This window comes from Paraburkholderia sp. J94 (genome assembly GCF_905220285.1).
GTDB lineage: Bacteria > Pseudomonadota > Gammaproteobacteria > Burkholderiales > Burkholderiaceae > Paraburkholderia > Paraburkholderia tropica_A.
The window spans coordinates 57672-172176 of the sequence record NZ_CAJMZH010000016.1 but is presented as its reverse complement, the minus strand read 5'-3'; the positions used below and the strand labels follow the sequence as shown (position 1 = coordinate 172176).

Here is a 114505-nt window from a genome sequence, read left to right as displayed (position 1 = left end):
TGGTCAGAGCGACCAGACCATCGTTGCCGAGGCCTTTGGCGAGCAGCTTCCAGTGCGCTATCTCAGCGGACAGACGGTCCGCCCGCGAACGGGTGGCGTCGAATCCGGCAAGCTCCGTCGTCATGGCGTCACGCTGTGTTTCGCGCGTCGCCTGCTGACGGATCAGCGCCTCGATACGCGCGTCGAGAGCCGCACAGGCCTCCCGGTTCGCAACGAGCTGGCGATCCAGACCGGCGATCGCCGCAGTGACATCGGATGCCGCGAGCCGCGAAGCTTCGGCAGCGATGTCCTGCAGCGACGTCTGCAGGCGCTTCGTCTCGCGGTCGCGATGTTCTGTGACCTGACGATGCTGCTCCTGCGCGTTGGCCAGCTCCGTGCGGGCTTCGGTCAGCGCTTTCGCGGACGCTTCGAGTAGCGGCTTGCGCGCGGCCAGTGCCGTCGCCTGCTGCAACTCGTTGCGAGCCTTTGTCAGCGCATCGCCCGCCTGTTGAAGTGCGTCGCGTTTGGGCGCGAGCGCGGCAACAACCGGCGCGAGCCTGTCGACGACCTGCTTGCGCTGGCGATAGCTCGTGCGCAGCGTCTCGATGGACACGCGTTGCTCTGTAGCCTTCGCAGATGCGTCACGCGCCTGAGCAAGCAGCGGACAGGTCGTGTGCATGGCATGCCCGGCACACGGCACCTGGTCGATCACCGCTGCCTGCTGCTGCAGCGTCTTGAGCAAGGCAGTTTTCGACTGCCCCTGACCTTCCAGCCTGCTCAGATCAGAATTTGCCTCGGCCAGCACAGTCTGCTGTTGCGCCAGTTCGACGATCTCCGCCTGAAGCGCCTTGACGCGCGCTTCTTCCCGACCGATGACCATCCGGGCCTGATCGCACTGCGCCTGCGCACCTTCGATCAGTGCACGTTGAGATAGCGTCGCTTCGTGAGAAGCAATGTTTTTCTCAAGCGCACTGCGTCGCTCGCGCAGCCGGCGCACAATTTCTTCCGCCTGCGACGCGATGCTCGTCAGCGACGCGTTGACTTCGCCGCGCTGCTTCTCCAGTTCACGCAGGCGAGCTTCGGCGGTTGCCGATTCAGCCTGTTTCGCGGCCAGCGTCGCGCGTTGCTGCGCGAGTGTCTGGGCCTTGCCGTGAAGATCCTCGCGTTCGCGTCGAGCGGCTGCGATCGCCTCGATGTCCGCCGCAATCCCACGCTCCGTTGCCGCGAGCGCTTCGCGCTTCTGGCTCAGGGTAGCGAGCTCACGCTGGATACCGTCGAGGTTGCCACCGAGCACCTTTGCAACGTCCGCGGCCTTCGCCGAGAGCGCGCGCAGATGGTCGATGTGCAGCAGCTCCGCCAGCAGCGACTTGATCTCGCCCGCGTTGTAGGACGCGAGCGGCCGCCGGTTCTGCGCGGAAAAGACACTGGTGAAGAACGATTCGAGCGAGCCGCACACCGATTCGACACAACGGTCGTAGGTGTCGGCCTTGCCATCGGACTTCGTGCCATCCGGTGCCGTGAACGGTTGCCACAGACCGGCCTTGTCACGCCAGGCGAGGAAGTACTCCGCCTTGTTGGTCTTGCCAGGCTTGCGGAAGGAGAAGGTCGAGCGATAGCGCACGTTGGCGTGATCCCATTCGAAGATCTTCTGCGCCTGCGGCCCACGAACGTGGTCCCAGTACGAGAAGGCATCGACGGAGAGCTTCGCGGCGTGCGAGGGCATGATCCGGTACGGATGCAGGTTGTCCATGAGGGTGGACTTGCCCGCGCCGTTCGGCCCCTTGAGAGCGATCAGCCCCACTGGTAACGATTCGAGAGCGAGCGTGACGCTGTCGCGCCGCATCCCGTCCCGCACGCCGTGGAAGCCTTCTAGCGTGAGGGTCAGCGGTCGCATGACAGCCCCTCCGCAAACGCCACGTCCTGAAGGTAATCGGACGGCAGCCACGGCACATCGTCATCGTCAGGAAACGACGAGGAGACGATCGGGTCGACCGCTGCGATAGCTGCGACAGGCGCGACAGCGACAACCTGTTCCGGTTCGGCCGGAGTGGGTACCGCCGGCGGCACGATGGTGCCGTCGATTGCGCGTTCCAGTGCCGTGCAGGCCGCATTGAACCGCGTGCCTGCCATCGCCAGAAGCTGCTCCCAGCTATCGCATGCCGTGAGCGCCTTCAGCTCACGTACAGACCACTGGCTCGCGTAGCCGTTGCTGTGCGACCAGAGCAGGTTCGTCATCTCGACGTCGGGCGCGACAACGAGTTCGAGCTCGTGGGCGTCGCGTTCATGGACCATCACGACGAAGCCGTGGCGGACCGCGATGACGGCTCCGCGCGCGGCACCGTAGGGTTGATGGAAAAGCGCCGCAGTGAATCCGGCATGCTTCACGAGAAGCTGCTGGATATCGGTTGCGGACAGCGTTGCATTGAAATGCCGGACCCAGTTGGGACCAGCGGGATACAGACCAAACATGGGCACACTCCAGAAAAAAGGACGGAGTGCGCCCCCATCGGGAGATCGCTCCCCGTCAGGGTCAAAAGAAAATGGATACAGCGGGTGCTGCGATCGATGCGCCAGGGGCGCGGGTTGAACCTTGTTCCGGCAGCGCGCTCGGGATAATCCCGGTTGAGCGCGCTCCCGGAACACGGCAGCGTTCCGCGCGTGAGCGGGCCATACAGGCCCCGCTCACGTGATGGCGGCGTGTGAGCTACGCCGCGAACAGATCACCTTCGAGCCAATCAGTACTGGACTCGACGGCGGCCGATGTAGCGAGCGATTGCTCCTGCGGTTGTGCGTCGACGTCGACGTCGGCGGTCGCGCCAACGACCAGCGACAGAGGCGCAGCCGCGGGCGGCCCATCCAGTCCGGCCAGCACCGCCGCGGCGATCTCCGACGCGTCAGCCGTTTCGAGCATCTGCAGGCGATCAAGCAACGGCAACGGCGCGACATCCGTCAGTTCGCACCAGCGCGCAAGCTTCGCGTCGACCGACGTCTCCAGGCTGATGCCCTGTGCGCGACTGCGCACGACCGGGAGAATGCGCGGCTCGAGCTTTACGCCAGGCGCGTGGGCGAACATCGCCGCAATCGCGGTGCGATCGACGGACTGCCGGTGCTCCTCGTCGATCTGCCAACGAATGCGCACGAACGCATCGCCCGAGTCTGCGGCGAGCGCGGCGAGCCGGTCCATATCGGGCGGCCCGTCGAAGTCCACACAAAGCATGCGGCGCGAAGGCGTGGGCACCAGTTCGGCCGAAGCCGTATCGGTATCCACTTCCCATAACAGGTAACCCTTCTCACCCTGCTCGCCGTAGTGGAAACGCCCGATCGATCCCGGGTAGGCAATGAGTCGCCCTGCGCTCTGCCACGACTGATGCTTGTGGATGTGCCCGAGAAGAAACGCCGAGCACTGCGAGTCGAACAGCGCCGAGAGCGAGAATTCGTGATCGAACCCCGCCATCGTGACGCCGTGCTCCGTCTCGCAGCCCACCACCGTGCCGTGCGAAATGCCCACGGTCGCGATGCCCGCGTCGCGCAACTGCGCGTTCACCCTGCCGGACGCTGCCAGATACGTCCCCAGCACGTCGCCGAGATCGGTGGCCGCGGCGAGGGCGCCAACACTCGCCGCGAACTGCCCCTTGTTGATCGTCGGCAGACAGGTGAAGACCGCTTCGGGATGCATCGCGATGACGTGCGCGAGTTCGTCGTCGCTGAACACCGCACCCGCTGACGCAATGAAGCGGCCGTGCGCGAACGCAACCTGCTGGATGCGATCGGCGACGAACACCTCGTTGGTCGAGCCCATCAGCGCGAAGATATCGAGCGTGCCGGGCGGCTCGTGCGAGAACGTGCCTTGCAGCATGATCACGGGCATCGCCGCCGCGAGCCGGTGAATCTGGCGCGCGAGCGCGCCGAGTGCCGGTGAATGCGCATCGAGCCGGTGATCGGTCGAGTCGCCTGAGACGATGGCCACGCGCGCGGAGCGCGCGATTGCATCGTCGACGGCGAAGCCGAAGCAGCGATCCGCTTCGTCCAGCCGTTCGGGCGAGTAATGCAGGTCAGAAAAATGGGCGATCTTCAAGACGCACCTCCGTAAACGAAAAATGGCCACCCGAAGGCAGCCTCAATGAATGGACCCGCAGGAAGCGGGTTCTAAAAGTGATGTCGCGGATCGAGCGCGTCGCGCACCCGCATCAGCGTCTCGCCGAGCAGGTTCTGACCTCGCCACTTCGCGGGATCTGCAATGTCCGGGTTACGGGCGTCGAGACCGACGCCCCAGATGCGATCCCAGGGACTCGCTTCCACGAGTACCGTTGGATTCGATGCGAACAGCACGGAGCGCAATGCACGGTTCTGCGCGAACTTCTCGCGACAGCCAACGTACACAATCGATTCGCGCTTCCTGTGCCACAGCGATTCCTCGAAGCCGGTGACCTTGCGGCCAATTGCTTTCTGCTGCGCCGGATCGTTCGTGGCCATCACCGCATCGGCCGAGCGTTCATCCGCGAAAAGCTTCGCCTTCGAAAACATCATGAACTGCTCGACCGAGGTAAACGTGAAGCCACGGTAAGAGAACTCGCAACGATGCCAGTTGCTGAACTCGTCGCCCGCGCCAAAAAACGCGGTGTAGTTGCCGATCCTGTGCATCGGACAACTCCCTGATCAAGATGGATGGGCCGCCGGATGGCGGACGGATTTCGATGCGCGAAAGCGCGGTCGAAAGCGTTTTAGCAAGTCTGCTTGCTGAAAGGCTCTCGTACCAGGACTGGAAAGAGGCGCCGACCCCGTCAGGGGCCGGCTTTGGGTTACTGGAACAGCGCATCCTGCACCGCTGCCTCGATTTCACGCTCCAGCGAAGCGCTATCCTCGAGTGCCCCGACGAGTCGCGCGTTCATGCCGTCAACGTCGTCGACGCGCTTTGTCCAGCCGTTGCCAAATTTCATGTAGGCAAAACGGCGGAAGTCACGCTGTCGCGTTTCGACGCTCAGACCCAGACGCTTGAGGAGGTCCGACATCCGCTCAAGCTTGTCTTCGAGCGTTTCGGCGGGATCTGACGAGCTGGCCGACTGCAGGCCACGATCCGCCATCTCGATGTGATCGTGCCCGTTTGCGGAATTGCCATCGAGCGTGACCGGATGCAGCGTGCGCACATTGGACAGAGCGGCAGTGTCGCTCCCTTCCAGCAGCGCGGCTGCTTCGGTGGCCATCGCAAGCGCGGGAGGCTGGTCTTCGGCGCCGTCGAGCAGCGCGCTGATGTCGATATCGGCATCGAGCACCGTAAGCATCTGGCTCTGGCGTACTGCCTCGCCAGATTCGTTGATGCGCGTGATATCGAACTCGCGCTTCGACATCCAGAAGTGCGTTCCGGTGAGCCGGCCACGCGCGAGCGAGACGGTCTGCATCGCCGAGTAAGCCTTCTGCAGCACATAGATCGAGTTGGTCGGCAACTCGATCAACCCAAGCCCCTTGATCTCGGGGATCGCGAAGATGAAGCGCGCCGACAGGTTGCACTGGCGCGACTGATACTGCGGGCAGCGCTCGGGGTTGCACACGCCATCGGGAATCGACTCATCGTTACGCAGGGTGCTTTTGCGCGGCCCAAAGTTGCGCTGGGCGCGCTGTGCACGCGGGTCGCGCTCGGGCTTCGCGTACAACATGCAGAAGCGTGTGCCTTCCGTTCCGTATTCGGAGAAGAACTTGCGGCCGTTGGTCCCCCAGGTCGCCATTTCGTTCGGGATATTCGCCATCCAGTCGTTGAATGCGAACACGGCCGGGAAGCGATAAAGCTTGAGACCATCACCGCGATCCTCGCCATAGCGACGAAGGATTTCGTCAGCAATGTCCGGGTTGGTGAAGTCCGAGCGACGGCACGTGAAATAAGGCACGTTGCGGGGCGCGAGGGCATTTTTGAGACTGCAACGGCGCTCGATCTCCTCGCCGATTTTCTCGAACGATTCGCCGGCGGCGAGCAGCTCGTCGTAGAGCTTCACCGCCCGCTCGTTTTTTCGTGCGGCCGAGGTCAGCACCTTGATACCCGGCCGGATGCGCCCGATGACGGGCGTGCGCGGCGCGCGCTCCTCGACGATGCTACGCACGGCGTTGCCATGCATGCTGATCACTGAATTCACGATGGTTTCCTCGCAAGAATGAAGATCGCCGAAGTGCGCATCTCACCGGCCGACTGCGCCAGAGTGGATGCTGCCGCTTCTCCGCGGCGTGTGGCGATATGGGAAAGCACAACGCGGCGTTCGCTGTCGGCGAGCATCGCGATCTGTGCCGTTTCGCAACGCGCGCGCCAGGCGGGCGACGTCGTGTCGGCAGTAGTGCGCTCGCCTTCGATCGTGGTGCTGATCGTGTCGGCTATGCGCTGGTCAATGGAGCTGGGAAGAAGCATGGGGGTGCCTCCAGGCAGGGAATGGAAAAACACAGGACGAAAAAAAACGCGCTCCCCTGGCAAGAGGAACGCGTTTGTGGATTCGGATGTAGATGACCCATACGCCACGTCCCTTTCGGGGACGTGGCGCACAGGGAGCCAGAGGCTCATAACAGGGAACGGAAAGTCGTTCCCGGCGCGACATGATCACGTCGCGCAGACAGCCCTTTTCCGAAAACGTTGAGTTTCCGCCGCAGGTTCACGGGTCAGTCCACTTCGATCGTTCTACCCAGACGGGGGTCTTGAGAGAGAACACCCGAATGTCCGGGCTCGAACGATGTCGCGGCGCAAATGAATGCGGCCGGCGACGAGTATTACGACTGACGGAAGGGGAGCGGATGGCAAGGCGCTCAGCACAAGAGAGATTCCACACCAGGGCCAGCTGGTCGGAGCATGCCGCAAGGGCACGGCTTGGGACAGAAGATGGACTCCGGGCTACGGAGTCGAGGTCGATGCGTCAGAAGACGCGAGCAATGAAGTGAGTATCAGGCAATTTACGGCGTCATGCCGCGGAAATGGTGGCCTATATGTGCAGCTTTTGCTGTGTCTTGTCTGATGAATCGGGCAGACAATGACCGGTGAGAGAGACCACACCCGAAAAACACTATGGCCGCCGTACTTGAATCGGCGCCGCTACCGGATGAACCCTCCGGCGATGCGGCGCAAGGCGGGACGCCAGGCGCCCCCGCTGTCCTCACCCCCATCCCCTCAGGCACCGGGCTCAAGCCCATCGAGCGCCTGACGAGCGACACGCGCTACGCGAAGATCATTCCCGAATCGCAGCAGCTGACCGTGTTGCGTTACACGTCGCTTTTCACGCGAAATTTCGTGCGCTCGGACTACAACTTCTGTGCCACCAAGATCTCGGTCGCGCGCGGGGGCAAGCTGCGCGCACTCGATGACACGCTACGCGAAACGTCTGCCTGGTTCAGCAAGGCGAACGCATGGGTAGAGGAGCATGGTGCACGCAGCCTGCCGTGGCCATCCGAGTCCATTGAGCTGGAAGTGAAGCGCCCGCTGGCTGGCCAGTTGGTGCGGTGCCTGTCCCAATACGAGCGGCTTTACAGGCGAACCCAGGAGGCCCGCAACGCGCACAAGCTCGGCGACGAGCGCTGCACCGCGATGCTCGCCAACGCCGAGAAGAAGCTCAAGCACATCGTTCAGGTGTGCATTCCCGACAACGACCAGTACGACCTCGACGGCAGCCGCCGCGAGCTCTGACGCCCCTTCGCGCACGAGGTTTCCCAGCCCGCAAGCTTGACTTTGCTGCGGGCGGGATACGCTCGACCGTACATCTGTAAGGAGGATTGTGTGGAAATTGATCTTCGCGAAATTCAGGCGCTGCACGCGCGCTACGCCCGCGAGCCTGTGGTGATCGACCTTGAGGCGCAGTTGCGTGCCCGCCCCGCCCCGCTCCTGCTCGCGCACGACCCGTCGGTCGCGCCGTCCCCGTTACGCCGTGCGTGGCAAGCGCGCGCGAGTGTCGGTCGCGGCGCTCTCATGGTTGTGGGCGGGACGTTCCTCTGCGGGGCCATCGGCATGGGCGCCGCCAAACTCTATGGGTCGATCAGCCATCCGGCACTCGCGACCAGCCACGCCGCGGCGGATGCTACGCCGGCCCCAGCCGCGCCGCGTACATCCGAGGCGTCCGCCAGCGCCAACAGTTCGGCCGCCCCACTCACGGCAGACGACTTCAATCACGGCGGCCGCCCCGGTGCTGCGCTCGCTGCGGTCGATCCAGCCTCGTTGATGCGGCAGCAGCCGTCGGGCGCACCAGTCGCTCCCGGTCCGATTGCCGCTCCCACGGTCGCGGACAGCTACGCCGCGCGCGCGGCGGCCTCGCCCATCCGGCAAGGCCGCACCCAGCAGCTCGAGGTGCAGGCCGCACCTGCTGCGGCTGGCCAGTCGTCGCCGCTCACGACGCGCGCGCCGTCCCCGGCGTCGCAACAACCGCAAACGACAGCCCAGGTAGCGCCCGCCGCGCCCCCAGCCACCAACCAGCCTGAGGTAACGCCGACTGCGCCTGCCGCGCACGCCATTCATCACGCGCCTCGCCGTCACGCATCGGCGGCACGCGAAGCACAGCCGACGGCCGCCGACACGAAAGCCGCTGATGCAAACCCCGTCGAAACGAAGCCCGCAGGGCGCGGCGGCGACGTTCAACTTTTCTGAGGCACGCGAACATGAAGAACCAACTCAACGTCACGCTGCTCGCGCCCGGGGCCACGATCGAGGGCAATCTGATTCTGGACCACGGCTTGAGCCTCTTTGGCATCGTGGACGGCAATCTGATCGCCAACGAAGGCCTGCTGCACATTGGTCAGGGTGGGCTGGTCAAAGGCCAGGTCGACGGCGAACACGTGCGCGTCGACGGCACGGTGGAGGGCGATATCCACGCGCGCGGCTCACTCGAAATCAACGGTCGCGTGAAGGGCAATATCTTTTACTGCGGCACGATCAGGCTCGGCCCGAGCGCGTCGCTTGAAGGCCAGTTCAAGCGCGTCGCGCGCGAGCTGGTCATCGAGAACGGCGTGAAGGAAGTTATCGAGGCGCAAAACGTCCAGTCGATCCAGCGGTCTGCAGGCGCGGCCGCATAGCATCGCCGCTGGGCGATCCGCACTACAAGCTCGTGTTGAAGCTCGTTGCCGAGTAAAAACTGAAACTGGCTGCGATACGGAAAAGGCCGCTTCTCACGGAGAAAGCGGCCTTTTTTCTGTTCCAGCGCTTACACGACGCGGGTCCATCTCTCCCCTCTGGCGGGCGTTTGGAACAGGACATGCTCGAAGTCACCCCTGGGTGCGCGGCGCTTCTTCAAAATCCAGCAGGGCGATGCATGAGTCGATGTCGCTAAACCACGCGTCGACGTTCGAAGCATCGAACCTGTCCGAAGCAAACACCCGCCCATCGCGCGCCCGCAACAGGAATACGGCTTCGAACGCGGTCTCGCCGATGAAGCAGACGCCCTTCTCGTGCAGGTCCCGCTCCTCCGTTGCGTCGATAATGGCATCCGCCTTCCACAGCGTCCCGGCATTCGACCACAGTCCATCCGGATGCCTCGCGAGGTACTGCGCGAATTCTTCCGGCACAGGCTTGCCAAACTTCGTTTCGAACCAGGTCGCAAACCATTCGGGCATCTGGCCCGTCGTCTCTGCGGTCATCGAGACTCTCCGTTTTCGCCGTGATGGGCGCGGGCGCGCTCCTCCCGAACGTGCAGGTGCGCGATCTTCAGAACGCATACGATACTGGCCGCACCAACAACGACGGCGGCCATCGTCGAGCAACAATAGGCAGCGTAAGTGAGGAGCAAGGCTGTACCGATCCACGGTGCAGGGCCGCTATGCGAGATGAGCGCGCCAGTTTGTTGGTCGTGTCGCCAGAGGCTCAAGGGAATCTCCGTGCTGGATGTGAGGAGGTTGCAATCACGGCTCGCTGACTTCGGGGACCTGTGATTCCTGGATGAAACGCGTCGCCGGATTCTTGCGGATCGACGTGATCGTGAGCGTCTCTCTCGCGCGCGTCATCGCGACATAGAAGAGGCGTCGCTCCTCGGACTCGGGGCTTTTCGGGTCGGGCACGATGTTCTCTTCCGATCGGGTGATCCACACGTGATCCCACTCCAGGCCCTTCGAGCTGTGCATCGTCGTGAGCACCAGCGCGTCCGGCGCCGGCTCGTTGTTCGCCCGCTTAAGAAACTCGATGCGCTCGCTGAAGTTGCCATTCAGGCGCGAGATCACGTCGTAGGTTGCCTGCACGGCGCGCTCGGCGGATTCCTTGCGCACGTAGGTCATCATCCACTCGCGCACACCCTCGAGCGCCAGCGAGTAGAACGCGCGCTCGCACAGCGACTGCCATTCCGCCAGGCGCTTCATGAAGTTACGATAGGCCGTGGCGGTGTCTTCGTTCAGACCGACCGCGACGAGATCCTTCTTCTGTTTCTGTGCGAGCGTCGCGCCCATCGCGTTGTGCAGCGCGGTCAGATCGCGCGTGCTCATCCCGGCATAGCCGAGCACCGCGTCGAGCCCGTTGAGCTTTACGCGCTGCACGATCTGCAGCAGATTGCACATCAGTGCGCCTTCGGGCTGGTCCAGCACCGAGCGGCCCGACGCGCGGTAGTACTTCACACCGTGCGAGCGGCACACGGACTCGATGGCGTCCAGCACGCGGTTGGTCCGCGCGAGGATGGCGCAGGTCTGGCCGCTGCGCAGGCGCGGGGCCAGCGCTTCGACCGCGGCGGCCGCGTCGTCGTACTCGTCGTGGAAACGGCGTGCGACGATCGTGCCTCCTGCCCCCTTTTCGGCGTGGAGGACCTTCGCAATCCGGTCCGCGTTATGCTGGATGAGCCGGTCGGCTGCCGCGAGGATCTCGGAGCGGCAGCGATAATTGCTCCCGAGCACGACGCGCTGCGCCTCGAATTTGCGGGCGAAGCCCTCCATGCCGCGATAACCCATCGCAGCACGAAAGCCGTAAATGCTCTGATCGTCGTCGCCGACCACGGTGACGCACGCGCCCGCCGCGGCGTGCAGCTCTACCCAGCGGTACTGCAGCGGGTCCGTATCCTGGAATTCGTCGACGAGCAGATGGGTGAACGCGTAGGGTTCGATGTCACCGGATTCCATACCCGAGATCGACAGCCGCAGCATGTCCTGGAAATCGATCTTGTCGTTGCGCGCGAGCGCGTCCTCGTAAGCCGCATACAGCACGGCTTCGGGAGAGCCCTCGATCGGGTGCGTGAGGCCGGTCTTGATCTGCTCGATCACCGGCACAGCCTCCTCGACCTTCCAGTTCAGGCCGGTTTCTGCCAGCGCGCGGATCAGCAGGCCGGTACGATCGCCATCCGACGCGATGTCGCGTCGTTTGCCCGGGCCCGTGATCTGCCTGAACCCCAGCGAATGGAAGGTGCCAGCCAGCAGGCGCTGTTTCGCGCCCGCGCCGGCGAGCTTGAGAATGCGCTCGCGCAGCTCTTTCGCGGCGTCCTTGCTGAAGGTCACCGCGCCCACGCGCGCGCCGGGCTCGGCGAGCAGCGCGGCCGCCTTGGATGCGATCGTTTTCGTCTTGCCCGCGCCCGGACAGGCGACCGCAAGACAATGACGCCGCGCCTGTGCGACTTCGAGCTGCTGCGGATTCAGGCCGTCGAGCATGACTGTGTCCCTTACAGGCCGCGAACCGCCGTCATCAGGCGCAGATGGGTCATGTAGCCGCGCACGCCCACCGGATGGAACTTGCGCAGGAAGCGCGACACCTCTTCGTCGACGTCGCTCTGGTCGCGCACGCCATTCCAGACGAGGAAATCGAAATGGTCCATCACGCGGTCGAAGCGCGTGATCACCGACAGCATGCGCATCGAGAAGCGCGAATACGCTTCGACTTCGATCGCCAGCGACGGCTTCGTGACGGTCGGCTGGAACACGATATCTCCGCGCGCCTTCATCTCGCGCTCGGTACGCTCGCGAAAGCCCTCGGCGACCTCGAACTGCTCATTCACGTACGCTTCGAGTGCGTCGAGCTGCTTGTCGAAGAAGCTGTTGACCGCGCCCATGTCCTGCTCGCCGAACGTCGACCGGCCGAAGCGCTGCATGTTGATGCTCATGCGGTTGAGATACGGCCACCATTGCTCGAAGAGCGGCTTCAGGCGCGTGTGGTTCAGGCGCACCGCCGCAGGCACAATCGCGGCGCCCGAAAGCTGACGGTCAATCAACTGACGACCGATCTCGCGGCGGCGGCGGATGATCGCGGCACGCTCGGCGGGCGGCAGGTCGCGGAAGAGCTTGCGCGTGCGCGCCACCTGCTCGCGCTTCTCGGCCGCTTCGCTCTCGCTGATCATGCCCTCGCGCTGGAGCGTCGCGGCATCGCTCTCCATACGCTGGAGTTCGTCTTCGAGCTCGTGATCGTCCGCGCCGTCGGTGACCTGGCGCGGGTCCGTCGGCTCGCCTGCGTCGGTAGTCCCTGCGGAGCCGACCGCGCCCGCCGCCGGGGCGCTCGCCAGTGCAATTGCGTCGGCCGCGACGCTATCGGATTTCGTCAGTTCTTCGTTGATGGTGCTCATGTGTCGACCCTGGGAAATTGCACGCGCACCAGCGCGCGGCATCACCATATTGTTGCGATCGACGACGGTCTCGGGGATGTAAAACGGGGGGAAATCAGGTGCCTTTTCGCCTCTGGCTGAGCGTCAGGTCGGAACGGTGCTTGCAGGCGCCTGCAAGCCAAAACGCAGAAAGCTCACAAAATTCGTGAGCTTTCCAGGTTAATGCGGGCCGGCGCTGAAAAGCCGCAGGCCAGTCAGGTCGATGAGTTTGCAATCCACAGCAGCAGCGGTAACACGACCGCCAGCGCCGTCCAGCAATTGGCTACGAGGGGGACGGGCAATAGCATCACAACGAACGCGGCGCCCACGATCATCAGCAGCGCGTGAACGGCGAGGTGAAACTTCAGCGGGCTTGCGAAGCCTGCCGCCGCCGCACGAATTTTTCGCCGCACGGTGCCGTCGACCGTTGCCGCCAGGCAAAGCAGCAATATCCCCATCAGCCACGTGTGCATCACGACTGCACGGTAAACCGCGCGGTACACCAGCATCCAGAACTGTTTTGACCAGTACTGCGCGAACGCGTGCAGTCCGTCCGCGTCGAGCTCATCGTCGCCGCCGGCGGCGAGCGTCGCCTGCACCGCACCAGTATCAACGAACAACGACCGGAAGACGGCGTTCGTCGTGTCGACCGCGGCCGCCGCCCGATCGTCGCCCAGGGTCCGGGCGACCGACTGCGATTCAACATCGCTGACTTCGAAGAGGCTTCGCTGCGGTATCGCCGGCAGGACCACGCAGGCCATCAGGGGAAGCACAAAGAACCACCACTTCACGTGGCGCACAAATCGACTGCTGCTAGCCATGGAGCCACGCCCCGACTTGAAGAAGGAGGTAGACCGGAAAGGCGACGAGGCCGGTCAGGCCGATCCAGAAACCCACCGGGTTGCGCGATAGCACAACCGCGAGCGCCCATGCTCTCGCGAAGCTCCCACGCCGGAATTCCGCCGGAGGCGGCGCCCGAAGATCGTCCTGCGCGCGAACCGATAGCAGCACGCGCGCGGCGTCGACCTCGTCAAGCCCCGACAGTTTCGCAATCAGCGTAGTCGTGAGCGACATCGTAGTCCTCGAAGTAAAGGCGGAAGGTCTCGCCGTTGAGCGCGCGCGCTGCCAGCTGGAAGGCCGCAGTTTTAGGGGTGATCCTCTCCGGGCACGCCTCGTTGACCATCTCCGTCGCACCCGACTTGAAGCGCGCTTCGAATTCCGTGATCGCCTCGAACATCGGCGACCAGACATGCTCGCGCTCACCTTCGCGCGCTACGTAGCGGCGGGCGTAAAGGAGATGCGCGCGCTGGAAAAGCCCCCGCATGAAGGCGATGTGCGGTTCACCGCTTTTACGCACGCACTTGTATGCGGCCAGCCCGTCCTCGAGCATTTCGCGCACGAGCGGCTCACGCTCGCCGATGAACTGGTCGCCAATGAAATCGGCCAGCCGCGAGCACGCGAGCTCAAGCTCGGGTGCGATCGTGAAAACGGGCACGAGGCGCGAGGACAGGCGGTTCTCACGGATGATTTTCTTGAACACGGTGGAGTTCATGCGTTGAATTGTTTTAGCCTTGGAGAATTGGAATACGTCCCTGATGCACGGAGCCGCCGGAGATGCGCAAGAAATACTGCAGGTTGGGCAACTTCTGGATCAGGACCGTCGGTATGAGCGGGACCTTCTCCAGTTGAAGCGAGCGCGTGATGCCGCCATTGAATTCACCGATGTGGCCTTCACTGCCCCGGCTCGTGGAACCCGATATCTGGACGTTGCGGATGGCCGTCTCGCCAACCTTGTCCGAGAACCACTGGGCCGTGTCGCTGTCTTCCAATCTTAGGACGATCTGGTTATTCAGATTGCCCAAAACCTGCAGCATCTTCGCGGCATTCCCGAGTCGCGCCTCCAGGTCCGCGCGCGTCTGGAACGCAACAAATGCCTTGAATCCGGCCCCACGCCCCTTGTTGAGAATCTGGATCACCTGCTCGTTGATCGCCTCCGCGATTTCGTCAATGATCAGTACGATCTCCGGGCGCGTGTCGTAGAAGTTGTAGATCGCGCCGCACACGGCCGCCACGTCAGCCAGCGCGAGAGACGCAATGGCCTGCTGGACGATGTTGTTCGACAGCGAATCGAGCTCCATGTAGAGCACGGCCTTCTGGCGGATGATCTTGTCGATGTCCCAGATTTCGCGCTCGTCAGAGAAGTCGTCGACCTTCGGTGCCAGCAGCAAGCCGGTTTCGCCAGTCGCCAGCATCTGCAGGAGCGGCAGCGCAGACGCGATGATCTTCATGTAGTGCTCGCGGTCGTGCGAGTGCGTCGCAATCAGACCGTCGACGGCCTCATGACCGAGATCGTGCTTCCCGTAGCGCTCGTTGTAGAGCATCACCATTGCATCGACACGCTGGTTCGGCGCAGCTTTGCCGATCTGCGTGCGCGTGGTCGCCACCTGCTCTTCCCAGTTATCGAGGTTCGCATCGCGGAAGAACCGCTCCAGCGCGCGTTCGAGCAGGTGGGACACGCCCGACTGTGCGTATTTAAGGATGGAGCGCAGGTTGGGCTTGTCGCCCACGTAGAGCTCGCCCTTCACCGAGCGGTCGATGAAGAGAAACGCGAACTGCCGGAACTGCCCTTCTTCCATCAGCTGCGAAATCCGGCTTGGGATTTCGGACGGCTGCGACCAGCTTTCCAGTGGATTCAGGCGAATGGATTCGGACGGCTTCGCCTGATTGAAGTAGAGGAATTTACGTCCGGCGCGCTTGCACTCGGTCTCCACGCGTCGCTTCCAGTCTTCGTCGCGCTTCGGGTTGACGATGATCAGCACGTCGCCGAGGTGAATCACCTGAGTGGAAATGACCTCGTAAGTACGGGTCTTACCCGCGCCCGTCGTGCCGCCCACGAGCGTGTGACCGCCGAGTGCCTTGTAATGCAGCGGCACATAGCCCTTCTTCGGCTCCATGCCGTGGATCCACGACGCGCCCTGCGGCAAGCGATCGCGCACGCTGTCGGCGGGCGCGAAGACCTTCTCGATCGCCTCCTCGATCTGTCTGCCGGTCTTTGTCTTGCCCAGCCATTTCGGCAGCCCTGGAATGTCCGTTGTGGGCATGCGCAGGATGTCGTGCGCGATCTGGCAGTGCTTCTGCGTCCACTCGAAGCCCAGGCCCAGGTACATCGAATCGACCTCGCTGCGCATGCGCTTCTGGATGGTCAGCAGGCGCGGCACGTCGAGCGTCGTCAGCCACTTGGTCGAGATGGCCAGCCGGAAGCGCAGCGCCTTCCAGATCTGGCGACTGCGCACGAGCACGGCGACCAGCGCGAGCAGCTCGAACGCCCACCAGTACGGCATGCCTGAGAACGGAAGAACAAAGAGCGCAAGCAGCCAGAAGACCCACGCGCGAAATTCGTAAATAGGACGGAAGTGATTGATATAGCTCGTCGCGGCGTTCATGCTTCGCGCTCCAGAATAAGTTCGCCGGCGCGCACGGCCAGCACGACCTCGGCCTGCACGTTCGAGACCAGCAGGCCGCGACGTCGCAGATGTTCAACGAGGGTGTCGCTCGCCACGCCAAAGCTGCCGACAAGACGTTTCGGAATCGAGAGCCCCTTCTCCGTCCACTCGACCTTCGCGCGTCCGGCCGCCACATCCTCGCGCAAAGCCCTGAAGAACTCCCGAATCATGTTCGGCATTCCCTCGAGCACCTGATCGAACGTCGCCGGCAGCACGGGCGCCTCAGCACGGGTCGTGGAGACGGGTGCGCGCATTGCCGAAGGATCGACGGCTACCGGCGCGGGCACGTCGCCGGGAAAAGGCAGGCCCATCTGCGGGTCGGGCCTTGTTGCCTTGGCTGACGCCGCTGGCGTCGCTGCAACGGACTGCGTGGGATGAGCATCCGCCTTGCTCGCGTCGGCCGGGCCGGATGCGGGTGCTGCCGCAGGCTGGCCGGACGAAGGTGCTTGGGGGTCCGCCGCCGGCGTTGCTGATGCAGACCCTTCTCCGGCGGCCGTCGGGGGCGTTCCAGCGGGCGGCGTGGCTGCGCTGGGCACGGCGGCCGACGCAGGTGCCGCCGTCGCCGAAGCAGGAGGCGTGGCCGTGGGCGCGGGCGGTGGCGTCACCACCGGCTGCACGGCAGCCGCGACGTGGATCGCGGGCGGCACCGGATATTGAACGGGCTCGTAGATGCCCTGCTGTGCCTTGCGGTCGAAGTCCGCGGCAACCGCCACGGCCTGACGCAACACCTTGTGCACCAGCGACTCGTTGGGCTGTGGTCTGTCGACCGGGTTGATCGCCCCGAACAGGTCCGCGAGCACCGATGCCTCGTATCCGGTCAGCAACGAATGCCCGATCAGGTTCTGAGCGAACAGCGCGGTACGCATACGCTCGACCGGCAGGGGCTGAGCGCGGCGCAGCAACGAATATGCGCTGCCGGCGAGCCACGGGCCGAGTGCGCCGTGCGCAGCCGGGTTCCATTCGGCTCGATCGCTCGCGCGCGACACCGTGAAATAACGATATGGCTCGTCCAGCCCCGAGCAGACGGCCGCAAGGAATACAGCGTGGTTGTACTGCGGCTCAATGCGGCGCCGTTGCTCGGACGGCAGGTTGGTGCCGAACTTCTGGCCACCGGCCAAACGCATCGCGTAAAACGCCGTTTCCACCGTGCAGCGAAACGCACCGCCAGGCTCGCGGTAAAGCGTCGGCGAATAAGGCATGCTCGAAAACCAGTCGGCGCAGCGCGCGAGAACGTCGGACCAGCGCATCCGGTAATCGTCCTCGCGGGCCTCGTTCGCAGCCTGCCGGATCAGCGCAACGCGGCGATCATGCTGGGCGAGCAGTCCAGCGGCATCCATCGCGACGTGCTGTCCCGCCGCCGTCACAGGACACCCCCGGTTGCCACGCTCGCCGCCTTCTTGAACAGTGATCCGGAGGCATTTGCACCGCCACCGAACATGCCGGCCATCTTCGGAATCTCGAACGAGAGCAGAAAAATGAAGAGTGACAGGTCCAATACGTACGTCGCGCCCTGCGCGGTGGACAGCCCGCTCGCGGTAGCGGTAGTAATCGCCGAGCTGAGCGAACCAGTTACAAGGCGCGACAGGATGGCGCTGATCACACAGTACATGCCCGCGCTGACCATCCAGTCCAGCCAGGACTTGAAATACCCGCGCGTGAACGACGAGAACCCCAACGCGACGGCTATCGGGCCCATAACGATGCCGACCGCCGCCTGGATCTGGCCCAGATTGTTCATGAACGCGAACACCACACTTGTGATCATGAGAATGATGTAGGCAAACCCGAGCGGCGCAAGCGAGATGGTGAGCGCGATGTACTCATACCAGGAGGTGCCCTGGTACGCTTTCACCACCGCTTCGTATGCAGCGCCACCCGCGGCTCCGATAGATGCCGAAACCCCTTGTCCCGCGCCGCTCTGTATCAGGTTTGCGAGCGTCTGGAACCAGTTGTAAAAGCCGGGAGAGAAGTTCTGATAGCCGATATAGATCGACGCGAAGATGCCGAGAGTCGCCAGTTCCTCGAATACCGTCACCCACGCCGTCACAGGATCTCGCGTTGCCGCGTACCTTACGAAAGCCAGTACCAGCGTGATCAGACCAAGCCCACCTGCGAACTTGTCGGACTCGCTCTTCAGACTCTGGCTCGCCGTAACAGCGGCAGGAATCACAGCGTTGAACAAAGTGGTGAATTCGGTTGCCGCTGCCTTCGCGGCCTGCGCCACTTCGCCAGCTTTAACGGTGGCGCCAACCGTATGATCGCCCTTCGATGGCACGGTGATCGTTGTACCGTTATCAGTCGGCAAAGTCTGCTGCCCGCCCGCCTGGGTATCGTCGGCACGCGCATTCACGCTGCAAGCCAGCGCGGCGAGCAACGTGAGCACGATGACGAGAGATCGGTTGAACGGCATGGAAGTCCTCAGTTCGTCGGAAGAGCGTTCAGACGCGTGCGTTCAGCATCCTGCTGCGTAGCGAACGCCGCAGCCGCTGACGCACGATCCGTGGCCGCAGCGCTGTCGATTGCCTGCTTCTGTGCGTCGCCCTGCGTTTTCGCGGCTGTCATGTTGAGCAGGTCCGACATCTGGCTCGACACGATGTCGAGGTAGTGCGTGGTCAACTGCGCCGTCGCTTCCTGCGTCGGGCTCAGAGAGAGCTGGGACTGGAGGTCGGCGCGCCGTTGCGCGAGTGTCTGCGTGTGCGACGACACGTCGTTGCCCATCTGGAACAGCTTGGTGGCGGTCGCGTCGCCCTGCTTGTACAGTTCATTCATGTCCGAAAGCCATTGCGACGGCGACTTGCCCGACGACGAAATCAGGTTCTGCACGTGCGAAATGTACTGGCTGCCCTGCTGGAGATTGCCGTACAGATCGGTCAGGTTCGTCACGTATTTGTTGATGCTCGTGAGGTCTCCGGAAATCTGGTCGTACTGCGCCTTCATCGCCGTCGGATTGAGGTTCGTCGCCTGAAGCAACTGGTTCGCCATCATCTGGTATTGATAGGCGATGTTCGTGTCCTGGTAGATCTCGCCCTTCACGGCCTTGGCCGCCGTGATGAAGTTCTGCGCGAAATTCGTGGGGTCGAACACGACCCACTGGGCCTGCGCGGCCGAGGACATCGCAAGGAGCACTGCCGCTGCAACCGCAGCGCGGAGATTGAGCTTGTTCACGGTTCCACCTGTCATTCGAGAGTGAGCATTTCCTGCATGTAGTTTTCGCGCCAGTGATCAGCGCCCGACGTGAAGTGCTTGTCGAGGATGTTCTGCGCACGCCCGTCAGCGCGCATTGCGGCAAGCGTCTCCTTGTCAAAGCTCGTTTGCAGCATGCGCGAGGTGCTGGGCGTAACCCACAGGTAATCGCGGTTGGGCACCGCGTCTGCAATCTGGTCGATCTGCCCATCCGACAGACCGAAGATGTCCGAGTACAGCTTCTTGTTGCTGCGCGCATCCGGGTTGGCCAGATAGACGATGTTCTGCAACTGCTCCTTGAGAATCTCAAAGTTCGGCACACGCTCAAGCTGCTTGAGCGACTGCGTCGCAAGGGCGAGCATGGCGTTCAGGCGTCGGATGGTCACCGCCCACAGTTCGAGCCGTGCGTAGAAGCGCGGATACATGAAGAAGAAGCCGCATTCTTCGACTTCAATCACGGTGAAGCGCTTGCCATCGAGCCACTGCGAGATGCGATAAAACGCGTAGTCCATGAACAGGATCGCGGCCTCGGGATTGTTCTGGAACAGGTCGCCGCATTCGATCGACAGGTTCTCCGAGAGCGAGAAAGCATCGTCCTCGTGGTCGAAGTACTGGCCGTTCTTTTCGCCCTGGGTCCAGATACGCAGGCGCTCGCGCAGGTCGGCCGACAGCAGCGACGTCAGGTACGAGAGCGTCCAGAATTTCGGCTCGTACCCTTCGCCCAGCGTCATCACCTTCTCGAAGATCTCGCGCTCCTGCTGCGGCGTGCAACGGAACTCTTCGTCCTCGATCGCCATCTGCACCCACGTCGACACGTATTCGTAGTGCCGGCGCTCGAACAGCAACGAGAGCGGGTTCACGCTCGTGGCCGCCTGATAGCGGCCAGTCACATCAATGAAGTGGCCGCCGGACAGGACGGTGGGTATGCGGGTCGAGCGCTCCTTGTCGAAGCGGATACGGCGCGCGTTGTGACGCGCCATCTGCGAGAGCAGGTAGTTCAGGATGATGGTCTTGCCGGCGCCGTTTGGGCCAACGACCAGCAGGTGAGCTCGCCCGCTCGGATGGTGAAGCACGACGCGCTGGAGCGTGCGGTGCCGCGTGGGCAGCAGCGTAACCGGGCCGGTCTTGCGGCCGAACTGCTGCGTGAGCCATTCGTTGACCTCGGGCCCTTCGTGCACGCCGCGCAGCGGTGCCACGTCCGACACGGCCGCGGTTTCGACGAACTGCAACCGCTTTTGCTGATCCCAGCGACCGGGCAGCGTCGACGCCCACGCGGCGCCCAGGTTGCGCTCCTCAAGCACGACGCCGAATCCGGCATTGCTGATCCGACCGACGACGTCGGCGGTTGCCTGGTCGCACTCGTCCATCGTCGCGCCGTAGACGATGATCGAGATGTTCGCGAACCCGAACTGCTGGCCGTCGGCCGTCAGCCGCGAGAGCGCGTCTTCCGCCTCCGAAGCGAGCGTTTCGCGGCCCTTGTCGTTCTTCTCCTGCTCCTTGGTGATGTACTGCTTGATCATCGCCCACGGATTGATTGCCGCGACCTTGTAGAACTTGCGCACCGCCTTGATAAAGGCCTCTGCGCGGCTCGTGTTGAGAAAGCGGAACATCACGCAGATATCGAGTTCTGCGTCGACGTCGCCCAGCACGTCAAGCGCCGCTTCCTGAAAGCCGAGCCACTCCTTGACCGCGATGATCTTGGCGAAGCGCTTGCCGTGCGCCGACTCGAAGAGCAGGTGCTCAGCGCCGTAGGTCACGTGCGATTCGGTCAGATGGGAATCGAGCATCGTCACCGGATAGCGCACCCGGCGCGGCGGCACCGACGGGTTGGCGGTCTGATGCAGGTACGCGAGCGCGTTCTGCAGTTCGAGGCGCTTCATCTTCAGGCGCCCCACGCCGCCGCGCCACGCGTCGAGCACGCCTTCAAAGCGCTTGATATCGGCGCTCAGCTGGTCGATATCGAAGGCGAACGCGTTGCGCGTGAGCAGCTGGTCGCGGACCGCCTCGAACATCGCCAGCGGCAAGGACTTGCCGCCGACCTTCAGGTGATAGCCGACCTTCTCGAAGAACTTGTTGATACCGCTCTCGGGCGTAAAGGCGAGCGAGACCGAATGGGTGTTGCGGAAATACTGTCCGCTCGTTGCCGCTTTCTGGTTGATCTCGTCGATGCGCGCGTCGAGCGCCGACGCGAAACCGCCGTCGATCGAACTCCTCACGCGCCGCTTCGAGCGTCGCCACCACGCTGTCACGCGGTGGTCGAAATTCTTGCAGGCGTGATCGAGATTGTTTCTGGCGGCAGCGATGTCGCCCACGTTCGGCGTGTCAGCGTCGATACCCTCGAAAACGAACGAGGTCAGCAACGACCCGTCCTTGTCGAGAACAAGCTCCGGCGTCACCATGGTGGCCCACGGCGCAATCTCGTGAACGGGACTGCGCTTGAGCGCCCCGAGCTTTGCGGCTTTCAGCATGGCAGATCCTGATCGAATCCATAGGGGCGGCGAAAGCGCGCCGAGCTTTTTTGCATCGGCGAGGCCTCATGCACGTCCGGGTAACGGTTGTAGATGATCAGCACGATTCGCCACCACGGGTCACGCGCGCTCATCCAGCGCAGGAAGATATGCACGCCAACGCCAAGCGCGAGGAACGCCGGGATCATCACGAGATCGAACCCGCACGAATAGCAGAGCAGCACCGTGATGAGCCCGTTGCCCAGCGCAAGCACGCGGTCTGCGCCGCCGATCTGGCGTGGCAGCGAGAGCCCGCGGCTGACCTTGATGCGCTTACGTGCAGACATAGCTGATCTTGAAGTGGTTTTTCATGATCGGAATCGCGCACGCGGCCAGACCAATGCCGAGCACGCAGCCGGAAAGAATCTTGGCGATCGTGCCTTCGGACGCCGCGATCGCAATGAAGCCGAAGATCAGGAGCACCAGACCGATGCCAAAGAGGTACGGGCCACTGATCCAGCCCGAGATCAGACAGATGACGTCCGTGGCCGAACTCAGGTCGGAAAGGTCCGTGGCACCCGCGATCGGCGCGACCGCGCTCAAACCCGCCGCGATTAGCGTCGTGCGCAGTTCGCGTCGGCCGAAGAGGCGTGCGCCGGCGGCACGCGCAACGGATGCGACGCGGTTGAGGTGGGACAGCAGTTGCTTCATCATGGATTGGTCCACTCCTGTGGGTTAGAAAACGCGTTTGAGGTTGTACTGGCCGTTGTCGGCGCCGCGGATTTCGAGGATCTCGGAGACGTGGCGTAGCTCGCCGGTGCGCTTCATGTGCACGACGTAGTGAAAGCAGCTGGCGATGTTTTCGCGCAGATCGGCGATGTCCCAGCGCGTGCCGGAAGGCACGCCAAGCATGGCGAGGCTCTCGAGACGACGCAGGCCGCCACGGGCGTCGCTTGAGTGGATTGAGCCCAGACCACCGTCGTGGCCAGTGTTCAGCGCCTGGATGAAGTCGTACGCCTCACCGCCGCGCACCTCCCCCACCACGATCCGGTCTGGGCGGAATCGCAGGCAAAGCGCGACCAGCATCTGGGTCGTCACGCCGGTATCTGCATTCGAGAGCAGCCGCAGCAGGTTCGGCACGGTGAGCTTCAGCTCCGCCGTGTCCTCGATCGTGATGACGCGGTCCGTCTCCGGGATCTCTGCGCCAATCGCGTTGAGCAGCGTTGTCTTGCCCGAAGACGTACCGCCCGCAACGAGGATGTTCTTGCGGGCACGCACGATCTCGCGCAGCGCCTGACGCAATGCCTCGTTTTCGGTGCCAGGCGGGAAAAACTCGTGCTCCTGCTCGTCACGTGCCCGCGCGAGCGAAAACGCACCTTTATTCACGTAGTCATCAAGCGACAGGCTCTTGTCGAGATGCTTGCGAATTGCGAAGGCGTCGCCGTTGATCGAAGTCGGGCGCATGACCGCTGCGATACGCAGGTTCCCGTGACCGGCGTTCAGAATGCCCTGGCCGGTCCCTGCTCTCGCCGACTTCTCCACGGACGACGCGAGCGCGTGAATCGCCCCATTGACCATCGCAGGATGGATTTCCAGATCGAGCCGGCTGAGCACGCCGCGGCGTTCGATCCAGATATCGCTGGGGTGGTTGACCATCACTTCGGCTACGTCGGGCGCTTCGAAATATTCCTGTAGCGGACGCAACGATGCGAAGAACAGATCGACCGCGCTCTTTTCGAGGCGGTTGAATCGCAGGAGAGGGTTATCGGCAGCTTCGGACATGCTGGTATTTTTCCGCCGCCTGACTGCCGCTGCTGACCAAAAGAACCCCAATATTTGCCACCTTTGCACTCAAGCCGTTGGCATGAATTCCATCTCGAAAACAGCGCCGTTACTTGCAAGCGCTTGCAAGCGATTTCGCAGAAAGCTCCATTTTTTGTGCATCTTTCGATTGGTCCATGCGATCGGGGATCGCGTATGCGTGCCTGGTGGATCGCTGTGCTGCGGGCGAAAAAAAGCCCGACTCAAAGAGTCGGGCGGGTTGAAGGGGACAGCCTCGACCAGACCTCGGTCAGGCATCGACATAAACCACTTCGCCGAAGGGAGGCTTCGGCGCGCGGCGCAACGGGGTCGTGGATGCCCAGAAAACCGGGTACGTCACGTCGAAGTCTGGAAAGCGCCCGAACATGTCCGACAGATACGCGAGCGCGTCAGGCGTGATGCCCATCTCCTCAAGGACCCTGAACGGGTCGATGAACACGGAACCTCCGCCGCCCTTGACCGGCTTGATCTCGATCGGGTCGCCCTCCTCGAATATCTGGATTTGCGTGACCAGGGTATCGCAGTCCATCACGATCAGACGCTTCGGACGCAGCTCTTCCGCAATCTGCCGGATTTCAGCTGCGAACTGCTTCTGCGTCTCATCGAAGACCGAGCCACTAGAGTCACGGACAACGACGATCGTCCCAAGTGCGTGGGAGTAACGCGCCGGCAGGTAGAAGCCGAGATGCAGATAACGGCGATTCGGCATGGCGAAGCTGTAATCGTCCGTAGTCGGATGCTGGAAGAAGCGCATCAGGAGCGGTCGCCAGTCCACCGCCGCCTCACCCGCTTCATCCACGACCGTAGAGAGCCCTCCGGGCAGCTTGCCGCGCATCTGGGCTGCTTTCGCAGCCTGAAGCGTGGCCACCTGCCACTCAGCCTCCTTCACCGCCTTGTCTGCGGCGTTCGGATAGGGGCGGACCTCACCGCAGGATGGCGAGGCCTGCTGATCGGGAGCCGCTGACGGAGTGTTCGCGCCGTTCGCGGGTGCCTGTTGTCCACCAGGCGCGTTCGCCCCCGGTTTGCCGCCAGACTTCTCCTGTTCCTTCTGCCTCGCCTCCTGCGTGAGGACCGCGTAAATCTCCTCGGCTGATCGCCCATAAAAGCGCGGATCGTCGAGGCAACCTGGCGGCAATGCCATGCCCGCCTGTCTGACGATGGGGTTGATCGCGTAGTCGCACGCGTCGTTCCAGCGTTCAGCGTCGCGCGGGCCCTGCCGGAAACAGTGGCCACCGGCCACATGCAGGATCTCCTGCGCGAGAACGCCACGACACTCATGATCGTTGAGGGTGGCGAGGTATGCCGGGTTGTACCCCAGCGATTCCCCGTCCACCCAGAACGTCTTGCATGTCGCATCCTCGACCACCTTCAGGCGAAGCGCCAGCACGCCGAAAAACGGTTGGTCCATGACCAGCGCCGTGCGCTGCTTCGAGATGCGGGGATCCATCGTCACCTCACGCTGCGATGCGCAGCTGCGGCGCGTGACCCGACGTCGGCATGGCCACCTGCGGCTTGCCGCCCATGAAGGCCTCCATCAGTTCCTCGATCTCGCTGGCCTTCGCAGCCACCTGCGAGCGAAGCACCTCGGATTCCTTCAGGTCGTTGCCCGTGTGCACAGCCAGATGACGCTTGGCCTGTTCGAGAATATGGACGAGCTGCGGGTCGTTGCTGAAATTCAGCTTCGGCAGCAGCCCGCACAGCTCGCGCACATTGTCGGCTACGTCCATACGCACGTTGTTGCTCGCGTACAGGCGGTTGGCCATCGCCGACACCGCGTCGTAAAGGCGGTGCACGATGTCCTGATTGGCGTTGTTGATCGAGCGCATCACGTGCTGATCGATTTCGCCACGCAGGCTCGTGAGCACGTCTTCAGGCAGATCGACACCGAACTGGCTGGCGTCGGGAAACGGCAGCACCGACATGCGAACGCCGAACTTCTCGCCAAGCTGCGCGAGCGTCGGATAGTCCGCCTCGTTGAACAGGCCGTTCATCTCGGCGCGCGCGAGTTCCTTGAGGTCGAGGTAGTCGGTCAGGAAAACCTGCACGGCCAGATCGAACTCATCCTTCATGCGGCGCATCTGCTCCGCGAACTCCATGTAGATCTGGGTCGGTAGCAGACGCACGGACAGCTGGTTATATTCCAGCGTGTGGTCATAGAAGTGGCGGCGGATGCGGCCGCCGAGCGACATCACTTCCTTGAAGCTCGGCGCGTGCTCGGGCAGCAGTCGCTTGTTGAAGCGGCCGATGCCCTTGGTAGCGTGGTTCTTCTCCACCTCTTCGGTGACTTTCTCATCGAAGCGGCGGGCCGCCCACGACGAGATGGTGACCGAGCACAGCATGACGCGCGATTGGATATCGGTGATGTTCATGGAAATAGCTCCAGAAAATGAATGAAATGAAAGTGCGGAAAATGACAACGAAGCGCGAGCGCGATGCGCCCGCGACCAGCAGGAAGGAAGTTGCGGAGTGGGAGCGCCGCGAGGTCTGATGCGTTGACGAAAGACAGGAATCAGCCGTGGATCAGCTTGCCGATACGACTCTCGGCGCCGGTGCACTCACGAATGAAATCGTGCGTACTCGCGAGCGCCGGCGTCTTGCGTACGGCATCCGTCACCAGCAGGGCGGCGAACTCCGCGCAGCCCGCGTCGATGAGACGGTTCACATAGACCAGCACGCGGGCGAGATTGCTCTCTTTTGCGTACATCGCCAGCGCCGCGCTGATCGCGTAAAGCGCCGACGGAGCGGTTGGAATCGCGGCTGCATCGGGCGCAGCGAGAATCGCGTCGGGGGACGGCAACTCGCGATAGATGCCGATGAAAGCCATCAGCTCTTTCGCAGCGCCCTCGCCCACCGAACCCGCGTAGGAGATCAGTTCCAGATCCTTCGGCACCACGCCCATTGTTCTGGCCACGAAGTTCCAGCTGCGGGGACTCGGTGACTTTGAGATGTCGCCCGCGGCCTTCTGCGCGGAGAGCAGGTCCGGCCGGAAGCGCAGGAACGCGACCAGCTCGGCGGGCACGCCATGGGTGAGTGCCCACGACGTCCACTCCTGGATGTCCGCGACCAGCTCGACGTGCGTGGCAAAGCGGTCCATCAGTGGATCAAGAATGCCGCTCACGCCCGCGTTGTCCTTGCGCCGGTTGGTGGCCGCGAGGAACGTGACGTTGTCCGGCAGCTTGTGCTCGCCGATGCGACGTGCGAGCAGCAGTTGCATCTTCGCGGCCTGCACCGAGGGTGCGGCCTGCCCGAGATCGTCGAGGAACCAGATCAGGGGCCGCTTGCGCGCCTGCAGCGCGCGCTCGAGGTCACCGAACGGCAGGAAGCGCGCCGACTGACCGTCGGGCGCAGCGAACGGCAGGCCCTTCGAGTCGGTCGGATCTTCGACGACCGGATGGCTGATCAGCAGATCGTGATCGAGTTCGTTCGCGACCTGCTCGACGATATCGCTCTTGCCGACGCCCGGGCGACCACTGACGATGACCGGCAGACGCTGGGGCACGTAGGCGAGCAGAAGGGATTTCAGCTGGGAAGCGTTGACTTGCATGGTGAGGTTTCCTGTGCAGAAAGCCCCGGGCGAGTCACGTCCCCGGCGGGAGCGTGTCCCGGCGGGGTGAATGGAGAGGCCGCGGATGCGGCGAGTGAATAAGACGATGCGTGCGCCCTGGGGCGCGCGGTGTGGATTACAGTGCAGCGGCCGCGAGAGCGGCGAGTTGCTGGTGCGTAAGCGTCGAGCGTTCGACGCACTGCTGGCCGTGGTAGATCATGAGGCCGTACACGTCGGCGAGCGCGCGGGCTTCTGCGCACAGGGCCGCGTGTTCGGCATCAACGGGCGGGCGACGATCGCGCCAGTGATTAATCGCGCTTTCCATCTGCGCGAGCGACACGGTGCCGTCTTGCTGGTTCATGGAGCCTCCATCTGGAGAAGGCCTGGAAGCGCCGCGCCCATATGGGGACGTGGTCCCTTGCAGGCGGGGTGAATGCCGGACTCGCCGGCGTGGTCGATGCGTCAGGGACGCGGGTGATAGATGCCAGTTTAGGCGTGTGTACGCTGCGCCCCCCGCGCAATCGTTGCGATTTTGATACCGCTTTCGCCGTGAAGGACCGTCACACGGACGAAAAAAAACCGGCGCACGTGGCGCCGGTCGGTTCAAGATTAAATGACGCTCGAGGCGTGTCAGGCCGCGCGCTTCTCCAGCACTGCACGCGCGTACGCGAGCGTGCCGTCCTGCGCGCTCAGCCGCCGAGCTTCCGGCTCCGTGCCGCGCACCAGTGCATACACATGCGCAGCACCGCGGCGAAAGCTCTGGATTGTCGAGTAGCCGTCTCTGATCGCGCGATCGACGTGTTCGACGCCAGAGATTTCGCCACACTTCGCGCCGACATAACGCGCGCGCCCGGCGATCGTTCGTGCATCGTCCAGATCGCGCTGCGCGTCGCGCCCAGCCTTGCGCTGAACCGCATCACGTTCCCACGCGGCCTGCTCCTCTTCGGTGTAGCCGCACAACGAGAAAATCGCGCGGCGGCGCTGGGCAGCGCGAACGCCGATCAGCTTCACGCCGAACGTGTCGTAAAACGCCTGCTTGCTCCCACGATTGTGGTCGTCAGCCCTGTCCAGCGTTTCCAGAAGCGTGCCGACGTCGCGGTTCGCGAGCGCACGCGCGAGCCGGTTGCCCTGCTCATGCGAATGGCGTCCATGCTGCAGGCGTGCCACGTCGCAACGCTCGCGATGCGCGCGGCGGCTGATGCGGCCTGCCTTCAACTCGCTGTCGGCATGCGCGATCGAGCGATCACGGATGAGCGTGGCCACCCGTTCGCGTACGCGCTCCGCCAGAGGCGTCACGGGCTCGCCGATGTCGACCGGCGTACCGAACGAGTCCGGCAGCGCCAGATCGTCGATCAGCCCGTGCGAATGAAGCAGATCGTCGACCTGCGGGTACGTCGGCTGATCCGGCAGCACCCGGGCGAGCATGGTCAGGATGTCGGCGTTGTTCGCGTCGACCGCCTTGCCCTCGCCTCGCATGACGCCGAGGATCGGCCGAAGCTTCTCCACCGGTATCGCGCCGCGCAACTCGGGCAACTGAATCAGCGTCTCGGCCCATTCGAGGCCGTACCTGAAGGCTTCGCTGTCTTCACGGTACGGGTCGAGAACGCGGTCCGGCACCGGGAGGTCCTGCGCCAGCGCATACGCGACATGGAGCACGTGACGGCTGTTGATGTCACGCGTGCCCGGGATAGCCGGCCCGCACGCGGCAAAGCCGTACGTGGACTGGAGCGCCTCCGAGCACAGATCCGAAAAGAAGAAGCGCGTGCCGCGCGCGCTCGCGCTGGCCTCCGCGATTTCGATCTGGTCCGACGACAGCAGCAACTGCGGCTGCCGACACAGATCGACGAACTCGAAGAGGCCGTCCCAGGCGGCGCGCGTGACCTGCCACGACTTGCGCTGCGTGTCGTCAGGCTCGACGAATTCAGCACGCCGGTGCTCGGTGAGCATGGCCGCGAGAATCTCCTCAGCGGTGCCGGGCTGGCGCAGCGCGAGCACGCCGTTGTAGCGCGTCACGTTCCCCCCCGCCGGTGCACCAGCGAGTTCGATCTGCGCCGTGTCGGTTGAACGCACACGCTCGTCGCGAAACAGCGTGAACAGCTCAACGAGCGAAGACGTCGAGAGAGTGATGCCGGGAATGGAAAGCGTATACATGGATGATGGCTCCGTAAGCGCGAGACACCACCCATCCGGGGCGATGCCCCGCAAGGGAAGAGAGAAAGAGAAAACTGCGTCAGTCGATATCGAGCATTCGCGACACGGCGGCCGCGACAGCCCACGCGTGCGAGCGTGTCAGCGTCTTGATGCGCACGAGCGGCACACTGCTCCAGTGGCCGCTGTCGCCTGCGGCGTGCAAACGAACGTGGTCAATCTGGACGAGCCAGCCCTCGGATGGGCCAGTCGTCACGGACAGACACAGGCGGTCACGATCAACACGGTCAGGCCACGCGGCTTCTGCCTTGAGTCCTGCCACCGAGTCGTTCGCCCCGTTCACCCAGTTAGCCGCGATGACCCACTCGGGCTCCAGCTCAGCCTTGCGCAGTCGTGCAGAGATGAGGTTGACGACAGCGCCGACAGTTTTGCCGACGGTGTCGAATGGCGCGGCCGCGAGCGCGACCGGCAGATCCAGTTCAATTGCGTTCATGAGGATGGTCCAGAAATGAAAAAGGGCCGCACCGTGAGGTGCAGCCCTTTGATTGCGTATGGCCAGCTGAAGCTGGCGCTCAAGAGACTCGCCGTTAATGCCCGCGGCGTTCGCGGTCAGCCTTGCGTCCGTTGTGGTTCATAACCATTGCGACACCGCTGAACACAGCCGTGACAGCCAATACGAAGAGACCAAAGCCCATCGTTATTCTCCGTCCATGGAAACAATCCCGAAGTAAAAGAGTATCACAGCCGCTATGCAAAGACTCCCGATCGAGAAGCCGTTCGCCAGACTCCATCGCGTGGTCGAATGCCAAAAACCAATGGCCCCGATCGTCGCGCCGGCTGAGAGCGTATGAAGGAACCGACCGATCTGCTGTCTTTGATCCTTCGACGGCTGCATCGCGATCTGCCGAAACTGCGCCAGGACGCCTTTAGGAAGTTGCCGGATGATTAGCCCAGATTTGAAGCGAAAATCCCCGCTTGATGTGGGCTCCATAGAAACGGATTGCCCGCGACACGTCGCCGTTACCGCAGGCGGCGCTTCCGTCGCATCCAGCTCCCGCAACACCTGTTTAAGGCGCTCGGAAACATAGACCTGCCCATCCTTTTCACGCCAGGTCGCGCTGTCGGTAATGGTCAGCCCACCGGGGAACTCGATCTTGATCTCGATGATTTCCACGCTCACGCCTCCTAGCGGCGCTCGCTGTCCAGGCCATTGGCCAGGCGCAGCGCACTGATCAGCGATTCGTAGCCCTCGTGGGTGCCGAGCTGCTCAGCGCTCACCGAGTTGTCACCGCCACCGGAAAGGTCCGAGCGGCCGCGACGCGTGCGAAACGACATGGCGACGGTACCGCGCGACGGGGAATCCGTCACCTCCAGAATGAGGCGATCGGTGTTGAGCGAGACGCGGCAGCCGTTGCCACGGCGGCAGGGCTCAGCCTTGATTTCATGCTCGCCCGCGCGCAGACGAAGGTCACCGGCGACGCGATGCAGAAAGCCGCGGGCGCGGCGCGTGAAGCGCGCATCGCGCTCCGCGCCCGCGCTGCGGCGATCGGCGTGCATGACGCAATTCGTGTGGGTCATTCAAACCTCGAAATAAAAAAGGCGGGGCGCTTCACAAGGAAGTGCCCCGCCATGCAGGAAGAAAGCCGGCTTGCGCCGGCAAGTGGAGTGCGTCAGTGCGTGACGCGGATACCGGAGTTCGTGTCCATCAGGAGCACGCGGTCACCGGGGGCAAACAGCTGATCGTCGGGCTGCGTGATCACGCGCAGCGAGCCGTCGGCCTTGCGGACGACGATTTCGAGACCAGCGGTGCGGGAGAGCGCGGCACTCACGTGCTGCGCGATGAAACCGGATGCAGCACCGGAGACGGCACCGGCGATATAGCGGCCTCGACCGTTGCCGATCACCTGGGAACCCAGGAAAGCGCTGACGCCGGAGACGACGAGGTTTTCAAACCCCGAGCCGCCGGACGACGCCTGGATCGTGACGCGGCGCACGCGCATAACCACAGCGGGTTCGAGCGTGCCGGCGCGCTGGACGTCCGAACGCTGATAGATGTTCGGCGAGCCGAAGTCCGTCAAGTTGGCGCAGCCCGTAAGAGCCGAAACAGCAACTGCGACAACGAGACTGAGAACGATGCGGATCATGGTGCGGCTCCTGGAATAAAAAAGGGAGCCGCGTCCCTATTGGGATTTGGCTCCCAACGGGGTAGAAATAGCGGGCGTGTTGCCCGTTGGCCTGGAAGGCCTCAAGAAAATGCCCGCGACAGCATGCTGCTGCGGGTAGGTCGATGCGCCAGTAGCGCGAGGAATAGGGACAGTATGTGGCGGCAGCGCGCGCGTGGCGGTCCGAATGCTCGCCGATTCGCTAGATGTTTCGCCCGGAGGGGGCGGCACGCCGCGCGCTGCACCGCTCCCCCGTCTCCACGCACTCGCCCACGCAGCCCGGGCAGTAGTGCCGGTCGCGCACGCCCGCCGTGTCCCAGCCCCGGCCGGACGGCAGCGGCGTGCCGAACTCGTGCCCGGCTTCGCGGGCGAAGAACACCGGCTCACCCGCGCGGCCGCGCCGCACGATTGCGTTGATCTCGTCTGCGCCAAACGCCTCGCGTAACGCGTCAACGAACTCGCCGATCTCCGGCATTGGCCTTGCGGGTCTGTTCATGGTCTAAAATAACTGTATATTTATACAGTATTCTACTTCTGGAATTCAGGCCATGTATATTTCGACACTCTCGCCAAACCTGCCGCCCACCGGGCTTCCAGCGGGTATGGACGAACTGCGCGCGCTGTGGCTCGACGGGCATCTGGCCATGGGCGAATTCGTCGCTGCCGGCGCGGTCGCGGGCCACGGCGAACATGTGGTGATCACGAGCGCGCTGCCCCGGGCACGACTGGACGCCATCCTCGCCGACGATCCGTTGGTCGTGCGCGGATTCGGCACGTACACTACGACAGAGATCGCCCCCGCGCGCCTGGCCGACAGCCTGAGACCGCCCTGCCCCGAGCACTGAATCATGACCTCCCTCGACGAGCAACTTGCCATCCGGCGCGGCCGCGCCCGGTTCGAAGCCGACGTGGCACAAACCGTCCGCGTGATCGCCGAGCGCTACCGCGCGCAGGGCATGGCGCTGAACGGCGACACCGCACGCGCCATCCTTGACGAGGCGCTCGCCGACGTTGGCCTGGCATCGCGCTGGCCGGCCGACCTGCTCGCGACATTCGCCGCAACGGTTGAACTGCCTCCGGACGACGCCGCGCTTTCAGGAGACGGTGGGAATTTGCATCCGTTGATCCAGACCCTTTTCGACGCCTCCGACACTCAGGTCGAGCACTGACCTCGCCCGGGTCGACGGGCGAAAAAAAAGCCGCCCGCAAAAGCGGGCGGCGTTGTCGAAGGAAAAAACTTCTCACTTGAATCATGCTGCCTTGCGGCGGCGCGTGGTTTTCTTCGCAGGCTTGTTCTCTGGCGGCGCCTCGTAGCCGAACCGGGCCCATGCTGCGGGATCGATCGGCACCGGGTTCGTGCGTCCCGTGGCGAGATTCACGAACACCGCCGAGAACGTCAGGCCTCCGTTGCGGAAGAGCGACCAGAGCAGGTTGAACGCCTGCACGGAGATCGCCTGATTGATGACGAGCGACTGCTTGCGCAGCGCGTCCGCCATCGAACACGAAGGCGTATCGTCCCCACTGTCATTCTTCGCGTTCAGCATGTCCGGGAACAGGTCGCCCACATGGGGCAGCCTGTCGTGCCGGGGCTTGCCGAACTCGCCGAGAATGACCTGGCCACGATCCGTCTCGTTGCCGCAGTCCAGGTAGTAACGCACCTTGCCGCGTTTCGCCGCCTGGGCGATCGCATGCCGCGCGCCGCGCGAGTCCACGCACCCGATCACCATGTCGGCTTGCAGGTTGATCGTGGAATCGACACGCCGCGGCAGAGCCGTCCAGCTCGTCCCCATCAGCAGGTTCAGGCGGTTCACCAGCAACGACGCCTTGTAATGCCCGACGTCGTTGGGATAAAAGCCCTGCCTGCCGACGTTGAACTCGCTGACCGTGTCATCGTCGTAGACCGTGCAGTTGATTCCGCCCGGATGACCCAGCTCGATCATGGCGTGATGCAGGCGCGCGAGCGACGGCAGCAGCGCGCTGCCTGTGCCGCCAGCGCCCACCACGACCACGTTCCAGGCACCCGTGAGCATGCTCTCGGGCGTTGCGTGCAGGATCGCGCTCATACGACCTCCCCTGCGAGTGCCGCCATCCAGTTCTGCGGCACCGCGCCAGCGACTTCGAAACGCCCCTTGATGCACAACCGCAGCGCTACCGACGGCGTGCGATCGCAGTTACCCAGCACGAGCGCGAACTTCACGTCGTGCTGGTCATCGCGATCGTCCGTCGATGAGAAGTACGCACGGCTGTGACCATGCGAGTGGCAGTCGACGACGAGGCATTCACCGGCCTGCAACTCGGGCCGCTCGTAATGCAGATGGCCCGGACCGTGCGACAACGAAGAAAGCGCCACCAGGCGAAAATCGCCCGACTCCGCGTTCCACACGATCCATGCTCCGGCCTCATTCGGCAATGCCGCGCTGGCCATCTGCGCGAACTGCGCCACGAGGCCTGCAGGCACCGGCCCGCACTTCAGGTCGGTGTGCTCGGCCGCCGCGCCGTACGGCACGGGCGTGCGCCAGTCGAACGACGAGAGCCGTCGCACGAGACGCACCCATGGCCGGCTGATCTCGAGGAACACGCCGTTGGACGCGATGAGCAGACGCTCACCGGGGCCGCCCATCGGCGCGACAGGCTCGCGCGTCGGGACCATGACCGAAGGGAACGAGCCCTGCAGGGCAACATCGACCGGATTCATGCCACACCTCGCGAGTGGATCAGATCAAGTACCGTTTCCCCGGTGGGCACCAGCGCTTCGAGAGGAAATGCGCTGAATTTGCCATCGAGCATGTCGCGCCAGAAAGCAAATTCGCCGTTCTCATAGGCGACGCGCTTCCCACCGTTGTTCGGATGGGTGAACGCGGAATCGAAGAAGCCCGATTCCCAGCCCGCGATCGAGTCGACGTCGATGTGCGTTGGCACGCGAGCCGAACCCACACAGATCAGGCCGCCGTCCCACGTGTTGAAGTACGGCGGCTCGAACAACGGAGTGTCCGGGCCCGGACGGTCAGCAACGTTGACGGAGAACACGCGAAAACCGTGATTCCCGGCCTGAAAAACCAGCCCCGGATGCGGCACAACGGCCGTGCGCCTGCCGATCTCCTCAGACTTGAAGAACACGCGGCGCATCGCAGGCGGACACCACCAGGTCACCGCGCGGCTGTTCAGACCAAGCACCGTGGGTGGAAGAAACGCCGCTTTGGCGGCAGCGTTCTCGTCGAGCGCGCGCAGTGCCGTGACGAGCGCGTCGCGCGTGACCGGCCGACCTGCGCCGATGACCGTGCGTTCGCTACGCCCCTGACGCTCGACAGGATGAACGGTTGCGTAGCACGCACCGTTTGCCCCTTCGTAGAGCAGGATTGCAGAGGTCAGCGCAACTGCGCTGCCGACCTTGCCGGTAACGACATTTTTCATGGAATGCTCCTAGGAGGTCACCAGCGACAGGAGCCTGTCGAGGCGAGTCATGATCTGGAAAGCAAGCGACCAGTCCGCGTACTGCCTGCGGATGTCGCCTGCCCTGGTGGACAGAGGGGAAAACGCGGCGAACTCGCAGTGGTCGCCGCCCTGGTAAGCCGATTCGATCGTGCCGTCGAGGATCTGACCCACGTAGGTCTCATCGCCCGACACCACAAACGAGACGGCCGAAAACAGCGGCATGATCGACGGCTCTCCGCGCAGAAGATCCCGGGTTCGGCTTTTTCGCATCAACGAACCCAGCGCGAGCAGTTCAGTGCAGACCCTGCGCGCCTTGCCGCGAAGCCTCGGGCGCAGCGACCTGATCTGCGTCGGCGAAAGCATCGGCCGACGTCGCCATTTGCCATCGCGCCAACTGACCGGCATCGCATCGTCCGGACAAATCAGCGGCCTGGCCGTTGAGGGCAGATACGCTGCGATGTCGGAATCGTCCGCGCCAAAGCGCTCCCTGAGCGCCTCCATCGCGTCCTCGTCGGACGCATCGGGATCGCCATCCCAGAACCACGCCGCAAACTCGCCGAGAAACCACTGGGGCGAGCGGACCATCACAGTGCGATACGAGGCCTCGTCAATGACGTTGAGTACGGTGCGCAGCAAAAGCGGATGCGCAGAGCGCAGCGCCTCAACATGCGAAGCCATCTCGAAGAGGTTTTCGTCTGGCAGGCCAAACCCCAGATACAAGGGGGACGCAGCGATGAAGTCTTTTTCCAGACACACATGCTCGAGCGTCGTACCAACCGCGTTGGCATCGAGCAGCATGGGGCGAACCGTCAACCGGGAGAACTCGCTCTTCTGCCGCGCCACCCAGGCAAAGAACGCCTGGGAAAACGCGTTGAGCTCGTCCGACGGTTCGTGCACGTCCGCCGCCCGCAACGGGCCATAGCGAAAATGCGCGAGGATCAGCGCAGACATCTCTTCGCTGACCTTCCACTTCATGGTGCCCGACAGCGGCACCTGCGCAGCGACCGATGGCAGGCTCAGAAAATCATCGGAAGTTCGATCTCGGGCAGCGGCAGCGCGTGGCGGTTGCCAGCTCGTGAGCGGGCCGCCCTCGACGTCTTGATCAGTTCTCGAAGGGTCGAAGAACATAGTGCAGATTCCTCGTCGGAAAGAAAAACCGCCCTCTCGGGCGGTTCCTGTGCAGTGGAGAGGCTCCCCTCACGGAGAGCACGCAATAGCGTGTCCTTACGCATGGGAGCCCTTGGCACCCGCCGCGCGGACAAACTTGTAGGTGGCGATGTCCCCGGCGATCTCGGGCCCGTCGACCGTTGCGGTCGTGAGCTCGGGATACTGCGCCGAGAAGAGATCACGAACATCGTTCGGGCTGAACGCCGGGCCGGGGTCGGCAAACTTCATGCCGTTGTAGGTGAACTCGCGGATGAGCTTTGCGATGCTGATCGTCATGGCCTGTCTCCTCAAAGAAGCGCGAAGAGATCGGTCTTGCCGTCGCCACCTGCCTGTGCGGGCGGGGGCGTGTCAGATGCCTGCGTCGAGTCCGTCGTGTCGTCACCACGTTCGGTATCGTCTGCGTCATCAGCATCGTCGTCGGACGCCCCCTTCGGCGCGGGAAGCGCCGGTTTCGAGCCCTTCGACAGCGCCTTCTGCGCCTTGCCCGCCTGCGACTTCTCGGCCGCCTGCAGGATCTCGGTCGTCGCGCTCACCTGCTCCGCAAGGGAGCGGTGTGCGCCTTCGAACGAATGCAGCGCCTGCACGAAACCCGCATCAAGTTCCGCCGGCGTTGCGGTGAGGACGAGAGGCTGGCGCAGCGCGGCCTCTTTCGAGTCCGCGCACGGCATCACGACCACCGACATCTGGTCACCGGCCATCTTCATCATGAGCGTGACCTTGCCGGTCTCACGCACGAGCGCTTCGAGTTGCTGGAACATGAATAACCTCTCAAATGAAAAGCGCCGCGCGGTCATCAGACCGGGCGGCGCAAAATGGAAAAGCCACGGCGAACGCCGCGGCATGCATCAAAACTTCAGGACCTTCAGAACCTTGCCCGCGTAATCGAAGCCATCGACCGACAGCAACGCGTCGATCACTTCGGACTTCGATTTGCCGAACACCTTTTTGAAGTTCTCGCCCATCGCTGCGCGCAGCCCCAGTTCGTCGGCCACCACCTTCATTTCCGATTTCGTGATCAGCTCCAGAAACTCCTTATCGAGCTTCCAGTGCTTTGCAAGATCGAGCCTGTGGTGACGGCACATGGACGTGAGATACGGAACGTCGACGCCCTGAATTGCGGACATCGTGACGGCGATCATCAACTTGCCTTCGTTGTCGGCGGCCAGCGTCGCGGCCGCGGTTGCAGCCTTGCCGAAGTCGCCAACAGACGGCTTGTCGTCGATGAGGCGTTCCCAGATCGTGTTGAGCGGGCCCGCCTCGATGCTGCGCGCCTGCCCCGTCGCCACGATCGCGAGCAGGTATCGACGCGCGAGCGCCGCATCCTGACTCACCTCGCGACGCAGCGCCTTGCGCCAGAGCGCAACGCGATACGTCTTCACGCGGTCGGACTCGGACACCACCGTCGCTTCGGGTGCAGCCGCAGCGGGCTTCTCGCCCTTCGCAGCGCTCGAAGCCTTCGACGTGCCATTTGACGAAGCCGCTTTCGCAGCTGCGGGCTCCGCCTTCTCGCTCTTGATGCGCGCCGCCACCTTCTTCATGTTGCAGACGGTGTCGAAGCACTGGCCCTTGTAGACCTTGCCGAGCGAGTCGGGCAGAGCGCTGACCGCGGCGCCGAAGTTCTGGCATGCATAGCACGCCTTCGACTGTTCGACGCCCACGCCCTTCGCGCCATCTGCCACGAGCTGGATGCGCGTGTGGTTGTCGCCTGGACGCACGATCCGAACGGTCTGGAACTCGTCGCGCAGGCCTGCGGCCGTTGCGTCGAGCTGCTTTTCCGTCCTCTCGTTGTAGCAGTTGCGGTTCGTGCAGTTGCCGGTGCCGATGGATTCGCCAAACATTTCTGCCTGAGCGGCCGAGTTGTGCTGGCAGCCAGCACAGTCCGTCTTGTCGAAGATCGCTGCATTAAGCGAGCACGCGGCTCGCTCCAGCACGCTTTTCAGATCGGCGACCGTATGCCCCTCTTTCACAACGACCGGCAGGATCTTGTCCTGCTGTTCTTTCGTGAAAGCGGCGAACAGTTCGGCGTGGCCGAGCTTGATCGTGCGGGTATTGAGCGCGTCCAGAACGGACGCACTGCAATTCATCAGCGCGAGGCGCGCGTCGAGAACGGCACGTGTCCAGCCGAGCTGGCGCGCGGCCTCGTCACGGTCCCCCTGGCAGAGGCCAACGATCTCCGCTGCTGCGACAGCCTCCTCCGAGGGTGCCATGTCATCGCGCTGGATGTTTTCGATCAGCGCCAGAGAGCGCGCTTCAAACTCATCCATCTCGCGAATGACGACAGGCATCGGGTAGTCCTCGCCGTGGGCTTCGCGTGCGGCACGAAGGCGGCGCTCACCCGCGACGAGCTGATGCTGGCCGTCTTCGAGCGGACGCACGAGCACGGGTTGAATGACACCCTGCGCGCGCACGGACTCGATCATTTCCGCCATCTTCGCGGGATCGAAATACTTGCGCGGGTTGCGGCCGGGTTGAATGTCGCCGAGGCGAAGCGTATTGGATTGCATTGCGGGTCTCCTGAGAGGGAACCCGCCCCCAATGGGAGAGGATTCCCGAAGGGTGAAGAAAAATAGGCCATGCGGGCCTGAGTCGATGCGCGAAAAGCGCGGTAGGTGAGTGAACGATATCGCGCCAATGGACGCCACGCGCCGGAAAAGATCAGATTTCCGATACGGCTTTTAAAAAAACAAAAGCCCGGGATTTGGTCCCGGGCCTTCGTTCAGAACAGCGCAAGCTGATCGACGATCTCGAAGAACGCGTTCGCGTGCGGCTGCGCGCCAACGGCTTCCTCGAACATATCGGCGAGTCCGTCCGTATCAACGACTTCGGCGGGCTGTTCGAGCACGGCGACGTCGGCGAAATCCTCCGACATCGCCGGTCCCGCCATCGGTTCAGGTTCGAAGACCTGTTCAACGACGGGCGGCGGCAACAGAGCAGCGTCGTCGTGCTGAGCACGCATCGCGCGCGCCACCGTCAAGCAGACCACGCAACGCATCCCACGCGCGGCGCATTTTCAGTTTCTGGTTCCAGCCGCCGAGCACGTGCGCGGGGGTGTACCAATGGCCCCACACCTGCATGCTGAGCGTGTTGCCGTGTACGACCATTGCGGGAACGTGAAGCAACGATAACTGCACGTAGGCCATGTGCACACAGCAGGGGTCGATATCAACGCAGGTCGCGTGAAGCGCCTGCTGATAGTTCACGCCCGCCTCGTGGAATGCCTCGGCAGTGGCGATGATCATGCCGCCAGCACCGCATGCCGGTTCCTGCACGCGAGCGAAGCCCTGCGCGTCGGCACGTGCAGCCACGTCCCCGCCGAGCAATCCGGCCATCAGCTTCGATACCGCGTACGGCGTAAAGAACTGCCCGCTGCGATCGTTGCTGATACCGAGCATCATGTAGGTCTCGCCAAGCACGTCAGTGAGGCCTACGCCGCTGCCGTCCAGCATGCCCTGCACACGAACTTCGAATGTCCCGGTCAGTGCGGCGAACATTGCCGGGAAGCGTTTTACCTCTTCCGGTTTGTACTTGCGCACGATCTCCATGTAACGCTTCTCCCGCGCGTCGTACTGCGCGCGGTCCACGCGATTGCTGATCGCAAGCGCCGCCATCTCGACGAAATCGCGAAACACCGTGTCGAGGTGATGGCCGTAAGAGAACTGCTTGAGCAGGGAGACCAGCTCGCGCTGGTGTTCATCTGCTGTGTAGTTGAATTTGCGCTCTGCGCTCTTGCGGCTCATGCCCGCTCCGTAGTTGAAGGAGGCATGAGCCCATCGGGGCAGTCATGCCCCAGAGGGAAAATAATTCGCCGGCCGTGGCCAGCAACTCAATGCGCGATCAGCGCGGAATGGGTATTCCAAGTGATTGCGCGACGCCGAGCGCGATAACCCCATATGCGACGGCGAACACCGGAATCATGACGAGATGAAATAGGTTGTCGTGAAGCCACCTGAGCGTTTTCAAGGGTGCTCCCTGCGAGATAGTTAAGAAATGTCCAGCGGTCGCTGGAAGGTCGATGCGTCGATGACGCGAAAGCAGCACCGATCGTAAGCGCCACATAACAGTTTCGGCACGGCGAAAGAGGACAGCCTGCCGCCCTCTTTCGTGCTCGTGCGCTTATCCACAGATTTCCTGGATAAGTCTGTGGATAAATTTCCCTGGCGCATGCTTAGTACGCCTATGGCGTTGGCTTTCACGCTCTTTGCGCACGTTGCCCGCGCAGCGCACACGGGAGAATGGACTCGCGTGGCAATGATGCCCGCGCATACACAGGAGAATTCAAATGCCAGATCTATACAGGCGGCGCGCGTGGGTGGGTTCGCTCGCCTTCACTGCAGTCTCGTCGTTGGTCGTCTTTCTGCTTTTCGGCCTGCCGTCGCTTTCCGGCACCGACCACCTCAAGGTAGCGCAAGTGGTGATTTTCTCGCTTGCTGCCGCACTCGGTCTGGAAGGTGCCAGACGCCTGAAGCTCGCCCAGTTGCGCAATAACATGGCCCGGTCGAGTACATCGCACGTCATGACCGTCGAGATCAACGGCGTAAGGGTCGGCGAAGTCTCCGAGGCGGCCTACGCCGAGATGCGAATGGCGTGTGCTAACGATCCACGCAACTATGTCCTCGCGCTCCAAGACCTGGTCGGTGTGTTGCTACGAAATGCAGGGTACACGGCTCTTGTGATGGCGACCTTCCTGGGTCTCTATGCGCTCGCATGCTGCCTGTTTGCGCCCACAGGCTTCGCGCTGGCTGTCGGCACGTGCGTGTCCTTTGTCGTTACGAACTCCGCCAACGCTCCTGCGCTCGGGACGGTGCTTCACGCCCTCGCACAGGCGCTCGTGAATTGCTTCGCCCTCGTGTACCTGTTACTGACAGGTTCCCGCATGGCCTTCGCCCCGTCACTGTCGGTGTTGCAGCCCTTTCGCAACGACCTCTATCGGCGCATCCGCCGAACACTGTGCGTCGCGGCAAGCGGAAGTGTGCTGATCCATCGCACGAGCGCCTTCTGACGTCGTCAATCCAGGTTTGCAAGCGCTTGCAAGCATTTCGGCGGAAAGCTTCACTTTTTGTGGAGCTTTTGCCGGTTATTCGTCTCACCTGCAAAGCAACGCAAATTACGCCTGCTTTCGGGTCGCGGACAACGCACCACGACGCCATCATGAAACGATGGCCACCACTCCATTAAGCCCTCCATCCGGTTCGATGCCTCTGCGCATGCGACGCGTGCTCTACCAGGCTGGCCTGACAGACTGGGGCGAGGGTGTCGTCACCGAGCACGATCCGAACTCCGGCATGGTCACCGTGCTCGACACTGACCACGGCACTTTCTGGCGTGGCCATGAAGAGTTGCTCCAGATCGTCGCCTGAGTCGCAAGCCATCCCACTACCGAGGACCGCCATGCCTGACGTCTCGTTCTCCAGCGAGCGCGTTGCGCTCTCCGAGCTCCAGGAGCGCCCCGCCCGCTATGCCCGAGCCCTTGAACGTGCAAAGGTCACGCCAGGTTACGCCCTTTGCCACTGCAACCATGATCGGCCTCGCCGTCTCGTCATTCGTCGGTACGGCTCGCTGTTCCACCTCGCCGGCTGGCCCGACGACGGCGAACATCACGCGCGAGGCGGCGACTTCCGGAAAGATCCCGGAGGCGGCCGGCCCAGCCCCGGCAGCGACGCGACCGCGGCAATCATCAACGCGCAAGAAGGTCTGAACGTGCACCTCGATGCCGCGCTATTCCAGCGCGATGCCACACCCGGCACGCGCAAGCGGACGAACGCCACATCAACGCGACCAACCCGGCGCCGCGCACCCCTTCTCGCTTTTCTGCAAACGCTGTGGCTCAGCGCCGGACTGACGTCGTGGCCTGGCACATCGATGGCGCGCGGCTGGGGCGCGGTCAACGCGATGTTGCTCGCTGGTCTCGGCGCAGACGCGAAGATCAACGGCACGCCGGCGGACGAGGTGCTTCACGTGATGCGCCGATATGACGAAAGCGAGCGCAAGGCGATCAATGCCGAGTTCGACTCATTTCTGGCGCGGATAACTAACGACGGAAGCGTCTCGCGCCGAGCATTGATCGTCGGGGAGCTGGGCGAAGTCGCCGACACGCCATACGGCAAATCCATCACACTGCGCCAGCGACGACAGAAATATTTTGCGACCGCCGAGCTCACCGGGCATGCGGCGAAGGCCTACGCGCACGCGTGGCGCGCGATCGGCGACGCGAGCGCGCGCGTCATTGCCCTGCTGCTTGTCGAACGCACGGCCAAAGGCCACCTGCGCGTTGTCGATCTGGCGGCGATGCTGTGCTCGTCGACGTTTCTGCCCTGCGATTCCATCCATGAGGTCGCAATGGCCAACCGCCTCGCTGTGGAGCGGCGTGCCTTCGAAAAGCCGATTCGCATGGCAGACGGCGACGACATGCTGCCGGACTTCGTGCTTCTGGACAGGCCCACCGTACACATCGAGGTCTACGGCATGAATGGCCTCGCCAGCTACGAGCGACGCAAAGCGCAGAAGCAGGCGCTTCGCACGGCGCGCGGCATCCCGGCCGTCGAGTGGAACGTCGATCGCGAACCGCTCGAACGTGTTGCGCTGCCGCCCGCTTTCGCGCGAACTTGACTTTGGGCGGCGCACCGTACGCTTGTATGAGCACTGAGCCTCAACAACCCACGGAACGCGCCATGCCCCACTCTGCCAGAGCCACCGCCAGAAGCCCCGAAGTTGAAGCCAGCCATCGCCTGGTCTTCCCCGGATGCCCCACCGACAGCGTGAGCGTCGCTGATGTCCAGCGATGGCTCGACTCGTTGCCGCCGCTTTATCCGAACCCGATGGAGTCGAAAGACTCCGGCCCCGTCGCTGCATGGCTGTATTACCGCGCGCTCAAGCTCGTGCAGCTTGGCCTGCAATCGCTCGACAACCAGAACTGGCGCACAGCCCGACTGCTCTGCTGTGCTGCCGACGCGCTGCTGGAAACAGAAGACGCTGCCGCCGCGCAGCGTGACGCACGCTACGGCTCAGGACCGAAGCCGCCGCGGGAGCGCGCCGGTCGTCTGTTCGCGACGCTCGCCCACGCACGGATCGACCTGCTCGCGTTGCCTGACGGTCTCGCCCGCACCGGTGTCTCGAACGCTCTCGACGATGCCGAGCTGCTCGCGCGCGACGTCATCGACAATCCAATTCCCGAGAACGTCCTCGCCGCCCTCAATCGGATGTGCACGCCCCTCGACGAGTCCGTCCTCAAGGGAGCAACTGCCCGCGCAGACGCCCATTCGATGCAAACGATCCGCGAATACGTGCTCGCCGGCAACCACGACGATACACCTGGAGCCTGAGCATGGCAGAGAACACCGCCATCGAATGGGCCGACCACAGTTTCAATCCCTGGCTCGGGTGTACCAAGGTGTCGCCGGGCTGCGACCACTGCTACGCCGAGCGCGAACGCGCCACACGCATTCTCGGCGTCAAATGGGGAGCAGGAGAGCCCCGCCATCGCACAGCCGTTTCGACGTGGCGAAAACCGAAGCGCTGGAATGCTGCGCACGCAACGTTCTTCGCGGAGCATGGCCGCCGGCAACGCGTGTTCTGCGCCTCGCTGTCCGATGTTTTCGACAACGACGTGCCCGCCGCGTGGCGCGCCGATCTTCTCCGCCTGATCGCACAGACGCCCGACCTGGACTGGCTGATCCTCACCAAGCGGATCGGCAACGCGCGGGCCATGCTCAACGAGGCGGTTCAGGAGATGACCTCCGGCGCGAAGACGTGGGACGGGAATCCGTGGCCCAACGTCTGGCTCGGCGCAACGGTCGTCGACCAGCGCGAAGCCGATCGCGACATCCCGAAGCTGCTTGAAACGCCCGCGGCGGTCAAATTCCTCAGCATGGAGCCCTTGCTTGGACCCGTGGACATCAGCGACTTTCTCACGCTGGGCTGGCCACGATGCGAAACCAGTTTCGTCCAGAGCACGAGATACGAGGAAGGCTATTGCGCAACGTGCGCTGGCCACGTGAGCGACCCGATCCACCAGCCAGGGATGCACGACGTGATCGACTGGGTGATCGCCGGCGGTGAGAGTGGACCGGGAGCCCGTCCCATGCATACGCATTGGGCGCGCGCGCTGCGGGACCAATGCGCGCTCGCACGCGTGCCGTTCCTCTTCAAACAATGGGGAGAGTGGCTCCCCGCCGACCAGGCGGACGGCATGCAGCGCGACGCCGCGCGTGTGGCCGGATCGCTCTCCTCGAGCGGTGAATTGCGCCTCGCAAGCGATGCCGCGATCTTTCAGCCAGGCGACACGTACACGCTCGGCATCGGCAAAAAACTCGCCGGTCGCCTGCTCGACGGGCGGACCCATGACGGATTTCCCGTGCACAAGGAACGTTACCCGAGGCAACCTACCCCGGTCGCCGCGCCCGTCTGAGAGGAAGCCCGGACCGAAGCTTTCATGTTGATTCGATTGAGTTGGAGCCAATCCGCTGCGCATCTTGCGGAATTGGAAATGTTAAGAAATCGGATAATGGCCCCGATCTCACTAACAACCAACTCTCTCGCCATGTACGAGCAGCTTGTACCCTGTGATCACTGCGGCGGCCGACCCACCGTCGGTCGATCCCAGCGACTCATATCTCCCTGCCCGGACCCGATCTACGATCCGTCACGCTGGGGGCGTTTTGCCGGACCGCCGCGGAACGGGGACACCGCAATGCGGCCGCCAGAAGCACCTGCGACAGAACCGCTCGTTTGCATCTACTGCGGCGAATGCGGCATGCAGACGCCGTGGCAGCCATGTGGGGAAGACGATACCGCGGCGCGCAATACCGCCGCTCACATATGGAACCGGCGCCTCAACCGGCCCGAAGCCGAAAAGACGGAGCTTCAACGGCTCGTCGAACGTGAATTGGGCACGGCCGATATCCCGGCCATCATCGAACTCATTTCACGGCTGGAAGGAGACTGGTCAGAGCTTGGACCGGCAATCAAGATGATTGCGCGCCGACTTGTCGATGCGACCGTGGTTACGTTCGACTCGTGGCCGATTGATCCGGTACTCAATGACGCCGCGCGCTATCGCAAGTTGGTCCAGCTTACGAAGTGGGTCGATATCGACGGCGAGCGTTATGTACAGTTCCCAAAGGTATACACCCATCCCGAAGACCGGGACCGCCTGTTCGAAGACCTGATTGCCTCGGCAGTCGATTCGCTGCCCGACCGCGATCGATGGTGATTGCGCACGGAGCAAAGAGCGCAGGCGAAAAAAAACCGGCCTGTATATAGATATAGAGGCCGGTCCAAGGATGATCCTGGCGAGTGCCGGGGAAGCCAGAATCTGAGAGACAACAACGTCATTGTGCCCCGCACGTTGTCTCTCGTTTCCCCCGTATCGTTGGTTCTTTGGCACCCATTTGCCGCTCCTCCGAAAAGCGGCCATTGGCCCATGCATATTGCCGTCGGTGCTGCGCGCGCAGTCTGCGCCCGCGCACACAATTTCCTCAGACCAATAACGCCGCGCCGATAGCTCAGCCGGCATCGAGCAACCGATAGAGCGCTTGCCGTGACACGCCGAGCGCAGCGGCCGCGTGCGTCTTGTTCCCGCCTGCGGCGGCCAGCGCCGCCCTCACCTCGTCGATGGTCGGATTCGGTTTCGACAATCGCGCCTGACGTGCAAACGTCGAAATATAGGCGTTGGCCTTCGTCGGCCGACTATGGCCAGCGGCCTCCACCACCAGCCTGATCGCCTGCGCATGTCGCTCGGCATCGGGACGCTCGCCAGTTTGCTTGACGGGAGCCGCCACGCCCGCCCATCTCTCGTAGACCTCCTGCAGATACTGGTGGCGCAGGCCATGGCTTGTCACGCCGAGCCCCGATTTCGTGATGCCATGCCGCGCAAGCACGTGGTAATACCAGTCCCGCCATTGCTTGAGTGTCCGGTCCGCCGGCACCGTCGAACCCGTCAGGGGATTCGCAAGCCGGGCCGCCGCCTCAAGGACAGCATATTTTTCTTCGATCGGCACCGCACGGTCACGACCGCCCTTCGTGCCCCGCGTCACCTCCAGCAGCATGTCGACGTCGTTGACCGCGCGCACCGGTTGCAACATGAAACTTTCCTCGATGCGCAGCCCAAAAGCCGCCTGTAGCCTCAACTGCACAGCTACGCGCGGGCAGCTCGCGGCGATCTCCGCAATCTTCTCGTGGGCATTCACACCATTGGCATCCCATGACCGGTCGACCTCGGCGACATACGAACGCAACAGACCTGCGTCCTTGCGGCTCACGTACTCGCCAAGCGTGCCCACGAGATTGTCCTTGTTCATCCATCCGGCCAGCGCACGCAGATACGTGAGCTTGTTTTCGATGGTGCCGCCACTTTGCTTCGCGTCCACCCAGCGCTGCACCAGCCATTCAATATGCTTGCGCCGCACGTTCCACGGGCTCGCAAGCGCGAACCCGCCCTCCCGCAGCTCGACTAGCGCCGCGCAGATCGCACGCACCCGGAATTCCTGCGTCTTGATCGACAGCGGCTTCGCGCTGATACGCGTGCGGCTATGCACCGATGACACGTGCTCATCAAGCAGCAGGATGAGCGCTGCCGATACGGTGGGCGTGAGCCGGTAGCTGCGCACCACCGCGCGCACGTTGAGGATCGCCGCCATGGTTTCTCCGTTCTCGTTGTGTGGTCGCCCAATCCGGCAGCCACGGGGCCGCGCCCGGTGCCTGCGGCGCGACGCCCCTGCCTGGCATCACGTCCGCAGCCACCCGGGCCTGATTTTCGTGCCGCTTACCATGCGGCTTCGCCGATGCCCCGGCGCGGGGTTTGCTGCCTTCCTGTCCTTTAGCGATTCCATCCGATCAGCCCGACGCACGGAAGAGATGCGGTCCGACTGTCCACCTTGCTGCGGCACGGGCCGGATTGCGCTTCGCGCAAACCCACTCCCGCTTTAACTGCTTTTGCTGCCTGTACTGCGTTGCCGCCTGCCGTGGCTACCCGACCGGCCGAGGACGCATCGCTGCGTCTGGACGGACCGAACAGCGCGTCGCCGCTCGTCCGCCCTGGCCAACTGCCGGGCAATTCCTGTTGCGCGTTTCTGGTGACGGTTGCGCGGACCGTTATGTCTTCCGTACAGGGAGGCGCGAATCACTGGCGTGGCCAGCGCGCAGGCTCTCCCCCGTTCCGAAGTACGTTCATCTCCGCCGCGGTGTATCGGGCTTCGTGAACGCACCCAGCACTGTGGGCTGAAGGAACGTGTGCAGGCGCATGAGGAGCGGTCGCGAACTGTCCAACTGTCCGCGTCCACATTTCCTCAATACGCCACATTGCGGCGGACACCCGCCAATCGTATGGATATCGCACTGTCCGGTGGTCCTCAATATGGATCACGGTGGACTTGATTTGACTGAAAAAAAATCCGCCTCACAGTGGAGCGCGGACAGAGGGAGATTTCTGGCCCGTTCGGGCCGGGGATGATGGCCCATCGGGCCCGAAAAAGACGCACGAAGTGCCTTGCACTTCAGGTCGATGCGTCAGGGACGCAGCAGGTATTGCCAAGGATAAGGGCAGAACGCAACCGCAGGCGCTCAAAAGATCCCCTCATCGCGCCCGCTTTCGGCGACTTGACTTTGCAATGGCCTCGATAGACTGGACTCAGCAATACCGGAGATTTGCCCGGAGTTTGCCTGGGGCTGCCAGGCAAACTCCGGGATTAAACCGGGGTTCGTGAAGGCGACATGCACAAACCCCGGGCTAATCTCCGGGATAGCGTTTTCGGTGCCGACAAACCCGGACTTTACCCCGGACTTTCGGCGCACCACTCAACGACCATTTAAGAGAGCCACACATCATGAAAACCCCGGTCTTCGCCATCGACGTCGGCTACGGCAACACGAAAAGCGCGTACCGAGCAGCAAGCGGCACGGTCGCGACCGACATGTTCCCCTCTCTCGCCCCGTTGGCTGCTACCCGTTCGCTTAGCGGATACGGCGATGCAGTTCTTACCTCGCGCAAGGTCGCGACCGTGACGATCGACCGGATCGAATACGAGGTCGGCCCCGACGTGTCGCTGACCGCTGCGTACGGCAAGACCGGCCGCGCCCTGGCCGACGACTACGTGCTCACCAACAACTATGCGGCCCTGCTCTTCGGCGCGATTCACTTTGCGGGCGTCACGCACATCGAGCGGCTGGTGCTCGGGCTGCCGGTGCATAACCTGAAGAAGTATTCCGATCTCCTCAAGGAGCGCTTCGCCGGCGACATGGACTTCGGCTGCGGCTATGTCACGGTCGACAAGGTGGTGGTGCTTCCCCAGCCGCTGGGCTCGCTCATCTCCGCATCCAGCTCGCGCGGCAAGGCGTTTAACCCCAACGACGAGCACCTGGTCGTCGACGTAGGGTATTTCACGACCGACTGGGTGTACGCGAAGGGCTTCGCGATGGACGACACCCGCAGCGGCGGTATGCCGGGCGGCGCGTCGCAGATCTATCAGCGCATCGCCAGCCTGATCTCCCGAGACGAAGGCGACGACGTCGAAGGCATCGAGCTCATCGACAAGGCCCTGCGCGAGCACACGACGTTCCGCTTCTATGGAAAAGAAATCGACCTCGCGCCCTACCTTGAGCGCGCCGAACCCGTCATCGCCGGCGTCGTGCTCGCGATCCAGAATAACGTCGGCAGGATGCCGAACCTGCGCTCGATCATCCTCTCGGGCGGCGGCGCCGCTCTTTACGCCGCAGTGCTGCGTCGCGCATTCCCCCGGCTCGTGATCGAAATGATCGGCTCGCCCTGCGTGGCGAATGTCGGCGGCTTTCTGATCGCTGGTGAAGCCGGACTCGCACGCGAACGGCGCGCCGCATGAACGGCAAACTCGTAATGGAGGTCACGGTCACAGAACTCCTGAGTCCGCTGCTGTTCGCGCGGCTGAGCGCCTGCGCCTCGCCGCGCGAGCGCGCGGCGGTGTTCAAGGCCTGCGCGGAAGCGCACCTTCGTGGCGAACGCAGCGTTGCGCGCGACGATGCCGCCAACGTGAACGATCGCCATTCAGGATCGCCTACACGCAGCGACACCAAAGCGTTCGGCCGCAATGATGGCGCCTCTGCGACGGCCCCAACGAAGACGAACGAAGCGCTCAATGAACTGGGCCTGCAGAGCATTCCGATAGCACACGAGAGCGAGCAGTCAAGCGTCATGACCGATGCCCTTGGTGACAGTCTCGCCGGGTTCCTCTAGCCGCCCGCGTACGCCTTGACTTCTCGCTGGGCGTGCGAACATGAATTCAAGACACCAGTGCAGCGCGGGCCGGATTCGCCTTGCACCGGTGCATACACCCAAACCTCAAAAGGAAATCGTCATGGAGTACCAACTGCTCAACGCAATCATTCATGGCCAGCGCCTGTCCGAGCCGCTGACGTGGGTGTACATCGCGGCCGTTATCGCAGTCGGCATCGCAGGCTGGATGGTCGGAGGCCTCGTGTTCGACGCCTCCCACGAGACGAATAGCAAGGAACAATAATGGATCGCCTCGAACGCGCATGGACGTGCTTCATGTCCTGGCCGGCGCTTGCACGGCGCGCCGCCATCGCCGTTGTGCTCTATCTCGTCTGGGTGTCCTCCGCATGGCTGTATCACATCGGACTGCACGATGCGGCCGTCGTCATCGGTACAGCAGCGAGCTTTGGCTTCTTCGTCGCTATCGGCGGCCTGTACGTCGTACGCGTGATCTTCTCGATCATTTTCCGCTGCCGCCGAAACTTCCTTTGATCGCAGCGTGCACGCAAAAAAAAAAGGCGGCCCTAAGGGGCCGCCGTTGTTTCAGGTGCGCGCATTACTGCGTGCGCTTCGCGGCGAGGACCGTGAGTCGTCGCGTGCAAAAATCAAAAGCCTCTTCAAACGGCTCGTCCCGCACAACCGTTTTGCAGCTGCTCCGGTCGAACACGTCGAAGCCCGTCGCCTCGGATTTACAGACAGGCTGATGACCGTTGGCCGCGCCGTTTGTCGCGACGATGGTGAAACGGTTGCCTACCTTCATCTGGAAATAGCTCATTTTCTGCCTCAAGAAAAAGAGCCCGGGCGGACCATCCCCGGCGGGGACGAATCCCCACCGGGCAGGTCTATTGAAAAGCCGGTCGAGCCGGCGATAAGTCAGGCTGTCAACGCCGCGCGCGAAGCGCGTGCTAACCGAGTACCCACTGGCGCACCTTCATGTGCTGCAAGAAACCGCGCTTTCCACTGGTCGGCGAAATCGGTGCCGCGCACGCGCGGGCGATGCTGCACGACGGTGTAGCCCTCGGACCGCAGGCGCTTCGCGAGTACCATTCCAGCCGCAACGCCGGGCGATTTCCCGGTCTTCACGTCAATGTGATCGAAGTCCATGAAGATGTGCACGACCTTGATACCGAGTCCTTCCGGTACGACGAATTTCGAGAGCAATACACGGTTCAGGCAGTTCCAGACCGGCACGCCGGTTTCCATGAAGGCGCCGTACACCGTCTCCAGCCCCTCGCCAACACCGATCTCGCCATCAACCGGCTGCATCAGACGCACTGCGCCGCCCGCGAGCGGGTTGAGCGTCATGTCGTTGAGCTTCGTATCGAGGATTTCGCCGTCCGCAGACACGATCGTTGCCTTGGCCGGCTTGACCGGGTCGAGGAACGTGCGATGCAAAGTGCCGAGCCGCCCGTCGGGCAACTCGAACCGCGCCAGGATGCCGGGCCATTCACCCAGCACCGCCCCGTCGTGCCGGTACTCGAGCACACCGAGTCGCAACGCAGTAGATGGACCAGACGTCAGGCCCGGCACACGCTCCTGCAGATAACGCATCGAGAGATCGCCGACGGTCTGGCACCTGGCGTCCTGCCACATACCGTTCAGTCGCTTTTCAACGAACGCGGGGCTCGCCTTGCGTTTCGGGCGTGGCGCCTTGAAGTCCGCAACAGGGCGCGTCGACGACGGCGCGCCTCCCGTGAGTTCCCGCATCAGCTTGAAGAGGCCGATGCGGCTCACGCGGGTGATCAGTTGCAGGCCGTCGCCAGCCATCGGAGTGCCGTCGTTACACTGACGACATACCCAGTCGCCGCGGCCGTTACGGTTGTCATACGTGAAACGGTCATCGCCGCCACACACCGGGCACGCTGTCGCGTGTCCGGTGAGATAGTCTGCGGGGATGCCGTAACTCATCAGGGTCGAGATCCACGCCTGCGGAGAGAGCGTGAATCCCTTCAGCGTGCGTTGCAGCCACTCGTACTGCTCGGGTGACAGCCCGCGTCCAGTCGTACTCATATGTCACTCTCCATAGGGAAGTGGGTTGGGTCGGTGCCTGAGCAACAGGCGTGAAAACTCGTGCTCAAAAGAGCCGCCCGCGTGCGCGAGTCGCTCTTTTCAGCAGGTTTCCTGTGTCGGTCGAAGTGAATCAGCGCGCGATCGCGCGATGCAGAGAGAGGCGTCGCACGACGCACCCGAAGGTGCGCCGCGAAACGTAGGTGAGGATTTGCGGGATCAACAAATCGTAAAGGTGAGCCCTTTCGGGATCAGATTGCTGCCCACGCCGCGCGGGCGTAAACCTGTCGGAAGGGGATATCATCCTCGACCTGATCGAAGCCGCCGAAGCCACCGCCGCCGCCATTCGAAGACGCGGGCGGCGCTGACCGACCTGCCCCAGCTGGCTGCGCACGAGCGGAACGACCGCCCGCTGCCGGCTGCGACGAACGCTGCGGCTGCGAAGCTCGCGCGGCGCGCGAGTCCTGTTCGAACCCATCGTCGTCACCGGGCTCGCGCCGCTCGCCGCCACTACGGCCGCCGAGCATCTGCATATTGTCCGCGACGATCTCGGTCGAGTAACGATCGGTGCCGTCCTGTGCCTGCCACTTGCGTGTGCGCAGACGGCCTTCGAGATACACAGACGAACCCTTCTTCAGATACTCGCTCACGATTTCCGCGAGACGGCCGAAGAACACCACCCGGTGCCACTCGGTCATCTCCTTGAACTCGCCCGACGCCTTGTCCTTGTAGCGGTCGGTGGTTGCGAGCCGGATGTTGGCCACAGCGTCACCGCTGGGCAGATAACGTACTTCCGGTTCCGCGCCGAGATTCCCGACGAGGATGACCTTGTTGACTGCTGCCATGGAAACTCCTGTAATTAACGTGTGATGGACCAGAGCCACTTGTCCCAGAGGACCTGCTGCCCGTCTTTCATGACCGGTTCGCCGCCTTCGCGGAACGCGAGAACCTGGATTTTTCTGAGCCGCCGCACCGAAACGGTGTCGCCGACCTGGCAATGCGACTCGGCAATCGCGTCCTTCAGGCCTTCGCCTTGCAGGACCTGTTCGCCCATCGCGGTGGCGATGCGCATGGCGAACGACGTGTAAAACGGCTTGCCTTTGGGCTTACGGTTCGGAAACTTCTCCTCACCCCAGCTCACGATCCTGCCGTGCATCGCAGCGAGCATGTCAGCTCGATCTCGCGACGATTCACGCGTCCCGCGCCGCTCAAGCGATGGCGCATGCGAAACCCGACACGCGTCCTGCGTTGCACCCGGGTCATGCGCGTGTGCGTGCGCTGGCCCCGATTGCTGCACGACAGACGATTGGGCCTGAACCGCCGACGTCGGTGCAGGTGCTGACATCGACGTGCCGCATTCCCGAATTGCCGCTGCGATTGCGTCCTTGAGCGGGACCTTGTGCTCGCGACGAAACGACCAGTGCGGTGCCAGTTCGGGAAGAATCTTCGTGCCGAACGGTGTTCCGCGCGCGCCCTCTTCGAACGCAGGGACGAACTGCACGACACCATCGCCCTCGTCGACGAAGAGATTGGGTATATCGTCGATAGTCACGAACGTTTCGTTCGCTGCCCCCATTCCAACGGGCCGCGGTTCTGCGGGCGGTGGCGCACAAGGCGCAGCCGCTGCGGTCGGGGACTGTGCAGGCTTTGATTTACGGACGTCGCCCGGAGGCGACGAGAAGAGATCCGCGAAAGCGCGGAAAAGGTGATGGGCGGCCATCTGTCCTCCTAGATCAACGAGCCGAAACAGATTCGGCGCAATTCGACCAGATCACGTGCGAGAAGCGGCGTCTCGATAATGACGGCCTGGAGTGTCTCGGGATCGATCCCGTTCACGCTGCACACATGCTCATACGACAGCGCGCCGTCCCAGTAGCCCATGATCCAGCCGAGCGTCGCGCGATAGTCGTCGACGTCGATCTTCACGTTGCGCAGCCGCTCACTGAGCATGGTTGCGCAATCCATCAACGATTCGGGCATGCGGTCGCCGCGGCGGCTGTCGCGCGCGAGCGTGAGCAGCGCGTCAACCATCGCTTCGCGTACCGACGTGCTCCAGTACTGTGGGTCAGGTAACGGATCGGGTTTGGGAGGCACGACGAGCACCGGAGTGGCCTCGCCGCCAAAGATGTCGAGCTGCCACGCAGCGACTTCTGGTTTCATGGGATTGCTCCGGATGCGGCCGGGCAATCGCACCCCATGCCGGGAATGGATTCCCGGCGCGGGTAAGGGCCACCGCGACGAACGTCGCGGTGGAAGTGGAAAGGACGGACCTAGTCTTCGGTGCCCGTCTTCTTCATGGGAACGACAACGGCTGAGCGGGCGTACTGCCGCAGCGGCGTCACCGGTGCGGTGGCCACAGAGGCTGCCGCCTGCTGCTGCGCCGGCTTCACTGCGCCTGCCTTTAGTGCCTGCTCGCGCGCCTCGTTGGCACGTTCGCGTGCTGCTTCAGCCTCGGCGGTTTCGAGCGCCTTCGCCTTCAGCACGAGCTGCTTGCGAAACCAGCGGACGCCGAGACAGAACAGGAAAAAGCCGACGAAAAATGACTGCGAGGCCAGATAGACGATGAAGCACGGGGCGAGCAGCTTGCCCGGGGACTTCATGACGTCTTCGATAAACAGCTTCCGCATTTTTCTCTCCAGAAAAATCAACGCACAGGGAAATGTCCAGGCGACGCCTGGTGGATTCGATGCTCGGAACGAGCAAGGAATACCGGTGCGCGAAGCACGTGCGCGGTGGCCCGATGTCAGGCCACCGCGTACGGACTCGCGCGGACAGGAAGTAAGTGGAATATGACGGCACGAGAACCGTGCGGTCGTTTCGATGCGTGCAGGACGCGTTCACATCCTGAGGGTAGGTCAGATGCGCCAGTGCGCGTAGTGCATATGCTCGCCAATTCCCGATGGCTTTCGTTTCCGAGCCGCAACTTGCAAGCGCTTGCACGCAAAAACCCGGAAAGCTTCACTTTTTTGTGGAGCTTTCCAGATTTGTGGCGGAGGGTGCCTGTCGCTCGCGGTGACTTGACTTCCAAAAATGCCTGGCAGACTGGAATCACTACCTTTACTGAAACGGAGTGACCATGTACAGCCTTCTGGGCATCGCCGCTTTTGGCTATGTCGGTTACCGCCTCGCCAGGCGCGCACCGCGTTTGCGCCGCATGTTGCCCGAGGGGGCGCAGCAGCACGATGCGCCCGCGACGCGGGCCATGATTCGCGGCGAAGCGGGCGAAGCCGCGGTACGCACCGAACTGCGTCGCGTACTCACAGACCTGTGCAGCGAGAATTTCTACCTGCATGACGGCGCGATCCTCGTTCATCACGCTCCGGGCTCGGCGTTTCCCACGGCCGAAATCGACCACATCGCCGTTACGCCATTTGGAATTTTCGTGATCGAAACGAAGAACTGGAGCGGGGTCATCGCGCCGGCCACGAGCCCCGATCACATCACCCGCATCGGTGCCGATGGTGTGGCCGAACTGCGAAGGTCACCGCTCGCGCAAAACCGCACGAAGGTGGAATTTCTGAACAGGAAGCTGCCGGCCGTCTGGCCGATCGAAGGCCTCGGCGTGTTCGCATCGGCCGACTGCCGGCTGCATCCCGGCCTCCCGCCATCCTTGATCCACATCAAAGAAATCGCACTCTGGCTTCGTCTGCGGAGCCATGAATTCAGCGTCGCATGCAACAAGCCGGTCAATGTTCGCGTCGCGTGGGAGGCAATTATGCTTAATGCATCAATCAGCGAGACTGAGCTGGAGGACCACCGAAAACGGTTGCGTGCGCACCCTAAAGATCATGCAAACGATGCCGTTTGAATTATTGGTGCCGCCTTTTATGTAAAAGCTGCATGAAATTCATCATCTTTCGCGGTGCCGTCAACCATACGCGCACGTACCCTTGTCCATTGAGTGCTAATGGATGCATGTGCGATATCCGGAACGCGGCTACCCAACAGGCGAACCGTAAATACGAGAGACCAAAATGAGCAATAAGAACAAGCCTTCCGCAGAAGTGTTCGATCCCACCATTCCCGAAGATGGTGTCGAACTCCCCGAGGACACCCGTGAGCTTCAGGAGCTTTACAGCCGCCACCTGCCCAGCCGTGCAGAAATCGCGGTGGCAGCTCGCGACACGTTCGGAGCGGTCTTGAGCGACCATGCGCTCGAGGCCGTCAAGCACAGCAGTGCGGAGATCAACGAGTCCGTGCGTCGGATCATGCACGAGCACATGAACCTCGGGTTCCGCTTCGCGGAAATTGTCCGTAGCGTTCAGGATGCCTACATCATCGCCTATGAAGACACGCCAAAAACGGTCAACCGCGCGACTACGCTAGCCCTCGGGTACATCGAGAAGTTGCATCAGATTTCGTCCTCGAAGATTCGCATTCACATCGGGGCATACAACAAATTTCACGCAAACGCCGAGGCGGTTGAGTTCCTTCGCCTGACCGATATGCAAGCGTTGCTCGGCCACGACATCGGGGATGACATCGTGGAAGCAATCATCCAGAAGCGCAAAGATGATCCCGAAATGTCGACGCGTGCAGTGAAGGACCTCATCAAAGTGTTGCGCCAGCAAACTGATGAACTGCGGAGCAGCAAAGAGCAGCTTGAATCAGTCAGTGACGAGTTTTCGCGCACGGTCGAGCAGTTAAACATCGCGAACGCCGAAAGCAACCGTCTGCGGCAGCAGATCGAACAGGTCCGTCTCGATCAGGCCGCGCAGCAGAACGCCCAGGATCGTCTTCGTAACGAGCTATCGCTCGTCACCAACACCTCAGCGACGCTCAACCAGCAACTGCACGATATGCAGCAGCAACGTGACGCCGCTATCCGGGCTGGGGAGGATGCACGCAATCGGCCGCCTGCGAAGTCGGAGGACATGCAAGCGAAGGACGAGAACCGGCAACGTGAAGCGGAACTCGTGCAACTGCGTGAGAAAAAGCGGGTAATCGAAGCCGAAATCGAGGCGCAGGAACGCCTCGCCGCAGGAATCCGCGCCCAGCTCGAAGAAAGCCAGGCAGCGCTGGAAGCGAGCCACAAGCTCGAGCAGGAGATGAGTGCGCTGGTTACCGATTTCAGTAGCCTCGCGCAGCGTTACCACAGTGCGCAACTGCTGTGTACGGCCGAAGGAAGTCCGAAGCGCTTTCTGGCCATATTCCAGGCTTTGGCTGACTTGATCGGCAAGTTCCATCTCGAAATTAGCGCGGCCGCGAAGACGGCCTGACAGTGCAGCCCGCGTGCAGGGATTGCATGCGCGCCTGAGAATCACCGGAAAAGAGAGCAATGAGCACAAACAATAACCACGAAAAAACAGTCGACGACTATAAAGCGTTGCATCGCATCCACATGCCACGCTGGGTCGCCGGACGCGTGCACATGGTCAACTACGATCTTGTGAACCACATCAAGCAGGAGCTGGTTGCCAACCCGGACTTCGCCGATATTTATGGCGTAGAGCCCGGGGCAATCGAGCACCTTCGCCATAACGGCGGTTCCATGCGGAGCCTTCTCGGCACGCCGTTCCTAATGCTGTCCCCGTCCTTACCGTCCATCGAGGACTGGCGGTGTTTCGTCGACAACACGGCGACTACAGTCGCCGTCGACGCACTCCGGCAGAAAATGCCATCGGTGCGTGATCCGTTGACAACGTTGAACATTCAACATCACAACCGTCAATTTCTCGACCTGGTCCAGCTCGTATCGAACATGAGCGTGATGAGTGCTCCGGTCCTCGGCATGACCACTGAGCTTGCGCAGTACCTCGCCGCACTGCCCCCTCACGAGCTCCACAGGGCACTCGAGCGTATCCGGGACCTGCCGCTGTTCCGTTGGCGATTCCGCAGCCCCGCTTTCTGGTTCGAATTTACGACAAGCGAACTGACTGCCGAACAGATCGCGCATCACGTCATGTCGACAACCCCGTTCAAAGCTGGGGAGCTTCCACATACCGCAACATGGGGGAACCTGCGCCTAGGACGCGACACACACGAGGCGTATGCCGCTGCCATGATGGCGCATGGGTGCCGGGCTAGCACCGCGGCCAACCTGTTTCGTCTGCCGCACAGCAAAACCCGCCAGATGTACCAGGATATCCACGGAAAGCGTTCACCATGCGGCAACCTTCCTAACTCACTTCAATGGTTTGTCGACAAGCCGCTACAACGGCTTCATTCGACGGTCTTCGTTTGGCTCTATCGTGCAGCACTTCAGATGGGTGCTAATACACCACAGGCCCTGATCGCCTCCGCTGACCTGTACGCGATTCTGTTCTCATCGAATCCGCTTCTTGCCACTGATCGGGCTTGCAGTCTCACGCGTTGGCTCGCTGCCAGTGCGCGGCTGGCCATCGCGCCTTGCCGCAATTGCGGAACACACTACATCGTCTCCAACAACGAGTCGAAGATCGAGATGCAACATAGCTTCACTTGTCCCGCCTGCTCCGGCGGCTTGTTGCCCCGCCTTGGCAAACGCGCATCCAGGAGGGGGCAAAATGCGACTTCCGGCTGAACGGTTCGAACTGCCAACTGGCCTCGTCGTACTTAGCGCGGATGGCACAGCGCAGTTTGGCTGGCAGAACCTCGAGACGGGTGATTATTACGCCGAGGACGGCGGGCGCTGCATCATGAATGCAATCGGCGCCGTCCCGTGGCAGGCGGACACGGTCCATTGATATGGCCGCTCGCATGGAAGATCTCGCGTGGATGGTTCGCGACAGCGCATCGGCGTGGCTTCGCGGTTGCGACGACGGTCGCTTCGGTGGATATGAAGCGTTCTATCGCGCCGCGCGCAAAGCCGGGCCTCATGGTTTCGACCTTGAAAAGCTCAACGAGGAGTATTCGACGTGGGTGCGCGAGCGGCCCTCGCGGCTCGTGACTGCGCTCAACCGACCTATCGTTGCGCGCACACTGATCGCCTTCCTCGCCGTCTGGATTGGCGCCCAGACGGTGCCACACGCCGCCGGGTATGCCCCGAAGACCACGGCCGGCCTGCTCGTCGCGGTCTTTATCGGACTGCGGATCTTCCATCGGCAGCGGCGCAGGGGGCGGTTTTGATTCATATCAGCTAAAACCCGCCACCCTCGCGGCGTTTTTCTGCACACGCTTAAAGTCTTTCTAAATCTTTCCGTTACCTACAAGGGTAGCCCTAGCTGAGGCGTGTCCGGCTCGCCGACTTGACTTCACGGCGGGCCTAGTAACCTGGTTTCAGGTTTGCGCATGGGGCGCGACTATAAATCAAACAATGAGGACCACCGAAATGAAACTGAAGAACATCTCCGCAGTCACTGCTTTCGCCTTCGCAGCAACGCTCGCCCTCGCCGCGTGCGGCGGCGGCGGCGGCGGCGGCGGCGGCGGCGGCGGCGATTCGTCGTCCGGTGCGAACAATTCGTCGACGGGCTCGACTGCTCCCTCGGCAAGCACGGGCAATGTCACGACGCCGCAGTACGCCGCAAACAGTGCGCAGCTCGCCGTCTTCAACACCATCAACACGCAGCGCCAACAATGCGGCTTCCCGGCATTGACGGAGAACACTGTCCTCGACCAGGCAGCGCAAGCACACGCGTCGTATATGGGCCAGAACGGCGGTACGGTCACCGATACGGAAGTCTCGGGCAACCCCGGCTTTACCGGAGTAACCTACACCGACCGGGCGGTTGCGGCAGGCTTTCCCGCTGCATCGGTCGCAGGCGGCGTTAGCGCGGGCTTTTATACGAACGCAACCCTCAGTGAAACCGCATATGGCGAACAAATCGCCGCAGGTTGGGCGGCAGGCGTTTATCACATTGCGCTGACTGTTCTGCCGATCACCCAAGTCGGTCTCGGCTGGAACGAACTGTCGTACAACGGATACCCCGAGATTCAGTCAACGGTGACCATGGGCAGCATGCAAAAACTTGCGGGCAACTTGCCGCTAACGTATCCGTGCGAAGGCACTGCTGACGTGCCGTACCAAGTCGCTGGTGAGTCCCCTGTCCCGCCGAATACGTCGGGCGCGTGGGGCGCCGCTATCGGCGTGGAGGCAAATCCCGGCGACACGATTCGGATTACCTCCGGAACCCTCTCGGACACATCTGGAAACGTCGTGGCGCTCGAAGTGCTGGATTCGTCGAATGACACGACGGGTTTGATCAAGGCATACGAAGGCCGCGCCTATCCCGCCGTGGCATTGAGCAAGAACACCACGTATACGGCAACGATCAATGGGACTTGGAACGGGACGGCATTCACCCGAACCTTCAGCTACACCACGGGATCCAAAGTCGGATAAGTTCCCCCCCGAAGAAGTGAAGAAAAAGCCCGCTCGATGCGGTAATGCCGTTCAGTTAAGGTCTTTTTTAAGGTACCGGACGGAGTAGCGCAAAGGACGAGACTTGACGACCCGGTCGCATGTACGGCCGGGTCGCTTTTCATTGGGAAGAGACTTGAGTCGCTCCCGCAGACGCTGAAGGCAGACGGGTAGTTTTGCGTAGGCGGGCGTGAGGGCGGCCCACATCATTTCGTGCTGAATGGTATGGAACGCTCGAACGAAGCTGATATCGGTTGGTGCGAGCTTCGCTTCCCATGCGGCGCTAGCGATCTCGCGGCGAATCAGGTTGTAGGCGATTAGCGCTCCCCAGATTTCCTGATATACCCCTTCGACGATACGACTGCGCAAGGTCAACTCCGAACCCAGCATCGATTGCTTGAGCTCCCCGAAACTGGTTTCGATTTGCCAGCGGCGCTCGTAGCAGCCAACGATATCGGCAGGTTTGAAACGTCGGCGATCCGTCAATGAAGTCAGCAGGACGCGTTCGCGTCCGCGCGCGTCGATGGTCCGGATGGCTCGCGCATTCCAGAATTCAGGCAAGGCCGCGCACTTCTTGCGCGCCTGCGGCGAGACGCGCATGCGCACCGTCGCATCGTCTGCTGCGCCGGCGGTGACTTCCCAGCAGGTATTGGATTTGGCTGGAATCAGGAAGTGACGATTACGTCCGTTCATCGTCAGACCGCACAGGATCTCCGCGGCCAGAAAGCCCTTGTCGAACACCGTCAGCGAATCGTCCGGTATCTGCGGTAGAAGGCTTTTGGCATACACCATTTCGTTGGTGTCGTAGCAGCCAAAGTTGATGTCGGCCACCAGATGCGTGGGGATCGCAGTCAGCGTGACTGCCCGCACCTGCGGATAGCTGGCCACCTTGCCACTGGCATAGCCCTGCGCGCCAAAGTGCTCACGGTTGGCCGCACTGTCGGGTGTGCGCAGCGTGGTGCCGTCCATCGCCCAGAGACTTAACCCCTTGTACGCATGGTGAGGCGCGTCCTGAGTCGTCCATGCCCGTGCCGTCTGCTCGAACAGCCAGGCCATCGGCGCCTCGCCAACACGTTGGCGAGCCTGCACCACCGCGCTCTTGCTGACAAACGGCGCGGCTTCGTTGGGCAATGCCAGGTCGAGACTGTCGAGCACCTCGCTAATTGACCAGTGCCGGTACATCGCCAGCGCGATAACCAGCCAGACCACCTGCTCCGCAGGCAAACGCCGACGCCGAATACTAGCCGCCCCGGTCGCCTGCACCGCCCGCTCGATCCATTCATAGGGCAGATGCTCAGCCAGCCGGCTGAGATCGGCTGGCTGTTGCGCTTCGAGCAGAAAGGTCAGGTGACTGGAAAGCATCGCGCCGAAAAGTTAACTGTTCGGCGCGTCGTTTACAACACCTTCTCACCATCAAAACAACAATGCCGTTCAGGTCTTAACTGAACGGCATTACGCTCGATGCGGGCTTTTTTCTTCCGGCCTTAGACTCATCAGTGGCCGCACGACCCAGAGGCATGCGTCGTGTAGTACGCCCACTTGTAGAAAAGGCTATCAGCCGTCGTACTCCAGCACTCCAAGAGTGTCTCGTAGTAGGTCACCCCGCATTTATCCGTCAGTAACGAGGTGCTGCCGGTGTACCAGTTAATTTGGTATCCAGCCGGAGGAACTGCCGAGGACGCCGATCCACTATACACGCCATTCACGGTCCAGCCGGCCGGCAACTGCGCCATGCACTGCGTTGGGATGTCCGGACGCGCTGGCAAGGTCGGTTGGCACATGAGATCCACCCAGGCGTTGCCATTCCAATCTGGGCCGGAAATCTGGGTATAACCCGGAGCACAAGTTGGGGGCGCCTGATACTGACACTGAGGTGCTGAATACTGCGCCCCCTGCCAGACGGCAGCTACCATCGTAGTCCACCCTGCACTTGCGGGACACGCACCCGGAGTTTGTGGTGCATTCGCCAATTTTGGGGTGCAGGAAGAATCCTGGTAGCCGTATGAACAACGGACTGGTGCTGCGAATGTCGTGTTGCAAACGAGCGACATGCAAAGCACGATGATTGTGTACATCAAGCGTCGGAATTTCATGTCGTCCTCAGTCAGAACTCGCAATAAGTCGTGGCGACAGCCACTCCCTGTATGCCTGCCCCGCTCCCATCTGTAATCGTCACCGTCCACGGTCCGGTACCCGCTGCGCCCAAGTTCACGGTTGCAGTGGGATCGATGTAAAGTGCCTGGCCATCCAACAAGATCGCGGGTATGCCACCCGCAGCGCAGAATGGTGCCGGCACAGTCGATCCGTTGGAAACGGTGTAGTAGCCGTAGCGCAGCGTAGTCCCGCCGATCGGAAGCCATTCGTACCCGCTCGTCGTGTACTGACATGAAAGCATGAGTCCGGAGCCGTCTGCGTTCGCCGCAATACGCGTCGTGCCTGTGGTCGAGGTGCAGCTCGCCCGTGGCGTCGCTTCGTTCGCGACTTCAAGCGCACCGTAGACGGTTGCGTTGCCGTGCACGGCGGCCGCACCCGTGTCTATCGGCGCCGAGTCGGTGCCCGCAGCGTTCTGCACGTAGAGCGTCCCCGGCGAGCGCACCGCGTTAGACACGTCCACGTTCGACGCGGCGACGATCGGTGCCGCGATCGTGCCCGTCGCGTCGATGCTTCCGACGTTGTGCAGATCGACCCCGTTGACGTTCTGGCTGCCCGTCCACGTCAGGCTGCCGTCGCGCCGGATATACAGCGAGTTGCCGTCATTGCCGACACCGTTCGTCGCGAGAATCGCGGCAGCCGGCGTCCCAGACAGCGGATTGGTCGCTGTCCACGTGCCGCTGATGCCCGAGATCGTTCCCGAATTGCGCGTCGACGAAAAGCCGAACTGCGCCCCCTGCGAATTCGCCGCGAGCGCAATCTGGGCCGCGCCGGACACGTCGGGCTTTCCGCCACGCGTATAAGGCAACGACGGATAGAAGACCCACGACACATGGCAATTGCCGTCCTGCTCCGTGCAGCCGTCCGGCAGCATGCTGACCTGAATCGTATAGCTGCCGCCCCAGAACGGGCCCGCGCGGTACGTCTGCTTGAGATTGCCGGCGGTCTGCAGATCCGCGATGGTCGGCGCCGTCAGCGTCGAGTTGCCAGACTGGGTGTACTGGCTGAGCAGCGTCGCGTAGTTGTCGTTTGTCCAGCTCCCGAGCGCGTCCGCGATCACCGCCTCGTTCTGACCTTCGGTCGCAAGCAATGCGGCGCGGTGCTTCTGGATGTCCTCGCGAATCGAGTACACCGTCAGGATCGCCGACGCCGCGAGAAAAACCGCCATCTCGATGATGCTGCCCATGCCCGGTCCTCAACTGCGCGTCGTGTACATCGCAACGGTCGCAGTGTCGCCGCCCGATGCGCACGCGCTGCCCGCCGTCGCGCTGCTGAACGTCGTCGACGGGCCCGACACCACCGTGCCGTTGACCGATACCTCGGTGAAGATGTTGACGACCGCGCTCAGCGCCATCGAGCACACCGCTTTCGGCACCGGGTAGCTCGTCACGATTGCATCGTTGGATGACGTGACCGTGCCCGGTTCTGCCGTCACCTGGCCACCGAAAATGCCCGTCACCGTCGAGTAGTCGCTCGACACGCGTGCGCCCGCTGCGTCGAACGCGTGGTTCTGCGCGAGCGTGGACAGCGTCTCGCTGGAGAAGTCGGCGTCATTGGACGTCGCGTTCTGGATGCCCGTGTGGAACATGCCGACCTCGCTCTTGAACGTCGAGGACTGCACCATGTTGCGCACGAACGGCACGCCGTAAAAAAGCGCGAGCGAGAGGAGCGCGGCCGCGCCGAGCACCGCGCCCGCTTCGATGAGCGACAGTTCGCCGGTCTGCTTTTTCAGGCGGCCCAGGCGACGCATCTGTGCCTTGTGCGCCGGCTTGCGCTGCGTAAAGTTGGTTTTCATATGAGTCGAGCCTGAGTTAGAGGTTATTGCCCGAGGTTGCGCTGAGCGCGCCCTGGAAACTGGTGACGCCGGTGACAACGTAAGAGCCGACACCGAGGCCGATGAACAACGCGGCCGCAACACCGAGCAGCACGTAGTGGGTGATCCGAGCATTGCGACGCACCGCCTCGACCACGCGATCGAGCGACGTGCGGCCGAGCGACTTGATAGCGTCCACGAAGTTGTCGCGGCGCTCGGCATCGGCGATGCGATCGACGACTTCTTCCGAGAAGATGCCCGTGGCGAACGCACGCATCGGCTGTTCGGGATGCTCCTTGAGGCGGCGTTCCATCGTCGAGACGTGCCAGCGCAACCACGGATCGGTATGACGGCCGATGCGCTTGAGCGCGGCCGACAACGTGAGGCCGGAGTCGAGGAGACCCGACAACGAAACGATCAGGAGCGCTGCCCGCAGATCGCGGCGGTTCCGCCACATGAGCGGCGCCGCATCCACGCGGTTGCGCAGCGCCCCAGTCCAGCGCTTGAGGCCGTAGTAATACGACGTGACGCCCGCCGCGATCAGCGCGACATTGAGCAGGCAGTAGTCGTAGCAATAGGTGTCGATCGCGTACAGGAGCTTGCCCGCAGGCATCCACTGATCGAGCGGACGCACCTCAAGGACCTGCGGATAGACCATGCCGCCGAAGAGCATGCACAGGCCGTACATGTAGCAGAGCAGCACCATCGGGTAGGCCATCTGGAGTGCGGTTGTGCTCGACAGCACGCGCTTGGCCGACGCGGCCATTTCGCACAGGTCGAAGCCGCGCCGGGCCGCGTCCTCCTTGTCAGAGGCGAACGCGAGATCCAGCAAGGCATACTCATCGAGCGGCACGAACGGCTTGATCGCGAGTGCGAGGCCATCACCGTCGCGCATGCGCGTCTCCATCTGGTCATAGGCGAGCCAGACGATCTTGCCGCGATCACGCGCGCGCTTCTTGAGCACCTGAAGCCGCTCGATGAGCGTCTCGCGGTTGCGCAGGCCCGTGGTCTGCTCGATATCCAGACGCGATTCGCGGTAGAACGTCTCGCGCGACTTCTGGAAACGCCACTTCGCAACCTTCATGCGCTCCGCGATCGGCAAACGCATGCACATGCCGTAAAACATGCGACCGATCATGACATCCTCCCGTCGCGGTCCGGCATCACCTGGTAGACACCAAACGGCTTCATCCCGCGATCGATGAAGCGCGGATCGATCAGCCCCTGAGAAGCCTTGTAGAGCGCGTGCTCGTAGATCGTCTTGCCGGTCATGTCGGCCGAACCGAAGCCTGCCGTGCGCTCCTTGCGCCAGGCCTTCTCCGCGCCACGCCAGTCGCGCACCACGATGCGGTCGAGAAACTCGGGCGTCGGCCGGTACAGTTCCATCGCAAGCGTCTGGCCCTTCGTGCCCGCCGCCACCTTGCCATCGCGCGTGAGCAACCCCTTCTTGCGGCAATGCTCACAGCCGTCGTCGTTACGACAGGCCATCTTCGACGTGTCGAGGCCGAATTTCGTACGCAGCAGTTCGAGAGAGTCGACACTCATGACCTCGGCGGCAGGTTTCCTGCAATGCGGGCAGAGCATCGGAATGAGCTTCTGGTTGCCCACCGCGTTGATGAACTTGTCGGAGGCAACCTCGTCGGCAGCCAACATGAGCCGGTCGCCCATCAGACGCATGAAGACTCCGATGATGCTGTCGGCGTGGATCGTCGAACGCACGGGGTGTCCGGTGAGCGCGAGTTCGACAACGAGACCTGCGATGGTCGAATCGAGAATTTCCGCGATCGTCAGATCGTCCGGGTCCATACGCATGAGCGTGCGGATGATCGTCGCGACCTTGCGGCGGAACTCCTCTTCGGTCTCGTCCAGGCCGCGCGGCACTGACTGGTCGGAGAGCCACGGCAGCGGATACTCCGACGGCATGCTCACCGCGTACTGCTTCTTGAGCTCGCGGTCTTCGACCATGTACGACAGTGCGCGCAGCAGCGTGGTCTTGGCCGACCCGGTTTCCCCGGAGAGCAGCACCGCACCGCCGCTCACGTGGCCCAGCGCTTCGACGATCGCCAGCTGGCTCGCTTCCAGCCCCATCGTCTGCGGCATCCGCACCGTGTAATTGCGGAAATTGCCGTCGAGGATACGCAGGGCGACATCGAAGCCGCCCATCTGGGGAGCGCTCTGCCAGCGCAGGTTCAACGTTGCGGTCGCCAGTGCGATCGGAATCATGGCCGACTGCGCGGCACTCGGCTGGAAGGCGTTGCCGCTGTTCGTGTTGCTCTGCACGAGATCCTGGTAGACGGCGGAAAGCGCGCGCAGGATCGTCGCCTTCGGCATGCGCTCGTAGGTGTAGAGATCCCCGTCCACGCGAAAGCGGACCTCTGCGTCGGGAAGGTAGTCGCGCGACTCCCAGTGCACGTCGCTCGCGCCGTAGTTCTGCGCAGCGTCCATCACGTCCAGGAAAAGAGCAATCGCCCTCGATCCCTCGGGTACGTGCTTCGACAACCGGATGCGCGCACGCTCATAGACACCCGCAATGACGTCGGCGGTCGCCACCATCTCCTCGCGCACGGTGATGTGCACGCGCTCCAGGTCCTTCACGTAGGTCGCATACAGGGCGGTTTCGTGAAACTCGCGCGTGGCGATCACCACCGCCATCCCCGCCTGCATGTCCACCGCCACGAACTCGCGGCGCGCTTCGGGCGTAATACGCAGCGTCGCGTCGGACGTCGTATCGCACAACACCCGCTTGAAATCTGCGAGCGCCTGCGCCGAACTCAGGCGCGGTATACCCACCGGCGTGTATTCGATGTCCGGGACTGCGAGCGAGCGCGGCGCGGCGTCCTCGCTATGTGGTGTGCTCTCGCGTTCGCCGCCGCTCCCGGCCGCGCTCCCGCCCGCGGTCCCGGCCCGCTGTTCGCTGGCATGCGAGCCGCTCGCTATCGCGGGCGTCTCGTTACCGGGCAGCTCGACGGTTGCGTTGGGCGCCGCATCGACTGCTGGATTTGGGTCGTTGTCGCGCGCCCCGGCACACACGTCATCGAGCGTCTGCTCACACACGCCTTCGCGCGAGACGTCGGCGACTGCCGGATACGGGACGTCGTCCGACATCCCTTCGACCGCGAACGATGCCATCGGTACCTCGTCGGCGCGCGCTTCGTCAATGGGTGCTGCGTCATGCGCAATGCCGTTGACGCCCGTATCGCAGCCGCAAGGTATTTCGACCCGCGTTTCTTTGGCGGGGCGCTCCCCGTCCCAACCATCGACGTGGTGATCGGATGCTGGTCGGTACGCACGTTCGCCGTCGGCCGTCTCAAACGCATCGACATCAGTTACGTCCGCATCGCGCAGGAACGCGCCGAGCGAGCCTGCGGGCGCACCCGGCCCTTTCCGGGCAGAGTGCACGGGCTGCGCCACGTGCACCGGGCGTGTCGCGCCGAACATCGGCTCGACGGGGTCTGCCGATTCTGCGCGCGCCGCAGATTCCGACTCTTCAACGAAGCCGCTGCGCCACGCGCGCAGGCGGGCGATCATGCCGCCACGGGGCTTCTCGTTACCTTCCAGATTTCCAAACAGCGACATCATTGCCTCCCGAAGCTCGAGATCGGTTGAGCCATGTTCGCGCCGGGCGGCAGCGGCGACGAGAGGTCACCAAGCGCCGACCCGGCCACGAACGTCGAACCCGTCGACTCCTGCGCGCCACCACTCATCGGCACGCTCCAGGTGTGCTTGCCTTGCGCCACCGTCACCGACAGGCCGTCGATCCGACGTGCGATCCATCCGTTGAGCAGCTTCTCGCCCACACGCGCCGGATAGACCGCGCCGTTGTACTGGTAGAGGACGTGCTGCCCGCCGGCATCGGTGTAGGCACCGACGAACGTGACGGGCGTCGTTCGCTCACGCGGCACGAACGGTTGCACCACAGGCGCAGGCGCGCTCGCCGTCGGCGCGGCCGGCACGAGCGTTTTGAGCGACACGGATGCGCTACTCGCGGGAGCGTCACCGTCGCCGCGCAGCGCGCGCGTAAGCTTGCTGCGCGCGAGTTCGTCGATGTCGTGCAGCGTGAGATGGGAGTCGCCAGTGACGGCGGCCACCGTATTCGTGCCGTTCGTGCCGCTCGCCGCTGGTGCCGCAGGCGCGGCCGACGCTGCCTGAGTGGGCTCGCCCCCGGTGCTAGCCGGGGCGATCGCATGGGTATTCACCGGAGCGCTCGCCTGGCTCGTCGTCGCGGTATGCACGACGTGAACCGATGTGCTCGACGTCGCCGCGGCGGGCGTCGTCGTCGCAGGTGAGGGAGCGATCGCGGCCGCAAAGGATGGCGTGGCAACAGATGCCGCGTGCGCCGCCACCGCGGTCGCGAGTAACGCCAGGCCGAATGGCACCGCCAGGCGGCGGGGTTTAGTGGACGACATAGTATTTGCCCTTCGCAACGAAATGGATGCCGACCCTGCCCAGTTCCTCGGGCGCGGCGGTGTCGAGCTTCACGCTCAGAGACTCGAGCGTCATGTTGGGTGGCAGCGCCGCGAGCAGCGGCGATTGCCACCGGTAGCCGTCGATTTCCCAGCGCCCTTCGCGCAGCAGCGCGCGACCACGCTCGTCGCGCGGCGGCGGCTCGGAAATCAGCGCACGGCTCGGTTCGAGCTTGACCTCGTAACCGAAGCTCTGGAGATTGAGCGGCTTGATCGACATGCGCTGCGGCGGCGTCTGCAGCATCTCGATGAGCCGCTGTTCGTCGGGCCAGGCCTTCATGTTCGCAACCGCCAGATTGGCAGCGCGCGGCAGCGCAGGCCCGCGCGCGTAGAGGTGCAAACCGTCCGGCGCAAACGTGACCGGCTGCATCGCTTCGGGCGCGGCGCGCGCGAAGTCCTCGAACGAGCCGCCTGCGCGCTGGTACGTCAGCGAGCACGCCCCCGTCGCCGGACACTCGGCCTTCTCGAACTGCCACCCCATCCGGTTCGTGTCGATGTAGTCGAGGAGCGTGAGCACGTCAGGCGCGAGCTGGGACGCGAGCGGCTTGTGGCCCGCAAAGACTTCTCGCATCGCCTGCTCGTAACGCTGGTCCCAGCTCGGCGCGGTGTTCACAACCGGCGGCGGATTGAGCGCGCCCCACATCTGTTTCGCGGCGAACCCCGCGATTGCCAGCGCGAGCAGCATCACCGCCGAGGTCGGAATGCCGCCCGGCACCCGCTTGATGAGCCCCACCTTCTTCTGTTGCAGCAGCTCGGCGGGGCTGAATCGTTCGTCGCCAGGCGCAAGCGCGTCGCCGGCGGCCAGCACAGTGAGCGCGAGGCCCAGTCTCGCGCTCTGCCGGGCAAGCTCGTCGCGCCGCTTCGCGGCCTGCGCGATCGCAACCACCTCGTCGTGACGTACGGCGCCGCGCACGACATGCACGAGATGCACATTCGGGCCATCCTGCATCAGCACAAGTACGGCAGGTTTCGCACGCACGCGCTCGAGCATCGCCACGCGCGCCGCGCCCGAAAAGAGCTTCACGCCGCGCAGTTCGCCCCGTTCGCCGGGCGCGGCCGTCGCGGGGGCGCAGAAGCCGGCGATGCGCTCGTTGCCGACTTTCAGTTCGACGTAGTGCGTGGCGGAGAAGTCGCCCGCATAGCGGGTGCGGCTTTCCTTCGCGGCCTTCTCCGGATAGGCGGCCCAGTCGAGCCCGAACGCAAGGCGTGCGCGCTTTTCTCCGGGTAGCGGTTCGGTGATATGCATACCCGTTGCGCTCACATCGAAGGAACAACAGTGGCCGTGAGCATCACGATCTGGAACGTGCGCGACTTGTTCCAGGTCCCGGTGATGCCCGCAATGCCGCCGTTCGTCGTGCTGTCTGCCGTGTCCGTCACCGCACCGTAGAGCACGACGGTCTGGCCATCCGAGAGCGAAATCGTCTGGTCATCCTTGTTGCCGATGACGTGCGCAAGCTGGATCGACTGCGCGGTTTGCCCCGAACCCGCGCCGGCAGTGGTGAATGGACCGTTCTGCTTGGATGAGTCTCGCCAGTAAGCCAGCACGATCTGGTTGTGATCGTTCACGGCGGGCAGGATGTGCAGGAAGTCGCCCGTCGTTAGCGTGCCCGGCGTGAGGCCCACAACACCGCTCGACGTACCCGTGAGGCTCCCCGACGAGGGCGAGGTCGTGCGCAGATAGTCGTCCGACTGGAAGTTCGCCACCGACACCGGCAGACCGTTCAACGTCATCTTGGTGATCGTGTTGTCGGAGACCGTGCGGCCATACTGGTTCAACGCGTTGATGACCGCGTTCGTGCCCGAGAACGGCGCGTTCGACTGCAACACGGAGAAGCCCATCGTGCCGCCGCCCGAGGAGAGCGACGTCGGCGAGGCAAAGCTCACGGCCCACTTCGCGAGGCCGCCCTGGATGCTGTTGAACACCACATCGGCGTTCAGCCCCGACTGGGTTCCACGATTGAGTGCGATCTGGATCGTGCGCACGCGCAACGCAACCTGACGCGTCGAAATCGCGTTCTCGCTCTTGAGCAGCACGCCCATGCGGTCTGCAGCCTCCTTCGTGTCGTACACCATGACGAGGCGGCTTTGCGGATTGACCGTGATCTTGCCCATCGGCGAGCGCAGGTCATTGAGCTCGGCAGTGATGTTCGCGATCTGGTCGAATTCGCCCTTGCGACCCGTCGACGTGACCGCCGTGAAGGAACCCGTATCGTTGGTCGATCCGCCCGTCGAGCCGGTCGACTGGTTGCCGGTCGACGTGTCGGTGCCCTTGTACATTTTCGATTCGATCGAGACCTTGCCGGGAATCGCAGCAATCTGGAACAGGCGCGTGACAAAGCGGCTGACGGTGATGGTCGAACCGTCGAACGACCAGTCGAGGCCGAGGTTTTCCGTCACGTCATGCATGTACTGGCCGACGCCACACCCCTCGCACGGCTGCTCGTACACAGGCTCTTCGGTCGTCCGCAGTCCCACGCCGACCATGGCCTGCGTCGTCTTGCCGTCGTTGCTCGGACGCGGAATGAGCGAGTCGCGCGGGATGAACACGTCGGGGCTCACGTGCACCGGGTATCCGGTCGCGTTCGAGACGAGTGTCGCGATGGTCCTGATGCCGAGCTTCGGCGGGAACGTGACTTTCTTGTCGCGGAAGATCGCGGGCAGCGTGGCCTCGTAGGCAACCGGCACCGGGCGATCGCCAAGGAACGCGCTCGGCACGACCTCAACAAGCGGAATGCCCTGACCGAAGCCGCCGTACGCGGACGTGGCTGTGGTGTTCGCCTGGTTGTAGGCGTCGTTGACGTCGCCCTGCATCACGGCACAGCCGCCGAGGGCCACCGCGATGGCCGATGCGAATGCGCTGGCGAGCAGGGAGCGGGAGTTAAATTGGCGCATCGGATCAGTCCTTGCAGTTCGCCGCGCGCGCGATCACGCGGATGACGTTGTTGGTGTGCTCGCAGACACGCGCGGGCGTGCGCATGTGATTGGTCGCTTCCATGACCTGCGTGAGCACGGAGCGGAAGTCGCCGGAGAACGTCGCGTTGAATTCGACCGGGAGGTCATCGTCGATCTTCCAGGCGAGCTGCCAGCCGAGCGTTTGCAGCCACGCATCGAGCGCATTGCGCAGGTTCATCGACTGCGGCGTGATCGAGAACGTCATCGTGCCGGCCGGCTCACCGCCAGGCGCGCCGGGGAGAACGACAGACTTCACGTCGGTCGACGTCGCGAGCGGCGCGGAAGGGAGCATTGCGGCGGGCGCGATCGACGCAGCGGCCACGCCCGCGGGCGGCGCGGGAGCTGACACTGCCGACGCAGGCACCGGGGCCGATGCTCCGCCAGGCGCGGGGGCAGCGAGCGAGCCCGGGCCGAGCACCTGCCAGCCATCGCCCGAAGGGGCGTGTACGGTTGACTGGTCAGGCTCGACGGCAGCAACAGCGGCGGCGCAATACAGGGCCTGCAGGAACGACGCGAGGATGGAAATTTTTCTCATTGCTTAGTGCCCCTGCAGGCGGCGATAGATCGAGTTGGCGTAGACGAGCTGGTGCGCACTCGTCGGCGAGTTGTAGGCGCCCACGGCCTTCCAGGTCGGACCGAACTGCCGGATGTTGGACGCGAGAATCCACGTGCCGACGTAGGCGTTCACACAGGCGTTGAAGAGGTGCTCGCGCCGGATGCCGTAGCGCGCGAGCTTTGGCAGCCATGACGAATTGATCTGCATGAGGCCGATGTCTTCGGTGCCGTTGCGGTTCACATTGACGGCGTCCGCGCGCATGCCCGACTCCTGTTTCGCGATCGCGCGCACGAGCTGCACGTTGATGTGTCGGAATGCCGCCGCGTCGTCGAGACAGTCGGCGTGTGCAACGAAGGGCGTGACGCTGGCCAGAGCCGCGGCGGTGGCGATAAAGAGCGAGCGCATCACGACGACGCCCCCGTACGCTCGAAATACTTCACGTCGTGGCGGCGCAGCACGCTGATGGTCTGGCCGTCGGCGGTCACGATGAACTGCTCGGAGGTGCCGTTGAACATGAAGTAACGGCCCTTCTGTTCGCCCGAACCGAGGTGATGGACGTCAGCAACCGTCACGTTGATCACGCTCGGCGCGAACTTGAAGTACGTCTGGCCGCCCTCGTCGAACACGGATTCGAGATGCGCGGCGTTGCCCGCCGCAAAGTCGTAAACAGTGCCCGCGTTACGCGCGACCTCGACATGGTTCGTCGCGTCCGCAACCACGAAGCGATCGGCCCGATCAATCGTCATCACGTTCGTACCGGCGTCCCATTTCGGATGCAGCGACGTGCCGTCCGCCGTCGTGAACTTCAGGTCCTTCGGCTTCGCCGCGAAGCGGATCTGCGTGTGCGTGTCGTCGCCATCGCGGATGGCGTTTGCACCGAAATACTTCGCGAGCAGGGACTCGGGCGCGGACACATCAGGCGTGCTTGTCGCAACGGTCGCGGCCGACTGCGACGGCGCGGCCACCGCGTAATTGAGCGCACCGGACTTCTCGACATCACGGCGCAGGCGCACGTGGCGCGTGTCGAAGTCGACGTCAGCATAGAGGCCGCTCGCGTTCATCAAACGGTCCAACGCGTGCAGCCAGTTCTCGCCGGGTTGGGTCTCGAAGCGCGTCGCCGCGGTCAGGTCTACATCCTTTTGCGCCGTGCCACTCCAGCCCTGCGGCACGAGTGCCTTGACAGTCGCCGCCACCGGCATGTTCGCGTTCAGGCTGCGCACGGGATCGAGCGCGCCGTGCTCGCCGATGAGCGCCAGGCGCCCGCTGAAACCGGCAAACGCCACCGGCTGGTCGTCACCGGAACCGGGCACGATGCCGTGGCCGCCGATGAAGCTGTTCGCGCGGTTCCATGTCGCGACGGCCGTGTGCCCTGCCACGCTGTACTGGATCGACGTGGGCGTGCCGTCGATGACGACATACGGGCCTTCCGGATGGCTGCCCGCGACGGTGATGACCTGCCCCGCGCGCGGCTGGATATAGGTCTTCGAACCGTCGTTAAAAATCAGCGCGGGACGCTCGGCGATGCCGCCCGCGACTTCGTAGTCGAAGTCGAACGGGTCGGTGTTGGCGGCGGTCGCGAATGGCGCAGCGAAGGACGCAGCCAGGAGCGCGCCGAGGATCGCGAGGCGGTTTGCGGTCTGCTTCATAGGCCTGCATTAATCTGGTTGAGGTGACGCACGAAACGCGCGAGATACGCGCTGCCCGGCGCCGGGTTCGCGCTGTGGTAGTACGCGATCGCCTTCGCCACCGAGCGCGTGCTCTGGTAGTTCTCGTTGAGGATGGATTCGGCCACGCGCACATTCGTCGCGGGCGAGAGCGCGTCCCAGGGCGATGCGAAGCGCTGATGGTGGTACCGCCAGTTGATCTGCATGATTCCAACATCGAAGTCGGAACGGCCTGCCGCAATCAGCGCGCGCATCGCGCCGTAGGCGTCCTCGCGCGTGCGAAAGAAGAAGCCCCGGCCCGCGACATTCAGCGTCCACGGCCACGCGCGGCCGTTGTAGGCCGATTCGTTGAGCGCTATACCCGCGAGCACCTTCGGATCGACGCTCGTGTGCAGCAGCTCGAACGGCGTGACCACGCTCGCGCACGCCCAGCCGCCACGGCCTTCGGTCATCGCAGCCAGCGCGTCGTCATCCAGTTCGTCGGGTTGCAGCCAGCCACTGCGGACCATCAATCCGGCGAGCGACTCGTCACGCGCATCGACCGACACCGTCATACCCGCTTCGGGCGTGCTGCGAACCGGCTGGCCCAGCAGCGGCGCGGCCCACGTCTCGAACGGCGTGAGCCCGCAATAAAGCACCGGTTTGCCGTCCAGCGTGGCGACCTCGCGCGCGCTACCCGAACCGAGCACGAGGGACACCGGGCTGATGACCTGGGTGATCGAGGGAGCCGGGGCCGCATGCGCGCTACCCGCCATCGCAAGCGCGAGGGACATGAATGCGAGCGCGTGCCTAGCCACGGTACGGCTCCAGGTGAATGTCGCGGTTCACCTTGATCATGAAGCGCTGACCCGGCTTGATCGTGATCGTAGGTGGAATGTTCTGGTATCGGCTGAGGATCGACTGCGACGTTTGCGCGGCCACCTGCCCGGCCGTGTTGCCGACCTGCGTGACACCATACGGGCCACTCGTTGTCGAGCTGGTATCGCTTCCGTCGAAATGGTTGAGCAGGATGGCGGTCAGGAACGACGCGCCATAGATCGTCCAGAAGTGATTGTTGACGTCACCCGAGAAGCCCGCATAGCCGTTCTGGTCCGCACCCTGCGCGCCATAGAGCGGCACCTGCTTGCCGTTGGGCAGGCGCATCTCGGTGGCGGCCACGAGGATGCTCTCCTGACCGACCTTGATATCGCTCTGGTACGGTGCAGTGATCATCGTGCCCTTCGGGACCATCAGACACGTGCCCGTGACGCTGTCGTAGACGTCCTGTTCGACCATGAGCGCCGCTGTGCCGGGACGGTCGGAATTCTCACCTTCCATGACAAGCACCGGAATGTGATGCGGCGGCGAGAGCGTGCACGCGCCCGACTGGCCCACGAACCCGGCACTCGAGAACCCTTCGCCCGACGCCGACTGCGCCTTTGCATCCTTGATGAACTGGAGATCGCGCTGGGCCGACGAGGTCGTGGACGTGGCGTTGCCCTGCCCCATCGCCGCGCTCAACGCCCTGGCCTGCGCCTCAGCCGAACTCGTTGCCGACTGCTGCGCAGCCGCCGCCTGCATCGCCATCTGTGCCGGGGTCAGCACGCCCTGCACGCCCAGCGAACCGGCGGACTGGTTGTTCTGCTGCTCGCTGACCTTCTTGCCCGGGGTGAAGATCGGTGAGGCGTAGATGGCGTCGACATTCGCCTGCGCCCCGGTAGTCGGTGACGATGCCGTTTCTCTTGCGAACTGGTCGACGGACAGGCCCGACTTCGCGCTGGCAGCCGGGGGCGCAGAGGCGCCAGCGGCTGCACGTGCCTTTCGCTCGGCTTCGCGCGCCGCAGTCTGCTGGTCGCTGATGATCTTGTCGATGTCTTCGCCGTTGTGCGTGTGATCGACAGATGCCGCCATCTTGGCTGCCTTGTCGGCTTTCGCATCTGCGTCGGCCTGGCTCGCTTCCTTCGACTGGTAGTAGAAGCCAAGCGCGCCGATGATGACGGCGAAAAGCGCGCCCACGGCGAATAGCACGCCACGCGGCGACTTGCCCTTGGTGACGCGTTCCTGATCGGTCGGCTGCGGGTTCGGGTGCGACATGCTCAGAACCCGAACAGGCCGTGGCGGCCACGCGTGATCGTCACGTCGTCCCTCCCGGCGCGCAGCACGATCTTGTCGGCGAGCTGCTGCACGACGATGTACGGGCCGCGACGGATGAAATTCGGCGCGACGTCGTCACCGTGATCCTTGACGATCGGCACGGCGAACGGCGCGCCGGCAGGCAGGCGCAGCCAGACGAACTTGCCGTCGTCGAATACCGTCTCGGGTTTGAACGGCGCGGAGCCCGACACCGTGTATTCGAAATTGAGCTTCTCGGGCGAGACGCCGAGCGGCCCCGAGTCGGTCGAGCCGCTGCGCCCCGCGTCCGGGCCCGCGTCCAGTCCGGCGCCCTGACCTGCTCCACCGGCCCCACCCGCATCGGCCTCAGCACGCGCACGGGCCTTCGCCAGCAGCGATTGTTGATAGTGGAAACGCACGCTCTGGTAGAACAGACCGCCAACGGGCGACGAAACCAGTGTGAAGTAGTAGTCGCGCAGGTTCGTCGAGACGTGCATCGTGTTGACGAGCGACGGCCGCATCGGCTTGATGTACAGGTGGTTCGCGTTATCTGAATCCCATGTCCACGACACCGTGTCGCCAAATGCAGGATCAGAGATGAGCTTCTCGCCGGGCGCGAACTCGATGGTCGTGAGCTTCGCGGGCGCGGCCATCACGCAGAAGATCTGGTCGCGGCTGTAGTTGAAGACGACGATGCGCGCGTCGTTGGGCATCGTGACCGGATCCACGCCCGTGTTATACGGGTTCACCGGGCTCATCGGGTCGCCGATGATGGAACCCACGTCCAGCGGGCCGGAGAGTGTCTGGAGCGGTTGTGTCTTGCGCGCGGCGTGGACGGGGCTGGAAATCGCCAGCGCGCAGACGAGCGCGGCAAGCGGCAACTGGAAGCGGAGTGCCGGGTTCGTCATGCGGTTCGTTGAATCGTGAAGAACGGGAAGAAAATCCCGAAGGGGTTGGTGCCGACCGCGTCGTCGGAGCTGGCCGGAACGATCTGGTAGCGCAGCGTCAGCGCGTAGCGCACTTCAACCGGCTTGTCCGCCGGGAACTGGGTCGTGGACGTGGTGAACTCGACAACGACGGTCGAATCGTCGAGCACGGAGACGTTGCTGACCTTCGTCTCGCGAACGAGCTTGGGATTGGCGGTGATGGTCTGGAACGGTGCGTCCTGCTTGAGCCACGCGGCGAACTGGTTCTTTCCGTTGTCGGCCATCTGCGACTTGACGGCATTGATGTTGCGCGCAAGGCGCGACGTCTCGATCGTCGGCGTAAGCACAGGCTCGATGGTGAACCAGCGCTGCACGGAGTCGGCGATAGACGAACGCAGCGCCTGGTCGTCAGGCTTGTATGCGGCGAGCTGCCGGATCAGCGGGCGCCCGCCCGCGTCGGCCGAGATGCCGTAGGACTTAACGACGGAAGGCGGCGGCTGCCGGGTCCACACCGCCCCGCCAGCGACGGCGGCAAGCACGAAGCAGAGCAGCTTCCAGTGGTTGGCCTCGACACGCAGGCGCGTGCCGCGATCGAAGATGATCTTTTCGGGATCTTCTTCGGAGTAGCCGCCCGGAGCGGTAGACAGGGCGATCTGCTTTTTGGAACGACGGAAGAGAGGCATGACGCGCGCGCAAGACGAGTTGGTTCGCGTCAATTAGAACAATGGCGGTTCAGGTGCTCCGCGTCAAAAGCGGGGGGATTTGCACACCATTCCGTTCATCCGGTTTGGAAGCGCTGATTTGCAAGCGCTTGCAAGCATTTGAGCGAAATGGTGCAGTTTTTAGTGAGCTTTTCGACTACCCACGAAGAAGAGCGAAAACTAGCGCGGCGTATCAAGGCGCGTAATCAGCCTTCGAATGGCGATTGCCCCTGCAATAGTGGACACAGCTTCACACTAAGGTTGCTGCGTCATCGAGCGCAGGAACTCGCGAGGCAAGCGGTATTCGAGCGCGCTATGGGGATGCTCCTCGTTGTAATGCAATATGAACGCAATGATCAGGTTGCGTGCAACGGCCGCTGCATCTGGCTTCGGCATGAAGGCGACGTAATCGCGCTTCATCGTTTTCACGAAGCTCTATGTCATGCCGTGACTTTGCGGGCTATACACCGGCGCGCTTAATGGCTCCTTTTGATGTTTGATCGCAACGCCGGAAACACATCAAAGGTGCACACCTATGGTGCGGTGTAAGTGCATTCAGGGTTTGCCAAAGAGGTGAACGGCTATGGTTCGAGAAGTTCCTCTCAACATCCGCGCCTGCGCGAGCCGAAGACTACCGCTCCTTGCTCTTTGCTGTGCGTGATTTGTTGAAAACGAATCCAGCGAAACCATCGTGCAGATCCGGATATCGAGCAAACATTGCTTCGGGCAGATCCACTGATGCGTCTATGCCGAGACGACGTAAAGTAAGTTTTCCTGCCGCACTGCCCCTAAAGGCTCTGCGCCAATCGTCCCGCTGCTTCGCCGTCGCACCTTGGTATATCTCCCAGCCTCGGCGGACCTCATCGACGATCCGGTTCTGGGCCTCTACGTTCTGTGCTGCAATTTGCAGAGCCACGCGCGTTTCCACGTGCTGTTTCGCATCTACTTCACGCCGCTCCGCAAGCGCGAGTGTCTCCTGTTGCTCCACCATCTGACGTTCAGCGTCGGACACAATCCATCGCTCCTTCAAGGCTTTCATGAAAAAGCCCGCAGGGCTCTTCGATACCTTGCCGAGCTTTAGACTGAAGCGCGTACGCTCAATGGCCTGCTCTAAGCGCTCGTCCGTGTACGTGTCGCGATCCGACGCAATCTGGCCGAATTGCGCGCTGGAGAGACCGAATTCTTGCTTGAGCGTTTCGTACAACACCTTCGCTTGTTCGTGTGTATGTAACAAGCGCTCTTCGACGGCTTTACGTTCGATACGGAAACGAAGGCGACCGATCTTTCGGGAGCCTTGCTCGTTGCGAGTCTCGAAGGAAAGGTGTAGATCGGAAACTGCGTTAATCTGCTCGACAGCCGGTCCGAGCCAGTCGCGTTTGAAGTACTTGAACTCTTTCGCCTTTGCACCGATCGCACCCTGCCAGGAACGAAGCTCATCGAGAGTGAACCATTCGGTTATGCCCTCGTCGGCGTATGGCAGTAGATGGTCGTACATCACCCGCGCGTAGCTGAGCGTGAACAGCGACGTGATCCGAAGACTTAACCAGTGTGACTTCCCTGGACCGCGAATTATGCCGATCAGGTCCGGGGGGACTCGAAACTGGAAGCGGCCGCCGGCGTAAGAGATTCGACCAATCAGCTGGACGGAGCCAAACGGCTTTGTACCATCAGCCTCGGCTTCCGCCGTGGCCTGGATGAGTGCTCTCTGAGCTTCCGTGATGACTTGCTCAAGGTGAGCGTTGTTGCGGCTTGAGTACCGCATGAGCCACTTAAAGTAGTCGAGTTCGACGTCATATAGATCGTGAATGCCGGCTTCCTGAGCCACGACAAAGTAAGCTGCATCGATCAGTCGCCGCGCGGCGACACCGAGATCTACGATTCGGATGAGGACGTTTTTTCGCGCGAAGCCGATATCTTTTCGGGCTGCCTCGACCGGTAAGTCCTCCCCTCGCGCATCGTCGAAAAGCGCCAACGCCAACTGCCTGGACGTGGCTACCTGCCCTCCTGCCGTCATTCGACTCCCCTCGCCATCGTGGCCGCAATTTGTGCCGTACGGTACCGACGGCAAGGTGCGCTGTCAACACAGATCACCTCACCTTAGTCAGTATGCCCTGCTCAAAACACCTCACCTTCCGCTAAGCCAATCACAAATTACCTCACCATTAGCGCCCAAAGATCTCACCTTGCGACCCTAAATACCTCACTTTCGCGGGGTAAACACCTCACCATCGCACTCAATCAACAGCACCACTAACACATAAAACCTCACCTTGAATCGCTAAGTGGCTGTTTAGATTAAGAAGTTCTGTTTCTGTTAGTGGTTTGTTGGTTCTATGTTTACAAAAACAAACTAACCACAGCCATGCAAGAAAAAGAAATCTACGTGCTGGTTTCCTTCTGACGACAACTTCGCTCAGCAGCTAAACCGAAAAAAAATGTAGAAATTTGAATCCACAAGGTGAGGCAAATTGTGTTGCGGTGCGAAAGCTGCACAGAAACAAGTGACTTTCATGCACGCAAGGTGAGGTGTTTTGTGTTGGTCTAAACGCTGATAGACCCTTGATTCAGACGGTCCCCAGCAGTGGGGGCCGCCAACTGCTGTACGGCGCCCCAAAAACCGTTGGCTAAGCGATTGAAACTCAAGCTTTTTCGAAAATATCGACTCGAATGGCTTCGGAACCAGCGAATGTAATGGCAATTCTTCGGCACGACGAGTATTCTACGGTTCGACAAGCGAATGCTGCCAAACCGTAGAAATAGAAGGTGGGTGTTCAGAAATCACCTCACCTTTGATGAAAAGGAATTTCCAATATGAACTTGAGCGAGCTTCCAAGTATCGATCGACGGGTGAAACTCACGGATTTCAGTGAGTTTGCAGATCGTCTGAAAGTGATGACGGACGAACTCCGCGATCAAATCTTGGCACCGCGTCCGCGGAAAAATGCCCCGGTCTTCACGATTGGAGAGCTGTCGGAGCTTTGTGGCCTTGATCGACAGAAGATCAATTATCTCGCTACGAAGGATGGCAGTGAGCTTCCCGCAGGAGAAACGCACGGAACTGGCCGGGCACGCATCTTTTCATTGAAGGACGCTCGGGAGTGGGTGCAAAAAGTCTCGACGATCTATCAGACGCCGCTTGTCACCGGCACACGAGAGCAACGTGGCCGCGTATTGACCACGGCGAACTTCAAAGGCGGTTCGTGCAAAACTACGACCTCGATGTGCCTTGGTCAAGGTCTCAGCCTACGCGGCCGCAAGGTACTCATGATCGACCTGGATCCGCAAGCGTCACTGTCGGAACTCTGTGGCCTGTATGCGGAGAAGGATATTAATTGGGACGACACCGTCCTCCCCTATATCTACGATCCCAACATCGAAGGTGGTCTAGGAGCCAAGGTTCAGAGCACTTACTGGGACGGACTGGACATCATTCCAGCGCATAACTATCTGCATGACGCGGAGTTTCATCTCCCCGCTGAGCAGAAGACGAATCCCGGATTCAAGTTCTGGTCTATTTTGCGTAACGGGATTGAGCCGCTTCGGACCCAGTACGACTACATCATTATCGACACCGCGCCGTCTCTTTCTTATATGACGTTGAATGGGTTGATGGCGGCGGATTCGATGGTGATGCCGTTGGTGCCCGAGAGTCTCGACTTCATATCCTCCTCGTCCTTTTGGTCGTTGTTCGCCGAAGTCGCGAATGGCTTTGCCGAGCACGACGTCGACAAGACCTACGACTTTGTTTCCGTGCTCCTGTCGAAAGTTGACTACGGGACGACCTCGTCCGCGCCGGTCGTTCGCTCGTGGACGCAGCGAGCTTATGGCGACTGGCTTCATGCGATCGAGATTCCGGCAAGTTCGGTCATGAGCAATGGTGCGTTGGCATTCTCGACCGTGTTCGATTTGTCACGCGCTGACACTGTGGCGAAGACGTTAGCTCGGGTAAAGCAGCCACTAATGGATTACTGCAAGTGGATTGACGACCAATATGTTGCACAGTGGAGGGCCGGCCAATGAGCAGCCTGCGTGACCGCATGATGGCCAAAACGGCCGACGTTCGAGCAACGAAAGATATCAAGCTCGCTGAACAATCAGAGAAGAACAAGACGCCGCTGACTGCCCCCGGAATGGCGGGAGCTCTGGCGCAAGCACAGCAGCGAATCTCCGAGTTGGAGAAGGCTGGTTTGCCGTCAGAGGTGAGAGTCGCCGACATTGTTCCGAATCCTTGGCAACCACGCCAGGTATTTTCCGAAAGCAAGCTGACTCAACTTGCAGAGTCGATTCGAGAGTCGGGCCTCGTTCAACCCATTGTTGTCCGGCGTAAGGACGCGGGCTATCAACTGGTGGCGGGCGAACGACGTTGGCGCGCGCACAAGATGATCGAGAAGGAGATCATTAAAGTCTTCGTGGTCGATCTTTCTGACGAAGAGATGGCGTTGCTAGCGCTCGTCGAAAATGTCGCGCGGGAAGACTTGTCGGACTACGAGATTTCACGTTCGATTCGGCGAACGGAGAAAGAGTTTCCCAATCGCAAGCGGGTGGCTGAAGCTTTGGGGATTTCGCGTTCGGAACTGTATAGATTCCTTTCCTTTGCAGAGCTGCCGGACTTTGTTATTCGTGACTTGGACGTGCAACCACGGTTGCTCGGAGCCCATGCCGCCCAGAACCTGGTGTCAGCGCTGCGGGAGCAGGATGCGAAGGCGTTCGAGCATGCCAAGCAGGCTTGGGCGAAGGTCGTCGCTGGCGATCTCGATCAAACGAAACTCGCGAAGGCCATCAAGCAGGCAATCGAGGACGATGGGAAGACGGACCTTAACGTTCGTGATCGAAAGATCGAAAAGATCTTTGCCGGAGGGAACCAAGCCGGATCTATTACCCGCGATTCCGCGGGGCTAACGGTAAAGATAAGAGCGGGACTGCTCACCGACGAAAAAGAGAAGCAGGTTCGTGAGCTAATTGCGCAACTGTTTACTGGCCCAGCCTAAGTCCTTTTGTGCGAACCACGGAGCCCGATTTATCGGGCTTTTTTTACGTCATCTTTTTGGTAAGGTCCGTCGGGAGAGCATGGGACGATCTTAAGCCGAAGAACCGAGGGGCAAGAGCGACGCACTTCGAAGTTTCCCCATTTGAAGAGCTCTGCCGCAGCACTGATCGTGTTCTATTGCAGGCGCAAATTCTTGGATCTGAAGTGTCTCCAATGGAGACACTTTCGTTGAGCTTCTGGTTGGTGTGGCCGACATGCGTGTGTTGGGCCGGGACATCTTTCCTAGAGACTTCTCTCATTTGTTAAGTTTGCCGCCCACTGCCAGTGGTGCGGTCTTATCCGGAAGGCCCCGCCATTGCGGATTTCGGTATGACGGATTTGCGAATAAATACTTATTGCCAAGCTTCACGTTGGAGTGTCTCCAATGGAGACACTCCCGTCTGGCTGTTGTTCTGACTGAGGACTGGGCTTATGCCCAGCACGAAGATGCGTTGGAGTACAGCTGCAATCCGCGTATGGAGACCGACGCGTTGGATGCGCTTCTACAGAAACGTCTTCGATCGGTTTCCTCGAATGTGATCCCTCGCTGTGTCCGAGTGTGGGAGCGAAACCGCAGTTTCATGTGAAAGTGTCTCCTTTGGAGACACGGGTTCACGTTTCCCTCTCGGATAACCAGTTAGCTAACCCAGTACATCGTGTGCATAGAGTTCAGGCGAGCGCACATGTATATGCCATTTGCCTGCTCCGTCTTGAATTGCTTGCTCTGGCGTAGTGCTCAAATCGGCAAACAGTCTTGGCAGCGAGTGCCTCCTTTGGAGTCACTCCCATTGGCGTGGGAGCCGCGGCAATGGGCGAACGTGACCTGAAGAGAGTGAATGCATCCGACGGCGGTGCCGGCGGGCGCGGTAACCCGATACCAATGCCGTGCGTGTAGAGCGGGCCTGAATGGTCGCAAACAACGCCAGAGTTCATGGAGTTATGGTGTCTCCATTGGAGACACTTTTTACCCTGCTCAATCATCGGTGCTGTCCTCCCGGAACGATCAGAGCAAGTTGACAGGCCAGTGCCGACGGGCGAGATGGGCTATACAGCGGAAAGTCGGACATTTTCCCGGAGATTGCGAATGCCTTAGCTTTAAAAGTCCGGGATAAAACCGGAGTTCCAAGTGTGGAGCTTAGGGCGATCACGACCTGATTGTCAGACTGTGTCCAGCTGAGACATCCGTGCGGCTGCTGTAGAGGTCTGCATTTGTACCCCCTGTGTGAGCTCAATCGAGTGAGCATCAGCGATCTGCCGCGGGACATGGCTGGCGAGATTGTGCCGCAGGGCGGCGCGCTCGAAGCTCGAAACGTTTAGGCGAATCTCATATCCCGATGATTTTTGGAATCCTCGAAGAGAAAGGGGAAGCGTGTGGCATATGTGCGCGTAAGCAGATGCACGAAAGCCGACGTAACACTGCGCCACGATCAGCGCCGGCGTTATGGGCGGGGAGTTGGATCAGCTTCTCAGCCAAATAGCCTTCGGCTACCGGCTCGCCTGTCACGTTCTTCGTCATCAACAAATGGATAGGAAATCCGTATCTGCGTGGCGCCCATGTTGACCAATGCGTTGCACGCATCGAATCCCGTGCCACCTCTCTCGCGTATGAGCAGCGTAACCAGTGCGTCGACGCTGCGACTTCGTCTATGCCGGCGTCCTCCACATAGCCAAGCTACAAGTTCTCACTTTCCGGCGCGGTTGCTCAGACTGGCCTCGTAATCGAATCTCGAGCGTCGTTGCACGCTGCGAGGACTCGGAAGGGCCGGCAAAGATCCTGCCGACAAGCTGAGGGTAGCCTTCTAGACCCGGACTAATTGAGCGAGATCGTTGAATGGTAACTTGTGCATTTTGGCGTGCTTGTCGTGAGTAGCGTTCAACTAGCAGATGACCTGTGGCGCATCGGATAGTTGGGGTGGAACTCAGCAGGCCCGAGCTCGATCACGACGTGGCCCTGCTTGCAGACGACACAGCGTGGACAGGTTTAGGCCTTTCCAAAGGCGTGGCTCCGTGCTCCCCGATCGGGCTTCATTTCGCGCTGCAACTCGTTGTTGGCAGGCGAGATACAACGGATCTGCTATTTCGAAGGAGATGTCGCACGGCGAAGTCACGATGAATTGCTGCTCCTTGGTCGAAGCGTCGGGTCGCGGCTTGAAGAATTGACGGTAGTCGGCCTAGCCACGGTGCGCAGGACGCATGTACGGTCACCCACGGCGACGGGGCGTGGCGGAGGGTGATATAGAGGTGCTGAGCTTGTCGAGCTCCGCCGGCTAGATAGGCACGTTTTTGTCGCCTACTAAAAGAGCCGTTCGGCGCCGGTGCGGTACTGGCCGCAGCGACCGCAACGGCGTCCGGGAGGTCAGCAGGCAGACAGTAGCAGATGAGCTAGATGGATCGACGCCGCGCATGGCGACGGCATCCGGGCGGGTTGGACGGCCCAGCTGTAGTAATTAGTCATGGTCGACGGCCTTGCATCGCCCTCGTCACGCGTGTGCCTAGCGTCGAGCGCACCGCCCAGTTCGGCACGAGTCGGATTGTCGGCCTCGTCCGCAAACGCCCACTTCCAGTTACCGTAGTTCAGCAAAACGATGTAGCGGCTCACATCGGTCGGGGCACGCATCGTCGAGCGTGGTGCTGGCTCCTGCATTCACCTGTGAATAGTGAGTGGCACGAGCGCAGTTTCCGCATCCTCCACGCATCAAATTCGGGCGCGTGGCTGTGTACAGCTACGCCACGCGATCGACGTGCGGCGGTTCCATTTCCAGGAACGCCAGCAGCACGGGATCGTGTGCCGCAGCCACACGGGTGCTGAAGTCGGGCAACCCGAGGTTTCCGCTGTGTGGCGTATGCAGTTCATCGGCTACGCTCGTGTCTGGGAAAGCCGTTCCTTGTCGGGAGTGAAGTTAAGCCGCCGTCGCCGTCAGTCAGATAGCAGTTTGGATTTCAACTCAATGCGCTCGCCCGCGATGCGGCGCCTGCGAGTCTGTCATGACGCTGCAGAGAAGAAGGGCGCCGCTGCGATCGACTAGATCTTAAACTGGGCCACATTATGACGGTAATGTGGCCCAGTTTTACCCGCCCGACGGCTGTCCGTGAAACAATAGGGGTGCGTTGAGTTTTGTTATTTATGTAATTGATTTTTAAAGATAATATGACGATTTTCAGGCGATGTTTCACGGGACTGGCTCTGGCCAGGGTGCGCAGGACCATGCCGGAGCGCATCGCGGCCCGATGCGGACCGGCCGCCATCAATCGATGTAGTGATTGATACGTATTCTGTAATTCATTGATTTCTGCTCCCGCAACCGGGTAGCTGCTGCGTACTGATGCATTCACGGAACGCGACGGGCGGCCGCTACCGATCTGCGGCGGACGCTAGAATCAGGACATGCGCCGCTCCGGCCGCTTTGCCATGAAGGCCCATGTCCGACCTGAAAACCCTGCGAGCCGAACTTGGTCACGTCAACGACCTGCTGGCCGATGCGCGGTCGCGCGAAGTCGCCACAGTCCTGGCCCGGTTCCGGGAGGAGGTTGAACTGCTGGGGATCACCGAGCAGGAAATCCGCCGGGCGCTGGGTTATGACCGACCGGCGCCCGCGCCGGCGAAATACTACGATCCGGCGACGGGCAGGAAGTGGTCGGGCCGGGGGCGGCGTCCAGCGTGGCTCGCGGGCAAGCGCCTCGAGGACTACGCGATCGACGCACCCCGTCCCCAGCCCTGGTGGCCCGGCGACGAGTGAAGCAAAACAAAGCGAGGTGAGGTGAGGGAAATTGTGTAAGTCCGGTTGTGTGACGGGCCGGGCGCTCCCTTCACAGTCTTCACGCCTCCGGCGCGTCTGCCTGGAATCCTCCACTCACGCATCCCCCGTATACATATAGAGAGAGAGTCTCGTCCACGATGGCCGACCGTTTTGAACTCGTTGCCATGGCGCTGCCGCCGGGCTGCGCACCGGAATCCCTGCCGGCTGGCATTGCGCAGTTTGTCGCGGCGTGCTGGCCGGGCATGAGCCGCGCCCAGCTGCTGGACCGCGCACGACGCGTGGCGATGCGGGCCTCCCTGCGTGTGATGAAGCAGGCGGAGAGTGGCAACGCGGAAGGCGTGCGGCAGTATGCGCTCGTGCTCGTGGCATCAGACGGGTGGGCGGAGCTCGTGGCGCACGTTCGGCGGGTGGTGCGCCGCCGCGGAGCGCGCCGCGCGAAGGTGTCGCTGCCGCCCCCCAGGGATGTACGGCAGGGCGGGCTTTTCTAGTCGCCCTCAGTGTGACTTTCTCAAACGTAGCTTCAGTGAGGACCTGTTTAACCGAGCGGGTACATTTACGCACGGTTTGGTGATCCCGGGGTAGGCACAACGCCGGGGCTTGAGCTGGCGTCGTCTGCAGGTTGCATTGGATCAGGTCTGCAAGATTTCCATGAATGTCCCCCGCGCATCTGCACGCGCTACCGCCCTTGCGGGCGAGGCCGCATAGCGAATCGGGGAGTTGGACATTCTCTAACCGGTCTGGCGTTACTTCAGCGTCAGCCTGGGGCTGCGCTGCATGTTGGGAGTCAACTTGCACGTATCTTCCGATTCCCTGAAGAGTAATGATAAGGAATACGAATCAATGTGGTTGTGGAGCTATGTGATGCGGGCAGCCGGCTTCGATAGACGGCGCCAATTATCTTGGCCGCCGCGCAAGATAGTGGTCGTCTGATCGGCCGAAGTAGTTGACGATCTAGATTCGATCTCTGCGTGCGAGATGGGACGCGAATCCTGAGATACAGATAGCCCTGACGTTTCGGGGAGGTTTCCGGGGAGCATGGCCGACCACGGCGCCCCCGTGGTCCGTGCCGGGAAGTGTGCGAACGTGATCCTGCGAGTGTCATTGTTCGGTTGTTGGGCTGGCGTTGATATGACACTGGCAGTGGCGCCAGTCGTCCCCTACTTTGGCTCATGGCCTGCGTGACTGCGCCACACAGTTTGACAAGTCGACACGCGCAACTATCAGCACGGCGCGGTGACATCACCGTTCCCGTTCTTCCGTATGCTCGAGGGCGTACTCTTACACTCGTCGAGTTGTTCGGACACAGACGACGCTCTCGCTGCGATGTCCGGCGTGGATTGGCAAACCGCGCGCCGGACTTGCTGACTTGACTTTGCACCTGGCCCGATAGAATGAGGGGCTACAGTCAGGCAGGTCGCCCGTGAGCAGACCTGGTGAGCCGCGCGTTCTACCCCGCAGGGATTGCGGTGTGGTTGGTCCCGGCGACTGGGTACGGCACTACTGATCGGCAGGCGTATTGCGAACGGGCATGCGTAAACATCATCGTCCTGGGCCGCGGCAAAGCGGTCGGGATATCCAACGATGCGTATGCCGGTTTCAACTTCAGGTGGAAACGAGCCGGGTGGATAGCCCGGCAATTTTCCTGCGCAGATAATGCGGAGCAAAACATGCAGGCCATCGAGTCTCTGGATGCAGCCAGGGCGGCCTAACGGTGTGCAATTGACGCACGGACCAGCGACGGATAGCCCCACTCGTGGTGGGGCGCTGTCGCCAAAGAGGTGTGTGAAGTCGCGTCGGCTGACCCTGAACGTGGAGCGGGGGCGTGATTGCGTGGTGGCACGGGGACTGGACCTGGACCTGCGTATCCGGAACGCGGCTAGCCGCGGCGCGGCGCATCCAACGGGCGGCACGCTCACTGGAAAGGAGAAGGGTTACTTGATGAGCAGATATTCGGCTGGCTCGGCAATTTCAGGTTATGTCATCGATGCAGCGGATACGCGAGATCGCACGATGGCTTTTCTGAACTGGACCGGGATTGCCGCGCGGTATGAAAGTGGGGCGAGCGGGTTTTCCGTTGGATGCAGGATTGATAGGGGTACGCTCGCTGTCGATCCGGCATGTCGAATCTCAACGCTGCTCCATGAGGCGGGGCATCTCGCGATCACACCACGTTGCTTCCGGTCATGGATGGACGGGAATCTTTATGCGGGCCAGCGCGCAATGCTGGATGCTGTCTGTGACACCAGACATCATCCGGATGATCCACTCTATCGCGCGGTGATCCAGTGTTCGGACCCGGAGGCAACCGCATGGGCCTGGGCAGCGGGCGCTGCGCTCGGGTTGCCGGGTGAAGAGATCGTCCGCAATGACGAATATGGTGGTGAGGGCGAGGCAATCCGTCTGGCGCTATACATGCGCGCCTATATTGGCGTGCATGGACTTGCCCATGCAGGCTTCTGCTCGATCCGGGATCGCGGTGGCGTGGCGGGTTGGCCGCATCTGCATTTCTGGACGCAGGATGCGGGGAATGTCGAGGCAGCTGACCCAGGTGATGACGGTCGTGGCGGATTTGTGAATGGACAGTTGCGGATCGAGCGTGACGGGGCAGCAGTACTGTCCCAACTGGATAGTCTCGCGGCCACCTTCGCAGGCAAGGATGAAGTGAACGTACCATGACGAAAATGGATATTGCGCAGCCGGATTACGTGGAGTTGCATCGCGAAATCGCGTCGGTGGTGGAGTCTGCGCGGTCGGCAGCGGCGCGCAGCGTCAATGCGCTGATGACGGCCACGTACTGGGAGATCGGCCGCCGGATCGTCGAGTTCGAGCAGGGCGGTGAGGTGCGGGCGGCCTACGGAGAGGCGTTGATCAGGCGTTTGGGGACTGATCTGTCCGGCAGGTTCGGTCGTGGGTTTGGTGCGCGCAACCTCGCGCAGATGCGGGCGTTCTATCTTGCCTGGCCGGCTGAGCGAATTGTGCAGACAGTGTCTGCACAATCTCCCGACCCCTGGATTGTGCAGACAGTGTCTGCACAATCTCCCGACCCCTGGATTGTGCAGGCAGCGTCTGCACAATCTCAGATGCCGACAACAACTGGCGCGGGTGAAGTCAGGGCGCCGGAACTGACCATCGTCGCCCAGGCCTTTCCGCTGCCCTGGTCTGCCTATGTGCGGCTGCTTTCCGTCAAGACCGAGGCCGCGCGCGTCTTCTACGAAACCGAAGCGTTACGCGAGGGCTGGTCGGTACGTCAGCTTGACCGCCAGATCGGGAGCCAGCTCTACGAACGTCTGGCACTCTCGCACAACAAGGCGGCGCTGCTCGGCAAAGCTGCACAGGTTCAGCCCGGTGATCTGCTTACACCGGAGCAGGCCATACGGGATCCGTTTGTCCTCGAGTTTCTCGACATGAAGGACGAGTATTCGGAGTCCGATCTTGAAGCGGCCCTCATCCAGCATCTCGCGGATTTTCTGCTGGAGCTGGGCGATGACTTTGCATTCCTCGGACGGCAGCGCCGTTTGAGAATCGACGATACCTGGTTTCGGGTCGACCTCGTTTTTTTCCATCGGCGCCTGCGATGTCTTGTCATCATCGACTTGAAGGTGGGGCGCTTCAGCTATGCCGATGCAGGGCAGATGCATCTCTATCTGAACTATGCCCGTGAGCACTGGATGAAGCCTGGAGAAAATCCCCCTGTCGGCCTGATCCTGTGCGCAGAGAAGGGGGCTGCTGAAGCGCATTACGCGCTCGACAACCTGCCCAACAAGATTCTCGCGGCCGAATATCAGACAGTGCTGCCCGATGAGAAGACAATTGCGCAGGAACTCGAACGGACCCGTGCTGAACTCGAACAAAGGGGTAAATAGGGTATTCCTAAATCGCTCGCCAGGTTCTAATGGCTGATTGGCTTCATAAATTATCGTCATGCAGCATGAAACAGACTCCACTGTAGAGTCCCCCGTGAGGCACAAGATATAAAGCGAGCGTGAGGTCTTTCGAGTAGCGGGGATTTGCATACTCGTAACGTACCCGGTTCTCTGAGCTCCAAAAAATGAAAGAAGACGTGAAGCGAGTACTTCGCCTGGAACAGCCATTAAAAGGCACGGAGATCGCCAGGCGAATTGGCCATGATCGTGGCGCGGTCAACTCGTTCCTGGACAAAAATCGAGACGTTTTCACACAGAACGCAGCGTTCAAATGGTCCTTGGCTGTAGACCGTATTAAATCTGTCTCTATTGCGTCATTAAATCTGTCAACTCGCGTCAGCGCCCTAAAAGTGCAGCTAACCACCATCAGTCAGATGCAGCGATGCTGATGAGAGTGATGCAATTAGCGCATCACGGCGCGTTCAAGATGCCTGGCGATGCTCAGGCTTGGTTGTCGCGAGTCGACTTCCCGCGAATGGGTCGTCCCGCCAATTTACAGCACGCTTGTTGCCCGAAGCGTCTGCTGCTCGTTGAACCGCAAAGTGCTCAACCGATTGTCCGGCGCTGGTCGCATTGACGACCCATTGCGGAGCGACACCCTCACCGTCCCAGCCGTTGCCAAAAGCGTCGCGATACCTCACCGCCTTGACTCGACGCTGATCGTCGGCGATGGAAGCTGCGATGGCCTCTGGGGTGATATCGAATTCTGCCATCCTGCGCTGCAGGTAGGCGACGATGCTATCTCGCTTTCTTTCATCCATCCTGGTTATCTCCACTCGCTACGTGGTTTTCAGAATTAACCCGCGCAAGTCATGTGTCACCAGAATATCACAGGGCACTCGATGTTCGAGCTGTCCAGGGGCTGCGCGTAAATCTATTTGCTGTCCTCGAAGGACGTAAGGGCGTCAGAACTTCCCGCTCGCAGGCCTTGAGGCGAGTGTAGCGACAGCACACGTTATCGACTGGCTTAATTGAGTTGTCGTCAGAGAGGCTTTTATAGGCAATTGAAAGTAGGTATTGCTCCTGTAACGGACTTTACTAATTGCAGGCAATATTTGAAGGCGTTGCGATGCCTGTTCCGTGTCCAAAAAGAAAAAGCCGCCGAGCCTGTTGGGGAGACTCAGCGGCCTGGAGTCACAGGGTGCGTCGCTGGCACTCTGTGAATCTGGATTTGCGACAAAGCAGGAACAGATTCAAAAGTAACAGACGGACTCGAGTCCGTCCATGTTCTGAAACCTGCTAAAACCACTCGCACCAGAGGCGTCCCGCAACTGCGGGACGTGGGCCCTCTTATGCCGTTGCCGTCGTCAGATCAGCTGCTTGCGCAGCATTTTCGGTGGGCGCAGACGCGATCGTCGTGTCCTGCACCTGGGCATTCGCCGCGGCGGTTTTTTTCGTCGGAGCCTTGCGGGCGGTCGTCGCTTTCTTCGCCGGGGTAACCTTTCTGGTCGCGCTCACCTTCTTCGCTGCCGTCGCTTCCTTCGCGATGCTTACCGACTTACCCGGTGCGGCCTTTTTTGCAGCTGTCGCCTTTTTGGTCGGAGCAGTCTTTTTCTCTTCGGTTGCCTTCGTGGCACGTGCCGCCTTCTTTGCAGCCGTGGCCTTTTTGGCTGGCGTTGCTTTCTTTGCTGCTGCGCCCTTCTTCGCTGTAGCAGGCTTCTTGGCGGTGGCGGCTTCGACAGTCTTGCTATCAGCGTCTGCGATCAGGAAGCGCGAGCGGTCTTTCACATTTGCAATCCAGGCTGGAGCGCGGCCGCGACCGCTCCAGGTCGCTCCAGACTTCGGTTCGCGATAGAGTGCCGGTTGCGGACCGCGCTTGTAGTTTCCAATACGCTTCGCTTCGGCTTTAACGGGTGCAGCGGCCTGGGCGGCACCTTCAACCAGGAATTTGCTTCGATCCCTCGCGCTGGCAATCCACTGCGGCGCACGGCCATGGCCCGACCAGGTGGCTCCGCTCTTCGGATCCCGATACTTCACAACCGGTGCGGTGCCGGCAGTCTTTGCAGCTTGGCGGCCGCGACGCTTGCCCACGTGAGCGTCGACGTCGGCAACGCTGATACCGTGCTTGTCCATCAAGTCACGGATCTTGTTCAAGACGACCAATGATTTGTTGACAACAAGTGCTTCTGCCTGAGCCTGAAGCTTCGCAATCTTTGCCTGAATGGAATCGAGCGTGGCCATTGTTTTGGTTTCCCTGAAGTTGGTTTGAAGAACTATGCCATAACGCACATTTGAATTGTTGAAGTGCGGTCATTCGCCGTGTGAAATGATCATTCGACGGATTTCCAACTGTTTCCATCCTCTCGATCCGATACGTGCCAATGTTTTTAAAAGCTATCGATTCATGATGGGTCTGGCGGCGTGTCAGAAACGGGTTGAATCATGGGAGCTCAAGCAACGTACGAGTGCCACGGCAATGTCAGGATAGCCGACTACCCAGATTGACCGCGCTAGCGCTCCGGGGAATTGAGCGCAGCCGTTTCAATTTCAAGTTCCGTGGCGTAGGTCTGCAGAGACTCACCCACGTGCGACTTCAATGCCTCGACGAACCGCTTGATTTTTGCATCGACGAACTGGCGCGACGGATAAACCGCGTACACATTGCGCACCTGCGTGTGGTACCTGGGTAGCACACGAACGAGCGTCCCTCTGCGGAGATCGTCGATTGCCGAGAATGCCGCGAGGAGGCCGATGCCCGCACCGTCGCGCAACGCCTGAGACATCGCCTCCATATCGTTGACGCTGAAGTGTGGACCGGTGGGCCGATAGACGGCATTGCCGGTCGGGCTTTCGAGATGCCACTCGTCTGGCGCGTAGTCCACGGTTCCGAGCAGCACACATTGATGGTCGATCAGGTCTTCGGGCGCCGCGGGCGGCGGGCGCCTGGCCAGATACGCGGGCGATGCTGCGAGGATGCAATGGCTCGTGCCGATGTTCTGGCTCACGTATGCGGAGTCAGGCAGCGTACGCGTGATCACGATGCCGATATCAAGCTGCTCCTCAAGCAGATTTGGCATGCGCTGCGAGAGCAGCAGTTCAACCGAGACCTCTGGGTACGACCCGCGGTAGGCCAGGACGGCGCGCGTCACGAGATGGCGGCCGAGTCCGGGGACCGAGTGAACCCGCAGCGTGCCGCGCGGTTCGAGCAGGGCGTCGCGCGCCTCGGCTTCGGCGTGCTCCACGTCGGTCAGAATGGCCACGCAGCGTTCGTAGAAGCGTCGTCCCGCGTCGGTGATGAGGAGGCGGCGCGTCGAGCGCTGCATGAGGCGGGTGTCGAGCGACTCTTCGAGCACGGAAACGGCGCGGGAAATGTTCCCGACCGTGGTGTCGAGGTGATTCGCGACGGCAGTGAAGCTCCCCATTTCGACGACTTTCGCAAACACCGACATGTTATATAACTTGTCCATCCCGCCCTTTCCTTTCCTCTGAGTTCACCATTCTGGACTGGCCATGATAGGCGAGCGCCGGTTTGCGTGTCGTTAAGCGACTCGCCGTCAGAGCCTCGCCCGGTCGCCCGGCCCAACGCGGCCCGGCGGGATTTTCCCTCTCGCGGAAAGAATCATTCTTTCCGTCCTGGCTAAAACCGGCCGGGCATCCCGCATAGACTGGGTTCCGCAGACAAGGCACGCACGACCAGCCGATAGCCAGTTGAAAACCGGCGCTGCCACGCCGCTCTGGTCGTGTTCGACAACGGCACGCAAGGTGCAATCGACTGTTCCGGCATGAATGTTAATTGCTTCGAATTGCTAACTATATTGAGGTGAAGGAAATGGATGCTCGTTACGACTCGCTTTATCTTTTCATCGACGGCGAATGGATCGCGGCCAGCGAACGCGCGAGCGCGCCGGTCGTCAATCCGGCCACGCTGAAGGAACTGGGCCGCGTGCCGCTCGCCACGGCGGCGGACCTCGATCAGGCGCTGCAGACGGCACAGCGCGCATTCGACGTGTGGCGCAACACGGTGCCAGCCGAGCGGGCGCGCATCCTGAAGGACGGCGCGAATCTGATTCGCGAGCGCGCCGCGCATATCGCCGAACTGCTGACGCTCGAAGAAGGCAAGCCGCTTGCCGAAAGCCGCGATGAAGTGCTGCGCGCGGCTGACTATTTCGAATGGTTCGCGGAAGAGGCGCGTCGCATCGACGGGCGTGTCGTGCCATCGAATCGTCCCGGCGTGCAGCAGCTCGTGAAGAAGCAGGCGATCGGTCCCGTTGCTGCCTTCACGCCCTGGAATTTCCCGGCCATCACGCCCGCCCGCAAGCTGTCCGCCGCGCTGGCTGCGGGTTGCAGCGTCATCATCAAACCAGGTGAGGAAAGCCCGGCGACCGCGCTCGCGCTGGCCCGCGCACTCGACGACGCGGGCCTGCCCAAAGGCGTGCTCCAGGTGGTATTCGGCGTGCCAGACGAGGTCTCCAAGCAACTGATTGCGTCGCCGGTCATCCGCAAGGTGACGTTCACGGGCTCCGTGCCCATCGGCCGCCTGCTCGCGGCACGCGCCGCCGAGGGTGTGAAGCCGATCACGCTCGAACTCGGCGGTCACGGGCCCGTGCTCGTGTTCAAGGACGCCGACGTCGTCAAAGCGGCCGTCGAAGGCGCGGCCAACCGCTTTCGTGGCACCGGACAGGTCTGCATTTCGTCGACCCGTTTCCTGATTCAGCGCGAGGTCTACGATGAATTCGCCGGGCACTTCGTCGCCGCGACCGAAGCGCTCAAGGTCGGCGATGGCATGACGCCGGGCACGCAGGTCGGCCCGCTCGCCAATCCGCGCCAGGTCGCCAAGATGGAAGAGCTCATCGCCGATGCGGTGGCGCGCGGCGCGACGGTGCTCGCAGGCGGCAAGCGCATCGCGGGCGACGGCTACTTCTTCGAACCGACCGTGCTCGCCGACGTGCCGACGGACGCCCGCGTGATGCACGAGGAACCGTTCGGCCCCATCGCCGTGCTGGTGCGCTTCGACGCGCTGCAAGACGGTCTCGCGGAAGCGAACCGCCTGCCGTACGGCCTCTCCGCCTACGCGTTCACGAACAACGCACGCACCGCCATCGACGTCGCCGACGGTCTGGAAGCCGGCATGATCGGCATTAACCAGTACCGCATCGTCGCGACCGAACTGCCGTTCGGCGGCATCAAGGAGAGCGGTATCGGCTCCGAAGGCGGCGCGGAAGGCATCGGGTTTTATCTCACCCACAAGTTCATCAGCCAGGTTTGAGGAGCGCGCCATCATGTCTCACGCCATTTTCGACAGCCCGCGCGAAGCCGCGCGCGCGTTCACGCCGAAGCTCGCCGCGCTCGTCGACGACGTGCTGTTTCCGCAGGTCTGGGCCGATGCGGCGCTCTCGCCGCGCGACAGAAGTCTCGTGACCGTCGCCGCGTTGATCGTCGGCGGCCATCACGACGAACTGCCCGCGCATCTGCGCCGCGCCGTGGACAACGGCGTCACGCGCGGGGAACTCGCGGCGGCCATCACGCACCTCGCGTTTTACGCCGGTTTTCCGGCTGCGATTTCGGCGTCCGCCGCCGCGCAAGCGACGCTCGGCGACGCCCACATTTCCCCAGACGCACCGCAGGATACACAAGCATGAAAGCCATTACCTTCAACGAATTCGGCGACGCTGATGTCCTCAAACTTGCCGATGTCCCCGACCCGGAGCTGCGCGCCGACGACCTGCTGGTGCGCGTACATGCGGCTGGCGTGAATCGCGCCGATCTCACGCATCGCCGCGGCGGTTACGGCCGGCCGGATTTTGGCGATTCGACCATCATGGGTCTGGAAATCGCGGGCGAGGTGCTGGAAGTCGGCGCGTCGGCGCAAGGTTACAAGATCGGCGACCGCGTGATGGGTGTGGTCGGCGGTGGCGCGTATGCCGAACTCGCGCGCATCGACTGGCGCATGGCGATGCCGATTCCGGAGCAGCTCGACTATGTACACGCGGCTGCCATCCCCGAAGTGTTCGTCACAGCGCACGAAGCGATGATGCATCTCGGGCGTCTCAGGCAGGGTGACTCCGTGCTCATTCACGCGGCAGCGGGCGGCGTGGGTTCGGCGGCCGTGCAACTGGCCTATGCGAGCGGCGCGACCGTGTTCGCGACCTCCGAGGCTTCAAAGCTCGAACGCGTCGTGCAACTGGGCGCAGACCACGCCATCGACTACCGCACGCAGGATTTCGCGGATGTCGTCGCGCAGAAGACAGCTGGACGAGGAGTGGATGTGGTGATCGATTTCATCGGTGCGCCGTATTTCGCTCGCAATATCGCGTCGCTCGCGAATGGCGGACGTCTGGTGCAGGTCGGGATTCTCGGTGGCGGCGGACAGGTGAGCGTCGAGCTGGAAGCAATTCTGTATCGCCATATCCAGATTATCGGCACCGTGATGAAGTCGCGAGCGCAGGCGGAAAAGCACGCGATGGTGAGGCGTTTCCGCGAGCATTGGCTCGAGCGGTTTTCGGGCGGACGCAGTCTGGAGCCGGTGGTGGACAGCACGTTTTCGCTGGCGCAGGCGAAGGAGGCGCATCGGCGCATGGAGTCGGCTGCGAACGTCGGGAAAATCATCCTGACGACAAGCGGGCAGTGGTAAAGAGGCTGTGCCCACCCGCGACCGGCCACGGGACGGCTGGTACGCGGTGGGCTGGATCCGGGCGCTGATGGCCAGGAGGCAAACAGCACACCTGTGCACGTGTGTGATTGAAGCCAGACATTGTCGGGAGCTGGCCACATGCAGAGAATGTAACTAACGGTCTTCAAGCCACGCATAGACCTTCGGCGCGGCCCTATCGGAGCGTCGCTTATTTTGCGCGCGAAGACACGCTCCAATGCATGTCAAAGATTGGGGCTCAGGTTGTGAGGGGATTAGTTGAACACTACAGATCCCAACCAGTCAAGGCTTGGGGGGCTCGTTGCATGTCACGACAGTCAGGTTATTGAGCGTGGGAGACTGCACGTCAAGATCTGCCTTGGAAATGGAAAGCAGCCGCCGGTCGGGTAAATCCATGTGCATCGCGTAGCCGGTGTTGTCGGACATTGTCGAGAACAACACTTTGTCTCCCTGTGGAGCAAGCGAGCAATTAAAGTGGTCGGTGAAGTCGACATCGTAGGCTGCGTGAACGGTAATGGCGTCCGCTGCGACGGAACCGAATATTCTCCACGACACAATTGAGACGAGCAGGAAAGCGACGGCCATGCCGAGCGATACACCACGGAACCACCAGTCAGTTCGTACCGTTGTGCCTGAAGTGGTCCGGAACGCCAAAGCGTAGGCGACCGCTACAGCGGCAACGAAGCCGAGCGCAGAGATGCAGGCTGCCGCTTCAAGGGCATAGAGGTATCTGGTGCCCGTGGCGATGGCCTGCGCGAGTTGGGAGACGTCAAATGCGAAGTAGCGGTGCAACCTCAAGACGGTCTGGTTACTGGCATCCTGGTATAGCCACGCCGAGCCTGCCAAAAGCAGCACGCCGGTCACCGGTAGACCGGCGGATGTACGTAGTGGCCTGATCTGTAGCAGGGTACTGGCAGCAGCGGCGAGGGTCAGTGCGCCAGCGGTGAATATCATGTTCAGGTTCGACCAGAAGTGATCCTCCGCGACGAACGCATTCCACGCCAGAATGCCGGAAAGAAGAAGGCTTAACGCACTCGCGACATAGTACGCAGCGGGGTGGTCGACGTGATGTGAAGCATCGGTTGCGCGGGATTCCCACCACTTGCCGGTTTTTTGCGCGTTGGTTGTATGCATTTCTGAGCTTGTTGTTGATTCGAGCGGTGCATTCAGTGAAGGGCCGCCAGACGTGACGCGGCGTCGCACAGAATTGGGAGTACGCGTCACTGATTTCGGTTTCTTCTGCGCGCTCATCGCGTTTCCTGATGAATGTAGCGTCGGGCGTAGTTCGAATGTTCATAGCCGCGGTAGACCACGTCACCGCTGGCGCGCGCTTCTGCGAGGATGTCCTCGAAGGTCCGGTCACGATCATCGACTATGACGACATAGCTGGATGAATCAGCCAGCAAAAGCCGTACGCCCTCCAGCGCATCCGAGTGACTATCAGCAGTATGCGGGCGGCCAATCGTCCATATCCTGATTGGCTCAAGAGACAGGAGGCCGTGCAGATTGATTGGCAGCACACGATATTTCAATGCGTGCATATCCAGACGGGCCTCAAGCAGCGATCCTAGGCGGACAGGCTCGCCATCGTGTCGTGGTTCTTCATCCCACAACTCCAGGGTGATAAACATTTCAGTTTCCTTCAACAATACCAACAGAAAACATGTGACTGACGCTGCCGCGACGGGGGTATCAGTTGCTCGAGCAACGCTTAGTCACCGCGGTTCCGGACGGAGCGCAGACGCAGTCAGCCATCCGACGACGGGGCTTGCAGATACCTCCCTATAAATCGGCAAAAGGGGCGTTATATGTAGAGCTAGGGACAAATTTTTTCGCGGTCGAGCGTCTACTCGACCCAAACTGGCTCGCACAATGGGTTATTGCGCAATTAATTGTAAGCGGTCTATAAACCACACCCTTCCCATGCTCGGCTGATTCACAGAGGCTACGTGTCCATGTTCAACCAACGTGGACAGGTAGACATGAGCGAACAGGAAGAAGGGTTGCAGGGCCGTCTGGTCGTTGGTTCCAAGCGCGACGGACGGCGCAAATACGACGAGAGCGCTAAGCGCGAGCTGATACAGCAATGTCTCAAGCCGAGCGTATCGATCGCGCGCACTGCGATGGATCACGGTATCAACCCGAATCTCGTGCGGACCTGGATTTCGCAGTACCAGCGCGAGCAGGGCCGCGTCGGAGTTGCCGGGCTCGCGAATGAGCCCGGCAGTCTGGCCCCGCCCGAGATCGCTGCCGTCGGATGAGCCGGCCTTCGTCCAGCTCGAGACTCCTTTGTCAACAGCCTCGGGCCTGAAAGCGCTGGCGACCAGGTTTCCCTGCCGAAGAGGTCTGTCGCACAGCACTGGATCGACCTGGCTGCCTCTTTGCAACGGGGAGACGTCGGTTTGCTTTCGATATGACAAAATGTCCCGATTGATCGGGATTTATGTGCGACATTTTGCTCAAATCATGAGGCCTGCTGACCTTGCTTACGCGCTGGCTCGCCTTCGCTGGACTCAAGTCACATTTGCGGAATGCGCCGGATACGACCGGCGGACAGTTGGGCGGTGGGTCAGCGGCGAGTCGCCCATCCCGCTGCTCGTAGAGAGGCGCATCGATCTGCTGATCGCGATTCGCGACCGGATGCCTTGAACGGTATTGGTAACACGCCCCCCCGGCTGGATACCAATGTAATGGTGCGGTTGGGTTACTTCTCCCGGGCATTATGGATCGGCCCAGGTGCAAGCACACTGACTTCCCATCAGGATACTGTCGATGCCGAATCTGCTGGGCACGGGCAACGGCCACATCTTGGATTAACCGCAGAATGATCGAGAATGTCTGGCGTCGAACAACAAACCTTATCGTGAGCGAACCTGTTCTGCGCAGTGTTTTCTGAAGAGCGAAATGAGAGGTACGCTGCTGTGCACGTCAGCGTACCTAGTCACATCCGCTTTACTTACACATGCAATTTCCCCTTGCTTAGGAAAGGTGATCATTTACAGGAATCGCCGCCGAATAAGCTTGAGCATAGCGATGCGAAACACAGCACTGGATCCGTGCGCGAGCCTGTACTACTGCTCGACATTGACATCGATATCATTGACGGCACTTTCGACATAATTACCTAGCCGCGCGACGAGCGAGTTGTAGATCGACGCTCGATTGGGTGCGTCGTCCGGTGCGCTAAGCGTCAGAACGAAAGCTACTTCACTCGGCGGCACGTCTTCGTTACGCGTATGTCCGAATTGATATAGATCTCGAGGGAATACTCGTGCGCAAACTCGCAATGTGCTACCACTAAAGGCTCGACCTTTTTTAATGTGATTGACGTGATGGCGAACGGGATTCCATTTCGCCAATGAAGAGCGCGCCTCTAACTCTGCTGCTTGATCTTCTCGCATGCTACCAGCGAGGTTCGAGACCTTCCCATTCGGAGTCCAATATTGAAGTGCGACTTGCACCCGGGTGGCAAAGTAGTTTGCCATACCAAGTTCGGAGACCAGTGGATTGAGAATGGCGGTCAACGCAACTCGTCCGCGCAATTTCCCATCATGCACAAATTCCGGAGGAATTGGGATGTCATCCCAGTAGTGCCAGAATCCTGCTGCGAGACTCGTACTCCAGGCTAGTGTTACGCTTCCTTCTGCGCAAACCCAGGGGAGTCGCTGATTTTGATGTGGCGTTCCCCACCCGAGTCGATAGTCAAATGAATCCCGCTCCGACGCATTGATCAAGAGAGCACGAACAAGATCCGGTGATGGCGTTTTAAGATTGTGGAACGTATGAGCAGCGAGCGACGAGGTAATTGCTGTTGCGTAGCTCGACCCCTCAAGCATCTCTCCACCGAGCCCTCGCAGCGAAGAGAACCACGAGACTTCAGGTTTGAAGAGTCCTTCGGGTCCAGGGCCCGGTAGACTTACATCGCAAGGTGGCCCGGGTTCTCCGTTAGCGTTAGATTTTCGGCCTGCAACAGTCAATGCGGCTTCGCAATCGGCTGGAGGGCAAAGTCTGACGGTGTTTTCCGGAGCGTGATTGCCAATCGCGATAACAGGCAACACGCCAAAATCGCGAGAAATTTGACGTAGGCGATGGCCCAGACGGCTCATATAGAGCGGTCTATTACCGTCTACCGGTTCGCTAAAAGACATATTCCACACCTTGGTGTCGCCCGAATGACGTCCGATTATCGAGCGCAAATAACTATCGAGCTCGTCCGATGTGGCGCCGGTTCGGTCTTCGCGAGCAATAGCCTGAGCGATTCCGACTCGACACACCAAGTCTGGAATCGATAGATGTGTATTCCACGCGCCGCCTTGGACCACAAGCGACGTAATTTGGTTGCCATGCTTGCGGTTGGCAGCAACGTCCGAAACGAGAGATGGTGCCCGCCATGCAACCATCGGATCGTAACTTTGAGCGAAAAGTCCACCGTCGACAATACCAACTATCGGCTGCCATTGTTCATCGGGAACGGGTCTGTCTGGGTCCGGCGCTCGAGGCGCGACGGCTGCCTTAACGGGCTTTACAGGGTCGATGCGGAATACAGCGCCAGCGGCGACAAGCTGCCGCAGCGAATTCGCATCAGGCGCTGCGAATTCCATTTGTGTGAATGGGACTTGCCGATACGTGCGCGTACTCCGCGCTATGCTGAGGGAGCTGGCCGCATTTTGCACCTGCAACTGGTCAGCGTTTGACCCAGGTTCGCGCGTAATTGAGATTAGATTGGCTATTGGCCGGATCTTGCCTTCACGTTGCGAGGCATTGATACATGCCGTGACACTTTCTCGCGCCTTTCCGTCGAAAAATGGAGAGAACCAAGCAGTGAAAATTCTGCCGTCCTCGCGCTCCGTGGCTTCCCGCCAAAGATTGTCAAAATTTTGGCCGCCCGCGAGCGGTGAGGTAAACATGGTCTCGAGGCTTTTAACTCGCGAAATTAGTGCACGCGCCTCACCTCTGTTAGTAGACTCAATGTAGGACGCTAACTCTATACATGAGGCTTGGTGAATTTGTACAAGGTAACCGTTTGGGACGGGCGCAATTAACTGTGCTCGATGTTTGTCGCTAAACAGAATAGATGGGGTATAGGTGGGTGCGAGCGAATCGTCAAACATCTCGACGATGACTAACATTAGTCCAGCGTGCAGTGAGCACTTCGCAGTGGCAAGCGCACGGAGTTCCTTCGCTAGATAGGCACGTTGAGGCTCTAGCCTCTCGGCACGTACGTGCGATTCATTAAGACCACCGCCAGTTACTGATCGCGGTCGTGCATCGGCTTTGAGCGTGAGAACCGGATTAAGAACGGGTCGAGTATCAGTTGCCATCGTCCGTGGCTTTCAAATAAGGTGAAATGGCCTGGCGAGTCACGCCAAGGAACCGTGCTATTTCCGCTTGAGATACCCGGTGCTCGTGGGCAAGCGTTTCTATCAGACGACGCTTGTCATTGACTGCAATTGCTCCATTTCCAGGGGGCGTGCCATGTCGGCGGACAACAGCGCTCGCAAGGTTCCACATATCGACCTGTTCATCCCTGTGCGCAGCTGAGCGTCGTGCAGCCAACGCATATTGTTGGATGTCTGCGCCAGTAAGCCCTGACGACAGCAGGGCAAGCATACGTGATGCAACTTCATACGCGGGATCGTCGCCTAGGAAGTGCAGCCATAGCGCGTGCCGCATTTCTCGGTCTGGCGCGCCGAATGAAATCTTATAAGGGAAGCGGCGCCAGATCGCGGTATCCAACATCTGTGCGTGATTGGTAGCGGCGATCACAATTGCACTCGGCTCAAGGGAATCAATGCCTTGTATCACAGTGTTGACGACACGTTTCAGTTCGCCGAGTTCGTTACGGTCGTCGCGCATCTTGGCAACGGCATCGAGTTCGTCAAGGAACAGCACGGCGTTCTTTCCCGCGACGAAGTCAAAGATGCTGCGGATGTTCTTTGCGGTGTCGCCTAGTAGTGACGAGATAACCGAGTCCAAGCGCACAACATAGAATTTGCGGCCAAGATTTGCCGCGATGTGGCCAGCCAGGAGAGTCTTGCCGGTACCCGGCGGGCCAGAAAGCATCATGGCGAGACGCGACGCGATGCCTTGGGCTACTAACTTGTCGAAATGCGTCGCATCGGCAAGGAAGGCCTCGAAGGCCGCTTTTCCTGCTTCGTCAAGAAAGAGAGGGTCGTCGGGTATCTCATGCGCTTCGAGCAATGGCAGGCGCGACTTGTTGTCAACGGGCAGGGCCTCTGAATAGCCAGCGGCACGCAGCGGAACGCCCTTTCGTCCGAGCGCTTGCTTCAGCAATCTGGCGCCTTCGACGTCTCGAGTCGCTAAATCCGCGCAAAGTCGCTGCCCGACTTGACGGATACGATCATAGTCAGCAGACATGGCTGCCTCGGCAAAGGCGATGAGGTCAGGCGTGGAGGAGTGCATAGGTGACGCAAATCTAAATTCTATGTTTGTCAGGGTTCTTTCGCTCATTGTCAATTTGATTGGATTTTTTGGCAAGCGAAATCGATTGATCGTAAAGCTGTGTGGCGCTTTCTGGAATATCTGATAGGCGATAAAAAGGGCGGGAATATTGGGGCGAGTGATTGACCGGACTTGAGAATGGCCTCGAGCCAGCAACGAGCAGCGGAACGATTTAACATTCGATTCGTTCGACCTCGGTGCAACGATGTCAGAGCGACCGAGCCGCCGGGCACGAAGACGTGGCCCGCAGAAGGGGGCGGGCTCCAGAGCGGTCTGCACCTTCTCGGCGAGATTATTGAAACTCAAGCGCATGTCGATCATGCCCGCAGTCAGCCAACCGCGCGTGTGGCTGGGCGGACATCATCCCGCTGCTCCCGGTATCCCGTGCAGCTCGCGCAGCGTCAGTATCAAGGTACTTTCGTCAGGTGGCGAACCCACTTCCCGACGATGTCGAAACGCATGAAAGCCATGCTGCTTAGCCAAGAGGCCGCGCTGTGCGATTGCGACACGCAAGTTCAAGTTGCAGGAAACGGTCGACTCACAACAGGCTGCGTTGGCCTCGCGGGCCGCCGAGGTCGAACACCTGAAGCTGCTCATTGCCAAGCTGTGCCGTATGCAGTTCGGTCGCGAGTCTGAGAAGCTGGACCATCAGATCGAGCAACTCGAACTGCGTCTCGAAGAGCTTGAGGCCGACGAAGGCGCGACGCCCGTCGAAATACCGAAGACGCCACGCACGGCAGTCGAACAGGCGCCGCGCTGGCCATTGCCGGAACATCTGCTGTGCGGGATCCAGGCGCACCTGCCCGAATCCACCGGGAAGTGCGCGCAGTGCGGTGGCCTGATGAAGTCGCTGGGCGAGGACGTCGCCGGACAACTGGAGTACGTGCCGGCCAGCTTCCGGGTCATCCGTCATGTGCGCCCAAAGTTTGCGTGCGCGTGTTGCGACCACATCGCCTAGGCGCCTGCCCCGAGCCGCCCCATCGAACGCGGTCTCGCCGGCCCAGGGTTGCTGGCCCATGCGCTGGTTTGGTAGGACCTACTTTGTCCACTTTGGCGGGATCGGGCTAGACGGTGCCCAGGCGACACTCGCGTTCAGCATGAGTCGCTCGAATTCGGTAGTCGTGTCTTCTGGCAAGGAGCACGTCCCAAAGAAGTAGACGGATTGACACTCGTCCACGTTTCGGCTGATGACGCTCCGACTGATCGCAGGAGATCTCCGAAAAGACTGGGCGCGCTGGGACTAAGTGGTTAATGCGGGACGCTTGAAGCGGGTTGGAATCGTCCAAGGCCCGCGCGTGCTTACGATTGGAGAAGTGTGAATCACCACATAAAGACGTGATGGTTCTTGTTCACTCAAAGAGCTATCAAATTTCGGCCAAAAGTCGAGATGCTGACGATCTCTGACGATTCCGACTGATGGAACAGGCTTGGCAGACGCTGGCGCGCGTCGCGCAATCTTTGCTCGGAATCAAAGACAATGGCGTAAGGGCCTTCAACGCACTCAGGACTTTCGAGCAGCTGTTCGACAAACGGCAGCCATTGTAGAGGGTCGTCAACATGCCCGAGGACATCGACATAGCCAATGTTCGACATCGAGAGGTGACGAAGCGCCATCGCCCGTGAAGGAGCTATAAAATCCATTCGAGGCGCGATTCGAACGTCCAGCAACCATTTAGGTCTGTAGCGCACCAAAAAATCCTCGAAAGCACCGGGTGCGCGCAGATCAGCCTCGCGAGTCAAGACGATGGCACTTCCATCGTTAAACGGCAGTGTCAACTGGACACCTTGCCCGACAGAGGACTGGGCACGCTCGTCCGCGTCTTCTGTCACAACCAAAGTGAGATGCTTTCGCGAAAGCATGCTTTTAGTCATCGTGACCACCGTTTTTTATGAGTTGCTCCTCAACATCGATGTAGCTAATCCGTAGAAGTTCTGGACGGATTGATGCATCAGAGTCGCCGAAGCTCATTTTGCCTGCGGAGTCTTTCAATTCTCGATCTTTCAAAAAAGCACGCTTGTACAAACGCGGGGCGACACCAGTAAAGGGTCTGAACAGAACATAGGGTGGCGGATGCCCCTTTCCATCACTTGCATTATGGACCGTTTCGCTAGGAGCCTGCCATTCGGTGCCATCGGTAACAATTGCGTCGCCATGAAGGCTAAGCGCTCTGCTTTTGGGATACGGCTCGATGAACTGAACTTCATCCACCCCGGCTGCGACAATGTGCCGCGCGCAATAGTGGCATGGGAAAGTCGTGACAAACATTCGGGTGCCGACTGTCGAAGTTCCTTGCCGACCAGCGGACAGCAACGCGTCCATCTCTGCGTGAACCGCGCGACTGAACTCGACGAGTCGGCCCACCCGAGTTTTCGCTAGTTTTTTCTGCAAAGATTCGCCATCGTCGATTGCCTTCAACTCGGGGATGTCGTTGATGATTTCCTGAATAATCGTGCGTTGTTCCTCGGCATTGCGGCAATGTCCACCTGCCACGGCACAACGATGGTCATACTCGTGATCATTGAGTACATCCATGCGAAATCCGCCACCGTAAAGTCCGCCACCAGCACGCGGCACCTCATTGGTGCCCGTAGCCACGACGTTGCCAGCCGCATCCATCAATGCCGCGCCGACTTGGCGAGACAAACAAGCACTCCGCATTGCAGAGCCATGTGCGTGGAACATACCGGTTTCGCTAGGGCGAGGGCGAACAATTTTTGTGTGCGTCAGGATGTCAACGAGCCGACCCAATTGGTCCGAAACATCCCATTTTGGGTTCGGAACCTGGGTATTCGCTTCGCGCAAGAATCGGGGCGGAGTATTGTCGACGAAAAAATCGGAAAGATGAAAGGTTTTTGTAACCTTTTGGCCGTGATCATCAATCGCGTCTTCATCGCGGCGCATGAAGCTTTCGATTTGCGGGATCGTAGAGTCAGAGCATTTAGCCTGCCGCAGGCGATCCTTGCGAATTTCCTCGCTGCAAACGACCCCGATCTGGCAGAAAGCGTCTTGGTAGACTTGCCGGAGCAAAGCGGTCTCAGCAGGATGCTTAAGAGAATCAATGATGTAAGCCCTACGCTGGGTGGATTGCTTACGTAGTTCACGCATCGGTTGCATTAACCGAATCGCGACAGCAGCGAGGTCGTTCGACTCAAGTCTGCACCTGTCCCCTAAATCTTGGAGAGACTTAGCTCGTTCCAATTTTGAACTTTCGTCGATCGGATAACCGTGCTTTTCCGCCCATGATTCAATGACGGAAGACGCCTTGAGAATGTCAGCCTGGAAGCCATTGCTATCAAGGATCGTTTGCAAGGCCTTTGCTACCCAACTTGTGCCTGAGCCTGCAGGGCCGACGACCGCGAACACGTATTCGTTCGCTGCTGCTTGTTTAAGCGTTTGCTTAGCGTCGTTGCCCGTGGCGACTTTTTTTGCCGATATAGCGACAAGTTGAGGTTGAGCGCTCATTTTTGTTCATTTTTGTTGGTCCGCGCGAAATTCTACCCGCCCGGCGGCGCGAACGGGGCCCAATCTACCAGCTCATTTCCGCAAGCGCGACACGATTGCGCATAACTTTTCGGTATGAAGGCTTCGCGACGCTTCTGGAGCCTCAGGTCCGGGCGTTCTGCAAGCAAGGCAGCGTGTGCAATCGCTGCGAAGGCAGAGCCTTCGGAGGATAAGGTGCACGGCATGCTCGTGCACTACGCTCTTGTTGGAGAGACGGAGTTCAAGAGAGAGCGTCGCGATCGGCATTCGCATATCGGCCGTGTGGCATTCATTTCCGTTTGGAGAACGCATCCCCGATCTGGCGTGCCCGCTGGACCTCGTCGCTGTGTAGGTAGATCGACGTGGTCGACACCGAGGCGTGCCGCAGGTTGTCCCGCACGGTCGTCAGCTCCGCACCGCGGCCGAGTGCGTGCGTCGCGTGCGTATGGCGCATCCAGTGCGGACTCGCGCGCCGCAGCTTTTCCGCGAGCGGTGCGTGATCGGCTTCGATCGCCTTTGCCGCCATCACGAAGAAGCGGCGCATCACCATCCAGAGGCGCGCGCTGCTGATGGCATCGCCGCTGTCTATCTCCAGACTGCCTATGACGGGTGTTTCCGGCTTCCAGTGCAACTGCGTGACCGGCAGGCCGCGTTCGGCCAGATAGCGCGCCAGTGCCTCCCACGCGAGTGGCGGCAATGCCACGCGCGCCAGCTTCTTGCCTTTGCCCGTCACGCGCAGCCAGTGGTCTCCGCGCGGATCGATTTCGATATGGCCGAGCGTGGCGCCGACGAGTTCGCCCGCGCGCAAACCCGTCGCGTAACCGAAGTCCAGCAGGAAACGCACGCGATGCGCGGCGGGCGCCGTCCACCTGTATGACCATTCCAGACCGTCCGCGATCGTGCGGACGAGCGACCATTCCCCCTCGCTGAACGCATGAGAAACGTCGAGCACATTCGAGTTGGAGGCCTCGCGCACCTTCACGCCAGCGAATGGATTGGCCAGTACGTAGCGCTGCTCGATCAGCCAGCGGAACAGGGCACCCAGGATCGACAGTGCGTGCGCGACCGAGCGCGCGGAGAGGCTGCCATTGAACGGCCGCCAGTCGGGCGAAGTGCGCGGGCGCACCGGCCCGACCCAGCGCCCATGCGGCGAGGGATGGCGCAGAAACGCGCGATACGCGATCGCATCCTCGGTCGTGAGCGAGGACAGCGCCCGGCCGCGCTCGACAATCGCCCAGAGAATCAGCCGTTCGGCTTCCTTGCGGTAGGTGCGCTGCGTCGCGGGCGACTCGTGCAGGGCGAGCCAGGTCTGCACGGCCTGATAGTCGTTGGTCGCATCGAGCGTGCAGGTGGTGGGGGGCGCACGGAACGTGCCTGCGGAACCATCGACCTCGTGCGGCAGGCTGATCGACTCCCACGGCACGATGGGACTGTGCCGGCTAGCCACGATCAGTGCCCGCGCCTTTTCGGTGAGCGCGGGCCAGGCGGCGAAAAACGCCTCGATCGCGCGGGCGCCGGCCGCACCGAGCCCGGGCACGACTTTCCACCACTGGCGGCGGCGCGGGATGCGCACGGTGAGATCGGCGAGTGTCGTGATGCCATACGCCTGCAGCACCCGCACGGCGCGCGGTGCGAACCACTGGGCGATGTTGTCGGCGATCTGGGGTTCGGGCGGGCGGATGGTACGCAGGGCGTCGATCGCCTGGGCCACCGCTTTTGCGTGCTGCGCGCGCTCTTCCGCAGGATGATTGAGAAGCGCGGCCAGATCGTCCCGATGTGCGGCGCGAGCGAGCGAGACCAGCCTGCGGCGGATGCGGCCGAGCACGCCACGCGCGGATTTTCCGTCGCCCAGCGCGGAGGGCAGGTAGCGCTCGACCGCGGCCCGCACGGCGACACCCGCATACCAGGCGCGGAGTGCGGCGAGTTCGGCGGCATCGGGAAAGCCGGACGGATTGTGATCGTCGGGACGGGACGGAGCGGGCAGGGCGGTCTGACGCGTTTTCATACATCCAAGTTTGCTTCGTAAATACACGCATTATGATAAGAAGGATTATCTTAATGGTGAGATTCGACGACACATTTTCAGGAAAAATTCGATCCCTGGCACCTTTGAGTGGTGTTTCACGGCACTCTGGCGGCTTCTGCCAGGTCCAGCGCGTAGCGTGACGTCGCTGGCGCATGGGGTTTGCGGCACAGCGGGATTGATGCGAGGATGACACGTCGCCTGGTTTTCCCGGCCGGTCAGAACAGCATCTCCCCACGATATGTCCGTCCGCCTCGAACTCGTTGCTCTCGCGCTGCCCGCCGGCTGCGCCCCCGAATCGCTTCCGCCGCCCGTTGCCGCACTCGTCGCGGCGTGCTGGCCTGGGATGAGCCGTGCGCAGCTGCTTGATCGCGCGCGGCGCCTGGCCCTGCGCATGTCGTTGCGGGCTCGACCTGAAGCCGGGCCCGACGGCCTGCAGCTGTATTCACTGGTGCTGGTCGCGGAGGGCGTCCGGGCCGAGCTCGTGGCCCACGTGCGCCGCCTAGCGCGTCGTCGTACCGCTCGCCGCGCTAGGGTATCGCTGCCGCCCCTGCGGGATGCGCGGCAGCAGGGCTTGTTCTCGTAACGGACGGACCTGCGGCAGGTGTTTCAGGGGGAGTCGGAGGCGATCCAGTCTGCATAATATTCGTTAAACACTTAAAAAAATTCTCCGACCCTGATGTTCATCTGTTAGCCTCGCCCCGCGGCAAGCAGAAATTATTAGAAGGGTATTGAAAGAATTTTCGGGGAGCGACGCCACGGTGCGCGGGCGTTGCAAGCAGCAATGGGAAGACGCCTTGAGTCGCAGGCGGGAATTCTTCCAGCGTCACGGGTAACAGAAAAATGAATAGCGGTTGTTTCCGGCTTGTGTTCAGCAAGTCGCGGGGAATGGTGGTTGCGGTCGCCGAAACGGCCATCACCACCTGCAGTTCGGGGCAGGTCAAAGCGAAGCCGTCGGGGCCCTCCCGACGCATCGCAGGTCGCGTGAATCGCGTCATGCGTCATGTGGCGCTCGCCGCGCTCACGCTGCTCGGGCTAGGATCGGCGTTGTCGAGCGCGCAGATCGTACCTTCGGGCGCGCACGCGCCAGGTGTCATCAACACGGCTAACGGTTTGCCTCAGGTGAATATCCAGAAGCCTTCCGGCGCTGGCGTATCGCTGAACACCTATTCGCAATTCGACGTTTCGCGCAGCGGCGCGATTCTGAACAATTCTCCGGTCATCACGTCGACGCAACTCGCGGGCCAGATTAGCGGCAATCCGAACTTCGGCGCGAACGATGCCGCCAGGATAATCGTCAATCAGGTCAACAGCAATAATCCGTCGAGACTGAATGGATATCTGGAAGTCGCGGGCCAGAAAGCCTCAGTCGTGGTCGCGAACCCATCGGGTATCGTGGTCGATGGTGGCGGTTTCATCAACACCACGCGCGGAATTCTCACGACTGGCAATCCGTTGACGGATGCCAATGGCAACCTCACGGGCTTCAATGTCACGGGCGGCACGATTACCGTGCAGGGAGCGGGCCTGAACGCGACGAACATTGACGAAGTCGATCTCATTTCGCGTGCTGTCGCGGTCAATTCCGCCCTGTATGCGAACAAGCTGAATGTTGTCGCGGGCGCGAATAACGTCGATTATTCGACGCTGAAAGCAACGCCAACCGGGGGCACCGGCACTGCGCCGGGCGTTGCGATTGACGTGTCGCAACTTGGCGGCATGTACGCGAACCGTATCATTCTTACCTCGAACGAAAACGGCGTCGGTGTTGCCAACGCCGGGACGATTGCCTCACAGGCGGGGGACCTGACACTGACGAGCGCGGGCCAGCTTGTGCAGACAGGTAATATGAGCGCGAGCGGCAACGTCAACGTCAACGCAGTTGACGTCTCGAACAGCGGCACGATCTACGCGGCGCAGAATACCGCGATCAGTTCCTCCGGTACGCTGACTAACAGCGGCGAGATTGCCGCGCAGCAGAACACGGCCATCAATGCAGGTTCGGTCGGCTCGACCGGCACGCTCGGCGCGGGCATCAACAGCGACAACACGACCGGCACAGCGGGCGATGTTGCCGTGACGACGACGGATGCGCTGTCGGCAACGGGGCAGACCATCGCAGCGGGAACGGTGACGCTTTACGGCACCTCGCTCGACCTCTCAGGCTCGCAGATTTCGTCAGGCACGGCGACGACGCTCACGGCAACGGGCGGCAGTCTTGCGCTCTCGGGTGCAACGCTCGGCACAGGTACAACGTTTACGGCCAGTGCGGCTGGCGCGCTCGACACGAGTAGCGCAGTGATCGACAGCGGCGGCGATGCTCAGCTTTCCGGCGCGCAGATCACGAACAGTAAGGGGCAGGTTGCGGCGGGAGGCGCCCTCAACGTGCAGACGGCGGGAGCGCTTGCGAACCAGCAAGGCATCATGCAGGCCGCCGGCGCCGCGAGCATCCGGGCGAACTCGGTCGACAACACGGACGGCCAAATCCTTTCGCTCAATGGCGACGGGCTGACGCTTGACGCGTCGGGCGCGCTGATGAACGGTGTGGATGGTGTGATTGGCGGCAATGGCAACGTTGCCGTGACGGCGGCCGCGCTAACAAATGCTGGTCATGTTTCGGCGCTTGGTGATGCCTCGCTCGCTGCGCAGACAATCAACAACAACGGCGGCACGGTGGTCGTGGGTGGAACGCTCACAGCACAGGCTGCCGGCGCGTTGACGAACGCGGGCGGGCAGCTTTCCGGCACGTCTGTCACGGTGTCGGGCGCGAGCGTCGACAACAGCAACAGCGGCGTGATTGCGGGAACCGCCGTGGGCGTGGCGACGCCCGGCGCGATCAGCAACGCGGACGGCACCATTCAGGCAGCCAGCAATGCGACCGTGAGCGCGGGCGGCGACGTAAATAACGCGCACGGCACGATCACTGCGAATGGCACCCTCAGCGTAAGCGGTACGGGAATCGACAACAGCGAGGGGACGCTGACGAACGCGGGCACTGGACAGACCGCGGCAACTGCCACCGGCGCAATCACGAACACGGGTGGCGTGCTCGGCGGAAACGGCAATGTGTCGGTCAATGCCCAGGCGCTCGCGAACGACGCGGGCGCGCAGCTTGTCGGCGGCGGCACGACGAGCCTGAATGTCACCGGTTCGGTGAGTAATACGAGCGGCCTGCTTTACGGCGACGCAGGGTTGGACCTGAACCAGATTCACGCCACCCTCGTCAATGACAGCGGCAAGATCCAGAGTGCCGGGGACGTTACGCTGAATGTCGCGAGCCTCGCGAACGCGGGCGGTGCGGTGAGCGCGAACAGCGATATCAGCGTAAGCGGCGCGCTGTCGGGTTCGGGATCCATGACGGCAGGCCACGACCTGACGCTGGTGCTCCAGGGCGATTTTGCGAACGACGCGACAGGCGCGCTGCACGCCGACAACGACATGACGGTGAGTACCACCGGCACGTTCACGAATGCCTCCAGAATCGAAGCAGGTAACGCGCTGACGGTAAACGCTGCGAGCTTTGTCAACGCGGTGGGCGCAGACCTGAACTCCGCCGCGATCACGGTGAACGCATCGAACGCCATCAATAATGCGGGCGAGATCGAAGGCGACAGCGTAACCACGAAGAGCGCCACGATGGAGAATGCCGGCGCAATCATGGGCAACAACGTGCAGGTGTACACGAACGACGTAACGAACGTCGGCGCGCAGGCGGTGATTGCTGGAGCAACGTTTGTGGGAGTCTATGCGGTCACCTCCCTGACGAACGCCGATACGGCGCTGATCTACAGTGGCGGCAACATGGAGCTGGCGCGCGACAACGTGCGCGATTCGACGGGTCTTCTGGCGGACCAGACCGGGACGATCATGAACAGCGCGTCGACGATTGAGGCTGTCGGTAACATCGACGTCGCGGCGAATACGCTCACGAACCAGCGCACAGGTGTGCAGACCGCAGCCGGTACGCCAGTGACCACGACTGGCAAGACGTTGACGCTGTGGACGGACGGCCTGACGATGGACGAGCTGGGAAATTACATCAGTTTCGACTACCGGCAATTCCAGTTTAACGCAGGTGCGGTTGGTGCGGCGGCCATCCAGTCGCTGGCTGTGCCGTTGACCGTCACGCTGCCTGCGTCGCAGGTCACGAGCATTAACACGACAGCGAAGACTTTCTCGCTCACGAAACCGCTCACCGATTCGTACGTCATCAATCAATACTGCTATCAGTGTTCTTCTCCGACCCAAACGCGCACAATCACGACTAGCGCCACCCAGTATTACAACAGTCTGACGCAGAATGCAGACGGTACGGTGACAATTGTCTTCTGGCCGGACTATGACCCGAATACGCAGATCGAGCCCGATCAGGTGCAGGTGCGCACGGACCTTGGGTCTGACAGTCACGACTATGTGGAGCTTAGCCGCACGGTTTCCACCACGACCACGACCGACCAGTTAATCAATGCCGGGACAGCTGCGGTCATTCAGGCGCAGGGCTCGATCAGCGTCAATGCGGACGGCGGCACGGTCAATAACAACTCGTCCACCATGGCGGCGGGCGGCAATCTGGTGCGCCGCGCGACGGGCGGTTCGGTGAACGATAACGGCACGCTGTTGCAGTCCACCACCACCGAAACGGACTCGTCGGTCTTTTACTGGCACCAGAAAACCGGCGACAGCACGGATACGCAAACGGTGGTCGGCGCAGCGGTGCCGGTGTCGACCACCACGGTTGCATCACTGCCCGCGATTGCGACGGGTAATCAGAGCGTCGTGACGGACGCGCAGAATATCAATATCACGAGCGTGAACCGGGTGGGCGACACGGTGTCAGGCACGGGCGTCGCGGGCAGCGGCGCAACCGGAACAGGCGGGACCGGCGCGCAGACGGTTGGCAGTGCAGGCGTTGCGATTCCGGGTCTTGTGTTGCCGAAAAATGCGCTCTACTCGTACAACACGGCACCCGGCGCAGACTACCTTGTCGAGACCGACCCGCGCTTTACGAGCTATTCGAAATTCGTCTCCAGCGACTACATGCTCGACGCGCTGGGCCTGAACCCTCAGGATACGGAAAAGCGCCTCGGTGACGGCCTGTACGAGGAACAGCTTGTCATGGATCAGGTGACGCAACTCACCGGGCGCACGTTCCTGAGCGGCTATTCGGACAATCTGGACGAATACACTGCGCTGATGAACAACGGCGTGCAGTATGCGCAGTCCCTTGGTCTGACTGTGGGCGTCGCATTGAGCGCCGCGCAGATGGCGGAGCTGACAACCGACATGGTGTGGCTGGTAAGCCAGACCGTCACGCTGCCCGATGGCACGCAGCAGACCGTGCTCGTGCCGCAGCTTTACCTCGCGCAGTCGAGCACCGTGGATCTCAAGGACAGCGGCGCGCTCGTCGTAGGTAACGGCGTCAGCCTGAACGCTTCGGGCGATGTGTCGAACAGCGGCGTGGTGGCAGGAGATACGGCAACGACCGTTATCGGCAACAACGTAGTGAACCGTGGCGTGATTGGCAGCGATGGCGTCACGGCGGTCGCCGCCGCGCAGGACGTGACGAACATTGGCGGACGTATTGGCGGCGTCGAGACGACTGTCGCGGCAGGCAACGATATCGTCAACGAAAGCACGACCGCGCAGGCGTCGAAAACCATCGTCAACGGCGGCTTCAAGTCGAGCGCGACGGGCATGGCCGTGCAGTCAACGGGCACGATTTCGGCGTCGGACGGCGTGACGCTCACAGCAGGCCGTGACGTGGATATCAATGGCGCAACCGTACAAAGCGGTGGCGATACCACCATTGAGGCAGCCCGCAATATCAACGTGGGCACCGCCGCCCTCACCGCCACGCAGGATGCGGGCACGAGCGACGGCCTGAACGGTGGTCATGCCGTGCAGACCACAAACGTGGGCAGCACGCTTACCACGGGCGGCAACCTGACGACCGTGTCCGGTGCGGACACCACACTCACTGATGCGAAGGTGCAGAGCACGGGCGACGCCACGATGATCGCAGGCGGCAACCTGACGGTCACGGCGGCGAAGGATACCTCCAGCTATAACGGCCAGTCGATGGGCGGCAGTATCGCGCACCACAAGGATTCGACCTACGACGAGACGGCACAGGGCAGCAACGTCAACGCGGGCGGCGATGTGACGCTCGCAGCGGGTCAGGCTGTGACTGGCGTGGCGGGGCAGTCCTCGGGCAGCACGCTTGCGATTACGGGCTCGTCCGTGACGACCGGAGGCGTCAATGGCGCAACGGGCGGCGCGGTCAATCTCGCGTCAACTGGCGATATCAGTATCGGTGCGGTGACAGAGCAGCACGACGCGAACCACTGGAGCGAGAGCAACACGGGGGGCTTTATCTCCAGCGACCGGATCACGGACAGTTCGACCTCGACGGCCACGAGCGCGGTCGGCTCGACCGTATCGGGTGAGACGGTCAGCGCCAACGCTGCACACGACCTCACGATTGCTGGCTCGACGGTGGCCTCGACCGGCGACATGGCGCTTGCGGC

The 114505-nt window shown here is 61.8% G+C and carries 105 protein-coding genes and 2 pseudogenes (2 of these 107 only partly in view); 34 read left to right on the top strand and 73 right to left on the bottom strand.

Translation table 11 applies throughout. The features are described from left to right. From U4Y88_RS29710 to U4Y88_RS29685, 6 genes are all read right to left on the bottom strand, one after another. Window positions 1–1873 carry the 5' portion of an SMC family ATPase gene (locus U4Y88_RS29710; RefSeq protein WP_321788269.1) on the bottom strand. Its footprint begins 449 nt before the window's first position, so only the first 1873 of its 2322 coding nucleotides appear in the window; the start codon lies at window positions 1871–1873; its stop codon lies off the left edge, out of view. Continuing rightward, window positions 1861–2448, bottom strand: a complete 588-nt coding sequence (locus tag U4Y88_RS29705) for a hypothetical protein (protein WP_321788267.1) — start codon at window positions 2446–2448, stop codon at window positions 1861–1863. The genes U4Y88_RS29710 and U4Y88_RS29705 overlap by 13 nt, the downstream gene beginning before the upstream one ends. 235 nt (window positions 2449–2683) lie before the next feature. Then, on the bottom strand, window positions 2684–4054 hold the full coding sequence (locus tag U4Y88_RS29700) for a metallophosphatase family protein (protein ID WP_321788265.1): 1371 nt from the start codon (window positions 4052–4054) through the stop codon (window positions 2684–2686). Between the two features lie 71 nt (window positions 4055–4125). Then, window positions 4126–4620: an NADAR family protein gene (locus U4Y88_RS29695; RefSeq protein ID WP_321788263.1), complete on the bottom strand. Its 495-nt coding sequence runs from the start codon at window positions 4618–4620 to the stop codon at window positions 4126–4128. A gap of 158 nt (window positions 4621–4778) precedes the next feature. Further along, a complete protein-coding gene (locus U4Y88_RS29690) occupies window positions 4779–6101 on the bottom strand; it encodes a hypothetical protein (protein WP_321788261.1) in 1323 nt (440 codons plus the stop codon). Beyond that, the gene (locus U4Y88_RS29685) at window positions 6098–6367 is read right to left on the bottom strand and encodes a hypothetical protein (protein WP_065058012.1); all 270 of its coding nucleotides are present in this window, start codon (window positions 6365–6367) and stop codon (window positions 6098–6100) included. Before U4Y88_RS29685 ends, U4Y88_RS29690 begins: the two co-directional genes overlap by 4 nt. 645 nt (window positions 6368–7012) lie before the next feature. Between U4Y88_RS29685 and U4Y88_RS29680 the strand changes: the two genes are divergently transcribed. From U4Y88_RS29680 to U4Y88_RS29670, 3 genes are all read left to right on the top strand, one after another. Continuing rightward, window positions 7013–7627 carry a DUF1845 domain-containing protein gene (locus tag U4Y88_RS29680; protein WP_321788259.1) on the top strand — a complete coding sequence of 205 codons (615 nt, stop codon included), beginning with the start codon at window positions 7013–7015 and terminating at the stop codon, window positions 7625–7627. Window positions 7628–7717: 90 nt separating this feature from the next. Then, complete coding sequence (locus tag U4Y88_RS29675) at window positions 7718–8578, top strand: hypothetical protein (protein ID WP_321788257.1); 861 nt, start codon at window positions 7718–7720, stop codon at window positions 8576–8578. Between the two features lie 11 nt (window positions 8579–8589). Beyond that, a complete protein-coding gene (locus tag U4Y88_RS29670; RefSeq protein WP_065058015.1) occupies window positions 8590–9003 on the top strand; it encodes a bactofilin family protein in 414 nt (137 codons plus the stop codon). A gap of 189 nt (window positions 9004–9192) precedes the next feature. Here the strand turns inward: U4Y88_RS29670 and U4Y88_RS29665 are convergent, their stop codons facing one another. From U4Y88_RS29665 to U4Y88_RS29550, 24 genes are all read right to left on the bottom strand, one after another. Continuing rightward, complete coding sequence (locus tag U4Y88_RS29665) at window positions 9193–9564, bottom strand: hypothetical protein (RefSeq protein ID WP_321788255.1); 372 nt, start codon at window positions 9562–9564, stop codon at window positions 9193–9195. A 261-nt stretch (window positions 9565–9825) separates the two neighbouring features. Then, entirely contained in the window at window positions 9826–11544 is a 1719-nt protein-coding gene (locus U4Y88_RS29660) for an ATP-dependent helicase (protein WP_065058018.1), read from the bottom strand. An 11-nt stretch (window positions 11545–11555) separates the two neighbouring features. Next, window positions 11556–12449 (bottom strand): ATPase, encoded by an 894-nt coding sequence (locus U4Y88_RS29655; protein WP_321788253.1) that lies wholly within the window; start codon window positions 12447–12449, stop codon window positions 11556–11558. 233 nt (window positions 12450–12682) lie between these two features. After that, a complete protein-coding gene (locus tag U4Y88_RS29650; protein WP_321788251.1) occupies window positions 12683–13288 on the bottom strand; it encodes a DUF4400 domain-containing protein in 606 nt (201 codons plus the stop codon). Continuing rightward, on the bottom strand, window positions 13281–13541 hold the full coding sequence (locus tag U4Y88_RS29645) for a hypothetical protein (protein WP_321788249.1): 261 nt from the start codon (window positions 13539–13541) through the stop codon (window positions 13281–13283). The genes U4Y88_RS29650 and U4Y88_RS29645 overlap by 8 nt, the downstream gene beginning before the upstream one ends. Then, window positions 13498–14019, bottom strand: coding sequence for a hypothetical protein (locus U4Y88_RS29640; RefSeq protein WP_321788247.1), 522 nt, complete (start codon window positions 14017–14019; stop codon window positions 13498–13500). Before U4Y88_RS29640 ends, U4Y88_RS29645 begins: the two co-directional genes overlap by 44 nt. Before the next feature lie 13 nt (window positions 14020–14032). Next, on the bottom strand, window positions 14033–15910 hold the full coding sequence (gene traD / locus U4Y88_RS29635) for a conjugative transfer system coupling protein TraD (RefSeq protein WP_321788245.1): 1878 nt from the start codon (window positions 15908–15910) through the stop codon (window positions 14033–14035). Then, window positions 15907–17307 carry a TraI domain-containing protein gene (locus U4Y88_RS29630; RefSeq protein ID WP_321788243.1) on the bottom strand — a complete coding sequence of 467 codons (1401 nt, stop codon included), beginning with the start codon at window positions 17305–17307 and terminating at the stop codon, window positions 15907–15909. The genes traD and U4Y88_RS29630 overlap by 4 nt, the downstream gene beginning before the upstream one ends. A gap of 23 nt (window positions 17308–17330) precedes the next feature. Then, window positions 17331–18380 (bottom strand): type IV secretion system protein, encoded by a 1050-nt coding sequence (locus tag U4Y88_RS29625; RefSeq protein WP_321788241.1) that lies wholly within the window; start codon window positions 18378–18380, stop codon window positions 17331–17333. A gap of 8 nt (window positions 18381–18388) precedes the next feature. Beyond that, window positions 18389–19135, bottom strand: a complete 747-nt coding sequence (locus U4Y88_RS29620; protein ID WP_321788239.1) for a DUF4141 domain-containing protein — start codon at window positions 19133–19135, stop codon at window positions 18389–18391. A gap of 11 nt (window positions 19136–19146) precedes the next feature. Continuing rightward, window positions 19147–21621, bottom strand: coding sequence for a type IV secretion system protein VirB4 (locus U4Y88_RS29615; RefSeq protein WP_321788238.1), 2475 nt, complete (start codon window positions 21619–21621; stop codon window positions 19147–19149). Next, window positions 21615–21947: a VirB3 family type IV secretion system protein gene (locus U4Y88_RS29610; RefSeq protein WP_321788237.1), complete on the bottom strand. Its 333-nt coding sequence runs from the start codon at window positions 21945–21947 to the stop codon at window positions 21615–21617. The genes U4Y88_RS29615 and U4Y88_RS29610 overlap by 7 nt, the downstream gene beginning before the upstream one ends. Further along, entirely contained in the window at window positions 21934–22311 is a 378-nt protein-coding gene (locus tag U4Y88_RS29605) for a conjugal transfer protein TrbC (protein WP_065058095.1), read from the bottom strand. Before U4Y88_RS29605 ends, U4Y88_RS29610 begins: the two co-directional genes overlap by 14 nt. Before the next feature lie 24 nt (window positions 22312–22335). Then, complete coding sequence (locus U4Y88_RS29600; protein ID WP_321788235.1) at window positions 22336–23382, bottom strand: CpaF family protein; 1047 nt, start codon at window positions 23380–23382, stop codon at window positions 22336–22338. A gap of 289 nt (window positions 23383–23671) precedes the next feature. After that, window positions 23672–24868 (bottom strand): DUF2201 family putative metallopeptidase, encoded by a 1197-nt coding sequence (locus U4Y88_RS29595; protein ID WP_321788233.1) that lies wholly within the window; start codon window positions 24866–24868, stop codon window positions 23672–23674. 7 nt (window positions 24869–24875) lie between these two features. Beyond that, window positions 24876–25790, bottom strand: coding sequence for a hypothetical protein (locus U4Y88_RS29590; protein WP_065058028.1), 915 nt, complete (start codon window positions 25788–25790; stop codon window positions 24876–24878). Window positions 25791–25930: 140 nt separating this feature from the next. Beyond that, window positions 25931–26965 carry an ATP-binding protein gene (locus U4Y88_RS29585; RefSeq protein ID WP_321788231.1) on the bottom strand — a complete coding sequence of 345 codons (1035 nt, stop codon included), beginning with the start codon at window positions 26963–26965 and terminating at the stop codon, window positions 25931–25933. A gap of 136 nt (window positions 26966–27101) precedes the next feature. Beyond that, on the bottom strand, window positions 27102–27326 hold the full coding sequence (locus U4Y88_RS29580) for a DUF3717 domain-containing protein (protein ID WP_065058030.1): 225 nt from the start codon (window positions 27324–27326) through the stop codon (window positions 27102–27104). A gap of 269 nt (window positions 27327–27595) precedes the next feature. Then, window positions 27596–29116 carry a hypothetical protein gene (locus U4Y88_RS29575; RefSeq protein WP_321788230.1) on the bottom strand — a complete coding sequence of 507 codons (1521 nt, stop codon included), beginning with the start codon at window positions 29114–29116 and terminating at the stop codon, window positions 27596–27598. A gap of 79 nt (window positions 29117–29195) precedes the next feature. Continuing rightward, complete coding sequence (locus tag U4Y88_RS29570) at window positions 29196–29606, bottom strand: hypothetical protein (RefSeq protein ID WP_321788228.1); 411 nt, start codon at window positions 29604–29606, stop codon at window positions 29196–29198. A 204-nt stretch (window positions 29607–29810) separates the two neighbouring features. Further along, entirely contained in the window at window positions 29811–30287 is a 477-nt protein-coding gene (locus U4Y88_RS29565; protein WP_321788226.1) for a hypothetical protein, read from the bottom strand. Between the two features lie 11 nt (window positions 30288–30298). Further along, window positions 30299–30691, bottom strand: a complete 393-nt coding sequence (locus U4Y88_RS29560; protein WP_321788224.1) for a hypothetical protein — start codon at window positions 30689–30691, stop codon at window positions 30299–30301. A 92-nt stretch (window positions 30692–30783) separates the two neighbouring features. Next, window positions 30784–31257, bottom strand: a complete 474-nt coding sequence (locus U4Y88_RS29555; RefSeq protein WP_321788222.1) for a hypothetical protein — start codon at window positions 31255–31257, stop codon at window positions 30784–30786. A 220-nt stretch (window positions 31258–31477) separates the two neighbouring features. Beyond that, on the bottom strand, window positions 31478–31750 hold the full coding sequence (locus U4Y88_RS29550) for a hypothetical protein (protein ID WP_124262123.1): 273 nt from the start codon (window positions 31748–31750) through the stop codon (window positions 31478–31480). A 73-nt stretch (window positions 31751–31823) separates the two neighbouring features. Between U4Y88_RS29550 and U4Y88_RS29545 the strand changes: the two genes are divergently transcribed. Together U4Y88_RS29545 and U4Y88_RS29540 are read left to right on the top strand one after the other, a co-directional pair. Continuing rightward, window positions 31824–32120 (top strand): hypothetical protein, encoded by a 297-nt coding sequence (locus U4Y88_RS29545; RefSeq protein ID WP_321788220.1) that lies wholly within the window; start codon window positions 31824–31826, stop codon window positions 32118–32120. Between the two features lie 3 nt (window positions 32121–32123). Beyond that, complete coding sequence (locus U4Y88_RS29540) at window positions 32124–32444, top strand: DUF2471 family protein (protein ID WP_321788219.1); 321 nt, start codon at window positions 32124–32126, stop codon at window positions 32442–32444. Between the two features lie 81 nt (window positions 32445–32525). Here the strand turns inward: U4Y88_RS29540 and U4Y88_RS29535 are convergent, their stop codons facing one another. From U4Y88_RS29535 to U4Y88_RS29495, 9 genes are all read right to left on the bottom strand, one after another. Further along, window positions 32526–33338 carry a PRTRC system ThiF family protein gene (locus U4Y88_RS29535; protein WP_321788217.1) on the bottom strand — a complete coding sequence of 271 codons (813 nt, stop codon included), beginning with the start codon at window positions 33336–33338 and terminating at the stop codon, window positions 32526–32528. After that, entirely contained in the window at window positions 33335–33970 is a 636-nt protein-coding gene (locus U4Y88_RS29530) for a PRTRC system protein A (RefSeq protein ID WP_321788215.1), read from the bottom strand. The genes U4Y88_RS29535 and U4Y88_RS29530 overlap by 4 nt, the downstream gene beginning before the upstream one ends. Beyond that, on the bottom strand, window positions 33967–34686 hold the full coding sequence (locus U4Y88_RS29525) for a PRTRC system protein B (RefSeq protein ID WP_321788213.1): 720 nt from the start codon (window positions 34684–34686) through the stop codon (window positions 33967–33969). Before U4Y88_RS29525 ends, U4Y88_RS29530 begins: the two co-directional genes overlap by 4 nt. 9 nt (window positions 34687–34695) lie before the next feature. After that, window positions 34696–35835 (bottom strand): PRTRC system protein F, encoded by a 1140-nt coding sequence (locus tag U4Y88_RS29520; RefSeq protein ID WP_321788211.1) that lies wholly within the window; start codon window positions 35833–35835, stop codon window positions 34696–34698. A gap of 96 nt (window positions 35836–35931) precedes the next feature. Next, entirely contained in the window at window positions 35932–36150 is a 219-nt protein-coding gene (locus tag U4Y88_RS29515) for a PRTRC system protein C (RefSeq protein WP_321788209.1), read from the bottom strand. A gap of 11 nt (window positions 36151–36161) precedes the next feature. Further along, window positions 36162–36632, bottom strand: coding sequence for a PRTRC system protein E (locus U4Y88_RS29510; protein WP_321788207.1), 471 nt, complete (start codon window positions 36630–36632; stop codon window positions 36162–36164). A gap of 87 nt (window positions 36633–36719) precedes the next feature. Beyond that, on the bottom strand, window positions 36720–38378 hold the full coding sequence (locus tag U4Y88_RS29505) for a PRTRC system ParB family protein (RefSeq protein WP_321788365.1): 1659 nt from the start codon (window positions 38376–38378) through the stop codon (window positions 36720–36722). 212 nt (window positions 38379–38590) lie between these two features. Continuing rightward, window positions 38591–38743 carry a hypothetical protein gene (locus tag U4Y88_RS29500; protein WP_321788205.1) on the bottom strand — a complete coding sequence of 51 codons (153 nt, stop codon included), beginning with the start codon at window positions 38741–38743 and terminating at the stop codon, window positions 38591–38593. A gap of 37 nt (window positions 38744–38780) precedes the next feature. Beyond that, entirely contained in the window at window positions 38781–39611 is an 831-nt protein-coding gene (locus U4Y88_RS29495) for an N-6 DNA methylase (protein WP_321788203.1), read from the bottom strand. 542 nt (window positions 39612–40153) lie between these two features. Here U4Y88_RS29495 and U4Y88_RS29490 point away from each other — a divergent pair. The 6 genes from U4Y88_RS29490 to U4Y88_RS29465 all read left to right on the top strand — a co-directional run bounded on the left by U4Y88_RS29490 (window position 40154) and on the right by U4Y88_RS29465 (window position 45082). Beyond that, complete coding sequence (locus tag U4Y88_RS29490) at window positions 40154–40873, top strand: hypothetical protein (RefSeq protein ID WP_321788201.1); 720 nt, start codon at window positions 40154–40156, stop codon at window positions 40871–40873. 16 nt (window positions 40874–40889) lie between these two features. Then, window positions 40890–41231 (top strand): hypothetical protein, encoded by a 342-nt coding sequence (locus U4Y88_RS29485; RefSeq protein ID WP_321788199.1) that lies wholly within the window; start codon window positions 40890–40892, stop codon window positions 41229–41231. Window positions 41232–41262: 31 nt separating this feature from the next. Beyond that, a complete protein-coding gene (locus U4Y88_RS29480; RefSeq protein WP_321788197.1) occupies window positions 41263–42480 on the top strand; it encodes a DUF1173 family protein in 1218 nt (405 codons plus the stop codon). Window positions 42481–42542: 62 nt separating this feature from the next. Further along, on the top strand, window positions 42543–43193 hold the full coding sequence (locus U4Y88_RS29475; RefSeq protein ID WP_321788195.1) for a hypothetical protein: 651 nt from the start codon (window positions 42543–42545) through the stop codon (window positions 43191–43193). Between the two features lie 2 nt (window positions 43194–43195). After that, window positions 43196–44278: a phage Gp37/Gp68 family protein gene (locus U4Y88_RS29470; RefSeq protein WP_321788193.1), complete on the top strand. Its 1083-nt coding sequence runs from the start codon at window positions 43196–43198 to the stop codon at window positions 44276–44278. Window positions 44279–44302: 24 nt separating this feature from the next. Next, entirely contained in the window at window positions 44303–45082 is a 780-nt protein-coding gene (locus tag U4Y88_RS29465) for a Lar family restriction alleviation protein (RefSeq protein WP_321788191.1), read from the top strand. A gap of 292 nt (window positions 45083–45374) precedes the next feature. Here U4Y88_RS29465 and U4Y88_RS29460 read toward each other — a convergent pair whose 3' ends face one another. Beyond that, window positions 45375–46508 (bottom strand): integrase domain-containing protein, encoded by a 1134-nt coding sequence (locus U4Y88_RS29460; protein WP_321788189.1) that lies wholly within the window; start codon window positions 46506–46508, stop codon window positions 45375–45377. A gap of 1185 nt (window positions 46509–47693) precedes the next feature. On the opposite strand from U4Y88_RS29460, the gene U4Y88_RS29455 reads away from it, so the two are divergent. The 4 genes from U4Y88_RS29455 to U4Y88_RS29440 all read left to right on the top strand — a co-directional run bounded on the left by U4Y88_RS29455 (window position 47694) and on the right by U4Y88_RS29440 (window position 49606). Next, window positions 47694–48704: a PRTRC system protein D gene (locus U4Y88_RS29455; protein WP_321788187.1), complete on the top strand. Its 1011-nt coding sequence runs from the start codon at window positions 47694–47696 to the stop codon at window positions 48702–48704. Beyond that, entirely contained in the window at window positions 48701–49075 is a 375-nt protein-coding gene (locus tag U4Y88_RS29450) for a hypothetical protein (RefSeq protein WP_321788185.1), read from the top strand. Before U4Y88_RS29455 ends, U4Y88_RS29450 begins: the two co-directional genes overlap by 4 nt. Window positions 49076–49196: 121 nt before the next feature. After that, window positions 49197–49358, top strand: a complete 162-nt coding sequence (locus tag U4Y88_RS29445) for a hypothetical protein (RefSeq protein WP_321788183.1) — start codon at window positions 49197–49199, stop codon at window positions 49356–49358. After that, window positions 49358–49606, top strand: coding sequence for a hypothetical protein (locus U4Y88_RS29440; RefSeq protein WP_321788181.1), 249 nt, complete (start codon window positions 49358–49360; stop codon window positions 49604–49606). The genes U4Y88_RS29445 and U4Y88_RS29440 overlap by 1 nt, the downstream gene beginning before the upstream one ends. A 64-nt stretch (window positions 49607–49670) precedes the next feature. Here U4Y88_RS29440 and U4Y88_RS29435 read toward each other — a convergent pair whose 3' ends face one another. From U4Y88_RS29435 to U4Y88_RS29410, 6 genes are all read right to left on the bottom strand, one after another. Next, the gene (locus U4Y88_RS29435) at window positions 49671–49889 is read right to left on the bottom strand and encodes a hypothetical protein (RefSeq protein WP_065058056.1); all 219 of its coding nucleotides are present in this window, start codon (window positions 49887–49889) and stop codon (window positions 49671–49673) included. A 98-nt stretch (window positions 49890–49987) separates the two neighbouring features. Continuing rightward, a complete protein-coding gene (locus U4Y88_RS29430; protein WP_321788179.1) occupies window positions 49988–51124 on the bottom strand; it encodes a primase-helicase zinc-binding domain-containing protein in 1137 nt (378 codons plus the stop codon). A gap of 248 nt (window positions 51125–51372) precedes the next feature. Further along, window positions 51373–51966, bottom strand: a complete 594-nt coding sequence (locus tag U4Y88_RS29425) for a single-stranded DNA-binding protein (RefSeq protein ID WP_321788177.1) — start codon at window positions 51964–51966, stop codon at window positions 51373–51375. 14 nt (window positions 51967–51980) lie between these two features. Next, entirely contained in the window at window positions 51981–52673 is a 693-nt protein-coding gene (locus U4Y88_RS29420) for a hypothetical protein (RefSeq protein ID WP_321788175.1), read from the bottom strand. A gap of 176 nt (window positions 52674–52849) precedes the next feature. Beyond that, window positions 52850–53281, bottom strand: coding sequence for a hypothetical protein (locus U4Y88_RS29415; protein WP_065058060.1), 432 nt, complete (start codon window positions 53279–53281; stop codon window positions 52850–52852). A gap of 110 nt (window positions 53282–53391) precedes the next feature. Beyond that, entirely contained in the window at window positions 53392–53748 is a 357-nt protein-coding gene (locus tag U4Y88_RS29410) for a hypothetical protein (RefSeq protein WP_321788173.1), read from the bottom strand. 449 nt (window positions 53749–54197) lie between these two features. Here U4Y88_RS29410 and U4Y88_RS29405 point away from each other — a divergent pair, with 449 nt between their 5' ends. The 6 genes from U4Y88_RS29405 to U4Y88_RS29380 all read left to right on the top strand — a co-directional run bounded on the left by U4Y88_RS29405 (window position 54198) and on the right by U4Y88_RS29380 (window position 59381). Beyond that, window positions 54198–54929 carry a nuclease-related domain-containing protein gene (locus tag U4Y88_RS29405; RefSeq protein ID WP_321788171.1) on the top strand — a complete coding sequence of 244 codons (732 nt, stop codon included), beginning with the start codon at window positions 54198–54200 and terminating at the stop codon, window positions 54927–54929. Between the two features lie 166 nt (window positions 54930–55095). After that, complete coding sequence (locus U4Y88_RS29400; RefSeq protein WP_321788169.1) at window positions 55096–56340, top strand: hypothetical protein; 1245 nt, start codon at window positions 55096–55098, stop codon at window positions 56338–56340. A 59-nt stretch (window positions 56341–56399) separates the two neighbouring features. After that, complete coding sequence (locus U4Y88_RS29395) at window positions 56400–57623, top strand: FlhC family transcriptional regulator (RefSeq protein ID WP_321788167.1); 1224 nt, start codon at window positions 56400–56402, stop codon at window positions 57621–57623. Then, window positions 57607–57786, top strand: a complete 180-nt coding sequence (locus tag U4Y88_RS29390; RefSeq protein ID WP_321788165.1) for a hypothetical protein — start codon at window positions 57607–57609, stop codon at window positions 57784–57786. The genes U4Y88_RS29395 and U4Y88_RS29390 overlap by 17 nt, the downstream gene beginning before the upstream one ends. Window positions 57787–57799: 13 nt before the next feature. Beyond that, window positions 57800–58168, top strand: coding sequence for a hypothetical protein (locus U4Y88_RS29385; RefSeq protein WP_321788163.1), 369 nt, complete (start codon window positions 57800–57802; stop codon window positions 58166–58168). 202 nt (window positions 58169–58370) lie between these two features. Continuing rightward, window positions 58371–59381 (top strand): CAP domain-containing protein, encoded by a 1011-nt coding sequence (locus tag U4Y88_RS29380; RefSeq protein WP_321788161.1) that lies wholly within the window; start codon window positions 58371–58373, stop codon window positions 59379–59381. Window positions 59382–59432: 51 nt separating this feature from the next. On the opposite strand, the gene U4Y88_RS29375 is transcribed toward U4Y88_RS29380, so the two are convergent. From U4Y88_RS29375 to U4Y88_RS29295, 17 genes and pseudogenes are all read right to left on the bottom strand, one after another. Beyond that, window positions 59433–60761, bottom strand: a complete 1329-nt coding sequence (locus tag U4Y88_RS29375; RefSeq protein ID WP_321788159.1) for an IS4 family transposase — start codon at window positions 60759–60761, stop codon at window positions 59433–59435. Between the two features lie 742 nt (window positions 60762–61503). Then, window positions 61504–62736, bottom strand: a complete 1233-nt coding sequence (locus U4Y88_RS29370; RefSeq protein WP_321788158.1) for a hypothetical protein — start codon at window positions 62734–62736, stop codon at window positions 61504–61506. 9 nt (window positions 62737–62745) lie between these two features. Then, the gene (locus U4Y88_RS29365; RefSeq protein WP_321788157.1) at window positions 62746–63345 is read right to left on the bottom strand and encodes a type 4 pilus major pilin; all 600 of its coding nucleotides are present in this window, start codon (window positions 63343–63345) and stop codon (window positions 62746–62748) included. A gap of 16 nt (window positions 63346–63361) precedes the next feature. After that, window positions 63362–64501: a type II secretion system F family protein gene (locus U4Y88_RS29360; RefSeq protein WP_321788154.1), complete on the bottom strand. Its 1140-nt coding sequence runs from the start codon at window positions 64499–64501 to the stop codon at window positions 63362–63364. Continuing rightward, complete coding sequence (locus tag U4Y88_RS29355; protein WP_321788152.1) at window positions 64498–66942, bottom strand: ATPase, T2SS/T4P/T4SS family; 2445 nt, start codon at window positions 66940–66942, stop codon at window positions 64498–64500. Before U4Y88_RS29355 ends, U4Y88_RS29360 begins: the two co-directional genes overlap by 4 nt. Next, window positions 66939–67769, bottom strand: coding sequence for a hypothetical protein (locus U4Y88_RS29350; RefSeq protein ID WP_321788150.1), 831 nt, complete (start codon window positions 67767–67769; stop codon window positions 66939–66941). Before U4Y88_RS29350 ends, U4Y88_RS29355 begins: the two co-directional genes overlap by 4 nt. Beyond that, a complete protein-coding gene (locus tag U4Y88_RS29345) occupies window positions 67756–69072 on the bottom strand; it encodes a hypothetical protein (protein WP_321788148.1) in 1317 nt (438 codons plus the stop codon). Before U4Y88_RS29345 ends, U4Y88_RS29350 begins: the two co-directional genes overlap by 14 nt. An 11-nt stretch (window positions 69073–69083) precedes the next feature. Next, window positions 69084–70718 carry a type II secretory pathway protein gene (locus U4Y88_RS29340; protein WP_321788146.1) on the bottom strand — a complete coding sequence of 545 codons (1635 nt, stop codon included), beginning with the start codon at window positions 70716–70718 and terminating at the stop codon, window positions 69084–69086. 4 nt (window positions 70719–70722) lie between these two features. Next, complete coding sequence (locus U4Y88_RS29335; protein ID WP_321788144.1) at window positions 70723–71313, bottom strand: toxin co-regulated pilus biosynthesis Q family protein; 591 nt, start codon at window positions 71311–71313, stop codon at window positions 70723–70725. 3 nt (window positions 71314–71316) lie between these two features. Continuing rightward, complete coding sequence (locus U4Y88_RS29330) at window positions 71317–71739, bottom strand: lytic transglycosylase domain-containing protein (RefSeq protein ID WP_321788142.1); 423 nt, start codon at window positions 71737–71739, stop codon at window positions 71317–71319. Then, entirely contained in the window at window positions 71739–72980 is a 1242-nt protein-coding gene (locus U4Y88_RS29325) for a hypothetical protein (RefSeq protein WP_321788140.1), read from the bottom strand. The genes U4Y88_RS29330 and U4Y88_RS29325 overlap by 1 nt, the downstream gene beginning before the upstream one ends. Further along, on the bottom strand, window positions 72977–73771 hold the full coding sequence (locus U4Y88_RS29320; protein ID WP_321788138.1) for a transglycosylase SLT domain-containing protein: 795 nt from the start codon (window positions 73769–73771) through the stop codon (window positions 72977–72979). The genes U4Y88_RS29325 and U4Y88_RS29320 overlap by 4 nt, the downstream gene beginning before the upstream one ends. A gap of 16 nt (window positions 73772–73787) precedes the next feature. Continuing rightward, the gene (locus tag U4Y88_RS29315) at window positions 73788–75071 is read right to left on the bottom strand and encodes a TrbI/VirB10 family protein (RefSeq protein WP_321788136.1); all 1284 of its coding nucleotides are present in this window, start codon (window positions 75069–75071) and stop codon (window positions 73788–73790) included. A gap of 2 nt (window positions 75072–75073) precedes the next feature. Next, window positions 75074–75997, bottom strand: coding sequence for a TrbG/VirB9 family P-type conjugative transfer protein (locus U4Y88_RS29310; protein WP_321788134.1), 924 nt, complete (start codon window positions 75995–75997; stop codon window positions 75074–75076). Beyond that, the gene (locus tag U4Y88_RS29305; RefSeq protein WP_321788132.1) at window positions 75994–76698 is read right to left on the bottom strand and encodes a type IV secretion system protein; all 705 of its coding nucleotides are present in this window, start codon (window positions 76696–76698) and stop codon (window positions 75994–75996) included. The genes U4Y88_RS29310 and U4Y88_RS29305 overlap by 4 nt, the downstream gene beginning before the upstream one ends. Window positions 76699–76971: 273 nt before the next feature. Further along, window positions 76972–77202 (bottom strand): annotated as a pseudogene (locus U4Y88_RS29300) (integrase core domain-containing protein); the annotation flags it as partial. Between the two features lie 145 nt (window positions 77203–77347). Beyond that, window positions 77348–78730: a replication initiation protein gene (locus U4Y88_RS29295; protein ID WP_321788130.1), complete on the bottom strand. Its 1383-nt coding sequence runs from the start codon at window positions 78728–78730 to the stop codon at window positions 77348–77350. Between the two features lie 797 nt (window positions 78731–79527). Here U4Y88_RS29295 and U4Y88_RS29290 point away from each other — a divergent pair. From U4Y88_RS29290 to U4Y88_RS29260, 7 genes are all read left to right on the top strand, one after another. Next, the gene (locus tag U4Y88_RS29290; RefSeq protein ID WP_321788128.1) at window positions 79528–80736 is read left to right on the top strand and encodes a ParA family protein; all 1209 of its coding nucleotides are present in this window, start codon (window positions 79528–79530) and stop codon (window positions 80734–80736) included. Beyond that, complete coding sequence (locus U4Y88_RS29285) at window positions 80733–81704, top strand: ParB/RepB/Spo0J family partition protein (RefSeq protein WP_321788126.1); 972 nt, start codon at window positions 80733–80735, stop codon at window positions 81702–81704. Before U4Y88_RS29290 ends, U4Y88_RS29285 begins: the two co-directional genes overlap by 4 nt. Before the next feature lie 3457 nt (window positions 81705–85161). Next, complete coding sequence (locus U4Y88_RS29280) at window positions 85162–85479, top strand: H-NS histone family protein (protein WP_321788124.1); 318 nt, start codon at window positions 85162–85164, stop codon at window positions 85477–85479. Window positions 85480–85637: 158 nt separating this feature from the next. Next, entirely contained in the window at window positions 85638–85988 is a 351-nt protein-coding gene (locus tag U4Y88_RS29275; RefSeq protein WP_321788122.1) for a hypothetical protein, read from the top strand. 1450 nt (window positions 85989–87438) lie between these two features. After that, window positions 87439–88176: a hypothetical protein gene (locus tag U4Y88_RS29270; protein ID WP_321788120.1), complete on the top strand. Its 738-nt coding sequence runs from the start codon at window positions 87439–87441 to the stop codon at window positions 88174–88176. Continuing rightward, the gene (locus tag U4Y88_RS29265) at window positions 88173–89363 is read left to right on the top strand and encodes a PDDEXK nuclease domain-containing protein (protein ID WP_321788118.1); all 1191 of its coding nucleotides are present in this window, start codon (window positions 88173–88175) and stop codon (window positions 89361–89363) included. The genes U4Y88_RS29270 and U4Y88_RS29265 overlap by 4 nt, the downstream gene beginning before the upstream one ends. A 185-nt stretch (window positions 89364–89548) precedes the next feature. Beyond that, entirely contained in the window at window positions 89549–89812 is a 264-nt protein-coding gene (locus U4Y88_RS29260; protein ID WP_321788116.1) for a hypothetical protein, read from the top strand. A 33-nt stretch (window positions 89813–89845) separates the two neighbouring features. Here the strand turns inward: U4Y88_RS29260 and U4Y88_RS29255 are convergent, their stop codons facing one another. From U4Y88_RS29255 to U4Y88_RS29245, 3 genes are all read right to left on the bottom strand, one after another. Beyond that, entirely contained in the window at window positions 89846–90184 is a 339-nt protein-coding gene (locus U4Y88_RS29255; RefSeq protein WP_321788114.1) for an H-NS family nucleoid-associated regulatory protein, read from the bottom strand. A gap of 529 nt (window positions 90185–90713) precedes the next feature. After that, window positions 90714–91604, bottom strand: a complete 891-nt coding sequence (locus tag U4Y88_RS29250) for an H-NS family nucleoid-associated regulatory protein (RefSeq protein WP_321788112.1) — start codon at window positions 91602–91604, stop codon at window positions 90714–90716. Between the two features lie 269 nt (window positions 91605–91873). Continuing rightward, window positions 91874–92830 carry a LysR family transcriptional regulator gene (locus U4Y88_RS29245; RefSeq protein WP_321788110.1) on the bottom strand — a complete coding sequence of 319 codons (957 nt, stop codon included), beginning with the start codon at window positions 92828–92830 and terminating at the stop codon, window positions 91874–91876. Between the two features lie 362 nt (window positions 92831–93192). Between U4Y88_RS29245 and U4Y88_RS29240 the strand changes: the two genes are divergently transcribed. The 3 genes from U4Y88_RS29240 to U4Y88_RS29230 are packed head-to-tail and all read left to right on the top strand — an operon-like array spanning window position 93193 to window position 95994. Continuing rightward, window positions 93193–94629: an NAD-dependent succinate-semialdehyde dehydrogenase gene (locus U4Y88_RS29240; RefSeq protein ID WP_321788108.1), complete on the top strand. Its 1437-nt coding sequence runs from the start codon at window positions 93193–93195 to the stop codon at window positions 94627–94629. A 13-nt stretch (window positions 94630–94642) separates the two neighbouring features. Then, entirely contained in the window at window positions 94643–95002 is a 360-nt protein-coding gene (locus U4Y88_RS29235) for a carboxymuconolactone decarboxylase family protein (RefSeq protein WP_321788106.1), read from the top strand. Continuing rightward, window positions 94999–95994 (top strand): NAD(P)H-quinone oxidoreductase, encoded by a 996-nt coding sequence (locus U4Y88_RS29230; protein ID WP_321788104.1) that lies wholly within the window; start codon window positions 94999–95001, stop codon window positions 95992–95994. The genes U4Y88_RS29235 and U4Y88_RS29230 overlap by 4 nt, the downstream gene beginning before the upstream one ends. A gap of 300 nt (window positions 95995–96294) precedes the next feature. Here the strand turns inward: U4Y88_RS29230 and U4Y88_RS29225 are convergent, their stop codons facing one another. Next, window positions 96295–97263 carry a hypothetical protein gene (locus tag U4Y88_RS29225; RefSeq protein ID WP_321788102.1) on the bottom strand — a complete coding sequence of 323 codons (969 nt, stop codon included), beginning with the start codon at window positions 97261–97263 and terminating at the stop codon, window positions 96295–96297. Then, window positions 97260–97643 (bottom strand): hypothetical protein, encoded by a 384-nt coding sequence (locus U4Y88_RS29220; protein WP_321788100.1) that lies wholly within the window; start codon window positions 97641–97643, stop codon window positions 97260–97262. Before U4Y88_RS29220 ends, U4Y88_RS29225 begins: the two co-directional genes overlap by 4 nt. Window positions 97644–97994: 351 nt before the next feature. Here U4Y88_RS29220 and U4Y88_RS29215 point away from each other — a divergent pair, with 351 nt between their 5' ends. Next, complete coding sequence (locus U4Y88_RS29215; protein WP_321788098.1) at window positions 97995–98273, top strand: transposase; 279 nt, start codon at window positions 97995–97997, stop codon at window positions 98271–98273. A gap of 810 nt (window positions 98274–99083) precedes the next feature. Here the strand turns inward: U4Y88_RS29215 and U4Y88_RS29210 are convergent. Both U4Y88_RS29210 and U4Y88_RS29205 read right to left on the bottom strand, forming a co-directional pair. Beyond that, window positions 99084–100919, bottom strand: a complete 1836-nt coding sequence (locus U4Y88_RS29210; protein WP_321788096.1) for a S8 family peptidase — start codon at window positions 100917–100919, stop codon at window positions 99084–99086. A gap of 403 nt (window positions 100920–101322) precedes the next feature. Beyond that, a complete protein-coding gene (locus U4Y88_RS29205) occupies window positions 101323–102795 on the bottom strand; it encodes an AAA family ATPase (protein ID WP_321788094.1) in 1473 nt (490 codons plus the stop codon). A 178-nt stretch (window positions 102796–102973) separates the two neighbouring features. Here U4Y88_RS29205 and U4Y88_RS29200 point away from each other — a divergent pair. After that, window positions 102974–103501, top strand: a pseudogene (locus U4Y88_RS29200) (IS66 family transposase zinc-finger binding domain-containing protein); the annotation flags it as partial. A gap of 326 nt (window positions 103502–103827) precedes the next feature. Here U4Y88_RS29200 and U4Y88_RS29195 read toward each other — a convergent pair. From U4Y88_RS29195 to U4Y88_RS29185, 3 genes are all read right to left on the bottom strand, one after another. After that, a complete protein-coding gene (locus U4Y88_RS29195; protein ID WP_321788092.1) occupies window positions 103828–104346 on the bottom strand; it encodes a hypothetical protein in 519 nt (172 codons plus the stop codon). Further along, complete coding sequence (locus U4Y88_RS29190; protein ID WP_321788090.1) at window positions 104339–105937, bottom strand: anti-phage dCTP deaminase; 1599 nt, start codon at window positions 105935–105937, stop codon at window positions 104339–104341. Before U4Y88_RS29190 ends, U4Y88_RS29195 begins: the two co-directional genes overlap by 8 nt. Before the next feature lie 307 nt (window positions 105938–106244). Further along, a complete protein-coding gene (locus U4Y88_RS29185; protein WP_321788088.1) occupies window positions 106245–107960 on the bottom strand; it encodes a site-specific integrase in 1716 nt (571 codons plus the stop codon). An 861-nt stretch (window positions 107961–108821) separates the two neighbouring features. Between U4Y88_RS29185 and U4Y88_RS29180 the strand changes: the two genes are divergently transcribed. Beyond that, a protein-coding gene (locus U4Y88_RS29180) for a hemagglutinin repeat-containing protein (RefSeq protein WP_321788086.1) crosses the window boundary here: on the top strand, window positions 108822–114505 show its 5' portion. 2836 nt of this gene lie beyond the right edge of the window; the window shows 5684 of its 8520 coding nt (coding positions 1–5684); its start codon is at window positions 108822–108824; the stop codon falls past the right edge of the window.

Coding starts and splice junctions, on each gene's coding strand:
- U4Y88_RS29205 (WP_321788094.1), bottom strand. CDS start 102,795: ATGATCGACATGCGCTTGAGTTTCAATAATCTCGCCGAGAAGGTGCAG.
- U4Y88_RS29470 (WP_321788193.1), top strand. CDS start 43,196: ATGGCAGAGAACACCGCCATCGAATGGGCCGACCACAGTTTCAATCCC.
- U4Y88_RS29585 (WP_321788231.1), bottom strand. CDS start 26,965: ATGCAAGTCAACGCTTCCCAGCTGAAATCCCTTCTGCTCGCCTACGTG.
- U4Y88_RS29605 (WP_065058095.1), bottom strand. CDS start 22,311: ATGAAGCAACTGCTGTCCCACCTCAACCGCGTCGCATCCGTTGCGCGT.
- U4Y88_RS29640 (WP_321788247.1), bottom strand. CDS start 14,019: ATGAACTCCACCGTGTTCAAGAAAATCATCCGTGAGAACCGCCTGTCC.
- U4Y88_RS29625 (WP_321788241.1), bottom strand. CDS start 18,380: ATGCCGTTCAACCGATCTCTCGTCATCGTGCTCACGTTGCTCGCCGCG.
- U4Y88_RS29550 (WP_124262123.1), bottom strand. CDS start 31,750: ATGCCGGAGATCGGCGAGTTCGTTGACGCGTTACGCGAGGCGTTTGGC.
- U4Y88_RS29535 (WP_321788217.1), bottom strand. CDS start 33,338: ATGAGCGCGATCCTGCACGCAACGCCCGAGAGCATGCTCACGGGTGCC.
- U4Y88_RS29495 (WP_321788203.1), bottom strand. CDS start 39,611: ATGAGCCGCAAGAGCGCAGAGCGCAAATTCAACTACACAGCAGATGAA.
- U4Y88_RS29490 (WP_321788201.1), top strand. CDS start 40,154: ATGCCAGATCTATACAGGCGGCGCGCGTGGGTGGGTTCGCTCGCCTTC.
- U4Y88_RS29465 (WP_321788191.1), top strand. CDS start 44,303: ATGTTGATTCGATTGAGTTGGAGCCAATCCGCTGCGCATCTTGCGGAA.
- U4Y88_RS29415 (WP_065058060.1), bottom strand. CDS start 53,281: ATGAAACCAGAAGTCGCTGCGTGGCAGCTCGACATCTTTGGCGGCGAG.
- U4Y88_RS29520 (WP_321788211.1), bottom strand. CDS start 35,835: ATGTTCTTCGACCCTTCGAGAACTGATCAAGACGTCGAGGGCGGCCCG.
- U4Y88_RS29410 (WP_321788173.1), bottom strand. CDS start 53,748: ATGCGGAAGCTGTTTATCGAAGACGTCATGAAGTCCCCGGGCAAGCTG.
- U4Y88_RS29515 (WP_321788209.1), bottom strand. CDS start 36,150: ATGACGATCAGCATCGCAAAGCTCATCCGCGAGTTCACCTACAACGGC.
- U4Y88_RS29375 (WP_321788159.1), bottom strand. CDS start 60,761: ATGCTTTCCAGTCACCTGACCTTTCTGCTCGAAGCGCAACAGCCAGCC.
- U4Y88_RS29185 (WP_321788088.1), bottom strand. CDS start 107,960: ATGAAAACGCGTCAGACCGCCCTGCCCGCTCCGTCCCGTCCCGACGAT.
- U4Y88_RS29295 (WP_321788130.1), bottom strand. CDS start 78,730: ATGACGGCAGGAGGGCAGGTAGCCACGTCCAGGCAGTTGGCGTTGGCG.
- U4Y88_RS29260 (WP_321788116.1), top strand. CDS start 89,549: ATGAAAGAAGACGTGAAGCGAGTACTTCGCCTGGAACAGCCATTAAAA.
- U4Y88_RS29555 (WP_321788222.1), bottom strand. CDS start 31,257: ATGATCCGCATCGTTCTCAGTCTCGTTGTCGCAGTTGCTGTTTCGGCT.
- U4Y88_RS29575 (WP_321788230.1), bottom strand. CDS start 29,116: ATGTATACGCTTTCCATTCCCGGCATCACTCTCTCGACGTCTTCGCTC.
- U4Y88_RS29320 (WP_321788138.1), bottom strand. CDS start 73,771: ATGTCCCTCGCGCTTGCGATGGCGGGTAGCGCGCATGCGGCCCCGGCT.
- U4Y88_RS29530 (WP_321788215.1), bottom strand. CDS start 33,970: ATGAATCCGGTCGATGTTGCCCTGCAGGGCTCGTTCCCTTCGGTCATG.
- U4Y88_RS29590 (WP_065058028.1), bottom strand. CDS start 25,790: ATGAACATCACCGATATCCAATCGCGCGTCATGCTGTGCTCGGTCACC.
- U4Y88_RS29540 (WP_321788219.1), top strand. CDS start 32,124: ATGACCTCCCTCGACGAGCAACTTGCCATCCGGCGCGGCCGCGCCCGG.
- U4Y88_RS29325 (WP_321788140.1), bottom strand. CDS start 72,980: ATGAAGCAGACCGCAAACCGCCTCGCGATCCTCGGCGCGCTCCTGGCT.
- U4Y88_RS29440 (WP_321788181.1), top strand. CDS start 49,358: ATGGATCGCCTCGAACGCGCATGGACGTGCTTCATGTCCTGGCCGGCG.
- U4Y88_RS29445 (WP_321788183.1), top strand. CDS start 49,197: ATGGAGTACCAACTGCTCAACGCAATCATTCATGGCCAGCGCCTGTCC.
- U4Y88_RS29435 (WP_065058056.1), bottom strand. CDS start 49,889: ATGAGCTATTTCCAGATGAAGGTAGGCAACCGTTTCACCATCGTCGCG.
- U4Y88_RS29345 (WP_321788148.1), bottom strand. CDS start 69,072: ATGCATATCACCGAACCGCTACCCGGAGAAAAGCGCGCACGCCTTGCG.
- U4Y88_RS29285 (WP_321788126.1), top strand. CDS start 80,733: ATGAGCAGCCTGCGTGACCGCATGATGGCCAAAACGGCCGACGTTCGA.
- U4Y88_RS29370 (WP_321788158.1), bottom strand. CDS start 62,736: ATGGGCAGCATCATCGAGATGGCGGTTTTTCTCGCGGCGTCGGCGATC.
- U4Y88_RS29505 (WP_321788365.1), bottom strand. CDS start 38,378: ATGCAATCCAATACGCTTCGCCTCGGCGACATTCAACCCGGCCGCAAC.
- U4Y88_RS29350 (WP_321788150.1), bottom strand. CDS start 67,769: ATGTCGTCCACTAAACCCCGCCGCCTGGCGGTGCCATTCGGCCTGGCG.
- U4Y88_RS29355 (WP_321788152.1), bottom strand. CDS start 66,942: ATGATGTCGCTGTTTGGAAATCTGGAAGGTAACGAGAAGCCCCGTGGC.
- U4Y88_RS29670 (WP_065058015.1), top strand. CDS start 8,590: ATGAAGAACCAACTCAACGTCACGCTGCTCGCGCCCGGGGCCACGATC.
- U4Y88_RS29305 (WP_321788132.1), bottom strand. CDS start 76,698: ATGCCTCTCTTCCGTCGTTCCAAAAAGCAGATCGCCCTGTCTACCGCT.
- U4Y88_RS29695 (WP_321788263.1), bottom strand. CDS start 4,620: ATGCACAGGATCGGCAACTACACCGCGTTTTTTGGCGCGGGCGACGAG.
- U4Y88_RS29380 (WP_321788161.1), top strand. CDS start 58,371: ATGAAACTGAAGAACATCTCCGCAGTCACTGCTTTCGCCTTCGCAGCA.
- U4Y88_RS29235 (WP_321788106.1), top strand. CDS start 94,643: ATGTCTCACGCCATTTTCGACAGCCCGCGCGAAGCCGCGCGCGCGTTC.
- U4Y88_RS29645 (WP_321788249.1), bottom strand. CDS start 13,541: ATGTCGCTCACGACTACGCTGATTGCGAAACTGTCGGGGCTTGACGAG.
- U4Y88_RS29290 (WP_321788128.1), top strand. CDS start 79,528: ATGAACTTGAGCGAGCTTCCAAGTATCGATCGACGGGTGAAACTCACG.
- U4Y88_RS29545 (WP_321788220.1), top strand. CDS start 31,824: ATGTATATTTCGACACTCTCGCCAAACCTGCCGCCCACCGGGCTTCCA.
- U4Y88_RS29665 (WP_321788255.1), bottom strand. CDS start 9,564: ATGACCGCAGAGACGACGGGCCAGATGCCCGAATGGTTTGCGACCTGG.
- U4Y88_RS29685 (WP_065058012.1), bottom strand. CDS start 6,367: ATGCTTCTTCCCAGCTCCATTGACCAGCGCATAGCCGACACGATCAGC.
- U4Y88_RS29450 (WP_321788185.1), top strand. CDS start 48,701: ATGAACGGCAAACTCGTAATGGAGGTCACGGTCACAGAACTCCTGAGT.
- U4Y88_RS29190 (WP_321788090.1), bottom strand. CDS start 105,937: ATGAGCGCTCAACCTCAACTTGTCGCTATATCGGCAAAAAAAGTCGCC.
- U4Y88_RS29330 (WP_321788142.1), bottom strand. CDS start 71,739: ATGCGCTCGCTCTTTATCGCCACCGCCGCGGCTCTGGCCAGCGTCACG.
- U4Y88_RS29275 (WP_321788122.1), top strand. CDS start 85,638: ATGGCCGACCGTTTTGAACTCGTTGCCATGGCGCTGCCGCCGGGCTGC.
- U4Y88_RS29270 (WP_321788120.1), top strand. CDS start 87,439: ATGAGCAGATATTCGGCTGGCTCGGCAATTTCAGGTTATGTCATCGAT.
- U4Y88_RS29480 (WP_321788197.1), top strand. CDS start 41,263: ATGCCTGACGTCTCGTTCTCCAGCGAGCGCGTTGCGCTCTCCGAGCTC.
- U4Y88_RS29390 (WP_321788165.1), top strand. CDS start 57,607: ATGCGACTTCCGGCTGAACGGTTCGAACTGCCAACTGGCCTCGTCGTA.
- U4Y88_RS29250 (WP_321788112.1), bottom strand. CDS start 91,604: ATGGCCACGCTCGATTCCATTCAGGCAAAGATTGCGAAGCTTCAGGCT.
- traD (WP_321788245.1), bottom strand. CDS start 15,910: ATGAACGCCGCGACGAGCTATATCAATCACTTCCGTCCTATTTACGAA.
- U4Y88_RS29705 (WP_321788267.1), bottom strand. CDS start 2,448: ATGTTTGGTCTGTATCCCGCTGGTCCCAACTGGGTCCGGCATTTCAAT.
- U4Y88_RS29500 (WP_321788205.1), bottom strand. CDS start 38,743: ATGTCGGAGGATTTCGCCGACGTCGCCGTGCTCGAACAGCCCGCCGAA.
- U4Y88_RS29360 (WP_321788154.1), bottom strand. CDS start 64,501: ATGATCGGTCGCATGTTTTACGGCATGTGCATGCGTTTGCCGATCGCG.
- U4Y88_RS29335 (WP_321788144.1), bottom strand. CDS start 71,313: ATGAGAAAAATTTCCATCCTCGCGTCGTTCCTGCAGGCCCTGTATTGC.
- U4Y88_RS29460 (WP_321788189.1), bottom strand. CDS start 46,508: ATGGCGGCGATCCTCAACGTGCGCGCGGTGGTGCGCAGCTACCGGCTC.
- U4Y88_RS29430 (WP_321788179.1), bottom strand. CDS start 51,124: ATGAGTACGACTGGACGCGGGCTGTCACCCGAGCAGTACGAGTGGCTG.
- U4Y88_RS29215 (WP_321788098.1), top strand. CDS start 97,995: ATGAGCGAACAGGAAGAAGGGTTGCAGGGCCGTCTGGTCGTTGGTTCC.
- U4Y88_RS29595 (WP_321788233.1), bottom strand. CDS start 24,868: ATGGATCCCCGCATCTCGAAGCAGCGCACGGCGCTGGTCATGGACCAA.
- U4Y88_RS29315 (WP_321788136.1), bottom strand. CDS start 75,071: ATGTCGCACCCGAACCCGCAGCCGACCGATCAGGAACGCGTCACCAAG.
- U4Y88_RS29310 (WP_321788134.1), bottom strand. CDS start 75,997: ATGACGAACCCGGCACTCCGCTTCCAGTTGCCGCTTGCCGCGCTCGTC.
- U4Y88_RS29525 (WP_321788213.1), bottom strand. CDS start 34,686: ATGAAAAATGTCGTTACCGGCAAGGTCGGCAGCGCAGTTGCGCTGACC.
- U4Y88_RS29600 (WP_321788235.1), bottom strand. CDS start 23,382: ATGTCCGAAGCTGCCGATAACCCTCTCCTGCGATTCAACCGCCTCGAA.
- U4Y88_RS29395 (WP_321788167.1), top strand. CDS start 56,400: ATGAGCACAAACAATAACCACGAAAAAACAGTCGACGACTATAAAGCG.
- U4Y88_RS29220 (WP_321788100.1), bottom strand. CDS start 97,643: ATGTTTATCACCCTGGAGTTGTGGGATGAAGAACCACGACACGATGGC.
- U4Y88_RS29630 (WP_321788243.1), bottom strand. CDS start 17,307: ATGGATGCCGCTGGACTGCTCGCCCAGCATGATCGCCGCGTTGCGCTG.
- U4Y88_RS29210 (WP_321788096.1), bottom strand. CDS start 100,919: ATGTTTACCTCACCGCTCGCGGGCGGCCAAAATTTTGACAATCTTTGG.
- U4Y88_RS29580 (WP_065058030.1), bottom strand. CDS start 27,326: ATGAACCAGCAAGACGGCACCGTGTCGCTCGCGCAGATGGAAAGCGCG.
- U4Y88_RS29255 (WP_321788114.1), bottom strand. CDS start 90,184: ATGGATGAAAGAAAGCGAGATAGCATCGTCGCCTACCTGCAGCGCAGG.
- U4Y88_RS29400 (WP_321788169.1), top strand. CDS start 55,096: ATGAGCAATAAGAACAAGCCTTCCGCAGAAGTGTTCGATCCCACCATT.
- U4Y88_RS29660 (WP_065058018.1), bottom strand. CDS start 11,544: ATGCTCGACGGCCTGAATCCGCAGCAGCTCGAAGTCGCACAGGCGCGG.
- U4Y88_RS29650 (WP_321788251.1), bottom strand. CDS start 13,288: ATGGCTAGCAGCAGTCGATTTGTGCGCCACGTGAAGTGGTGGTTCTTT.
- U4Y88_RS29615 (WP_321788238.1), bottom strand. CDS start 21,621: ATGCTGAAAGCCGCAAAGCTCGGGGCGCTCAAGCGCAGTCCCGTTCAC.
- U4Y88_RS29365 (WP_321788157.1), bottom strand. CDS start 63,345: ATGAAAACCAACTTTACGCAGCGCAAGCCGGCGCACAAGGCACAGATG.
- U4Y88_RS29455 (WP_321788187.1), top strand. CDS start 47,694: ATGAAAACCCCGGTCTTCGCCATCGACGTCGGCTACGGCAACACGAAA.
- U4Y88_RS29475 (WP_321788195.1), top strand. CDS start 42,543: ATGCCCCACTCTGCCAGAGCCACCGCCAGAAGCCCCGAAGTTGAAGCC.
- U4Y88_RS29560 (WP_321788224.1), bottom strand. CDS start 30,691: ATGACCCACACGAATTGCGTCATGCACGCCGATCGCCGCAGCGCGGGC.
- U4Y88_RS29245 (WP_321788110.1), bottom strand. CDS start 92,830: ATGGACAAGTTATATAACATGTCGGTGTTTGCGAAAGTCGTCGAAATG.
- U4Y88_RS29570 (WP_321788228.1), bottom strand. CDS start 29,606: ATGAACGCAATTGAACTGGATCTGCCGGTCGCGCTCGCGGCCGCGCCA.
- U4Y88_RS29195 (WP_321788092.1), bottom strand. CDS start 104,346: ATGACTAAAAGCATGCTTTCGCGAAAGCATCTCACTTTGGTTGTGACA.
- U4Y88_RS29385 (WP_321788163.1), top strand. CDS start 57,800: ATGGAAGATCTCGCGTGGATGGTTCGCGACAGCGCATCGGCGTGGCTT.
- U4Y88_RS29265 (WP_321788118.1), top strand. CDS start 88,173: ATGACGAAAATGGATATTGCGCAGCCGGATTACGTGGAGTTGCATCGC.
- U4Y88_RS29225 (WP_321788102.1), bottom strand. CDS start 97,263: ATGAGCGCGCAGAAGAAACCGAAATCAGTGACGCGTACTCCCAATTCT.
- U4Y88_RS29230 (WP_321788104.1), top strand. CDS start 94,999: ATGAAAGCCATTACCTTCAACGAATTCGGCGACGCTGATGTCCTCAAA.
- U4Y88_RS29510 (WP_321788207.1), bottom strand. CDS start 36,632: ATGTTCCAGCAACTCGAAGCGCTCGTGCGTGAGACCGGCAAGGTCACG.
- U4Y88_RS29610 (WP_321788237.1), bottom strand. CDS start 21,947: ATGTCTGCACGTAAGCGCATCAAGGTCAGCCGCGGGCTCTCGCTGCCA.
- U4Y88_RS29425 (WP_321788177.1), bottom strand. CDS start 51,966: ATGGCAGCAGTCAACAAGGTCATCCTCGTCGGGAATCTCGGCGCGGAA.
- U4Y88_RS29240 (WP_321788108.1), top strand. CDS start 93,193: ATGGATGCTCGTTACGACTCGCTTTATCTTTTCATCGACGGCGAATGG.
- U4Y88_RS29340 (WP_321788146.1), bottom strand. CDS start 70,718: ATGCGCCAATTTAACTCCCGCTCCCTGCTCGCCAGCGCATTCGCATCG.
- U4Y88_RS29405 (WP_321788171.1), top strand. CDS start 54,198: ATGTACAGCCTTCTGGGCATCGCCGCTTTTGGCTATGTCGGTTACCGC.
- U4Y88_RS29655 (WP_321788253.1), bottom strand. CDS start 12,449: ATGAGCACCATCAACGAAGAACTGACGAAATCCGATAGCGTCGCGGCC.
- U4Y88_RS29280 (WP_321788124.1), top strand. CDS start 85,162: ATGTCCGACCTGAAAACCCTGCGAGCCGAACTTGGTCACGTCAACGAC.
- U4Y88_RS29680 (WP_321788259.1), top strand. CDS start 7,013: ATGGCCGCCGTACTTGAATCGGCGCCGCTACCGGATGAACCCTCCGGC.